Source organism: Kineosporia rhizophila (assembly GCF_021277265.1).
GTDB classification, from domain to species: Bacteria; Actinomycetota; Actinomycetes; order Actinomycetales; family Kineosporiaceae; genus Kineosporia; species Kineosporia rhizophila.
The window spans coordinates 224,759-339,597 of record NZ_JAJSOH010000002.1; the positions used below are offsets into that span (position 1 = coordinate 224,759).

Sequence of the window (114,839 nt, forward strand, 5' to 3'; positions counted from 1 at the left end):
GTTCACGGGTGGGACCGGAGCGCAGCCGGGGCACCAGGGCCAGGGCCGGCGGCACCGCCAGCGGAACCACCAGCAGGAACACCAGGCGCCAGCTCACCGCCTCGGCCAGCCAGCCGGCCAGCGCCGGGCCGGCCACCCCGGGCACCACCCAGGCGGCCGAGAACAGCGAGAAGACGCGGGGCTGCAGCTCGGACGGGAAGACGTCGGCGACCACCACGTACAGGGCCACCACCAGCAGCCCGGCGCCCGCCCCGGCCAGCGCACGGCCGGCCAGCAGCACCGGGTAGACCGGGGCCAGACCACAGATCACCTGACCGGCGCCGAACAGCACCAGCCCGGTGACCACCGGCCAGCGGGTGCCTGCGGTGTCGCACCAGCCGCCGGACAGCGTGACCCCGAGCAGCTGCGCGGCGATGAAGGCGGAGAACGCGAAGCCGTACTCGCGCACCGCGTCCAGGTCGCGGGCCAGCACCGGCATCGCCGTGGACACCGCGATCGCCTCGAAGGCGATCAGCGTGATCAGGGTGATGATGCCGGCCAGGCTCGCCCAGTAGGGGGCCAGCGAGGCGGGCGCCGGGTTCGGCGCCCCGGCCTCGGGGCCCTGCGAAGGAAGACGTTTCAGGGGTTACTTGCCGCCCTCGTCGTCGCCCCCGCCGTGCTGCAGACCTTCGTAGATCTCCTTGCACATGGGGCACACCGGGAACTTCTTCGGGTCGCGCCCGGGCACCCAGACCTTCCCGCACAGGGCCACCACCGGCTCACCGGAGAGCGCCGACTCCAGCACCTTCTCCTTGCGCACGTAGTGCGCGAACCGCTCGTGGTCGCCGGGCTCGACCTCCTGCTCGACGTGCTCGCGCTCGAGCAGGCCGGTGGTCGACCCCTCCGGGGAGGACATCGGGTCCAGCTGGGGTTCGGGGTACGGCGTGGTCATGGCGTGCGAGTCTACGCCCGATCCCGGCGTCTCAGTTCATCGTCGGATCGTCCGGATAGGTGGACACCAGGGCCAGTTCACCGCGCTGGCGGCGCAGCACCTCGCCCCACAACCGCTCGGGCCGGTCGGTGAACGCGTCCCGCGGCTCGGAGTCGACCACGAACCAGGCGCCGTCGGCGATCTCGCCCTCCAGCTGCCCGGCCGCCCACCCGGCGTAGCCGGCGAAGATCCGCAGGCCGGCCAGGCCGGGCACGATCACCTCGGGCGGGGCGTCCAGGTCGACCAGGCCGATCGACCCGATCAGCAGGCGCACCCCGACCGGCTCGGCGCCCTGGCCGGGCATCGCGACCAGCCCGAGCGCCGAGTCGAGCTGGACCGGGCCGCCCTGGAAGAGGCGACCCGGTGCGGTCGTGTAGGGCTGCCAGGCCGGCAGCACGGACGAGACGTCCACCTCCATGGGCCGGTTCACCACGAGCCCGAGGGCGCCGTCGTCGCCGTGGTCGAGCATCAGGATCACCGTCCGGCGGAAGTTCTCATCCTCGAGCGTCGGGCTGGCGACGAGGAGGCTGCCGCTCAGCCGACGCGTCTGGATGGGCATATGCACATCATCAGGGTCGGGGACGGGTGCACGCAGCCCAAGACGCAGACAGACTCACCCATGACACCGGGTGAACCCTGTGAGGATGCCCACAGCGACCTCACGCCCGGTGGGCCACCGCGGCGTCGTGCACGGCTCTGGCCACCACGGCGCTCACGTCCGGGTGGAACACACTGGGGACGATGTAGGCGGCGTTGCGCTCGGAGTCGGTCACCACCCCGGCGAGGGCCTCGGCGGCGGCCAGCAGCATCGGCGTGTTGATCGTCTTGGACTGGGCGTCGAGCAGACCGCGGAAGACCCCGGGGAACGCCAGGACGTTGTTGATCTGGTTGGCGAAGTCGCTGCGGCCGGTGGCAACCACGGTGGCGTGCTGCGACGCCTCGACCGGGTCGACCTCGGGCACCGGGTTGGCCATCGCGAAGACCACCGCGTCCTCGGCCATGGTGGCGATGTCGGCGCCGGTGAGGATGCCCGGGGCGGAGACCCCGACGAAGACGTCGGCCCCGGCCAGCGCGTCCTTCAGCGAGCCGGTGACGCCCCGCGGGTTGGTGTTCTTGGCGGTCCAGTGCAGGTTCTCCGGCAGGCCGGGACGGCCCGGGTGCACGACCCCGTCGATGTCGCAGACCACCACGTCGGACGCGCCGGCCGCGATCATCAGCTTCAGGATCGCGGTACCGGCCGCCCCGGCGCCGGACATCACGATCCTGACCTGGGAGATGTCCTTGCCCACCACCTTGAGGGCGTTGGTCAGGGCGGCCAGGGTGACGATCGCGGTGCCGTGCTGGTCGTCGTGGAAGACCGGGATGTCCAGGGCCTCCCGCAGCCGCTCCTCCACCTGGAAGCAGCGCGGGGCGCCGATGTCCTCCAGGTTGATCCCGGCGAACACCGGGGCGATCCGGATCACCGTCTCGACGATCTCGTCCACGTCCTGGGTGTCCAGGCAGATCGGGAAGGCGTCGATGTCGGCGAACCGCTTGAACAGCGCGGCCTTTCCCTCCATCACCGGCATCGCCGCGAGCGGCCCGAGGTTGCCCAGGCCGAGCACGGCCGAGCCGTCGGTGACCACCGCGACGGTGTTGCGCTTGATGGTCAGACGGCGTGCGTCCTCCGGGTTCTCGGCGATGGCCTGGCAGACCCGGGCCACGCCCGGGGTGTAGACCAGCGAGAGGTCGTCGCGGTTGCGGATCGGCACCTTGGACTCGATCCGCAGCTTGCCCCCCAGGTGCATGAGGAACGTGCGGTCGGAGACCTTGCCGATGGTGACCCCGGCCAGCCCGCGCAGCGAGGCGATCACCTCGGGCACGTGGTCGCCGCCGCGGGTGGCGCAGGTGACGTCGACCTGCAGACGGTCGACCCCGGAGGCGGTCACGTCGAGCGCCGTGACGATCGCCCCGGCGTGCTCGATGGCGTGCGTCAGCTCGCTGACCGCGGTGGAACGGGCCGGCAGTTCCAGCCGGACCGTGATGGAGGAGGAAACACTAGGAGCGCTCGGCATGCGCTCCATTGTGGCCTGTCCGGACAGTTCCGGTGACCATTGTTCGTTGAGTTATCAGGCCCGGATCAGGACACCGGTCGGGACGTTCACCGGGACATTCACCGGGACAGGATCTGCAGCAGCTCGCCGGGCTCGGCGTCGATGAAGCCCTGGTACTCGTCGCAGCCCATCTCCCGCAGGATGCCGAGGGTCTCGGCGTCCTCCACCCCCTCGGCCACCACCAGCAGACCCATCCCGTGGCCGAGCCCGAGCACCGAGGCGACGACCGCGCCGGCGGTGAGGTCACCGGGCAGGTCGGCGACGAACGAGCGGTCCACCTTGAGCACGTCGACCGGCAGCTCGCGCAGGTACTGCAGCGACGACCAGCCGGTGCCGAAGTCGTCCAGGGCGATCACCACGCCCAGCGCCTTGAGCTCGTGCAGCACCTGCCGGGCGCTCGCCGGGTCGTCGGAGAAGGCGTGCTCGGTGACCTCGAGCACCAGCCGGTGCGGGGCCACCCCGGACTCGGCCAGGGCCCGGGCGACGGTGCGCACCAGGCGCCCGCTGACCAGCTGCTTGGCCGAGACGTTGACCGCCAGGGTCAGCCCGGCCGCCGCGGGCCCCAGATCGGCCAGGTCGGCCAGCGACTGGCGCAGCACCCACTCGCCCAGCTCGACGATCCGCCCGGTGCGCTCGGCGATCGGCAGGAACACGTCCGGGGCCAGCACCCCCAGCTCCGGGTGCCGCCAGCGCAGCAGCGCCTCGACCCCGGTGACCCGGCGCGCCCCGCAGGTGCGCCGGCTCTGGTAGACCAGCTCCAGCTCGCCGTCGCCGACCGCCCGGCGCATCGCGGTGGCCAGCTCCAGCCGCTCCTCCACGTTGTCGCGCAGATCGGCGTCGAACAGCTCGTAGCGCCCTCGGCCGCGGCCCTTGGCGTGGTACATCGCGGTGTCGGCGTCGCGCAGCACGCTGCCCACCGGGTCGTCACCGGCCGGCGCCGAGTCCACCACGGTGATGCCGACGCTCACCCCCGGCGAGACCTCGGCGTCGCCGATCACGATCGGCGTGTCGAGCACCTCGATGATCCGGGTGGCCATCGCGACCGCGTCGGCGACCGCGTCCACCGCCATCACCACCACGAACTCGTCCCCGCCGAAGCGGGCCACCAGGTCGGCCGCCCGGCACCGCTGGCGCAGCCGCTGGGCCACGGCCAGCAGCACCTGGTCGCCGACGGCGTGCCCGAGCCCGTCGTTGATGTCCTTGAAACCGTCCAGGTCGCAGAACAGCACCGCGAGCCGGCCCTTGGGGCCCGGCGGACGCGAGGCCGGCCCGAGCCGGCCGATCGACTCGGCCAGCCCCTCCATCAGCACGGTGCGGTTGGGCAGGCCGGTCAGCGAGTCGTGGGTGGCGCGGTGGGTGAGCTCACCGGCGTCCGTCTGATCGGGCTCGAGCAGGCGGTTCACCGCGACCAGCCCGCGCGGGCCGCCGTTCTGGTCGTACAGCGCGGCGACGGTCGAGGAGATCTCGACCTCCCGGCCGGAACGCCGGCAGACCTGCCGGACCACCCCCTGCCATCGCCCCTGCACGTGCACCTGGCGCCGGGCGACGGCCTGGTCGCCTTCGGCGTAGACGGTCTCGACCAGCTCGCTCAGCCGGCAGCCGACCGCCTCGGCCGCGCTGATCGCGTACGTGCGCTCGGCCGCCGCGTTCCAGTGCGTGATCGTGTCGAACCGGTCGAGGCCGATCACCGCGTCGGGCAGGATCGGCAGCAGGGAACCCACCACGTTCAGCGGGTCGGGCTGAGGATGCGGGCCGGGGTGGAGCCCCGGTCGCACCTCGATCGCCCGCGTCGGCATCGGGGCCAGCGCGGGCACAGCGTGAACCGGGGGCGCCAGTCGCAGCCCTCGGTCCTGATTCAGCTCGGATCGCGTCACGATGCAGCACACAGTATCGTCCGTGTCGCATTCTGTAACGACGATTGATCCGGAATCGCCCGTTACCCGACCTGGGAACTTGCCGTGATCGCACCTGTGGGCAGCGCGCCGGCCGCGCCGGACTAGGAGCGAATCGTGGATTCCCGGACAATCAGCTCGGGCAGGTAGACCACCTGCCGGTGCCGGTGCACCCGGCCCGCCCCCTCGGCCGCCTCGGTCTCCTCGGCCAGCAGCTCGGCGGCGGTGCGACCGATCTGGTGGCGGGGCTGGCGCACCGAGGTGAGCGGCACGGCGGCCGCGGCGGCGAACTCGATGTCGTCGTAGCCCACGATCGCCAGGTCTTCCGGCACCCGGATCCGCAGCCTGGTCATCTCCTGCAGCAGCCCCAGGGCCAGCAGGTCGTTGGCGCAGAAGGCGGCGGTGGGGCGACGCGACGCGGGCATCCCGGCCAGCCGCTGGCCCGCGGCCCGGCCCTCGGCGACGGTGAGCGCGGCAGTGGGAAGGACCGACGGCTCGGCCCCCTGGACCGCCTCCTGGAACCCGGCGAGCCGGTCCTGCACCTGGCCGACCGACTCCGGGCCACCGACGAAAGCGATCCGCTCGTGGCCGCTCTCGCGCAGGTACTGCCCGGCCAGCCGGCCGCCGTACACGTCGTCCACCGACACCGAGCAGTACTTCTCCCCGCCGGTGCGGTCGACCAGCACCACCGGCACGCCCACCCCCGGCGGCAGCGACGCGTCGACGCCGGCCGGGTTGACCGGGGTGACCAGGACCCCCCGCACCCGCTGCTCGAAAAGCAGCTCCAGATACTCGTGCTCACGCTGGCGGCTGTTGTCGCTGTTGCACAGGAAGACCGCCAGCCCGGCGTCCCGGGCGGCCTCCTCGACGCCGCGGGCCACATCGGTGAAGAACGGGTTCGCCGCGTCCAGCACCAGGTAGCCGATCGTGCGGCTGGCCCCGGCCCGCAGGTGCCGCGCCGACTCGTTGCGCACGAAGCCGAGCCGCTCGATCGCGGACTCGACCCGTGAGCGGGTCGCCGCGCCCACCCGGTCGGGCCGGTTGAGCACGTTCGAGACGGTGCCCACCGAGACGCCGGCCGCCGCCGCCACGTCCTTCACACTGACCGAAGCGGCCACCGAACTCCCTTGTCCGCACGAATCGGCCCCGAATCCGGGCCGAGACCGAGATTGAAACGCCTCAGACCGATTTTGACCAGCACCACCGGCCACCCGCCCGAGCCGAACCGGCCCGCTCGGCCGACACCGGCGTCCACAAGCAGTAAACCTTGACGCACACCGCGGGCGGCCCATAACGTCACCGGACCTGAATCGTTTCAAGCCTACCCTGTCAGATCCCGCCGAACACGGAGTGGTGTTTCGCATGAACCGGTACTGCTTCCTGCTCCAGGTCCGCCCCGAGCGACTGGCCGAGTACAAGGAGCGCCACGCCGCGGTGTGGCCCGAGATGCTGCGGGCCCTGGCCGATTCCGGCTGGACCAACTACTCCCTCTTCGCCCGCCCGGACGGCCTGCTGGTCGGCTACGTGGAGGCGCAGGACCTGACCGCGGCCCAGGAGGCGATGGCCCGCACCGAGGTGAACACCCGCTGGCAGGCCGAGATGTCCGAGTTCTTCGTGGGCCTCGACGGCCGGGCCCCGGACGAGGGTTTCCTGCTGCTCGAAGAGGTCTTCAACCTCGAGGACCAGCTCGGCCGCGGATAGCGCAGCGGCGGGGCCACCGGGAGAACCGGTGACCCCGCCGCGAAGCGGTGGATCTGATCAGGCCCGGGCCTCTTCCCGGGCCTCGGTCGCCGCCGGGGTCATCGAGACCGTCTTGCGCAGGGCCACCTCTTCGATGAAGAACGTGGCGATCAGCCCGACCACCCCGACCAGGGCGGCCACCAGGAAGATCCGCGCGGTGCCGTCGCCGTAGGCGGCGCGCACCACCTCGGCCACCGGCGCGGGCAGGCTCTTCACGTCGAGCGTGCTGCCCCCGGAGGCGGCCGCCGAGGCGTCCACCCCGATGCCGGCCAGGCCACTGGCGATCAGCGAGCCGACGTGGCTGGCCAGGATCGCCCCCAGGACGGACACCCCGACCGCACCACCCAGCGAGCGGAAGAACGCGATCACCCCGCTGGCGGTGCCGATCTCGGTGGAGTCCACGGTGTTCTGCACGGCCAGGACCAGGTTCTGCATCGAGGCCCCGACGCCGGCCCCGACCAGGACCATGTAGAAGCCGATCAGCACCAGCGAGGTGGTGTGGTCGATGGTGGCCAGCAGGCCGAACCCGACCACCAGCAGGGCCACGCCGCCGACGATGTAGCGCTTGTAGGCGCCGGTGGAGACGATCAGCCGGCCGACGATCGTGGTGGAGACCATCAGCCCGAGCATCATCGGCATGGTCAGCAGGCCGGCCTCGGTGGGCGAGTAGGAGCGGGCCACCTGGAAGTACTGGCCCAGGAAGACCGAACCGCCGAACATCGCGATACCGACGGCCAGAGAGGCGATCACGGCCAGCAGGGTGGTGCGCTTGCTGATGATCGACGGGGGGACCACCGGCTCCTTGGCGCGGCGCTCGACCACCACGGCGGCGGCCAGGACGACCAGGGCGCCACCCAGGAAGGCGGCGGTCTGCCAGGAGAACCAGGCGAAGTCGTCACCGGCGAAGGAGACCCAGATCAGCACGGCGCTGACGGCCCCGGCGATCAGCGTGGCGCCGGCCCAGTCGATCGAGGCCTTGCGCGGGCGGTACTCCAGGTGCAGCGTCTTCTGGATCAGGCCGAGGGCGATCACGGCCAGCGGCACGCAGACGTAGAAGCACCAGCGCCAGCCCAGGCTGCTGTCGACGATGACGCCACCGATGAGCGGGCCGCTGATCGTGGCCAGGGCCATCACCGAGCCGAGGTAGCCGTTGTAGCGACCACGCTGACGCGGCGGGATCATCGCGCCGATCACGGTCTGGGCCAGGGCGGTGATGCCACCCATGCCGATGCCCTGGATCACCCGGAAGCCGATCATCTCGCCGACGTTCTGCGAGGCCCCGGCGGCCGAGGAACCGATCACGAAGATCACGATGGACAGCTGCAGCAGCAGCTTCTTGTTGAACTGGTCGGACAGCTTGCCCCAGATCGGGACGGTGGCGGTCATCGCCAGCAGGGTGGAGGTGACCACCCAGGTGTAGGCGCGCTGCGAACCGTCCAGATCGGCGATGATCGTGGGCAGGGCGTTGCTGACGATGGTCGAGCTGACCATGCCGACGAACAGGGCGGCGAGGATGCCGACCAGGGCCTCGACGATCTGCCGGTGCGACATCTCGGCGTGTTCGTGCTGAGCCGGCGGATTCACCGTGCTGGAACTCATGCGTGGACCTTTCCCGAAGTGCTGTGGGCCACCCCGCCGGTGGGATCGCTCTCGTTGGTGACGTGCTGGAAGGCTTCGTCCAGGCGGACGAGCTGCGCGCACAACTGCCGCACCTCGCCGTCGGACCAGTCGTGGAGGGCCCCGGTGACCAGGGCCACGCGCTGGGTGCGCAGCTGGGCCAGGCGCTCGGCGCCGGCCTCGGTGACGTGGGCCAGCCAGGCCCGGCCGTCCTGCGGGTCCTGCCGGCGGCCGGTCAGGCCGGCTGCCTCCAGGACCGCGAGCTGACGGCTGACCACCGAGGTGTCGACCCCCAGCAGCTCGGCCAGGCCGGACGAGCGCACCTCACCCAGGCTCTGCACCTGGCTCAGCATCATCAGGGAGCTGAGCGAGATGCGGTCGGCCTGGCGGCCGGTGAGCGCCTTCATCGAGCGGCCCAGCGACTGCAGCTGCTGGAAGAGGTCGGAGACGGCCTCGGCGGTGACGGGCACGGCAGCCCCTCTCGTTTATTTGCTTGCCTCACACAACTATAGGCGGAACGGTTGCGTGCGGCAACTAATTCCCCCGTCCGGAGGCCGGGCCGGGCCGACCACGAAGTGCGCTTATAAGCTGGCGGGGTGTCAGCAGCTGATCCCCAGCACCACCCGGCGGCCACCTCCGAACCCGACCCGGGCCCCAGCACGGATGCGACGGCCCGCGCCTACGTCACCATCGAGCAGGAACTCACCGTGCTCATCCGCCGGGCCCGCGGCTTCTCGGCGCAGATGTCCCGGGAGTTCCATCCCGACCTGGAGCCGGGCGCCTACGCGATGCTGCTCTGGCTGGACGACGTCGGCTCGGCCCGGATGACCGAGATGGCGGCCTACTTCGGGATCGGCAAGCCGACCGTCTCGCGGCAGCTGCAGCTGATGGAGAAGCTCGACCTGATCACCCGCGAGGTCGACGAGAACGACCGGCGGGCCCAGCGGCTCACCCTCACCGAGAACGGCGCCACGCTGGTGCACCAGGCCCGCGCGGCCCGGCGCAACAGTTTCAAGGTGAAGATGGCGCACTGGAGCCAGGACGACCTCGACCGCTTCGCCGGGCTGCTCACCCAGCTGAACGAGGACCTCAGCCGCCCGGCCGGGTGAGCAGGTCCAGGGCCTGTCCTGTGGATCAGCGCCGTAGCGAGGAGGTGCCCGGTGACGGCCTGGGCGTGCCCGGTGGGCGCCCTCGTAGTGGTTCTACGTGGGCGCCCGCCGGGCGCGTCCAGGCTGCCCACCGGGTGCCCCGCAGTAGGCGACTGATCCACGGGACAGGACCTAGGGTCGTTCCCGACCAGGAGACCGACGGATTTGGGGACGCACTGTGGCCGGGAACGACGAGTTCGACGTGATCGTGATCGGGGCCGGGCCCGCCGGTGAGAACGTGGCGGCCCGGACGGTGGCGGGAGGGCTCAGCACCGCCATCGTGGAACGGGAGCTGGTCGGTGGGGAGTGCTCCTACTGGGGCTGCATCCCGAGCAAGACGCTGATCCGTCCGGGTGACGTGATCGCCGCCGCCAAGCGGGTGCCCGGGGCCGACGCGGCCGTCACCGGCACCATCGACGTGCAGGCGGCCCTGGCCCGCCGCGACTACATGACCTCGAGCTGGGACGACTCCGGCCAGGTGCCGTGGCTGAACGACAGCGGCATCGCCCTGGTGCGCGGTCACGCCCGGCTCACCGGTCCGCGCACGCTCACCGTCACCGACTCCGAGGGCGGCACCCGCACCCTCACCGCGAACCGCGCGGTGGTGCTGGCCACCGGCACCAAGGCGGTCGTCCCGCCGATCCCCGGGCTGGCCGAGGCCGACCCGTGGACCAACCGCGGGGTCACCGAGATGAAGGAGATCCCCGACCGTCTCGTGGTGATCGGCGGCGGGTTCGTCGGGGCCGAGATGGCCCAGGCGGTGCGCCGGCTCGGCGCCTCCGAGGTGACGGTGCTGGAGGGCGGGCCGCACCTGCTCTCCCGCGAAGAGCCGTTCGCCGGTGAGGAGGTGGCCAAGGCCTTTGCCGCCGAAGGTATTTCGGTGCGCACCGGGGTCAAGGTGACCGCGGTCGCCCGGGCCGAGGACGGCACGGTCACGGTGACTCTGGACAACGGCGACGAGATCACGGCGGACGAACTGCTGGTCGCCACCGGGCGCAAGCCGTCCACCGACGACCTGGGTCTGGACGCGGTCGGCCTGGAGCCGGGCAAGCCGGTCGAGGTCGACGACCAGCTCGTCGCCACCGGCCTGGACCAGGGCGACGAGCCCTGGCTGTACGCGGTCGGCGACGTGAACGGCCTGGCGCTGCTCACCCACATGGGCAAGTACCAGGCCCGTCTGGTCGGCGACATCCTGCTGGGCAAGGAGGCCCGCGACCGTTCCAGCCGGGACGTGGTGCCCCGGGTGACCTTCACCGACCCGCAGGTCTGCGCGGTGGGCCTGACCGAGAAGCAGGCCCGCGAGCGCGGACTCGACATCCGGGTGATCAGCTACCCGACCGGCGGGGTGTCCGGCGCGACCACCTCGGGCGACGGCATCGAGGGCACCAGCCAGATCATCGTCGACACCGCCCGGGAGGTGATCGTCGGGGCCACCTTCACCGGGCCGGGAGTGTCGGAGCTGCTGCACTCGGCCACGATCGCGATCAGCGCCGAGGTGAAGATGCAGGACCTCTGGCACGCCGTGCCGAGCTTCCCGACGATCAGCGAGGTCTGGCTGCGGCTCATGGAGGCCTACGGGCTTTAGGTCGTGTCCTAGACCGAACCACAAACTAAGGACGCCCGACAGCACTAGGGCTGTCGGGCGTCCTCTAGTTGGTTGGATCAGTTGGAAGGGGCCTGCTGACGCGGAGCCCGCGCCGGACGGCTGCCCGCCGGGCGACCCCGGCCGGCACCGTTACCACGCGGGGCGCCACCCTCACGGTGACCACCGCCGCTGTAACCGGCTCCCCCACCGCCGGACCGGCGACGCTGACCGCCGCCGGCACCCCCGGTGCCCCGGCGCTCGGAGCTGCGCTGCGGCAGAGCCCGCACCACGACGGCCTCGCCGGACTCGGCCAGCTCGCGGACCACGGCGTGACCCGGGTGCACCGAGTCGGTGGTCGCGGTGACCGAGGCGTCCCGGTGCAGCCGGCTGATCTCGCGGGACTGGCCCGGCTCGGCGAACGCGACCACGGTGCCCCGGGCCCCGGCGCGCGCGGTGCGGCCGGACCGGTGCAGGTAGTCCTTGTGGTCGCCGGGCAGGTCGTAGTGCACGACCAGGTCCACGTCGTCGACGTGGATGCCCCGGGCGGCCACGTCGGTGGCGACCAGGACGCGCGGCGAGCCGGCGGCGAAGGCGTCAAGCGCCCGCTGCCGCTGGTTCTGGTTGAGGTTGCCGTGGATCGCGGTGGCCTCGGCCCCGGCCCGGGACAGCTGGCGGGCCAGCCGGTCGGCGCCGTGCTTGGTGCGCACGAAGAAGATGGTGCGCGCCGGGCGCACCGCGATCTCGCTGGCGACCAGGAGCTTCTCGGCCGGGCCGCTGAGCGCCAGGACCTTGTGGTCCATCGCCGTGGCGGCGTCGGTGGTCTGCTTGACCGCGTGGAACGCCGGGTCGGTCAGGTACTCGGTGACCAGCTTGTCCACGCCGCCGTCGAGCGTGGCCGACAGCAGCAGGCGCTGGGTGTCGGCCGGGGTGGCGTCGAGGATGCGCCGGACCGCGGGCAGGAAGCCCAGGTCGGCCATGTGGTCGGCCTCGTCGAGGACACTGATCTCGATCTGCGACAGGTCGGCCGCGCGGCGGTCCATCAGGTCGATCAGGCGGCCCGGGGTGGCGACCACGACGTCCACGCCCCGACGCAGGGCGTCCATCTGGCGGGAGATCGACAGGCCACCCACGACCGTGGTGACCCGCAGGCCGAGCGGGCGGGCCAGCGGGTTCAGCGCCTCGTTGACCTGACGGGCCAGCTCACGGGTGGGCACCAGGATGATGGCCCGCGGGGTGGCGGAGACGCGCTGCTTCGGCTCGGCGGCCAGGCGGGCCAGCACCGGGATGCCGAAGGCGAGGGTCTTGCCCGAGCCGGTCTGGGCCCGGCCGAGTACGTCACGCTTGGCCAGCGCGTCGGGCAGCACCCGGGTCTGGATCGCGAACGGCTTCTCCATGCCCTCCCCGGCCAGGGCCGAGACGAGCTGACGGGGCAGGCCGAGTTCGACGAACGACAGGTCTGCGGGGGCGGGGGCCTCGGCGGCGGCGATCAGGGCCTGCTCGAGCGGGCTGGGGCCGGCCTGCGGACGGGGACGCCCGGAGGAACGGCGGGGACCACCCGGACGACCACCCGAGGAACGACGGGAGTTCCCGCCGAAACGGGACGCGGACGTGCGGGGACGATCAGAGGTGTACGGCATGTAGTGCGACTACTCCATCGGTGTGCATGAGGCCACGCCGTTCGGAGACGCCGGGCCCCGTGTACGGGGCACGACCTGAGGCTCCGGCGGCCGGCTGCGGCCTTGAGACAGTGCCGCGGGAGCGGCCGTGTCTGTGATGGAGCGACTCTTTACGTGCGACCACGCGGGCGGCTCGCCCGCGAGAGCGGCGGCGCAGATCGCGACGCCAGGGTGGTTAGCGTAGCAGTGACTGGATTTCTTCCCGGCGCCGACGATCTTTCTGGGAGCTGTCCGGCTCGCGAACCGTGCGTGACCTGTGATCACCCGGTGCCGGTGGGCTCACTCCAACGGCCCACCGGGCCGGCCCAGCACCCGGTCGAGGTAGGCGTTGGAGAACAGCCCCTCGGGGTCGAGCCGGTCACGCAGCGCAGCGAACTCGTCGAGCAGGGGGTACACCCGGCGCAGGGCCTCGGCGTCCAGGCCGTGGATCTTCCCCCAGTGCGGCCGGCCGCCGTAGTCGGCCATGATGCGCTCGACCGCGCCGAAGTAGGCGGTGTGGTCCGAGCCGGCCGGAACGTGCACGGCGATGAAGGCGGTCTCCCGCCCGGAGGCCATCGACAACGGGATGTCGTCCGGTGCCAGCACGCGGATCTCGACCGGGAAGGGGATCCGCCAGCCGGAGCTCTCCACCGCGTCCCGCACCCGCCGCATCGCCTCCGGCAGGGCCGCCCGCGGGATCGCGTACTCCATCTCCTTGAACCGGACCCGGCGGTTGGTGGTGAAAACCCGCTCCGAGCGGTCGGTGTAGGTGCGCGAGCCCCAGAACCGCACGGCCACCCGGTTCAGCGGCACCACGGCGGCCGGGACCCGCCGGCCGGTGGCCACCATCACCCGGAACACGTCGTTGGCCATCAGTTCCTCGTCGAACCAGGTGCGCATCCGGCCCAGCGGCGCCAGCCCCTCCTCCAGTGGCCGCCGGGTCTTGTAGCGGGTCTGCACCCGGTCGGTGTGGGGGAACCAGTACAGCTCGAAATGGTCGATGCCGTCGGCCAGTTCGCCGAACTGGTCGAGCACCTCGAACAGCGGGCGGGAGACCTCCTCGACCTCCAGCGCGAAGGCCGGCACGGTCTGCAGGGTGACGTTCGCGACCACCCCGAGCGCCCCCAGGTTCACCCGCGCGAACTCGAACACGTAAGGGTTCTCGGCGGCCGAGCAGCGCAGCACCTCACCGTCGGCGGTGACCAGTTCGAGCGCGCGCAGCTGGGTGGAGAAGGCGCCGTGCCGGGCGCCGGTGCCGTGCGTGCCGGTGGCCAGCGCCCCGGCGACCGTCTGACGGTCGATGTCGCCGAGGTTGGTGATCGCCCGCCCGGCCGCGCTGAGCAGGTCGTTCAGCCGGTGCAGGGGCATTCCGGCCTCGACCGTGACCAGGCCGGTGGTGGTGTCGAGGCTGAGTACACCGGCGTGCCGGTCGAGGCGCACCTGCACGTCTTCCGGGCAGGCGATGCCGGAGAACGAGTGGCTGGAGCCGACCGGGCGCAGACGCCGGCCCTGGGCCGCGGCCTCCCGCACCGCATCGGCGATCTCGGCGGTGCCGCGCGGGCTCACCACCGTGCAGCCGGCTCGTTCGCATCCCGCCCAGTTGGACCACTCGGCCGCACCGTTCACCGCGACGCCCCCATCAGCCGATGCAACGAAATAGGACAAGCGTTCAGATCGCCATAGCTTGACCCTCCCGACCAGGCGAGTCAACGGTTTCCGGCAACCGCTTGACCGATTCGCGGCGATACGTCGACGCTTGCCCCATGACCGCGCCCCCCTCCCCCGAGGCGACCAAGGTCCGGCTGGACACCGCCACGGCCCACCTCGACCCACCGGTCGCGGTGGTCGACCTGCCCGCCCTGGACGCGAACGTGGCCGATCTGCGGCGCCGGGCCGCGGGTAAGCCGATCCGCCTGGCCAGCAAGTCGATCCGGTGCCGCGCCGTGCTCGAGCGGGTGCACGCCGAGCCGGGTTTCGCCGGCGTCCTGGGCTACACCCTGAGCGAGGCGATCTGGCTGGCCACCGATCCCACCCACCCGTTCGAGGACGTGGTGGTCGGCTACCCCACCGCCGAGCGGGAGGCCCTGCGGCGACTGGCGGCCGACGAGACCGCCCGGCAGCGGGTCACCCTGATGGTCGACTCGGCCGAGCAACTCGACTTCGTCGACGCGGTAGCGCCCGGCCATCCGGAGTTCCAGGTCTGCCTGGATCTGGACGCCTCCCTGCGGGTGGCCGGCGGGCGGGTGCACATCGGCACCCGTCGCTCCGGCGTCTTCACCGCGGAGGACGCGCGGGCGATGGCCCGTACGATCGGCGCCCGGGCGGGTTTCCGGCTGACCGGCCTGATGGCCTACGAGGGGCAGGTCGCCGGTCTGGGCAACCGCCCTCCGGGCAAACCTCTCTACGGCCTGGCCGTCACTGCGATGCAAGCGTTTTCGGTGCGCGAGCTGGCGCAGCGGCGCGGCGAGGTGGTTGCTGCGGTGAGCGCCGAGTATCCGCTGCGCTTTGTGAACGGCGGTGGCACGGGCAGTTTGGAGACGACGGCGGCCGAGGCGGCGGTGACCGAACTGACGGCCGGGTCGGGTCTGTACGGGCCGGGCCTCTTCGACGGCTACCGGCACTTCAGCCCGGCTCCGGCCGCCCTGTTCGGCACCGACGTGGTCCGCCGTCCCGGCCCGGGGTTCGTCACCGTCACCGGTGGCGGCTGGATCGCCTCCGGCCCGGTCGGCACCGACCGGGTGCCGATTCCCACCTATCCGCAGGCTCTTTCGCTGATCAAGACGGAAGGAGCCGGCGAGGTGCAGACGCCGCTGCACGGGGCCGGCGCCGACGCTCTGCAGATCGGCGACCGGGTCTGGTTCCGGCACGCCAAGGCCGGCGAGCTGGCCGAGCACGTGGCCGCCCTCCAGCTGGTGGCGGCCGACGGCAGCACCCAGGAGGTACCCACGTATCGTGGCGAGGACAAGCATTTCCTCTGAGTCCTGATCCGAGTCCTGAGGAGAACCGATGGCCGACGTGGTGGTGGCCGGTGGCGGGATCATCGGACTGACCTCGGCGGTGCGGCTGCTCGAGGCCGGCCACCGGGTCAAGGTCCTGAGCGCGCACCCACCGGAGCAGACCGTCTCCTCGATCGCGGCCGCGGTCTGGTACCCGACGCACTTCGACGCCGACGACCGGCTGCTGCGCTGGGGGCAGCAGGCCCTGACCGAACTGACCCGGCAGGCGGGCGAAGGGGTGCCCGGGGTGACCATGCGGGCCAGCCGGATGCTGCTGCGAGGCCTGACCGCCCGCCCGTGGTGGGCCATCGGCGTCCCTGAATTCCGCCTGGAACCGCCGCCCGAACGGCGATTCACCGGCGAGTGGCAGTTCACCGTGCCGGCCGTGCAGACCCGTTCCTACCTGTACTGGCTGATCGAGGTGGTGGAGGCGCTCGGCGGCACGATCGAGCGGCGGCAGCTGACTTCCCTGGCCGAGGCCGCCACTTCGGCCGACGTGGTGGTCAACGCGACCGGGCTGGCTGCCGGGGCGCTCGTGCCGGACGCGGCGGTGCATCCGATCCGGGGCCGCATCCTGGTGCTGAGCAATCCGGGCATCACGGTCTCGGTGCGCGACGAGGACGATCCGGAGGGCGGCGTCTACGTGCACCCGCGCAGCCGCGACGTGGTGGTGGGCGGCACTTTCGAACCAGGTCAGGACGACATCTCCCCCGACGCCTCGGTCACCGACTCGATCCTGCGGCGCTGTACCACGCTGGTGCCCGAACTGGCCCAGGCCCGCGTCCTGCGCGAGGTGGCCGGACTACGCCCGGGACGGCACGGCGGGCCGCGGCTGGAAGAAGACGCCCGTCCGCTGCCCGGCGGGGTACGGCTGATCCACTGCTACGGGCACGGCGGGGCAGGCATCACGCTGAGCTGGGGCTGCGCCGACGAGGTCACTGCCTTGGTGCAGAGCTGAAGCGGGCAGCGGTGCGGGTCCCACCCGCTGCCAGGGTGGGACCCGTACCGTGACTACACCTGCTGCTACAGCTGGGTATCGATCTCACTCCCTGACTGGGTAAGGGTCACCGTGACGCTGGAGACCTCCAGGCCGGTTACTTCTTCCATCTGCTGGAACTCCTGGAGTGCCTCCTGGACCGAGCTCACCGTGGTGTTCTCGTTCAGGAAGGCGTTCACGGCACTCTGGTCAAGTTGCCGATCGAGTGCCTGCTGCTGATCGACTCTGTTCTGATCGGCGGTCACCTCCTGGGACGCTTCCAGGGCCTGATCCGCGAGGATCACGTCCTGCAGCTGGGCCTGCTGGATCCCGAAGGCCTCCAGCGCGGCCTGGTTGGCATCGGCCCGTTGCTGTGCCTCCTGCTGGGCCACCAGCTGGGCCTCACGCTCGGCCTGACGGTCCAGGGTCGCCTGCTGCGCCTCTCCCCGGTCCGCGAGACGGGCCTGAAGGTCCGTCGCGGCCTGGGCCTCCTGAGTACGCAACTCGTTCTGCTGGGCGAGGAACTGGGCCTGCTGGCTGATCGCTGTGCTGGTTTCCCCGAGGTCACCGATGGGGCCGACAGTCATGTCTGTACCTCGATTCTCGCTCGTGGTGACGGACAACCCAAGCTTCGGCCAGAACCGCCGGATCGTTATCCCCCGGGTGCGCCGATCGGCGGAACCGGCGCGTCGATTCCCCCGGCCGGGCCAGTCTGCGATTGCGGTCCGGCCGGGCCCGCAGTCGAATCCACCGCCGCCTGGATCACCGGGGCCAGCAGGGCCACCATCTCCTCCCGAGGGGCCGAGGCCAGCGGCTCCACCCGGATCACGTAGCGGGACATCATGATCCCGACGATCTGGGCGAAGGCCCGGGCGGCCTGCGGCCGGGGAGTGCCGAAGGCCTGCTCCAGCCGGGGCATCAGGATCTGCTCCAGCACGCTGCGCAGGATGCCGGCCCCCAGCTCACCGGTCATCGCCCCGCGCAGCAGGGCCAGCAGCGGCGCCCGGCGTTCCTCGTCCTCCCAGACCCCGACGACGAGCCCGGCCAGCCGCTGCCCGAACTGTTCTCTCGGCCCGGCCGCGAGCAGTTCGGGCAGCACCTCGAACGGGTTCACCGGAAAGTCCACCGAGGCGATGAAGACCTGTTCCTTGGACTTGAAGAAATGGTGCACCAGAGCGGGATTCACCCCGGCGTCGGCCGCGATCGCGCGGATCGTGGTGCCCTCGTAGCCCCGGTCGGAGAAGAGTTTTCTTGCGGCGGCGAGGATCTCGTCGCGCGTGCCGGAGTTTCCCGGCCGCCGTCCGGCCACTTGCCATCACGTCCTTACGCCGTCCTGCGGCGCAGTGTCACCGCCCCCAGCCCGAGGGCGAGCACCACCGCCGTGGCCACGATACCCAGATCCCGCGCCAGGTCCTCGTTCGAGCCGGCTGCGATCAGCCCGACCGCCTCCACCGCGTACGAGAGCGGGAACACCGCCGAGACCGCCTCCAGCACCGGGTTCATCGCCTCCCGGGGCACGAAAAGGCCGCACAGCAGCACCTGCGGCATGACCACCAGAGGCATGAACTGCACGGCCTGGAACTCGCTGCTGGCGAAAGCGCTGGTGAACAGGCCCAGGGCGGTGCCGAGCAGGGCGTTCAGCGCGGCCACGAAGATCAGCAGGCCGGCCGAGGAGGCCACGTCCAGCCCCAGCCCGGCCACCGTGACCAGGACCAGGATCCCGACCTGGAGCAGGGCGGTCAGGCCGAAGGCGAGGGCGTAGCCGAGCAGCAGGTCGGCGCGGCCCAGCGGCATGGTCATCAGGCGTTCCAGCGTGCCGTCGCGCCGCTCGCGCAGGGTCACCACCGAGGACACCAGGAACATCACGGTGAACGGGAAGATGCCGATCAGCGCGGGCCCGGCCCGGTCGAAGCGCTCCGGCTCGTCCAGCACGTAGCGCAGCAGCACCATCAGGACCGAGGGGAAGAGCACGAGCAGGGCGACGGTGCGCCGGTCGTGCGCCAGCTGCTGCAGCACCCGGTGGGCGGTGGCCCAGATCCGCCGGGCGCTCACGCCGCCACCTCCGCACTGTGCACCAGGCTCACGAAACCTCGCTCGGCATCCGGTTCTCCGGTGCGTTCCAGCAGGCGGGCGGGGGTGTCGTGGAACAGCAGCCGGCCCTCGCGCAGCAGCATCAGCCGGTCGCACCGCTGTGCCTCGTCCATCGCGTGGCTGGAGATCAGCAGGGTCACGCCGTCTGCGGCCAGATCACCGAAGAGCTGCCACAGTTCGGCCCGCAGCACCGGGTCCAGCCCGACCGTGGGCTCGTCCAGCACGATCAGCCGGCTGCGGCCGAGCAGGGCCACGGCCAGGCTGACCCGCGAGCGCTGCCCCCCGGAGAGCGCCCCGGCCAGCTGGTTCTCCCGGCCGGTGAGCCCGACCAGATCGATCGCCCGGCGCACCTCGGCCGGGTCGTCGCGGCGGACCGCGGCGAAGTAGCGCAGGTTCTGGGCCACGGTGAGATCGGGATAGACGGCGGCGCTCTGCCCCGAGTACCCCACCTGCCGGCGCAGGGCCGGTGAACCGGCCGGATGTCCGAGCACGGTGATCGAGCCGCCGGAGATGCGCTGCACCCCGACCAGCGCCCGGATCAGCGTGCTCTTGCCCGACCCGCTGGGCCCGATCAGCCCGGTGACCTGCCCGGCGGGCAGGTCCGCATCGATGCCGTGCAGCACCTCACGGCCGCTCCGGGTCACCCGCAGGCCCCGGACCTGGATTGAATTAGTCATGTGTTTAATTTGCTCCTGGGCCGGATGCCTGTCAACGCCCCCGGGCAAAACGGCAGGGCCCGGGTCGGACGACCCGGGCCCTGCGGTGACGGAACTACTCAGGCGAAGAAGGTACGCAGCCAGTCGTACTGCTCCAGCTGCTGGTACGCCTGACCGCCCTCGTGCTGGTTGTAGGCGTACTCCCGGATGCTCTTCTCGCCCTCCCAGGCGTTGTAGGCGCCGTACACCGTGGAGGGCGGGCAGGTCGGGTCCATCAGGGCGACCGAGAACAAGGCCGGCACGCGACCGTCCCGGGCGAAGTTGACCGCGTCCAGGTACGACAGGGTCTCGAACAGGCGGTCGGTGCGTTCCCGGCGGCGGGCCAGGAACCGCACGAGCTCGTCGTAGGGCGAGGTCGCGCTGATCCAGGCCGCGCGGGGGAAGTCGCACAGGAACGGCACGTCCGAGAGCACCGCCTGAGCACCCCCGAGCACACCGCCGGAGATGGCCAGACCGCCTCCCTGGCTGACCCCGGTGACCACCACCTGCGAGGAGTCGACCGAGGCCAGACCCCGGGCGGCGTCGACCGCCAGGGCCGCGTCGGTGATCAGGCGGCGGTAGTAGTGGTTCTCGGGCGAGTCCCAGCCCTGGGTGAGGAAGCCGGGCACCGAGGGGCTGACCGAGCCGGCCACGTCGTCAGTGTCGCCGCCCTGGCCCCGGGTGTCCATCACGAAGTGTGCGTACCCGCCCTGCGCCCAGGTGGTCCGCTCGTGCGGCAGACCCCGGCCGCCGGTGTAGCCGATGTACTCGACGACTCCCGGCAGCGGCCCCTCCCCGCGGTTGGCCGGCAGGTGCAGCCAGCCCTTCACCGGCTGACCGCCGAACCCGGCGAACGTCACGTCCCAGGTGTCCACCGTGGTCAGGCGGTTGTCCACGGGCTCCAGCCGGGTCTCGAACCCGGCCGCCCGGGACTCCTTCAGGGTGCGCTGCCAGAACTCCTCGAAGTCGTCCGGCCGGGGCACCTCCGACCGGTACGTACGTAGCTCGGACAGCGGAAGATCGGCGTATCCCACGGTTTTCCCTCTCGTCTCAACTGCTCGTCGCGTGCACGGCGGCACCGATCAGCGGGGCGTTCTCCGGATCACCGGCCACCCGGATCACCACGTCCCGGGCCAGCCCCTTGCGCAGCGGCGGCTCGATCAGGTCGAACGAACCGGCGATCGACCCACCCAGCACCAGCACCTCGGCGCCGAAGTCACGCACGTAGCCGGACATCGCCTCGCCCAGCGCCTGGAAGGCGTGCTCCAGCACCGCACCGGCCACCTCGGAACCGGACCGGGCCAGTTCGGCGATCTCGTGCACGTCCAGGTCGGCGCCGGTCTGCTCGCGGTAGGCCCGGCGGATCGCCCGGCGGGAGACCGTCTCCTCCAGCTCCTGCCCGCCCCAGACGATGAAGTGCGCCTCGCCCTCGGGAGGCACTCCCGGACCGGACGAGAGCGGAACCCCGTCGGCCACGAAGGCCGATCCCACCCCGGTGCCCAGCGTGAGACAGATCGCGCGCCGAAAACCCTTCGCCGCACCGACCGTGTACTCCCCCAGGCCGAAACTGTCGGCGTCGTTGAGGAAGACGACCCGACCGGGGCGGGCCGGGGCCCGTTCGGTGAAGGCGGTGCCCACGTCGAACCCGTTGAGCGCCTCGAACTTGCCCACTCCCACGAAGCGCCCAACGCCCGAGCGGTAGTCGAAGGGCCCGGGCATGGCCACCCCCCAAGCCGCCCCGGGCTCGACCGCCAGCCAGTCGGCGCCTTCCAGCATCACCTTCATGAAATCCTCGGCCGATGCGTCGGGTTCGACGTGCCACCGGCGCAGCCGCAGCACCTCGGGACCCGTCGGTGAGACCAGGGCGGCGGTCAGGTGCGAACCGCCGATCTCCAGGACCGGGACGTTCACGGCTCGATCACGATGTTGCGCAGCGGCTTACCGTCCCGCAGAGCCTCGGCCTGGGCCCGCACCAAGGCCGTGACCCGGGGCGTCATCGCCGTGGTGTTGCCGCCGACGTGCGGGGTGATCAGGACGTTGTCGAGCTTCCAGAGCGGGTGCCCGGCCGGGAGCGGCTCGGGATCGGTGACGTCCAGCGCGGCCCGGATCCGTCCCTCGGACAGCGCCGCGCCCAGGGCGTCGGTGTTCACCACGGGCCCGCGGGCCACGTTCACCAGCAGCGCACCCGGTTTCAGGGCGGCCAGGAAGGCCTCGTCGACCAGGCCGGTCGTGCCGGGACCGAGCGGTACGGCCAGGACCACCACGTCGGCCTCGGGCAGCAACTGCGGCAGCTCGTCGACGCCGTGCACCACCTCGCCGTCGGCGTCGGTGCGCGACTTCGAGGCCACCCGCACCAGCGTGACCTCGAAGGGGGCCAGCCGGCTGGTCACCGCCCGGCCGACCCCGCCCTGGCCGATCACCAGCACCTGCGAGTCGGCCAGCGACCGGGTGGTGCCACCCCGCCACTCGCCCTGCTGGGCCGCCAGCACGAATCCGGGCAGCTCCCGCTGGGCGGCGATGATCAGGCCGACGGCCAGCTCGGCGGTCGAGGTCTCGTGCACGCTCGCGGCGTTGCAGAAGGTGAACCCTTCGGGCAGGGCCTGCGACACCCCGTCGTAGCCGATGCTCTGACTCTGCACCACGCACCGGCCCACCTGCTCGAGGGCCCGGAGCGCGGGTGGTTTGGACAGGTACGGCGGCACCACCAGGTCGAGGTCCTTCCGCGGGGGCGGCTCCTCCAGGTCCCACCTCACCGGCGTGATGCCGGGCAGGCCGGACAGGGCCTGGAACAGCTCGTCACTGGGCAGACTGACCACGATCGACATGCGCCGAAGCCTTACATCCCGGCGTAGCGCTCCGCCAGAGGTACCCGTGACGCGGCGGTCACTCTCCCGAGCGCGTTCTCGACCGTGTCCAGGCCGGCCTCGGCCTGGTCCACCGCCAGAGCAGGCGGTCGCAGTTCCTCGGGCGGGAGGCCGTCCAGGGCCGCCGCCGTGACCAGCCGCCGGGCCTCGTAGGTGGTGGGGCGGTCGAAGAGCGTGGAATAGGGGACGACACAGCCGGCCGCGACCCGCACGCCGTCCAGCCAGACCAGCCCGCCGTCGGCGCCCGGGCCGTCGTGCGTGACCCCGAGCTCGTCGTGCCGGATCACCGCGAAGACCTCGTCCGGCTCCGGAGTGGACTCGGCCAGCTCGTCCACCAGCACCGCGCGCACCACCAGCCAGCCGGCCCGCAGCACGCCGGGCCCGCAGAAGCTCTCACCGTCGAGCCGGTAGACCCCGTTGCGCCAGCGCGCCAGCGTGATCGCCGGCACCGTGGCACCGGAGGCCGGGGGCCCGAAGCCCGGACCGGTCCCGCCGAAGCAGGCACCGGCCCGGGCCTCGGCGAAGAAGTACTCCTGCTGGTCGCGCACCCCCTGCTCGGTCAGCGCCCGCAGGAACAGGTAGTGGCCGTGCAGCAGGGTGGCCAGGTCACGGTCGGCGGCCGCGAGACCGGCGAGCACCTCGGTCAGGGTCACCACCGAGCAGGCCGGGCCGCCGAACGCGGCGGGCACGGTGATGCCCAGCAGGCCGGAGGCGGCGAGCAGGTCCGGCCGCGACCCACCGGTGTCCCGGAGGCGTCCCCGCAGCCACTCGGTCGCAGCGAGCGGGTCTACCTCGGGCGTGTTCATGTCGTCAGCATGCTGGATGAGCAGCGCGGAGGGAACGCCCCCACGCCTACCTCACAGCGAAAGACCGCTCTTGTCACACCGGCCGGGCGTAAGTAAACGTGCAGTAAAGATCCCGGCCGTGAAAGTTGTTGTCGGACAGGCACACTGAGTTGCCGCCAAAGCAAATCTCAGCTTTGGGGCACCCCAAGCGCAGATCGGCCCAGCGCCAGCCCCTCCAGCCCGCTCAGGTCCGAGAGGGTCAGCAGATCGCCGACCCGGTGCAGACCGGGTTCCAGCGTCGGCGCCCGGCGGGTGGCGATCGTGAGAATGTGCGCGGCACAGGGCGTCTGATACCGGCCGGCGGCCCAGCTGCGCACCGCGCCGGGAGCCGGCCCGGCCTGGGCCACCACCTGCCAGCCGGGACGGCCGGGCAGATGCAGGGCCGAAGGCAGCCGGGCCGCCCCGGGCATCCGCTTCACGCCCCGCAACAGCGTGGTGCTGAACCGGTCACCGGTGGCCAGGTAGGTGCGTACCGGACGGCCCAGAGCAGCGGTGAGCACCTGCTGGTCGGGCCAGTCGACCTGAGCCAGGTGGCGGCGACGGCCGTCGGGCAGGGTGAACTCACGACGGCCGCTGAAGTTCAGCACCGCCTCCCCCGTGGCCGGATCGGTGAAGGAACGCCCGAACAACGCGTAGGTGGCCCCGAGGTCGGCGGCACTCTCCGGGTCACCGGCACCGAGCACGATCCCGATCTCCACGGGCTCGGCGGGATCAGCGGAGTCGTGCGCCGCCACGTCGCGGGCCAGCATCCCGGCCAGCACCGGCAGCAGCCGGCCCCCGATTAGCACCGGGGTGCGAGGGTGCAGGCCGGCCAGCTCGGACAGGTAGCCGGCGTCGGACCCGGTCTCGACGAAGGCCGCGTTCGCCGCCCCGGCCCGCTCGGCCAGGCGCACGTCCGGCACGCCGGAGAAGTTCACCACCACGGTCGCCTGAGCCGCCGCCCGGTAGAGGTCGCTCAGATCACCGCGCAGGTCGAGCATCTGCTCGTAGCGTCCGGGATCGCGCCCGGCGAGCACCGCCTCGACCCCCGCAGCACCCAGTTCGGCCGCCGTGGCCCGGCCCAGGCCTCCCGGGCCGTCGAGGATCAGTGCCCGCACGCTCGTCACTCCTTATGTCCGCAACCTTTTCCACTATGCGTGAGGTTGTCCGGGCCCGCGCGACGAGGACGAGCGCAGGGAACAGGGTCCCGTGCTGGATCGGCCACCGGGCCGGGGCCCTTTAACCAGCGGCACGACATGTGGCCGACCCGGCCCGGACAGGAGATGATCATCCGCATGACCGGTTCGCCCCTTCTCGTCGTGCTCGGCCCCTCCGGCAACGGCAAGTCCACCCTCGGCACCGCCCTGAGCGGCATGCTGCGTGTCGACTTCCAGGACGGGGACGACCTGCATCCCGAAGCGAACGTGGCCAAGATGGCCTCCGGGGTGCCGCTGACCGACGAGGACCGCGGGCCCTGGCTCGCCGCGGTGCACGACGAACTGGTCAAGCACGCCGAAGAGGGTCTGGTGGTGGCCTGTTCGGCCTTGAAGCGCAGCTACCGCGACCTGCTCGCCGAAGGTCTGCCCCAGCTCCGCTTCGTGCTGCCCGACGTGCCCCGGGAGGTGCTCGTCGAGCGGGTGGGCCACCGGCCCGGCCACTTCATGCCCGCCACCCTGGTCGACTCCCAGCTGGCGACCCTGGAGCCGCTGGGCGAGGACGAGAACGGCATCACCGTGGACGGCGTGCGGCCGGTCGGCGAACTGACCGAGACGGTGGCCGCCTGGATCCGCGACTCTCAGTAGTTCTTCAGTCACTCCGCTTCGCTCTGCAACGTTGCTGCAACGTTTCGCATGTAACCGTGACCTTCGTCGCCGGACGCAGCCGTCCGGCGCAGAGGGAGGTTGCGATGCCCGAAGCCGCTTTCGACCCGGCCCACGACTACCCGGTCAGTGTCAAGCGCCCCGACCTGCTGAAGACCCCCACCGGTAAACCCCTTTCCGAGCTCACCCTGCAGAACGTGGTGACCGGGCAGGTGCGCCCGGAAGACCTGCGGATCGCCCCGGACACCCTGCGGATCCAGGCCGAGGTGGCCGACGCCTCCGGCCGCCCGCAGCTCGGGCAGAACTTCCGCCGCGCCGCCGAGCTGATCGCCGTCTCCGACGCCCGGGTGCTCGAGATGTACAACGCGCTGCGCCCGCACACCTCCACCAAGGAGCAGTTGCTGGCGATCGCGCAGGAGCTCGAGACCTCCTACGGCGGTGAGGCCACCGCGGCGCTGGTCCGCGAGGCCGCCGAGGTCTACGAACGCCGCGGCCTGCTGGCCCCGGCCGAGGACTGAGGAGCCCCGGATGTCTTCCCTCCCCCACCCCGAGACCCCTGCTCCCCGGCACTCCCGGCGCACCGAGGTCCTCGAGAACCGGCCGGTCAACCTGGACGGCTTCGTGCAGGAGTGGCCCGAGGTCGGGATGGTCGCGATGGAGAGCGACTTCGACCCGCACCCGAGCATCCGGATCGAGAACGGCCGGGTTGCCGAGATGGACGGCCGCGAGCGCGCCGACTTCGACTTCCTCGACCAGTTCATCGCCGACCACGCGATCGACGTGAGCACGGCCGAGCAGGCCATGGCCCTCGGCCCGGACACCGTCGCCCGGATGCTGGTCGACCCCAACGTCTCGCGCACCGACGTCCTGCGGGTGGCCCGGGGGCTCACCCCGGCGGCCCTGCTGGAGACGGTGAAGCGGATGAACATCGTCGAGATCATGATGGGGATGCAGAAGATGCGGGCCCGTCGCACCCCGGCGAACCAGGCTCACTGCACCAGCGCCCGGGACAATCCGCTGCAGGTCGCGATGGAGGCCGCCGAGGCGTCGCTGAGGGGCTTCTCCGAGCTCGAGACCACGCTCGGGGTGGTGCGTTACGCCCCGCTGGTGGCGATCGCCCTGCAGGTCGGCGGGCAGGTCGGCAGGGGTGGCCGGCTCACCCAGTGCGCCCTGGAGGAGGCCACCGAACTCGACCTCGGCATGCGTGGGATCACCGCCTACGCCGAGACGATCTCGGTCTACGGCACCGAGTCGGTGTTCGTGGACGGCGACGACACCCCCTGGTCGAAGGCGTTCCTGGCGGCGGCCTACGCCAGCCGCGGGATCAAGATGCGCTTCACCTCGGGCACCGGTTCCGAGGTGCAGATGGGCAACGCCGAGGGCCGCTCGATGCTCTACCTGGAGATCCGCTGCATCCTGGTGACCAAGGGCGCCGGTGTGCAGGGGCTGCAGAACGGCTCGATCAGCTGCATCGGCGTGCCCGGGGCGGTGCCCGGCGGGATCCGGGCGGTGGCGGCCGAGAACATGATCGCCAGCATGCTCGACCTGGAGTGCGCCTCCGGGAACGACCAGTCCTTCAGCCATTCCGCGATGCGCCGCACCTCCCGGCTGATGCCGCAGATCATGGCGGGCACGGACTTCGTCTGCTCCGGCTACTCCAGCACCCCCAACTACGACAACATGTTCGCCGGCTCGAACGTCGACGCCGAGGACTACGACGACTGGAACGCGATCCAGCGCGACTACCAGATCGACGGCGGTCTGCAGCACGTCGGTGAGGCCGAGATCCTGGCTGCCCGCAGCCGGGCCGGGCACGCCCTGCAGGCCGTGTTCGCCCACCTCGGGCTGCCCGCGATCACCGACCGGGAGATCGAGACCGCCGTCTACGCCCACGGTTCCGACGATCTGGTGCCCCGCGACGTGATCGAGGACCTGAAGGGCGCGGCCGCGGTGATGGAACGCGGCGTCACCGGCCTCGACCTGGTGAAGGCGCTGCACGAGCGGGGTTTCGCCGACATCGCCGGCAACCTGCTCACGGTGCTGCGGCAGCGGGTCTCCGGAGATCTGCTGCAGACCAGCGCGATCCTGGACGCGAACCTGGAGCCGCTGTCGGCGGTGAACGACGCGAACGACTACGCCGGCCCCGGAACGGGTTACCGTCCCAGCGGCGAGCGGTGGGAACAGATGAAGAAGCTGCGCCACGTGACCAGTGCAGAGAACCCGGAACTGGAGGTCCAGTGAACACTCTCGAGCTCAGGGAGCGGGGCCGGGCCGAGAGGGGCACCCGGCCGGACGAGGTGGTCCTCGCCCTCTCCCCCGGATTCGCCACCTTCTTCACCAAGACCATCGTCGACGTGCCGCACACCGAGGTGGTGCGGCAGATCCTGGCCGGCATCGAGGAGCAGGGCGTGCACGCCCGGGTGATCCAGGTGCGGGCCCGGGCCGACCTGGCCGCGATGGCGCACCTCGCGGCCCGGCTGTCCGGCTCCGGCATCGGGATCGGGGTGCTGGCCCGGGGAACCAGCATGATCCACCAGAAGGACCTGCCCCGGCTCAGCTCGCTGGAACTGTTCCCGCAGTCTCCGCTGATGACCCCCGAGGTGTTCCGGGCGATCGGCCGCAACGCCGCCCAGTACGCCAAGGGCGAGTCACCGCAGCCGGTCCCGACGCTGAACGACCAGATGGCCCGGCCGCGCTGGCAGGCCAAGGCCGCACTGCTGCACCTGAAGGAGTGCGAACTGCTGGTGAAGGGCGCGCCCCCGGTCGAGGTCGAGCCCGTTCTCGAAGCATGAACCTGGTGGTCGGGGTCGACATCGGCAACTCCACCACCGAGGCCTGCGCCGCCCGGCTGGGCCCCGCGGGGGTCGAGTTCCTGGGCAGTGGGCTGGTCGCGACCACGGGCGTCAAGGGCACGTCGGCCAACGTGGACGGTGTGGAGGCGGCGGTCAGAGCCGCACTGAAGACGTCCGGGGCCTCGTTGGGTGCGCTCCGGCGGGTTTTCGTCAACGAGGCTACGCCGGTGATCAGCGGTCTGGCGATGGAGACGATCACCGAGACGCTGATCACCGAGTCGACGATGATCGGGCACGATCCGCGCACGCCCGGTGGCGCCGGCCTCGGGGTGGGCGACACCGTGGCGTTCGGCGAACTGGACGGATGTTCGCCCGGTGACGAGGTGATCGTGGTGGTCCCCGTCGGCGTCGACTTCGCCGTGGTCAGCAAGGGCCTGAACGCCGCCCTGGAGCGCGGGGTCGAACTGCGCGGTGCGGTGCTGGGCAACGACGACGCGGTGCTGGTGGCCAACCGCACCGACCGCCGGGTCCCGATCGTGGACGAGGTGCGACTGGTCGCCTCGGTACCCCTGGGCATGCGAGCGGCGGTGGAGGTGGCCGCGCCCGGGCGCACCATCCGCACCCTGTCCAACGCCTACGGTCTGGCCACGGTGTTCGGGCTGGACGCGGAACAGACCCGGGCGGTCTCACCGGTCGCCCGGGCCCTGACCGGCATCCGCTCGGCCGTGGTGGTGCGCACCCCGTCCGGCGAGATCAGCGACCGGCGGATCCCGGCCGGAAGCATCGAGCTGCGGGGTGAGACGGCAACCCTGCGGATCGACGTCGGCGAGGGTGCTGAGGCGATCATGAGCGCCCTCGAACGGATCACCCCGCTGCTCGACGCCTCGGGTGAGGCGGGCACGAACGTGGGTGGGATGACGGCCTCGGTCAAGGAGAACATGGCCGACGTCTCCGGGGTCGACCCGGCCGAGGTGCGCATCGGCGACCTGCTGGCGGTGGACACCTTCGTGCCCAGAGACGTGCGGGGCGGGCTGGCCGGTGAGGTCGCCCTGGAGAACGCGGTGGCGCTGGCCGCCATGGTGCGCACCAGCCACGGCCCGATGCGCCAGGTCGCCGAGGCCGTGGCGGAAAGGCTTCGGGCCGCGGGGGCGGAGCAGGTCGAGGTGGTGATCGGCGGGGTGGAGGCCGAGATGGCCACCCGTGGAGCGCTGACCACTCCTGGCACCGATCGTCCATTGGTCGTTCTCGATCTGGGTGGCGGTTCCACCGACGCGGCCCGGGCCGATCGGTCCGGCTCGACCGCCACCGTGCACGTGGCCGGCGCGGGCGACCTGGTCACCCGGCTGATCGCCGCCGAACTGGGGGTGCCGCGGGACCTGGCCGAGCAGATCAAGCAGGCCCCCCTGGCCAAGGCCGAGAGCTTCTTCCACCTCCGCCTGGAGGACGGCACCGTGCAGTTCTCCGAAGACCCGCTCCCGCCCGAGGTCTTCGCCCGGGTGGTGGTGCTGGGCACCGACGCCCTGGTGCCGATTCCCGGGCGTCAGGGACTCGAACGCATCCGCCAGGTCCGGCGTACCGCCAAGCACCGGGTCTTCGTGGTCAACGCGCTGCGCGCGCTGAAGCAGATCGCCCCCTACGGTGACCTGCGCCAGATCGGTTTCGTGGTGCTGCTGGGCGGTTCGGCCCTGGACTTCGAGATCCCCGAACTCGTCGCCGACGCGCTGGCCCCCTACGGAATCGTCTGCGGCACCGGCAATGTGCGCGGCACCGAAGGCCCCCGCAATGCCGTGGCCAGTGGCCTCGTGCTCGCCCAGGCGGCCGGATGAAACCCCGCGTGGTGGTGCTCACGAGCGGCCCGCTGGACCTGCTGCGCGAGATCTGCGCCGGCCTGGAAGAAGAAGGGGTGCCGTTCGAGGTCGTACCTCAGCGCACGGGGGCGGCCCGGGACCTGGCCCACCGGGCCGCGAACCGCTCCCCGCTGCAGGTCGGGGTCGGGCTCGACGCAACCGGGCTGACCATCGTCCATCATTCAAAACTACCCACCGGAAAACCGGTCTCGCGCGACGAGGCCGCCACCCCGCAAGCCGCGCGCCGGGCCGGCCGCAACGCCGCCCGCGTGGTCGTCTCCGCACCACTCAACCTCGAGGAGCCAGCATGAGCCGCCTGACCCTGACCGATGCCCAGAGGATGATCGACGCCGGGGTGAAGGAGGCGATCAGCATCGGCCAGCCGATGAACATCGCGGTGGTGGACGACGGTGGCCACCTGGTGGCGTTCGTGCGGATGGACGGCGCGATCAAGGCCAGCATCGACATCTCCACCCGCAAGGCGCGTACCTCGATCATGATGGAGATGCCCACCGCCGACCTGGCCCAAGCCACCCAGCCGGGCGCCGAACTGTACGGCCTGGAACATCTTTCCGGTGGGCTGGTGACTTTCGGCGGGGGCATCCCGGTACTGCGCGAGGGTCAGACGGTCGGCGCCGTCGGGGTGAGTGCGGGTTCGGTCGACCAGGACGTCACCGTGGCCCAGGCCGCGGTGGCCGCCTTTTAGCCGCTGCTCTCCCGCACCACCAGCTCGAACGGAACGTCGATCTCGCGGGGCTTGCCCTGGGGGTCGTCGAGCCGGTTCAGCAGCGCGTCCACCGCGGCCTTGGCGATCCCGGCCTTGTCGGGGCGCACCGAGGTGAGCGCGGGCACGCTGAAGCGGGAGGCCTCGATGTCGTCGAACCCCACCACGGCCATGTCCCGCGGCACTCGGACACCCTGGTCGTGCAGCTCCCGCAGGGCGCCGGCGGCCAGTTCGTCGCTGAAGCAGAACAGCGCGTCCGGGCGTTCGGGCCACTGCAACAGCTCACGCACCGCGGCCGCCGCACTGGTGCGGCGGTAGTCGGGGGTGCGCAGGTAGAGGCCGGCCGGGTCCAGACCGGCTGCTTGCATGGCCTTCTGGAAGCCCTTGAGCCGGTAGCGCGAGGTCGCGTCCCGCGCGCCACCGCTGCCGCCGAGGGCCGCGATCCGGGTGCGTCCCCGCTCGATCAGGTGGGCCACCGCCTGCCGGGCCGCCTCGACGTTGTCGATGCCGACGTGGTCGAGCGTGGTGCGGGCGGTGCGCTCCCCCAGCAGCACCAGCGGGCGGGTGCCGCTCAGGCCGGCCAGGTCGACCCCGCGCAGGCCCAGCGAGCTGAACAGCACCCCGTCCACCCAGCTGGCCTGGGCCAGCGAGGTGATCAGCTGTTTCTCCCGCTCCGGGTCGCCGCCGGACTCGTCGATCTGCACGGTGATCCCGGCCGAGGTGGCGTAGTCGACCACCTCGTGGGCCAGCTCACCGAAGTAGGAGACGTTGATCTCCGGCAGGACCAGCATGATGATGCCGGTGCGGCCCTGGCGCAGACTGCGGGCCACCAGGTTGGGCCGGTAGTCCAGTTCCTCCAGGGCCGCCTGCACCCGGGCCCGGGTGGCCGGGGCGATGTGCTGGAAGCCGTTGACCACGTTGGAGACCGTGCGCACGCTGACACCGGCCTTCTGGGCCACGTCGCGCAGGGTCACCGCCATCCGCGCACCTTCTCACATCCCCCGGTCCCGGAGCGTCCCCGGCCTAGTCCTGCCAGCCGTTGGTGGCGCCGGTCTCCAGCTTCACGTCGTCGGTGGTGCCGGTGACGATCGCCCGGATCGTCTCGACCGGGAGCTTGGGGGTGCCGTCGGAGTACAGCAGGCCGTTGGTCTCCTGCCCGGTGTCCATGAACTGGGTGTAGCAGAAGCCGACCACAGTGGGCGCGGCCCGCAGGGCGTCGAAGAGCTCCCCGACGATGGTCCGGTACTCCGCCGGCGAGGTCACGCTGGCGTAGCCCCAGTCGTCGGGGTTCGCCGACAGCGAGATGCCGCCGAACTCGGTCATCATCAGCGGGGCCACCCCGGCGTCCCACTTGACCAGGGCCAGCGGGTCGACCACCGGTTTGCGGCCCTGCACCCCCAGTTCCGAGCGCACCAGGGCGTCGGCGGCCTCGGCGGTACCCCAGTTGCGGGCCAGACCGGGACCGGTGGTGGTGTAGTCGTGGATGCCCATGATGTCGCTGTCCACGTGCTCCCACCCGTCGTTGGAGATCACCGGACGGGTCGGGTCGAGGGCGCGGGTGAGCGCGGTCACGCCCTTGGCGAAGTTCTGCTGGGCCGCGTCGGCGGCGATGTCCTGCACCCCCCAGCTCTCGTTGAAGGGCACCCAGACCACCACGCTCGGGTGGCTGCGGTCGCGCCGCACCAGATCGGTCCACTCACGGGTGAGCAGTTCCACCGCGGTGTTGGAGAACGAGTACGCCGCGGCGGTCTCGCCCCACACCATCAGGCCCAGCTTGTCGGCCCAAAACAGGAACCGCGGGTCCTCGGCCTTCTGGTGGTTGCGCACCGAGTTGAAGCCCATGGCCAGCAGCAGTTCCACCTCTCCGCGCAGCTGGGCGGTGCCGGTGCTGGCGTTGTGGGTCTGCGGCCGGTAGCCCTGGTTGAGCACCGAGCGGGTGTAGATCGGGGCGTCGTTGAGCTTGAACGCCCCGCCGCCCACCGAGACCGAGCGCAGGCCGGTGTAACTGGCCACCTCGTCGAGCACTGCGCCGGAGTCCCGGTCGCGCACCACCACACCGATGTCGACGAGGTTGGGGTGCTCCGGGCTCCACTGCAGCCGGGCCCGGTCCTGACCGTTGACCAGGGCCGGGATCTTCAGGTCGAAAGCCGTGGTGGTGAGCCGGGCCACGGTGCTCTGCTCGGCCAGCACCTCGCCGCCGAAGCTCACGGTCACGTCGATCCGGGCGTTCGCCGCAGGCAGCCGGTTCAGCGTGACCTCACCGTGCACCGCACAGCCGGCCACGTCGGGACGCCAGTAGACCTCGGTGACGTGCGTGGCCGGGACCGACTCGGCCCAGACCGTCTGCCAGATGCCGGTGGTGCGCTCGTACCAGATGCCGTGGGTCTTCTCCCGCCAGTCCTGCTTGCCGCGCGGGGCCTCCAGGCTGAACGGGTCGTCCTCGGCCCGCACCACCAGAACGTGCTCGTCGGTCCCGGCCTGCAGCACGTCGGTGACGTCGACAGTGAAGGGCGTCTGCCCCCCGACGTGGTGGGTCACGTGGTGGCCGTCGACCCAGACGTCGGCCACGAAGTCGACGGCGCCGAAGTGGATCAGCGCCCGGCGGCCGCCGTCCCGGGCCAGCACCTCGTCGGCGACCGTTCGGCGATACCAGACCACCGGGTGGAAGCCGGTGTCACCGATGCCGGAGGCGGGTGACTCCGGCGGGTAAGGCACCTCGATCTTCCGGTCGAAGGGACCGTCCTGGTACCAGTGCCCGGCCAGCCCGCGGGCGGCGTCGTCGTACGCGAAGTCCCAGCTGCCGTCGAGGTTCACCCAGTCCGGCCGCACCTGCAGGGGCCGGGGGTACGAACCGTCCTGTTCTGTCGCCTTCACGTCTGTGGACCCTCTTTCAAGCGGCGTCGTCGGCAGTTCGGTGACAGCATGGGGCAGATGTTTGCAACGATGCAACCCGCAGGTGGACCGCCCGTCGTCACATCCGCGGTCCCGTCCGGCCAGGGTCTTGCATCGATGCAAACGGGTGTGTCAACCTCCACCCAGCCAGGTCGTCGTCCAGGAGCCCCTTGCGACACGTCCGGCTTGAGCGGGCCGCACAATGAGGAGCGAATGCCGTATGCGTGGGAACTACACACGCCGCAACTTCCTGGCCATGGGAGGCGGCCTGTCGCTGGCGGGCCTGTTGTCCGCCTGTGGCTCGCCGGTCGTCACCAGCCTGACCGGAGGTCAGCCGGCCACCGCAGATGTGATCTTCTGGCATCTGTTCGGCGGCGGCGACGGCGAGAACATGACCAAGATGGTCGATCTGGTGCAGGGCACCACCGGTAACTCGGTCGAGTCCACCCTGCTCGCCTGGGGAAATCCTTACTACACCAAGCTCTCCCTGGCCGCCTCGAGCCAGCGGCCGCCGGACGTGGCGCTGACCCACCTGTCCCGGCTGCCCACGCTGGCCCAGGCCGGCCTGCTCACCCCCTACCGGGAGACCGGTCTGGCCGACCTGGGCGTCACCCAGGACAAGTTCACCCCGGCCGCCTGGGAGAAGGCGACGATCGACGGGGAGACCTGGGCGCTGCCCCTGGACACCCACCCGTTCGTCCTCTACTACAACGTGGCGGCGGCCGAGCAGGCCGGGCTGCTGAACCCGGCCGGCGACAACCTGACCGACATCTCCGGCGCGGACCGCTTCGTCGAGGCGCTGACCGAGATGAAGAAGGTCACCGGCGGTTACGGCGCGACGATGCCGACGATCACCGACCCGTCCACGGTCTGGCGCTGGTTCTACACCGTGTACAGCGGTCTGGCCGACCCGGTCGTGTCCGACTCGGGCACCCGGGTCACGGTCGACGACGCGGCCATGGACGAGGCCTTCGCCTTCCTCCAGAAGCTCACCACCGAGCTGGAACTGATGCCCGCCAGCGCCACCCCGGCCCTGGCCAACCAGCAGTTCAGCACCGGCGAGGCGGGTTTCCTGCTGGACGGGGTGTGGAACCTGCCTCTGTACGCCGGGGTGAAACTGCCCGACGGCAAGGACCTCGAGTTCAACATGGTGCCGATCCCGGCGCTGCTGGGCAGCGAACCGGTGGCCTACGCCGACTCGCACGCCCTGATCATCCCGGCCTCCGACGGCCGGTCCGCCGAACGCGCCGGGTACGCCGCGCAGTTCGTCCAGGGCCTGCTCGAGAACAGCACGATCTGGACCGGCGGCGGCCACGTACCGGCCTGGCTCCCGGTGCAGGAGAGCGCCGAGTTCCAGGAACTGAGCCCGCAGAAGAACTACGTGGACGCGGCTTTCAACGCGGTCTACGACCCGACCGGCTGGTACACCGGTGCCGGCTCGGACTTCCAGAACCAGATGGGCGGCGTGGTCTCCACCGTGCTCACCGGGGGCACCAGCCCGGCCGGCGGGACCAGCCAGATCAAGTCGGCGCTGCGCAAGCTCGCCGAGACCAACGCGCCGGTCAGCTGAGGAGCGAACAGGTGACAACGACGACTACTGCTCCCGCTCCCGGGATCGCGAAGGTGGAGACCTCCGCGGTCGAGACCTCGGGCCGCGACAACCGGGCCGGCTGGCTCTTCTCCGCCCCGTTCCTGATCCTCTACGGGCTGTTCCTCGTCGGGCCGGTCCTGGTCGGTCTGGTGATCAGCTTCTTCAACACCGCCACGGTGAAGAACGACCTCGGCGAGTTCGTGGCGTTCGAGAACTACACCGCCGTGCTGGGCAACGTCGACTTCTGGAAGTCGATGTGGCACAGCACCCTGTTCACCCTGCTCACGGTGCCCTTCCTGGTGGTCCTGCCGCTGGTCGCAGCCGTCCTGGCCAGCCGGATCAGCCGTAACCGCTGGTTCTTCCGGATCGCCTTCTTCGCCCCCTACGTGGTGCCCTCGGCCTCGGTGGCGCTGATCTTCGCCTTCCTCTACGCCCCCCAGATCGGCCTGTTCGCACAAGGTTTCGACGCGGTCGGGCTGACCGCCCCGGACTTCCTGGGCAGCACCAACGGCGCCTGGCTGGCGGTCACGATCCTGACCGTGTGGTGGACCTTCGGTTTCAACTTCGTGCTCTACACCGCTGCGCTGCAGGACATCCCGGAAGACACCTACGAGGCCGCCGCCATCGACGGCACCTCGGCCTGGCAGCAGATGCGCTCGATCACCGTGCCGCTGCTGCGCCCGACCATCGGCCTGGTGCTGCTGCTGCAGATCCTGGCCTCACTGAAGGTCTTCGACCAGATCTTCATCCTGCTGCAGGGCGGCCCGAACCTCACCACGCGCCCGGTGATCCAGTACATCTACGACACCGGTTTCACCACCTACCGGGGCGGTTACGCGGCCGCCGCGACCATGGTCTACTTCCTGATCCTGGTCGCGATCTCGGCAGTCTGGATGTTCGCCACCCGCCGTCGCGGCGCGGACGCGTGAGGAGAAAACCATGAGCACTGCAACCCTTTCGCGTCGCTCCCAGAACCGGGAGACCTCGCAGGCGGACAAACTCGGTTCCAAGACGTTCAACCGGCTGGCCGCCACCTGCCTGACCCTGTGGGCGCTGATCTGGCTGGTGCCGTTCGCGTTCACGGTGATCACCTCGTTCCGCCCGGCGGCCGAGATCACCGCCGACCCGATCAGCATCTGGTCGGACAACTGGACCCTGGACGCCTACACCGCCGCCTTCGAGCTGAACTCGATCGGCTGGTGGTACCTGAACAGCTTCCTGATCTCCACGCTCTCGGTGGTCTTCACCGTGATCGTCTGCTCGCTCATCGGTTTCGGGCTGGCGCACCTGCGCTTCCGGGCCAAGAGCGTGCTGGCCGTGGTGATCCTGGCCGGGCTGATGGTGCCGATGGAGGCGCTGGTCCTGCCCCAGTTCATCGAGTTCCGGGCGCTCGGGCTGCTCGGCACCTACTGGGCGCTGATCCTGCCGGCCACCGCCTCGCCGGTCGCGGTGTTCGTCTTCCGCTCGTTCTTCAAGGGCATCCCCGAGCAGCTGATCGAGGCCGCGCGGATCGACGGCGCCTCGTGGTGGCGGGTCTACTGGCAGATCTGCCTGCCGCTGACCCGGCCGGCCATCTCGGCGGTGGCCATCTTCACCTTCGTCACCACCTGGAACGCGTTCCTGTGGCCGCTGCTGGTGCTCACCCAGACCAAGTCGCAGACCATCCCGGTGGGTCTGAGCGGCCTGCTCGGGGCCACCGGCGTGAACCAGGCCGAGGTGCTGGCCTCGGCGGTACTCGGTCTGCTGCCGCTGCTGGCAGTGTTCCTGGTGGCCCAGCGCCAGATCACTCAGGGCATTGCGAGCACGGGCATCAAGTAAAAGGCAACCAACTGTGGACGTCCGTGGGCCCCTTTGGGTGCCCGCGGACGTCCTTAGTTTGTTGGGTTTGGTTAGCCTCGGGCCGTGCAGATCGTTGAACTCCTGGTCTCCCCCGTGCACCGGTTCGAGGGCCGGCCGTCGGACGGGGCCGGGCCGTTGCCGCCGGGTGAACTGGTGCCGGAGATCTCGGTGCGGGAGCGGCTGGGGGTGGTCGGCGACCGCTACTTCGGCAAGGCCGCCCACCGGGACGCGCTGGTCACGCTGATCGCGCAAGAGTCGATGGAAGGGCTGCCGCCGGGCACCGGCCTGCTGCAGACCCGGCGCACCATCATGGTGGCCGGGATCGAGGTGGACTCGCTGGTCGGGCAGGTGCTCACGCTCGACTCCGGGGACGGGCCGGTCTCGTTCGCGGTGAAGCGCCGGGCCAATCCCTGCGCGTGGATGGACGTGTCGATCGGGCCGGGGGCCTTCCGGGCGCTGCGCGGGAAGGGCGGCATCCGCTGTGTCCCGCTGAACGACGGAACGCTTCGGCTCGGCCCGGTGAAGGTCGAGATCAGTTCGCCCGGCTGAGTTCTGGGCAGGCCGGAACCCGCCGCGCGTGGCCCCGCGGCGGGTTCCGGGGTCTGAAGGGGGTGTCTCAGACCGTGCGGCGGTTGCCCAGGTTGATCCAGAGCAGCAGCACGATGATCGCCCCGATGATCGAGCCGATCAGGCCGGAGGGCTGGAAGAAGCCGTCGGTGGAGTCCTTGCCGAAGATCAGGTAGCCGAGGAAGCCCCCGACGAACGAACCGACCACGCCGATCGCGATGGTGGTCGGGATCGACATGTGCTGTCGGCCGGGCACCAGCAGCCGGGCGACCGCGCCGGCGATCAGGCCGACGATGAGCAGAGTGATGATCAGGCCAAGCATGGTCAGGATCCTTCCGAGAGGGGTTCCTTGCTGTCCTGACCTCTACGCAACCACCCCTAGGGCTGGTCCGGCACACCCCTAGGGAGGGTTATCGTCCTTTCGTGACGAAGCCACCGATCCTGCTCGCGCTCGTCAACGACTACGACGTGGTCGCCAACGGCCTGGCCACCATGCTCGACGACTACCGCGACCAGGTGCTGATCGCCGAGATCGACCTCAACCTCGGGGTGGACGACCACGTCGACATCGTTCTGTACGACACGTTCGCCCAGCCCGAGTCCGACGTGGACGAGCTGAGCACGCTGGTGGCCAACCCCCGGGCCCGGCGGGTGGTGGTCTACACCTGGAACTTCCATCCGATGCTGATCCAGCGGGCGCGGGAACAGGGCATGTCCGGCTACCTGTCCAAGACGATGTCCGCCCGCGACCTGGTGGCGGCCCTGCAGGCGGTGCACGCCGGCGAGATGGTGATCAGCGAGCAGTCATCCGGGGCCCGCACCGCGCCGGGGCTGAACTGGCCCGGCCGCGGCGAAGGGCTCACCGACCGCGAGGCCGAGGTGCTCGCCCTGATCACCCAGGGCATGAGCAACGCCCAGGTGGCCGAGCTGACCTACCTCAGCCCGAACACGATCAAGTCCTACATCCGCAGCATCTACCGCAAGATCGGGGTGGAGAGCCGTACCCAGGCCGTGCTCTGGGGCGTCGGGCACGGATTCACCCCCGATCACCACCGGATCGAGCACTGGAAGGGCGGGCCGTGAGCGGTGGCGGGCCGTAGGGTCTGGGCATGGCTCACATCCACAAGGCCACGCTGACGCCCTCGAAGCTCGAACTGCTCACGCCCTGGCTGCGCTCGCGGGCCTGGGCCGACGGCAGCGGTGGAGTGCAGACCATCGGCGCCTACCGTTTCGACGACCCGCAGGGCGAGGTCGGGATCGAGACGTTCCTGCTCCGGACCACCACCGGCGCCGTGCTGCACGTGCCCGCCACCTACCGCAGCGAGCCGTTGCGCGGGGCCGACGAGCACCTGATCGGCACCACCGAGCACTCGGCCCTGGGCACCCGCTGGGTCTACGACGGCTGCGGCGACCCGGTCTGGGCCGCCGTGCTCACCCAGGTCGTCCTCACCGGCGGGACGCAGGCCTCGGAGATGGTCGACGACGGCAACGGCGGCCTGATCGAGCGCCCACCCACGGCCACCGTGGTGGGCAGCGGAGAGGCCGGCGCCGAGGTTCCTCCGGTGGCCGGTGCGCAGCCGCACGACGAGGCGGGGTACACGGTGGTCACCACCGGTGGGCCGGTGCTGGTGGTGGCCCGTGAGGTGGGCAGGGAGCTCACCGGGGTCACGCACACCCTCACGGTGCGCTGGGCCGACGCCGAGCCGGTGATCGTGGCCGGCATCCGTCAGTAGGTCCGGGCGGTGAGCCGCTGACCGGCCCGGGAGGTCAGGCCCAGTCCCAGGTCGTCGAGGACTTCGCGGATGTCGTCGACGGCCAGCGACCCGTGGCGTTCCAGGGTCAGGACCTGCCGGCCGCTCGCGTCGGTAGGCAGGGCCCGGTGAAAACTGATCACCGACGTGGACATCGGGGCGAACCGCGGATAGGCCGCCCGGGCCGCGGCCTCGTCCTGGTGTTCCAGAACGGCGAAGTTGGGCACGTGCCCGAAGTCGGCCCGGAGCCCGGAAGCCTTCCAGTGGGCCGGGCTGTCCTCGGCGCCGGTCAGGTGGTGCGAACGATTCGCAGAGGTGACGTACAGCAGATCGGTGCCGGCCGCGTCCAGGCAGCGGGCCAGGAAAGCGTTGGACGGGCAGGCGTATCCCGGCGCGATCACCTGCACGGTGCGCACACCGTTCTCGGTGACGGTCAGATGGTCCGGGACGTGCGTCACGGCCGGGCCACGGAAGCCGAAAGGGCCCATCCCGTAGAGCACGTCGATGACAGTCAGGATGCGGCGCCGGTCGAGACCGCCCGGCAGTGCGGCCCAGTCGAACAGCCCGGCCACACCCGAGGGCGGCACGGTCACACTGCCGGGCTGGTCGGCAGGGCGGCCTTTCATCCGGTTCAGTCGCTGCACCGATTCGGCCTCGGGCCGGGCCGTGATCGCGTAGAAGTTGGCGAACCCGTGACCCACCACCGTCCCGGCCGCCAGCCAGTCGGCCAGCAGCGCCTGCGCGGCCCGGTCGCCCAGCACCGCCGATACCCGCTCTGCGGGCCTGGACTCGATCGTGGTCATGTCCTGCCTCCCTGCCGGAAACGAGCGCTGCCCGCGACCTGCTGATACCGGCCGGACGGGGGAAGTAGGTTGGGGGCACCGCGTCCGAAGGGGGAAAGATGTCCTATCCACCACCCACGTACCACGGTGAGTCCGGCGAGAAGACGGCCTGGATCCGGCCGGGCGATGCCGCACCGGAACTGCCGCTGGCCAAGACCGTCACCAGCTATCTGGCCACCGGTGAACAGACCAACGGCCGGTTCGGGCTCTACCGCTGGGACTTCCTGGGCCCACGGAGTGGCCCGGATCCGCACTTCCACCGAGGCATTTCCGAGTCGTTCTTCATTCTGTCCGGCACTGTGCGGCTGTACGAGGGCAACGAATGGGTGGACGCCCACGCCGGCGACTTCTTCTACGTCCCGGAAGGCGGGATCCACGGCTTTCGCAACGAATCCGGCGAACCCGCCTCCATGCTGCTGATGTTCGCCCCGGGAGCCCCGCGAGAGGCCTACTTCGAAGGGTTGCCGAAGCTCGCCGAACTGAGCGACGAGCAGCGGGCGGCGTTCATGATCGAACACGACACGTACTGGCTCGACTGACCTTTGAGCCGACAAAAGACGGGTGGCGCACCTCCCGGCTGGGAGGTGCGCCACCCGTCCTCAATTCGGTTCTCGATCAGGAAAGACCGCTCACCGAGAAGAAGCCGTCGAGACGGTCGGTGGTCGCGTTGGGCCGGATGTCCGGGCCGACATTGCCCTGGCCCCAGTAGTGGTCACCGAGGTTGGTCACCCAGCTGTTGCTGGCCGCCCGGTAGGTCGCCGGGCTGACCGAACGCCAGCGCACCCCGGCCGGTTCCAGGTCGTTCGCCATCGAGGCCCAGGCCTGCTGCACGGTCAGGGCGTCCCGGGTGGTCCACCACAGGAACGTCTCCGGGAACAGGTAGTTGGCGAAGCGCCGGCCGGTCCCGCCGTCGATGCAGTAGGCGTTGGTGTCGAAACCGTTCAGCAGGTGCAGACCCTGGAACGCCTGGCTCCAGCGGCCGAAGTAGTCGTTCTTGCCGTTGGTGTCCTTCAGCACCTGGCAGCTCTCCAGCTGCAGCCACTCCAGGTTCCGGTCGCCCCAGCGGGCATCGGCCGGGGTGATGTTGCCGTCGTCGTGGTTGCCCTTGAAGGTGAAGCCACCGGACCAGCCGTGGCCGGTGTACCACTGGGCGTCCACGTCGTCGACGTAGCGGTCGTCCCAGCCGTTCTGCTTGTGGTCCTTGAAGTCCTTCTCGAAGGCGCTGTTACCGCGCCAGTCGAAGGCCACACTGTGCCCCTTCGACTGCATCACCGACTTGAACCCGTTGGCGCTGTCCTGGGCGCATTGCCACTCGTCCACCGTCTGCTCGATGCCGTTGCTGGCGAACGAGCCACCGGCACCGCCCTGCACACCGCTGGCCGAGCCCTCGCCCTTCTGGTTCACCAGGTCGACGTGCGCGGTGCTGACCAGGCCGTTGGCGTCGGTCACGGTGACCGTCACCGTCTCGGTGAAGTCACCCTTCTCGGGCCGCTGGGCACCGGCGTAGCGGACCTGCTCGCCGCCCTGCTTCTCGATCGCGACGGACGAGGAGGACCAGTTGTACGAGAACGGCGCCGTGCCACCGGTCACGCCCGCCGCGGCCGAGACCGTACGCCCGTCGCCCGAGGCCTTGAGCTCGACCGTGGGCGCCAGCTGGGGAGCGGCGGCGACCAGCTTGCCCTGTACCTTGTCATCGGTGCCGAGCCGGGTCTGCGGCTGGCAGACGTAGTGCGGCAACAGGGAATTGACGCTGCCCTTGCCGGTCGCCCGGACCGCGCTGAGGGCCGGGGCGTAGTAGCCGAGCGTGGGCAGAGACTGCTTGACCCCGTCGCCGTAGAGCTGGGTGCAGGTCTTCAGGGCGCTCTGCGGAGTGATGATGTCGACCTTGCGGTCGGCCTTCACCTCGCGCACCGACTGGCCGAGCTGCACCACCGAGCCGTCACCGGCGAACGAGGCCCGGGCCTTGGCCCCCGGCCCGATCACCGGAACCCCGGCCAGAGTGAGCTGGTACGAGACGGTGGTGTCGAGATTACGGCTGCTGAGCAGCTTTCCGTCGCCGTTGCTGTGATCCAGCGTGGTGTGACCCACCGAGGCCAAGATCCCGTACCCCTGGGGCACGGCCAGCAGCTGACGGGCCTTGCGCAGCGCCTCGTCCTGCGGAATGGTCCTGATCGCGTCGAGCTTGGAGAGGTCGAGCTCCTCGGCCACGGTCGCGCCGCGCCGCTCGTCCACCCCCTTGCCGATCTCCCGGGTGGGCACCCGGGCGAAGCGGGCCTTGTCGACGAAGGCGAACGAGCCGTCCGGGCGAAGAGCGTTACCGACTCCGGCCTTACGGGCGAGCTTCTCGGCCTGCTTCTCGGTCAGTCCTTCCTGCACCACCTGGTACACGGTGGCGGTGAGCGCCTCAGTGGGGGCGGCCTGGGCGGAGAGCGGGGCGAGTACGGCACCGGTGGTCGCCGCGGCCATCGAGAACACGAGGGCGGCACGCTTCCGGGTGGTCCTGGGCATCTGTAACTCCTGGTTCGGGAAGGCCGGGCGGGCAGGCCCGGAACTCCTGGTTCGCAAGGCCGGACGGGCAGGCCCGGCACCCGGAAGAGAGATGGGCACCCCCTCAGCAGATACACAGCCCGCAACCAGAAATTAACTTTGCGTTACGCTTGAGTAGTCAGGACGGCAGCCCGCCGGGTCGACCAGTGTTCGGATCCAGCTCAAGGCGATCCCTGGGGCCGTGCCTGCGGGTTATGACTTTCCGCAGAACTGGACGATCCGTAAGGACCAGATCAGTTCACATTACGGATCGTGCAACCGTGCCAAACCTCATCCATTGACTCCGCAGGCCCGGTGGATCGCTGGAGGATGTCGTTCAGGACGTCGAGGTCACAGGCGCTCGGCCCGAGTGCATTAGTGCTGGCCGCCAGGCCCAGACCGGCATGTCACTGAACGTCAGCCTCGGCGGGGCGGGCCTCGGCGGATCGTGTCGGTCAACGCCTTCCAGGCGGTCCCACCGGGCCGGAGTACTCTCCGTTGGCGTGAAGCTTCGTGAGGAACGCGTGTCGATCCCAGGTGCCGGCCACGAGATCAAGTCGGTCGTCATATCCCCCGCCGACGACACCCCCCGCCCCGGCGTCCTGCTCTACACCGACATCTTCCAACTGACCGAGTCCACCCTGCGCACCGCCCGCCGCCTGGCCGCCTCCGGCTTCCTGGTCTGCGTGCCCGAGATCTACCCCCGCGGGGACCTGGCCGGCGTGGCCCTGGAGTTCGACGACGAGGGCAAGGCCCGCGGCCTGGCCGGCGCCGCCTCGATGCCCACCGCCCAGTTCGACGAGGACCGCACCAGCGCCCTGGACTACCTGACCACCCGCCCCGACGTCACCGACCTCCTGGTCACCGGCTTCTGCATCGGCGGCCACCTGGCCTTCCGCGCGGCCTTCGACGAGCGGGTGGCGGCCACGGTGTGCTTCTACCCGACCGGGCTGCAGGACGGGAAACTCGGCGCCGACGTTGCCGATTCACTCTCCCGCGCTTCGGACATCAAGGGCCGGCTGCTCGTGGTCTTCGGCTCCTCCGACCCGCACGTGCCTGCTGATGCGCGGCTGCAGGTGATCTCAGCGCTGTACGCGGCTGGACTCCCGGACACGGAGCTTCATGTGTATGCGGGTGGGGAGCATGCGTTCATGCGGGACATTGGGGTGCGGCATGATCCTGAGTTGACGGATCTTGCCCTGCGCGAGGCGGTTTCGTTCTTCAGCGGGCGCTCGTAACTGAGGTTGGCGGGGACCGCGACGACGGCCCCCGCCAACCCTAAGCATCGAACTCTCCCGCACGCACACCCCGGAGGAATACCTCCCACTCACTGCGGGCAAAGATCAGTGACTTGACCTCCGCACTTTCGAACAGCCGCACCCGGTCCTCATACTCGACGACCAAGCCTGCTTCACCAGGGACACCCTGAGAGCCCCGAACCCACTCCACGAACCGCCCCCAGCGGTCAGACGGATACACGAGCACCGCACTGGCGTCCCGGGAGTCTCTCACCAACACTTTGCCAGGTAACACAGCAACCTCGACACAGCTACTTACTGCGCACCAACTTGACCGCCTCCAGGAGGCTGCCTGCAACAGCTGATCGTCTTCCAGCATCAGCGAGCTCCATTCCCCGTCCCTGGAACGCTATCCAGGGTCATCCGTCGTTCCCACGGTAGGTAGACGGCCTCGCATAAACAAGGCAAGAGGATCGCCGAATGGCGCCGCCCATGGTGACACCGTCAACTGTCAAATATTCCCGACTCCCAAAGAAGCTGCCCAGACAGTCGGTTGGGCATGCGACACGTGTCGGTCACTTCGCGCAGATGCAGGTGCCGCGTCAATGGCTTGTCATAGGTGAGGCAAGAGTCGACTAATCGGCTTCTGGCTCGGATGCAACTCGCCCCTAAGCGACGGGAGCGTCACTCAAACCGCCGCCGCAGGTCGGTGCTGCAGGTATTCTGACGGCCTGCTCGTACTTCTCGGGCACTGCAAAGAATTCGATCACTTCGAAGAGACCCATCATCATGGCCGAGAATATCTCTCTGGTCCCTGAATCAGAACCGAAGGATTCGTGGCGGGCCTCCAGCGCTTGTTCCACGCTTACCTGCGTCCAAGTACTCATCCTGCCAGACAAGAGCGAAGTGCGTCTTCGCGCCTCTCACGACGTGTCGGGAGCAGTCCTGACTTTCACTGCTAGTGAATGGCGAGCGTTCACGACCGGGGTCCGGAACTCCGAGTTCGACGTCTGACAACTCCTGACGATGAGACGGCACACACAACCGCTCATCGCCACTCTCCCGGCCACTGTTCCTGTCGCATACCGAAACAGCTAAGACAACGGTTCCTGGGCAGGCGGACCATTTGGCACCAGCCTCTACTCGGCAACCTCCAGCGCTACCTGGCCAAGAGCTTACGACCCACTTATGACGATCAGCTGTACCATCGCCCGGCGCCGAGGATAGAAACCAATTGGATGTCAAGGGCCTGATGCAGACAGCCCAACAATGAGCTAACGCAAGGCCCCAAACCCAGCATATGCGAGACGTTGCCCCTGTACACATAACGGACGACCCTCCCCGCATCGACGCACGTCGAGGGGCTGACAGAATCAATTCGACGACAGTCTGGATGACGAGCCTGGACTACGCCGGAGTAGCGAGTATCCTCCATCGGGTTTGGACGCACTGGCTTTTGTACCACCATCAGCGTGCGCCCCTTCCACGAATACACCCGGAGTTCAATCTCATCACAACTGGAGCCCTCATGCTCGATGCCACCGACGCCACCAACGGGAAGCCGACCCCCTCCCCCTGGCGTCGCGCCATGGCCTGCACCTCAGCGAGTTGCGTCGAAGTAAAATTCGTCGGCGAGGGCGTGCAAGTACGTGATTCCAAGGATATCCCTGGCCCCATCCTCTCCTTCACCAAAGACGAATGGAATACATTCGTGGCCGGAGTGAAGAATTCTGAGTTCGAGGCCTGAAGTTGATTGAGCCGTTGCCCCTGAATCAAAGGAAGCGATCGCGGGGCAACGGCTTCAATCCTTCCGCTGGCGAGCACATCTTTCTATCCAGGCCAGGCTCTCATTCTCCCCAAGAGCCTGACTTCGAGAAATGGATGTAAACAAATCTCGGTATATTCGTACCTGCGCAGAGCGGTATATGAAACTGGAGTCGGAGACACCTTCGACGACAACTAGATCCTCAGAATCTACTACCTCCGAGTCACGTAGGATCCAGAAGGCCCCATCCATACCTAGATAGGGCCCCACGGAGAAGGGCACAACCTGTACGGTGAGATTGTCGAGAGCCCGGCACAGATCCGTCAGGTGCCGCATTTGCCGCTCTGCAACGCCCGGCGGGAAGTGCCTACGAAAGACGCTCTCATCCATGATCGCGTGGAGTGCCAGGCGTCCGTCGAGCAGACGCTGCTGGCGCTCACCTCTGAGTTTCACCTGGTCTTCAATGAAGTCCGTCGACAAGTTCTCTGAGTGCTTCAGCGGGTCGAGGACCGCCCGAGTAACGTCCGGAATCTGCAGCAGGCCGGGCCACCGCAAATTTTCGTAGGCGTCGATGCGAGTGGCCACCGATTCCAGGCCTATGAAAACCTCGACCTGTTCGTCCCGAGTGCCGTAGTGCGACCACCAGCCCTTGCGCCGCGACTCCAACACCAATTCCTGCAACTGCTGCACATCCTCAGGTGAAGCTCCATAGAACCGGGCAAGATCTCGCACGTCCCGTGGCTGGGGCGCCCGGTCCCCGCTCTCCAACCTGCTGATCTTCGATGCACTGACCATCAACTCACGTGCTGCATCTTCGGCGCTCTTGCCTGCAGCTATGCGCAGGCGGCGAAGCCGGGCGGCGAGGGCGCGGCGGCTGGCGGTGGGGTTCGGGCGTGTACCGGGCATGGCACCCCGCTAGATCAGATGCTTGTCAATTGCCAGGGGCGATTGCATGCTGGACCTACACAAAGTGGTACGAAGCCAAACGTAGCAGTGCCAGAAGCATTTGCCGAGGTTTGTCACCCCGGCCGGCGCCCTACCGACCAGCACCTCGCAGGCCTTGTGCCGATCTTCAGACAGCCAGGTCATGGCAGCTTTCGGCGGAAGCTCAGGTGGTTGAGCCGCAGCCGCTCTCACATCGGAGGGGCTTGGTCATGTCACATCGGAAGGCGGCGCGGGGTGACCCGCGGGGGCCGGGCGGGCCCGTCAGTTCCTCTCCCACAGCGAGTCTCATCGGCTTGCGGCCCGGCGGCGACCCGGGCTGCGACAACGAACGACAAGGGGGTGGCCTGCGATGGTGACGCCGCCGATTCCACCACGGCCACGTGAGGAGATTCCTTCGCCGTACGGGCCGGACGGGCCGTTCAAGAACCTGCATCGCTGCGCCCAGCGGCTGGAGTGCGGGGACTGGCGGGAGGTGCTGGTCCTGCTCGGAGGGGACGGGACCAGCACCCACCGGCTGGCGGCGGTGACCCATCAGCTGGCGCTGAGCATGTTCCAGCAGACGGTGGGGGATGTGGAGCAGGCCTGGACGGCCCTCACCGATGCCGCCAAAGGGCTGCCGCCGGCGCTGACCAAGGTCGACCCGGACACCGGGCACGTGGCGGCCGTGCTGCACACCGCCACCATGATCCTGGGGCCGGACCAGGGTCCGGAACGGCATCTGACGCTGGCGCTGGCCCGGATCACCTGGCGGGAGCAGACCGAGCTGGGGCAGCTGCGCAACCCGCATCTCTACGCCGGGGCCCGGGATGCCCTGATCCGGGCCTGCCAGGAGTTCCTGGCCTGGGTGGAGTTCGCGCCCGAGACCTGGCGCCGGCAGATCCCGCCGGGGCAGCTGCAGGGCTTCGGGCTCACCGTGCCCCGGAGCCTGCACCAGCCCACCCGCAAGAACCTGTGCGACCGGGCGAGCAAGCTGCGCAAGTTCGCCGACCCGGCCCAGGGCGACGTGAGCGACTCGGTCTGGGCCGACATCGGCGGGTATCCCGGACTCAAGGCGCTGGCGCTGGAAGGGCTCAGCACCCAGCACATCGTCTCCTGGCGGCTGGGCCCGAGATCGCACTCGTCCCAGCAGATTCCGCTGCGCACCGGCTGCGTCACCGCCTGGCGCTTCGCCCGGGACTGCTACCTGCAACCGTCCCCGGGCTGATCAGGACAGTGCACTTGTACCCTCCGCACGACAGATTTGCGGGCGGGAGACCTGGATACTGACGTGAACTGGTGAGACGATCGAACTTGTCTCTCGCCACTGAAGTTCAGTCGCGTTCAGCGATTCCTCCGCCCACTCGCTGAAGAATCACTTTCCGGCCAGCGTTTCCGTGATCCGAAGGTGAGGCAGCTGATGATGGTGTCCGTGACGCTCTCCCCCGGAGATCGTCACGATGTCGAGCCTGAGGTCATGTTCTCCGCCGGACACCAGACCCCGGCGAGCGAGCTGCGGCACGAGACGCTGCTCACGGCCGGGGTCCGGATCAGCGTGGACCTCACCACCCCGCACCGTTGGCGATCGATCACCGTCACTTCCTGGAACTCCGCCTCCGAGAACATCATCCGGGCCCTCGTCGGAGACACTGCGGTGGCCGGCATCAACGATCACCTGGATCGGGGGAGCTCGCGCATCGAGGTCTCCCGCCTGGAAGCAGACCTCTCCGCCGCCGGCCCGTGGCTGCGTATCGCAGTCACCGACGCCCTGGACCGCTGGCTCCACCTGCCGCTCGACCAGTCCCTGGTCGATGCCGAGCGTGGGGTGGCGCGGGCCTGGGCCGCACTCACCCTGCCCGAAGGGGCCGCGCGTACCGAGCTTCTCAAGCAGTCGCTGGTGCTGACCCGGCGCGCCGCGGGCGGCCTCCGAGGTCTCCTGGCCCAGCTCTGCCTGCGCCCGCGCCCGCTGCCCGGTGATCTGCTCGATGGTCTGGGCGAGGTGGTGGCCGGCTACGACCGCCTGCGCGCTCAGCTGAAGAGCGACGACGAGGCGCTGCGCGCGGTGGTCGAGATGTGGCGTGACCTGCACAAGACGTTCCGCACCGGCCCGTTCCGCGACTACCGGCCCCGGATCCGGTCCCGGCCGGATCCGGCCCGGGAAGGCCTGGCCACCAGCCGGCCGACGGGCCTGATCGACCCCCGGCAGGTCCCGGCCCGCACCCTTCAGATCCATCCTGATCCCGACCGCCCGGAAATCACTGTCCGGGCGGCAGTCCCGGGCCGCGAACGCAATGTGCGCACGGTGGTGGTCGATGTCCCGCTCTTCGGTGATCCGGTCACCGACCACGGGGCGGGCGGACGGATGCTGGCCCGGCTGCTCGACCGCGACACCGGCCGCGCCCGCGGCGAGACGTTGCTGACCCTGCACCGCGTGGGCGAGGGGGAACGGCTGCGTTCGTCGCTGCGCGGGGTGCTCCGGGTGCCGCCGGATCAGGAGGCCCTCGACCTGGAGCGGATTCGGGTCGACGTGTTCGATGCGCTGATCGAGCGCCAGCCGGCCCGTTCCGACCAGGACCCGGCTCTGTACAACGTCCGCCGGGCGATCCTGGCGCTGCGCGAGTGGCGGCAGCTGGTGGCCGAGGCCCGGCTCCGGATGGTCGCGGTCCAGCCCAACCGGCGGGTCCGGGCGATCGGCCGGCTGCTGCTGCCGGGCGGTGAGTCCGGCGCCCGGGTCTACACCACGGCCGCCACGGGTCTGGGCCGGGGCCAGTGCGACCAGTTGCTCGACCTCAGTGAGCGCGAACTGCTCGAACTTCTGCTGCGTCCCGGGGCGTCCGGCGACGAGTCGTCAGGGCCTGGCAACGTTCTCACCCCGCCGCACGGCTCCAGCGATCTCATGGTGGCCGAGCTGGCCGCGGCCTACGAGCTGCTGGGAAGCTGAACCTCGGGAAGCGGTGGAACCGTAGCGGGGCCAGGTGGAACCGTTGCGGTTCCATCCGGTTTCGGCGCAAGGCCGTTGCCTGACAGCGGTTCCCGCAACCGGGAGTATCGGTCGCAGCAGCCGCGGCGCGTCCCCCGTTCGCGCCGGGCTCGTGATCAAGGAGCCCACCCATGTCCAGCGCCCGCAGCGTGCTCGACCGAGCCCCAGTCGAAACCGCCGTCCAACCACCCCAACTACTTGAGGACGTTTGTGCTCTCGGTCTCGAGGAGAGCCGGACCGATGCTCTGGGAGACTTTCTCAACTCCACCCGCACCTGGGAATCGTGCCCGATCCCCCTGCCCCGCCGCGTCCGTCGGTTCTTGCTCCTCCTGGCCCCGCTCAGCGCGGGGGCTGCGGCAGTGTCGCTGGGCGCACACGGCGGCCGGTTCCCCTGCCAGAGTCTGCTGTGCACGACCACAACCCTGGGGCACAACGAGTTCTTCGTGCTGGTCCTCAGCCTGCTCTACCTGGCCGGCCTGGCCGTGCTGGCCGGCACCAGCCGAGGGCTGACCGAGGTCAACACTCCCCAGCTCGCCGCGATCGGTGTGCTGGCGGTGACGGGTACGGTGGCGACCTCCGGCGTGCTCGCGGCCATGCTCACAGCGAGCGCACTTCTGCTGTCGCTGGCCTGCCTGTTCGCCCTGTTCCTGGTGGCCATCGCGTCTTTCCGGCCGACCACCCCGAACCGGTGAACCGATGAACGCGACCGTACGGCCGAGAACACCGGGCCTGCCCGAGCCGCAGGTGCAGACCTTCCACGCCGAGCCCACCGTCCTGCTCGACCGCCGGAGCCGGCCCTGGCTGGTGCTCGCGGCCGAGCAGGATCCACTGCGAACCCGCAACGGCCGGCTGCCGATCCCCCGGCACTGCCGCGAAAGGCTCAAGGAGATCGCCGAGTCCGGCGTGCTGTTCGATGCCGTCGTGCTGGCCCACGAACTGGACCCGGAGCAGGTGGACATCACCGCGATCCCCCCGTCCGGCCGCAGATGCAGCCCGGAACTGGCTCGCGAGGTGCTCGGGAGCGTCCCCGCCCATCCCGACCTGGCCCGGGTGGCCGGGGTCTTCGAGCGGATCACCGGTGCCGCGCCGATCCTGGCCGCTTCCCTCGAACGCCTCGACCCGGTGGTGTTCGGCGTGATCGGCCCGGGCCGGCCGCCTCGGGACGGAGAGCCGGCCCTGTTCTTCCCATTGGTCGCCTGGAGGTGGTGAACGTGTGGCAGACGAACCTGGTTGCCGACCGGACGGAGCTCTCCACCCGCACGGTTCGCTGGATCTGGGCGACGGCGACGGCCGACGTGATGGCCGCGGTGTGGATGTACACCGCCGGTGAGTGGTTCGACGCCCACCGGCTCACCTCGGTCTTCACCCTGGGCGGCCACCACCTCGCCGTGCTCTGGCTGGCAGCGGGTGCTTTTGCCGGGATCCTCGTCGCGGCCGTGCTGACCGAAGGCTTCACCAGTACGAGCCGCCCGGCCTCGATCACGCTCTCTCTGGCCTGCCTGGTCTCGGTCGTCGCCCTGGCCGGCTTCCTCTCGGTGGTGCTCCTGGTGGTCGGCGCCGGGCTGCTCATCGGTCTCGTGGGAAGGCTGCGGGGCTGAAAGCGGCCCGGTCTACAGCTCTTCCAGGCCGACCCCGATCGACTCACCGCTGGTCTTCACGGTGATCTCGGTCGGGGCCTGGCCGTCGGTGAAGCCGATCGGCAGCCCCAGGCGATACTTCATCCCTGACCACCCGGGCACGGCGAGCGTCTGCGCAACACCGTACTGCCGTACCACCCCGTCGTCTCCGGCGACCGACAGAACCGGGGTGCCGCGCTGCAACAGAGTCACGCGCCGCAACGCCTTTCGCGACGAGACAACCATCTTCTCACTGGCCTTGAGCGCGTTCGTGAGAATCAGCGGGCCGGGCGCCCCGAGCATCACCCCGTAGATCGTGCGGGTTTCGCCGTTCACCTGGTCGGTCGCGGCCCAGAGCAGGCATCCTCCGGCGGCATTCGTCGATCCGGTCTTGATCCCGATCACGCCGTTGCGGCCCAGCAGCTTGTTGGTCGTGGTCAGGGTGTTCATCGGGATCTGGGCCTTGGGCGTGGCGACGATCTCGGCGAAGGTCGGATCCTTCATCGCCGCTACAGCCAGGTCGAGCAGGTCGATGGTGCTGCTGCGGGACTTTTGGCTCAGCCCCGAGGTATCGGCGAAAGAGGTCGACGTCAGACCCAGTTCGGCCGCCTTGGAGTTCATCCGGGCGACGAAGCGCTTGGGTGAGCCGGCGCTCCAGCGGCCGAGGATGTCGGCCATGTTGTTGCCTGAGCGGATCAGCACAGCCTCGAGCGCCTGCCGTTGGGTGATCCGCATCCCCGCCTTCACCTTGACCACGGACTCCCCCTCGGCCTTGCGCTTGGGGTAGGTAGCGGCCTCGGCCTTCGTCACCGTGATGACCGGGCCCTCCTGTCCGGCCCGCAGCGGATGGTCCGTCAGAATCGTGTACGCAGTCATCACCTTCGTAACGCTGGCGATCGGCACCGACTTCACACCGCTGTCCTTATTGCCCATCGTTCCTACCCCGGGCACCGCGATGCGCGCGCGGCCCTTGGCCGGCCACGTCACCTTGGGCTCTCCCCCGGGAACCGCAGCCTGCCGAGGTACGAGCCAACTCACGTCCCCACCAACGGACGTTTCCGCTCGAGTCCTCGAGGACGTCCCCAATTGGTTCTGGGCGAGACCCGGCTGGGACGGAACCACCGTGGCGGCCAGGGCCAGGGCAAGGACGAGCGTGGCTCGGCGAGGCGCAGACTGCACACGACCGAGGCTACCGAGACGTTGTGCGATCAGACGGCAGCAGAGAGTCGCGTGTTACTCGCCGACCAGCCCGTCGATCGACTCCCTGATCAGATCGGCGTGCCCGTTGTGCCGGGCGTACTCCTCGATCATGTGGGTGAGAATCCAGCGCAGGCTGGGGGTCTGGCCGGTGTCGCGGAACTGGTAGCGGGACAGGCGCCCCATGCCTGCGTCGGCCAGGGCAGTGGCCGTGGCCTCCCGGGAACGAGCGAGCGCGGCCTGCCAGAGAGCATGCAACTGCTCGGGAGTGTCTTCCCCGGCGGTGTGCCACTCCCAGTCGGGGTCGCTCCCCCAGTCCACCTCGTCCCACGGGGCTGGGCGCTGCTTACCCAACAGCCGGACGTGGAACCACTCGTCCTCGACGTACGCGAGGTGCTTGATCATCCCCCCGAGCGTCATCGGGGACGGCGGCAGGGCTGTCGCCAGCCCTGCCGCATCCAGACCACTGATCTTCCAGGCGAAAGTGGCGCGTTGGTAGTCGAGGAAGCCGAGAAGGACCTCCGCCTCGGTGCCCGCAGCCGGCGGCTCAGGGCGACCGTACTCGTCTCTCATCGGCTCTTCCTGCTCCCCCGCGCCCTGACTCATCTGCCCAACGTCTCCCCGAGCTGAGTGGCCAGCAACTGCACGAACCGCGCCGGATCGTCCGGCTGCGTGCCCTCGGCCAGCAGGGCCATGCCGTGCACGAGCTCGACCGTCTCGGCCAGCTTCGGGTCTTCCGGGCGGGCCTCGTGCGCCGAGCGCAGCCCCTCGACCAGCGTGTGCGCGGGGTTCAGCTCGAGGATCCGGCGTTCCTGCGGGATCGGCTGGCCCATCGCCCGGTAGAGGTTGACCAGCGTGGGGGTGGCGTCGTTCTGGTCACTGACCACGCAGGCCGGCGAGGTGGTCAGGCGGCTGGACAGCCGGACCTCCTTGACCTCCTTGGTCAGCACCTCGCCCATCCAGGTCAGCAGAGCGGAGTACTGCTCCTTCTGCTTCTCCTTCTCCTCGGCGGTGTCGTCCTCGTGCAGGTCGATGTCGCCCTTGGCCACGGACTGGAACTGCTTGCCGTCGAACTCCGGCATGCCGTCCACCCAGACCTCGTCGATCGGGTCGGTCAGCAGCAGCACCTCCAGCTCCTTGGCCCGGAACGCCTCCATGTAGGGGGAGTTCTCCAGGGCCTGCCGGGAGTCGCCGGTGAGGTAGTAGATCTTGTCCTGGTCCTCAGGCATGCGCTCGACGTAGTCGCGCAGGCTGGTGCGCTTCTCCGGGTCGTTCGTGGACTCGAAGGAGCAGATCTCGAGGATCGCGTCGCGGTTGGCGAAGTCCTGCAGCAGGCCCTCCTTCACCACCCGGCCGAACTCGCCCCAGAACTTCGTGTACTTCTCCGGCTCGTTCGCGGCCAGGCCCTTGACCGCCTGCAGCACCCGCTTGGTCAGCCGCTTGCGCATCGACTCGATCTGCCGGTCCTGCTGCAGGATCTCGCGGGAGACGTTGAGCGCGAGGTCCTGCGAGTCGACCACACCCTTGACGAAGCGCAGGTAGGCCGGCAGCAGCTCCTCCGCGTCGTCCATCACGAACACGCGGTTCACGTACAGCTGCACCCCGTGCTTGGCGTCCGGGCTGAACAGGTTGGCACCGGCCCGCTCGGGCAGGAACAGCAGGGCCTGGTACTGCAGCGTGCCCTCGATGTTGAGCCGGATCGTCTCCAGCGGGTCGTTCCAGTCGTGGCTGATCCGCTTGTAGAGCTCGGCGTACTCCTCGTCGGTGACCTCACCGGCCGGGCGGGTCCACAGCGCCTTGCGGGAGTTGACGGTCTCCTCGGCCGGTTCCGCCGCCTCGTCCGCCTCGTCGTCGTCCCCCGGCACCGGGATCGCGGCCATCCGGATCGGCCAGGTGATGAAGTCGGAGTACCGGGTGACGATCTCGCGCACCTTGCGCGGATCGGTGTAGTCGAAGAGCCGGTCCTCCGGGTCGGCCGGCTTCAGGTGCAGCGTGATGGTGGTGCCCTGGGGAGCGCTGTCGACCGGCTCGAGGGTGTAGGTGGCCTCACCGGCCGACTCCCACCGGGTCGCCTCCGCCTGACCGGCCCGCCGGGTGATCATGGTGACCCGCTCGGCGACCATGAAGCTGGAGTAGAAGCCGACGCCGAAGCGGCCGATCAGCTCCTCTGTGTCGGCCTCCTCACGCTGCGCCTCCTTCAGCTGGCGCATGAACTCGGCGGTGCCGGAGTTCGCGATCTTGCCGATCAGGTCGACCACCTCGGCCCGGGACATCCCGATGCCGTTGTCGCTGATCGTCAGCGTGCGGGCCGCCGCGTCCAGGTCGATCCGGATGTGCAGGTCGGAGGTGTCGACGTCGAGCGTGTCGTCGTTGAACCGTTCCAGCCGCAGCTTGTCCAGGGCGTCGGAGGCGTTGGAGATCAGCTCGCGCAGGAAGAGGTCCTTGTCCGAGTAGATCGAGTTGATCATCAGCTGGAGCAGCTGACGGGTCTCGACCTGGAACTCGTAACTCTCGGCCTGGGTCGTCATGGCACCTTTCCCGATGTTCTTCTTCGTTCGTGCACTGCGGTCCGGCGCACTGCGAGGCAAAGATTAGTCCGCCCGGGCCGCTGCGGGCCGCACCTTCTGACGTCTGAGGCGCCCGGGTGTGCTTGGGTTTGTCAACGGCGAACCCAAGCACCCCCGCCCTCGCGAAAGGATGGCCCAGTGGCCGCACCGGAGTCCCTGTCAGACCGTCCCGTGATCGTGCTCTCCCCCCACCTGGGCGACGCGGCGCTGTCCTGCGGCTATCTGCTGTCCCAGCTGGCGCTCACCACCCCGGTCACGGTGATGACCTTCTTCACCCACAGCCAGGGCGACAGCCCGACCAGGACGGCCCGTTCCTTCCTGGACAAGCGCAACGCGGTGCGGGCCCCTGCGCTCTACGCGCAGCGCCGTACCGAGGACACGCTGGCCCTGCGCTCGATCAACGTGACGGCCGTGCACTTCGGCCTGCACGACGCGCTGTTCCGCCGCCGCACCGACCGCAACGTGCCCAAGGTGGTGCGCAACCTGGTGCCCGAGCTCGGGGTGGTCTACCCGACCTACCGCTGGCACATCCGCAGCGGGGCGATCTCACCGCTCGACTTCCCGCTGGTCGACGAGCTGGTGCAGCGGGTCTCGCTGAGCACCAGCAAGGACGACATCATCCTGGCGCCGCTGGGGCTGAGCGGGAACGTCGACCGGGTGCTGACCAACCAGGTGGGCTGGGCGCTGTCGCGGGCGGGGCGTTCGGTGGGCTTCTACGCCGACCAGCCGGACGCGCAGACCTGGGAGGAGGAGATCGCGGCTCCCGAGGGCACCGAGCGGGTCAAGTTCGACGTCGACCACACCGTCAAGGCACAGTTCCTCGAGCGGTACACCACGCACTCGCGGTCCGAGCTGGGCAAGCGCATCCCGGCGCTCGACGAGACGATCTTCCTTCCGGTCTCCTGAAACTGAGGACGTTCGCGCGCACCGATCGCGCGCACGTCCGGTTCGGTGGGTGGCGGGCCGGGCGATCCGGAACATTCCGGTCCGCGCCCCACCGAGGGTCGTCCGTTTGGCTCCTGGCCCCCTCGGCCGCGTCAATAGCCTTGCCGCACACCCGGATACCTAAGCTGAGCAGCGTCGTTCATCGCGCTCGCAACTCCGCCGGACGTTGTCCTCGGAGGCGGGCAGCGCGTCACGCTCAGAGAGGAAGCCGTCGTGATCGGAGCGGATGCTTTACAGGACCACGCGAGCATCATCATCCTTTCCCCGCACTTGGACGATGCGGCGCTCTCCTGCGGCTCGCTGATCGCGCAGACCTCGCCCCTCACCCCGGTGACGGTGATGACGTTGTTCTCCTCCTGCAACGGCCAGCGGCCGGCCCATCCGGCCCGGGCCTTCCTACGGCAGAGCAACGCCCGTCGGGCCCAGCCCCTGTACAGCCGGCGCCGGGCCGAGGACAAGGTGGCACTGCGCTCGATCGGCGCGACCGGCGTCCACTTCGGCTTCCAGGACGCACTGTTCCGGCGCCGTAAGGATTCGCGCGTTCCCCGCCTGGCCGCACGCTGGCTGCCCGAACTGGACTGCGTGTACCCCACCCAGGCGCACATGTCGCGCGGCCGGATCGCCGAGCCCGACCAGCCGTTGCTGCCCGTACTGGAGCAGCGGGTGAGCCTGGCCACCACGCGGGAGGACCTGATCCTGGCCCCGCTGGGCCGGGCCGGGCACGTCGACCACGTGATCACTCACGAGCTCGGGAAGGCCCTGTCCGGTTCACGCACCGTGGGCTGGTACGCGGAGCAGCCCGGCGTTCTGCGCGAGGGCGGCAACGTGCTCGCCCCCGAAGGCACCGAGCGGGTCAAGTACGAGGTGGACCACGACGAGAAGGCCGGCTTCATCGGCTGGTACGGCAGTCAGCTGGGACTGTTGTTCGGCGGGAAGAGCATTCCCGACCTGGAGGAGTACGTCTTCCTACCGGTTCAGTGACAGGCGCCCGACCGGCGCTTCCGTCCTGCGCAGGTAGCTGCCGTAGGTAAGAGCGGCGGCGAGGACGAGCCCGAACCAGACGCCGTAGGTACGATCCAGCGCTCCGTCACCCACGAACACCTGCAGGATCACCAGTGCGGTGGCCAGGGCCGCGATTCCGAGCCGGAACCGCGCCCAGTCGCCAGGTAGGCGCAGCCCGGCCACCTGAGACACGAGCAGCTCGGCCAGCAGAACGGCCACCAGCAGCGCGGCGACGCTGGACCAGGTGGTGGCCCAGGCGTCGTGGGTGCGGCAGGCCTCGACGTCCAGCACTACGACGCACAGGCGGTGCCAGGGTGCGAACGTGTCGAGCAGAAAGAGCACGCCGGCGACGGCGACGATCCTTCCGCCCGTCGTGAGCGGGAGACTGCTGCTGGCCATGGCCGAGGAACTCCGATCCTGTCCGAGGGCCGAACCTGTCGGCCGCCTGTGAGCTCACTCTGCCAGGCACGGGCGGGCGACGCAGGCGGGTTTCGGTGGTGATGTCACGATTCGGCGGAAGCGGACGCCCACCGAACGGGTTTCGCCGATCCGTTCCGAACCTTGTTCTGCGGAAACGACGAAGGCCGGGCACCTGCTGATGCCCGGCCTTCGATCGAGCCGTCGGCTCAGTACTGCCCGTCCTGCTGCGGCGGGTACTGCTGGCCGCGCTCCGGCCGACGCGGCTGGCCGTAGCCGTCGGGGTTGAAACGGGTCTCGTCGTACTGGTTCTGGTTGTACGGCTGGCCGCCCTGGTTCTGCTGGTTGTACTGCTGCGGGTCGTTGCCGTACTGCTGCTGCGGGCTGCCGTACGGGGCCTGCTGCGGGTTGCCGTACTGCTGCTGCGGGTTGCTGTAGGGAGCCTGCTGCGGGTTGTGACCGAACTGCTGCTGACCCTGGCCCGGGTACTGACCCGGGCCGGTCAGGGCCGGAGTCTCACGCAGTCGCAGGACGTTGCCGGCCACCAGGAGCAGGGCGAACAGCACGGCGGCGAACATGCCGAAGCTACGCCCGAAGGAGTAGTCGATGCCCAGGTCGACCTCGGCCCCCAGGCCCGCGGAGAGGCTCTCCAGGCCCGAGGTGTCCGGCATGTCGAGGTCCTGCCCCTTGACCAGTTCGACCAGGACCAGCAGCGCGGCCAGGCCCGAGACGGCCAGGCGGCCCAGACCCAGCAGGGACGGGCTGACCGGCAGCCGAACCTTGGCCACCTGGGTGACGATCACCTCGGCCAGGGCCACGAAGACCAGCAGGGCGGCGACCTTGGCCAGGCCGACGTCCCAGCCGTTGGCACTGGAGGTGTTTGAGGTGCCGAAGGCCTTGACCGTGAAGCTGTACCACGGCAGGAAGGTGGCCACGAGGAACAGCAGACCGGCGGCGGCGACGATCTTGCCACCGAGGGTGAGGGATGGACTGGTGGTCGGCATGAACGCGAGCTCCTTCTCAAACAGGTGATGTCCAGCTGTCGGTAGACCGGGCGCAGGCATGCGTGTTCGACAACGGTGGATCACCTATTGCCCCCCAGAGCGCCTGCGAATCGTCATGGCCGTTCGCACGTGACATCTGGTCACCCTGAGCGAAGTTCATGCCGATTCGGTTCTTCCGCAGGCAGGACGCCTGGGGGCAGCGGGGCGTTGCACGACGGCACAGAGATTTCTCAGCCGGTTCGGAGGCAAACGAGAAGAGCCCCCGAACCTCGCGGTTCGGGGGCTCTTCGTTCTGTGGAGGTGGGGGGATTCGAACCCCCGTCCGTCAGCGCAGAACCAGGACTTCTCCGGGCGCAGCCTGCTGTGGCTTTTCTTAGCCCCGGCGATCCCACAGGCGGGTCACCGAGCCGGGCTCAGTCACGGTTAGTGTTCCCGCAGGCCCCGTGACCGGTCCTTTGGGCAGTGGCCTCCTAGTCGACGCCAGGACCCGGGCCGAAGGCGTTCCCGGACTGACGGACCTACAGGCCTCGCTTAGGCAGCGAGGGTGAGGTCGTTGCGCGATGTATTGGCAACTATTGGTTTGCGACGAGGATTAACGAGATCACATCGCGTACTCGGCCCGCTTCCCCTGGTAAGACGACCAACGTCGAAACCAGTCACCCCCGTGAGGGGAAGGACCTGGTTGCAGAAGATGGAGATCTTTCCCAGTCTTGCCTTGTTCAGTTGTCAATCAGGACCCGTGGCCGGGCCCTCACAGCTGTATAACTCTACAGCCTCCGGCCGTGTTCCCGCCTCCCGACAACGTCCGGATCAGCGGTTGACGCGCAGCGACATCGCCCGGGAGGCCTCGCGCTTGTCCTGCTGCTCACGCAGGGTCTGGCGCTTGTCCCAGTTCTTCTTACCGCGGGCCAGGGCGATCTCCACCTTGGCCTTGCCGTCCTTGAAGTACAGCTGCAACGGCACCAGTGTGTAGCCGCCCTCCCGGGTGCTGCCGGCCAGCTTGTCGATCTCGGCCCGGTGCAGCAGCAGCTTGCGGCGCCGACGCGGTGCGTGGTTGTTCCACGTGCCCTGGAAGTACTCGGGGATGTGCACGTGCTCGAGCCACGCCTCACCCCGGTCGATCTGGGCGAAGCCGTCGACCAGGGAGGCGCGGCCCTCCCGCAGGGCCTTCACCTCGGTCCCGGTCAGCACGATGCCCGCCTCGTAGGTGTCGTCGATGTGGTAGTCGTGCCGCGCCTTGCGATTGGTCGCGACCACCTTGCGACCGGTCTCCCTGGGCACGCCCACCTCACCTCTTCTTCTCCTCGCGGCTGTCTCCAGCCGGATTGCCGAAGGTCAAGTCTATGAGGGTGCAACGGGTGGTGCCCACCTGATTAGCCCCGTTACGCGGTGGGCGCAGCGGTCACAGCCAGCCCATCGGGTCGACGGTGGAGCCGTTCACATATACCTCGAAGTGGAGGTGGCAGCCGGTGGACAGCCCGGTGGTGCCGGTGTAGCCGATCACCTGGCCCCGGCCGACCGTCTGGCCGCTGCGCACCGAGATCCGGCTCAGATGGTTGGACGAGGTGGCGAGGCTGGAGCCCTTGATCCGGCCGTGGTCCACCACGATCTGGTTGCCGTAACCACCGGCCCAGCCCGCCCGCACCACCGTGCCGGAGGCCGCAGCCCGCAGCGGCGTCCCGCAGGAAGCTCCGAAGTCGGTGCCCGCGTGCAGCCTTCGGTAGTTCAGGATCGGGTGGTAGCGGTAGCCGTAGCTGGAGGTGATCGGTGCGCTGACCGGGTAGGACAGCCCGTTCCCACCGTCGGCCGGGGGGTTCGCGCCGCCGCCTCCCCCGGAGGAGGCGGACCGGGCCGCCCGCTCCCGCAGGATCTGGGCCAGCTCGTCCTGCTCGTCCTCGAGATCGTCGACCCGCTTCTGCTCCGCGGCCTTCCGGGCGGCGATCGCCGCGACCGCCTGCTCGCGCTCCTCGACCAGGTCACCGATCTCGTCGCTGGCCTGGCGGGCGGCCGTGGTGGCGGCCGCCCGCTGCTCGACGAGCTGCTCGGACTCCCTCTTCAGAGCGGCCACCTGACGCCGGCCGGCGTCGAGTTTGGCCTCCCGGGCGCGGGTCTCGGCCTGCTCGACGGCCAGCCGGTCGATGACGCCGCCCTGGGCCCGCAGCGCGGTCCCGGCCACGCTGACCCGGTCGGCGAACTGCTCGGGGCTCTGCGCGTCCAGCGCGATGGAGAGGCCGGCCAAGCCGGAACTCACGTAGGCCTCCCGGGCGATCCCGGCCAGCCGTTCCTTGGTGCGGCGCTGCTCCTCGGCCCCGGCTTCCAGGTCGCGCTGCGCCTTCTCGACCGCGGCCTCGGCCACCGCCAGCTCGCCGGCCAGCTGCTCGTCCCGGGCGTTGGCCTTGGCCAGCGCGGCCTCGGCGGCCTTGAGACGGGCGTTGGCCTCGTTCAGCCGGGACTCCGCGGTCCGGAGCCGGACCGCGGCATCGACCAGCTCCTCGGAGGTGCCCTCCAGGTCTTTCCGCAGTTCCCGGAGCTCCTCGGCGAGCTTGTCCCGCTTGTCCTCGACCTCGTCCGCAGCGGCCGGGGCAGCCGTCTGGGCCAGGTTCGTGACCCCGGCCGTCAGCGCGGCCCCCGCCACCATCACGGCGGCAAGGAACCGGGCCGGACGCGAGTTCCGTCGGGTGGTCAGCCGTTTCATCCGCATGCCTCCTGTCGCCGGACAACCCCGTATCGGGGTGGCAACATCGGTCACACACGGTACAGGAGTAACTACACCTTGAGGTATCTCTGCAGTGCGAGGAAGGCCGACACGCCAGCGATGCCCAATCCGATGACGAAGAGCCACGGAACGATCATCAGAGCGTCACCCACGCCGACGTAGTTCGTGAAGGTCAGCGACTGGGCCAGCCGGTCCTGGATCTGGAACTTGGTGACCCCGACCAGCGCCAGCGAGGCCAGGCCGGCCCCGACGGCCGCGGCGATCATGCTCTCCAGGATGAACGGCAGCTGGATGAAGAAGTTCGAGGCCCCGACCAGGCGCATGATGCCGGTCTCCCGGCGGCGGGTGAAGGCGGTCAGCCGGATCGTGGTGGCCACCAGCAGCACCGAGCAGACCAGGGTGACCGCGGCCAGCAGCCAGGCCCCGAACTTGAGCTGGTTCAGCAGGGCGAACAGCCGGTCCAGCACCTGGTTCTGGCTCTCCACCGACTCGACCCCGGGCTTGGCCGTGAACGACTCGGCCACCACCTGGTACTTCTCCGGGTCCTTGAGGTCGACGCGGTAGGACTCCGGCATCTGGTCGACCGTCACGTTCTCGGACAGCGCGCTGTCCTTGAACTGCTCCTTGAAGCGCTTGAAGGCCTCGTCCTGGGTCTCGAAGTAGACCTTCTCGACGTACTGCGCCAGCTGCGGCGCGTTCAGGTCGGCCTGGATCGACTCCTTCTGCGTCTCGGTGGCCTTGCCGTCGGCGCAGCTGGCCGCGGTCGAGACGTCACCGCACAGGAAGATCGAGACCTGGACCCGGTCGTACCAGTAGTCCTTCATGGTGTCGACCTGGCGCTGGGCCAGGAAGCCGAGACCGACGAGGAACAGCGACACGACGGTGACGAGCACGACAGAGATCGCCATCGCGATGTTGCGGCGCAGGCCGATCAGGATTTCGTCGAGGATGAACTGGAAACGCATGTCCTTCTCAGTTGCTCTGGAGGCCGGGCCGGGGACGTTCGGGCAGGACGGTCAGGCGCGACGGTCAGCGGGAGTAGCCGTACACACCGGTGGCCTCGTCGCGCAGCATGTTGCCGTGCTCGAGCTCGATCACGCGCTTGCGCATCTGGTTGACGATCTCGTGGTCGTGGGTCGCCATCACGATCGTGGTGCCGGTCTTGTTGATCCGGTCGAGCAGCCGCATGATGCCCACGCTGGTGTTCGGGTCGAGGTTTCCGGTCGGCTCGTCGGCCAGCAGGATGGCCGGGCGGTTCACGAAGGCCCGGGCGATCGCCACCCGCTGCTGTTCACCACCGGACAGCTCGTGCGGGAACCGCTGCTCCTTGCCCGCCAGGCCGACCAGTTCCAGCACTTCGGGGACGGTGTGCGCGATGGCGTGCCGCGGCTTGCCGATGACCTGCAGCGCAAACGCGACGTTCTCGAACACGGTCTTGTTCGGCAGCAGCCGGAAGTCCTGGAACACGGCGCCGATGGTGCGGCGCAGGTGCGGAACCTTCCAGGTGGACAGCTTGGCCACGTCCTTGCCGGAGACCCGGACCACGCCCTTGGTCGGCTTCTCCTCACGCAGGGCCAGGCGCAGGAAGGTGGACTTGCCCGACCCGGAAGCTCCCACGAGGAAGACGAACTCGCCCTTGCTCACCTCGAGGCTGATCGAGTTGAGCGCGGGGTGCTTGGTGCCCGGGTAGACCTTGGTGACGTCGTCGAATCGGATCACGGCTCAGACCTCGGCCGCTGTCGGGGACTAAGGGAGGGTGCACGCGGCCGATCGAAGTCTAGGGGTCCGCAGGAGTGCGGATGTGGACCTGAGAGGACCGAGTGCGGTGCGAATGTGAACCCGTGCGGTTTCTGTGCCTTGCGCGGCGCCGGACAGTGAAGGACGCCTCTACGCGCGGTAGCCGCGCGTACAGGCGTCCTCAAATTCTGGTGCCCGCAGGCCTAGGCGGACTGCTCCTGCGACTTCCGCCAGCGGATGCCGGTCTCCAGGAACTCATCGATCGCCCCGTCGAACACGGCGCCGGGGTTGCCCGACTCGTGCTCGGTGCGCAGGTCCTTCACCATCTGGTAGGGGTGCAGGACGTAGGAGCGCATCTGGTTGCCCCAGCTGGAGCCGCCGTCGTTCTTCAGCGCGTCGAGCTCGGCCTGGCGGTCCTGCCGGGCCTTCTCCAGCAGCTTGGCCTGCAGCACGCGCATCGCGGAGGCCTTGTTCTGCAGCTGCGACTTCTCGTTCTGGCAGGTCACGACGATGCCGGTGGGGATGTGGGTGAGCCGGACCGCGGAGTCGGTGGTGTTGACCGACTGACCACCCGGGCCGGAGGAGCGGTAGACGTCGACCCGGATGTCGTTCTCCGGGATCTCGATGTGGTCGGTCTCGGCCACCACGGGCAGGACCTCGACACCGGCGAACGACGTCTGCCGGCGGCCCTGGTTGTCGAACGGGCTGATCCGCACCAGGCGGTGGGTGCCCTGCTCGACCGAGAGCGTGCCGTAGGCGTAGGGCGCGTCCACCCGGAACGTGGCCGACTTGAGGCCGGCCTCCTCCGCGTAGGAGGTGTCGTAGACCTCGGTCTTGTACTGGTGCCGCTCGGCCCAGCGCAGGTACATGCGCAGCAGCATCTCGGCGAAGTCGGCCGCGTCCACCCCGCCGGCCTCGGAGCGGATGGTGATCAGGGCCTCACGGGCGTCGTACTCACCGGAGAGCAGGGTGCGGACCTCCAGCTCGCCGAGCGCCTTGCGGACGGCCTGCAGTTCGTTCTCGGCCTCGGCCAGGGTGTCCGCGTCGTCCTCGGCCTCGGCCAGCTCGACCAGGACCTCGAGGTCGTCGACGCGCGCGCTCATCTTCTCCAGCCGGTCCAGCTCGGCCTGCTGGTGGGAGAGCCGGGAGGTGACGACCTGCGCCTTGTCCGGGTCGTCCCACAGGTCGGGGGCCGCGGCCTGTTCGGAGAGCTCGGCGATCTGGGAACGCAGCTGGTCCAGGTCGCTCACCTTGAGAATGGTCTCCAGGGTGGTGCGCAGAGCGCGGATCTCGCTAGGGAAGTCGGTCGCCACGTTGATCGAGGTTACGCGCTTCGCGGCCGAAACACGGAGTCGGCATGGCTGGCGAGGTGCCCGGGGCGCCCAGAGGTACGGCCTTCTTCATGCAGCCGTGTTGCATGCGTCACATAATTGACCCTTTGCGGAGGGTATGCCCGTTTTACAGTGAATACCGGAGCCGACGAGATGCGGCCAGGCCGACCTGGGACTTCACCGCATTCCGGCTTCCGCGGGCTCCCGGCCGCGCGTCCTGACTCGACTCCGGACGCGCGGCTGGGCTCCAACTCCCACAGGGGCTCCCATTCCCCGATCCCCGGTTCGCTCTCACACTCACCAGGTCACAGGAAAAGGGTGCACCCGTGCGCAGGGGTGCGCATCTTTTGGCTGCGGGTGGATCCGGCGGCTGGAATCACGCGGATCCGACGGGGAGACTCAGAGGCCGAGGGCGTCGAGATCGTCCGGCTCGGCGCCTCGGCAGAGGTCGGCGAAAGTGACCTGGAGAGCGCGGCAGATCGCCGGGATCTCGAACACCTTGATCTGCCGATTGCCCTTCTCGGCGTCGTGCGCCTGACTGAGCGACCAGCCGACGAGCTTGCCGAACTCCTCCTGGGTGAGGCCCAGGCGCGAGCGCTCGCCGCGGATGTTCCGCGCCACGACTCGCCCCAAGTCGTCCATTTGCCAGACCGTAGGTGTCCCGGCCACGGAGGGAGTAGCAGAAAGCGGCTTGATTCGTGGTTTCCCGAAACGATATGGTGAATCACCGAAGCGGTCAGGATTATCCGCATCGCCTCAGGCCGCCCCGACCTGCCGGTCGACCTTTCCCTCCGTCCCGGTGGGTCGGGGCTTTGCGTTGGTGGTGGAGGAGGCTCGATGGACCCGGCCCGGCTCGCTCCGCGCGTGCGCGATCGTCTGCGGCGGTGCGGAGTGGTGGTTCATCTGGTCGCGCCCGGCCGGAGTGGCCTGGTGGTCTTTCTCGAGGGGGCGCTCGGGCAGAACGACAAAGCACGGACGCTCGTGCTGGCGTTCTGCGGGGTTGCGGAGGTTCGGTTCTCGAGGGCTTCGAAGGCGGTGATGTTCGTCGACCTGGCTCCCGTCGCACCGACCGCTACGGAATCTGTTCAGCGGTGGCCTGACTGGTCGCTCTCAACGGCACGCCGCCGGCCCAACGCCGCACGACGAGTCCGATCAGCGGGATCCGGGCCGTTCCGGTGAGCGTCACCTGGGCCGTTGCATCGTCCAGGGCGCCGGTGGGCCGCCCGATGCCCACGTCGACGTCCACGGCCCGCTGGGCCAGATAGCCGGTCACGCTCGAGCGCACCGAGGCATCGGACAACGGGACCGGGCGTTCCTGGGCGCCGTGGCGGTAGAAGGTCGCCTCGTCCAGGGCATCGGCGGCATCGCGAGCCGCTGCGTCGCTCAGGGCCTGCAACTCCTGGCGCTGCAGGTGCAGTGCCGTGACATCGACCGTGACCAGCACGAGAAGCAGTGCCAGGACTACGAATCCGGTGGTCAGCAACAGGATCTGACCGCGCTCGTCCCTCATCTACGGCCCGGTCTCCCTGAACTCGTCGACGGTCTCGATCTGCTGCGCGCTGACCACCACGCCGGCGTTCAGCGCGTCGGCGAAGCCTGCGGGAAGCCAGGGGAACCGCGCCGTGATCCGGACCTGCACCGTCACCCGCTCCCCCGGGGTCAGACAGGGCGAGGCCGCGCAGACGATGTCCAGGTCGCCCGCCCCCTGGTCGAACCCGTGGTCACGCAGGGCCAGCCCGGTCGAGACCGCCGCGTGCGAGGTTGCCTCGGCCTCGCTGGACGCCGCCACGAACGCACGGGCGCTTTCCCGGGCGGCTCCGTTCGCTGCGAAGGTGGCGGCCTGGATGCGGCCCAGGACGAGAACGAGGTAGGTCACGGGCAGCATGAGCAGCAGGCCCAGGGTGACGAATTCGATGACGGCTGAACCCGAATCGTCGATTGACCGTCGCACGATGTGAAGGCTCGCCGGGCGTCTCGGACTCACCGGGCCTGTTCCATTCGTTGGACCTGACTGACTCACCAAAACCGTCTCAATCACTCGGTCCCCTTACTTGCCCAGAGCGCCGAGCGCACCGGCCCTCCCTTTCATCAGGGTGCCCCCCGTCCTCATCAAGCTGTCCCCAGCCGCATCAGGCTGTCCCCAGCCGCATCAGGCTGTACCCGGCCGCATCGGCTGTACCCGGCCGCATCGGCTGTACCCGGCCGACCCGCGTATCAGGCCGGGCCCAACGACCTGCGCCAGACCGCTCTACGTATCCAGCCCTGCCTCCCTCCGCTCGTTTGAACCGCCTACGAGCCCTTCCTCATTCACCAGGCTCGGCCCCTCTGATCCTGGGACTCACGCCACCAGAAACCTCAAAGCCAACCCCTACTACGGGGCCTCAGCCACGGCGTGCCCGGTCACGGTGAGGCTGCGCCCCACCCCGATCAACCCGGCCACCGGCACTGGGGCCTGCACGCGAACCTCCACCGTGGTCAGTCCTTCCAGGTGGACGAGCCGGGCCGAGACCCGGCCTGCGTAGCCCGCCGAGAGGGCCTCGCCGATCAGGCCACGTGTTCTCTCGGCGCCCGCCTGGGGGTCCTGATCGGCCAAGGCACCGAATCGCGCGCCCTGGATCGCACAGTCGATGAGGACGTTGCGCACATGCAGGGTGATGGACAGCTGGATCAGGCCTAGGAAGAGGAAGAGCAGCAGACCGCTGACCAACACGAAGTCGACCACCGCCGATCCCTGGTCGGTCCGACTGCCTAATAGAGGCTGCCTGCCCGCGACCCCCTCCCCTCGGCCCGGCTCAGGGCCCGCCAACGACGCTGTCCACCGAGTCGTTGAAGATCTGCACGAGCCTTGGCCCGGCGGCGCCCCACAGCGCCACCACGAGGCCGGCGGTCATCAGGGTCACCAGCACCCAGCCCGGTACGTCGCCGCGATCGCTTCCTCGCCGGGTCTGCTCGTGAAGGGCATGCATGCGGGTCGTCAGCGAGGCTGCGAGAAAGTCTGCCGGACAGAGGCTTCCGAAGGTGGATCGGTGCCTCGGAGTACGCCGGGCTCGAACCGCGCCGGGCTCGGTGGTGCGGCCGGTGCGGGCGCGATCTCGGCTACGGATGAGGCGGGCTGTGGTGTACATGATTTCCCCGTTCTGGTGATGGTTCTGAGTGCCGGCTAGACCGTGAGCTCAAGTACGGCCAGGCCTGGGTAGAGCGCGAACAACACGGTCACCGGCAGGATCAGGAAGACGACCGGAACCATGGCTCCAATCTCCCGGCGCCCGCCGGACTCCATGAGTCTTCGTCGAGTGAGCTCACGGACGTCCTGGGCCTGTGCCCGCAGCACATCAGCCAGCGGCGTGCCGCGTTCGACGGCCACCACCATTCCGTCGACGAAGCGCGCCAGGCTGGGGACGGCCGTGCGGGAGGCGAGGTCGTTGAGCGCCTGGGTCAGCGACCGGCCGGTGCGGGCGTCGGCCAGGGTACGGGCGATCTCGTCGGCCAGGTCACCGGTGCAGGTGCGGGCCACCCGGTCGAGGGCCCCGAGCGGCCCTTCCCCAGCTCCCACGGCCAGCGCGAGGATCTCGGCCACAGAGGGGAACTCGGCCAGGATCCGTTGTTCCCGGCGCCGCACCTGCCAGTCCAGGACCTGGTCCCGGCCGAGTACACCGAGCAACGCACCGATCAGCACCAGACCGATCAGCGTGACCGCGCTCAGTCCGTTGCCGGTCGCGATCAGTGCAGCACCGCTCCCGCCGAGACCGGCGCCGGCCACCCCGGCCAGCACCTGCTGAGCCCGGAACTGCTCGATCGACAGCCCGGACCCCAGACGGTGCAGGCGTTTCTCGACGGAGGCGTTGCCGCCGCTGATTCGCGCCGCCCACGCTGAGGCGGAAATCAGCACGGGCCGGAGCCATTCGCGAAGCCCGGAACTGCCGACGACAACCTCTTCCCGTAGTCGGGCGCCACGTAGATAGGGCGCGAGACGCTGGTCGAGGGTGGGGTGCCTTCGCCAGGGCACTCCCAGCACGATCAGCCAGGCACCGATCCCGGCGACCGCGCCGACCAGCGCACCGGCGGCACTCATCGCAGCACCCGCCGCTCTTCCGGGAGCCGGCCGATCACCGTCATCAGACGGTAGGCGAGCACCGAGGCCCCGCCGCCGACGGCCAGGACCACAGTGCCGGTGGTGCTGCTGTACGCCTGCACCGACTCGGGTTTGGTGGCCAGGAGCGCCAGCACGAGCCACGGGGCAGAGACTGCCAGCCGGGCGGCCGAGACCGTCCAGCTCTGCCGGGCCTCGAGTTCGGAGCGGACCCGCGCATCGTCGCGCAGGAAGGTGGACAGGTTGCGCAGCAGTTTGCCCAGGTCGGAACCGCCCACCTCGCGAGTGATCCGTAGTGCCTCGCAGAGCCGGTCTCCGGTGGGGTCGGCCAGCCGGGCCTTCAGAGCGTCGAGCGAGCCGGCGAAGTTGCCGCTGAGCCGGTGGTCGCGGGCGAAGGCACGAAAGGGCGGACGCAGAGGTTCGGGACCACGATCCCCCAGGGCAGCCAGCGCATCGGGCAACGAAAGCCCGGCTCTTACACCGGAGGCCAGGTTGTCCACCACGTCGGGCCAGAGTTCGCGGAACCGCTGCCGTCGGCGCCGGGCGCGGCCCCGCACGACCAGGTACGGCGCCCAGCCCGCGATGCCGGCGAAACAGCCGGCGATCGAGGCGACCTGGGTGAAGACGAACAGTGCCAACCCGGTACCGGCCGCCGCCGCGGTGCACACGGCGAAGAAGGCCGGAGGCGAGACCGACGGTAGGTCGGCCTCCTGCAGCAGCGACCTGAGCCTCCCGATCAGGATCGATCGCGAGGTGAGCGGCCGGGACACCGGTTCCCAGCAGGACCACCAGATCAGGAAGGCCCCGACCCCGGCGATCAGTCCCACGAACGCCCCCACGCCGTCACCTCCAACCGCCTCGCAGCACCGCTGCGATGTCGATACCGGCGGCCTCGAAGCGCTCGGGATGGGGTGGAAAGCCGTCGGCCCTGACCAGCCGGTCACCCCGCCGGGCGAAGATCTCGGTGGTCTCCACCACGTCGCCCTCCACCCGCCCGGACACCCCGATGATCTCGGTGACCCGGCGGCGGCCGTCCGCATCGAGCCGCACCTGGACCACCAGGTCGACCGAACTGGCCACGGTGGGCACGATGAAGCGGGCGCTGACGTTCTCACCCGCCAGCAGCGGAAGGGTGCACATCTTCACCACCGCCTCCCGGGCCGAGTTGGCGTGCACCGTGGCCATTCCAGGCAGCCCGCTGTTCAGCGCCAGCAGCAGGTCGAGGCTCTCGGCCTGCCGGACCTCACCGACGATCAGCCGGTTGGGGCGCATCCGCAGGGCCTCTTTCACCAGCCGCCGCAGGGGCACCTCGCCGGTGCCCTCGAGACTGGCCTGGCGGCACTGCATGGCCACGCAGTCGCGCAGCGCCACCCGCAGCTCGAAGACCTCTTCACAGGTGATGATGCGCTCGCGGGGTGGGACTGCACCGAGGAGGCAGTTGAGCAGCGTCGTCTTCCCGGCCTGGGTACCGCCCGAGACCAGGATGTTGAGGCCGGCGACCACCGACGCCTTGAGGAACTCGGCGGCGTGCGGGGTGAGTGTGCCCAGGGTGACCAGATCGTCGATCCGGGTCGAGACGACGGTGAACTTACGGATGTTCACCGCGTAGGCGCTCCGGGTGATGTCCGGGATGACGACGTGCAGGCGCGAACCGTCGGGCAGCATCGCGTCCACGAAGGGGCTGGCCAGGTCGACCCGGCGACCGGAGTGCTTGAGCATCCGCTCGACCAGGTCACGCACCTCCTGAGCGGTGAGCACCGTGGTGGTCAGCTCGCTCAGGCCGGCACGACTCACGAAGATGCGGCCCGGGTCGTTGATCCAGATCTCCTCCACGGACGGATCGTCGAGATAGGGCTGCAGCGCACCGAATCCGGACACCTCGTCGAGCACCCGTTTGATCGCCTGCCCCGGGTCGGCGAGCGGAGGCAGGGCACGGGTGAGAGAACGCTCGTCGTACTCCGCGACCGCGAACTCGACCAGACGCCTCAGGCCCGTCGAATCCCGGCCCGGGTCAAGACCTTCCCGTCTGATCAGCTCGCGAACCTCGTCGGACACGATCGCGACAGCATCCACCGATTCCTCCCCCGTCGAACCAGCCCCCCTCGTCACGGAGGCGTCGGCTGCGCTCGTGGCCGAAGCATATGTAAATCCGGACAGACCCCGCGCCGGTTATCCACAGTCTTAACTGAAACGCGCCATTCGGGCAGTCTTGCCGAGGTTATCCACAGGGCTCCCCGAGAAGCCCTTCAGCAGGGGCACAATCGAGTCATGAGACTGCGAGTGACCGTTGTGGTCTACGAGATCGAAGTGCCAGCAGTGGATGTCGAGATCGAGGCGTCCACCGGCACGACGTTCGGGGCGGTCGCGAGTCAGCTGGCTCTCCTGGCGCCCGGCCGGGCCGATCGCCCGATCCGGTCCGACAGCCGGGAGTTTCACTGCCTCGGGCGCCCGTTACCGGCAACTCACCCGTTGGGCCTGCCCCCTCTCGTACAGGGGGCGATGCTGGTGCTGGGGGCCGTGGGCCGGTCGGTGCCACGGCCCGGCGGCGCACTCGAACTGCACGTGGTCTCGGGTCCCGACGCAGGGCTGACCCACCCGCTGCTCTCCGACCGGTCCTTGCTGGTCGGCCGGCACGGATCCTGCGACCTCCCGTTGGCCGACCCCGGGCTGTCCCGTCGTCATGCCGAGATCGGTATCTCGGGCGGGGTCACGACGGTCCGCGACCTACTGTCCGCCAACGGAACCTGGCTGCTCGACGAGAAGGTGGGTCCGGCCGGGCAGGCTCTGCCCACCGGAACCGCTCTCCGCCTCGGTGGCAGCACGCTGGTGGTGCGGGCCCCCGACCGCCCGGTCGCAGCGGTGCTGCCGGACGGGGCCGGGCATCTTCTGGTGAACCGAAGGCGCGCCCTGCACGGGCCCAGGCCCGGCTCGACGATCGAGATGCCGACTCCGGCAACCTCTCCAGCGCGTGCCCATCTCCCCTGGCTCATGGTTCTCGCCCCGTTGTTCCTGGCCGTACCGGCCGCGCTGATCTGGCGTCAGCCCGCCTATCTGCTCATCGCCGTGCTGAGCCCTCTGCTGATGCTGGCGCAGTACACGTCAGATCGCCGTCGGGGTCGCAAGGAGGGCAGACAACGGGCTGCCGACCACGAACTGGCCCAGCAGAAGGCGGAACGATCGCTGACCCAGGCACTGGTTGCCGACCTCGAGTATCTGGAGACGGCTCATCCCGACCTGGCTCGCCTGGCCACCACCGCGCGGGTTCCCACAGACGAACTGTGGCAGCGCACCCGGGAGCAACCGGCCGGGCTCACGGTCCGCCTGGGACGCGGTCCGGCTCCTTCGAACGTGACGGTCCGGGGGCCGCACACCGGCGGCCTGTCCGGCGCTGCCGAAGCCCGGCAACTGCACCCCGACGCGCCCGTCGTCCTCGACCTGGCCGAGTTCGCCGTGATCGGGATCAGCGGTCCTCGCGACCTGGTTCTGGGAACTGCCCGATCGATCGTCGGGCAGCTCGTCGTTCTTCACTCCCCCCTCGACCTGCTGGTGAGCCTGTGTCAGGCTCAGCCACTGAAAGTCCGGCACGGAGAGCCAGGAACCGTTGCCGGCGAATGGGACTGGCTCGCCTGGTTACCGCATCACACAGCTGCCTCAGCACTGGACAACCGGCCCGGCAGGTTGCAGGTAATGGTGCTGGACGGCGCCCAGCGTCAGCGCAGCCGTGCCGAGATCGCGCAGCTTCTGACCCGGGCCGACAGCCAGGCACACCGCCCCGGCAGTTCCGCGGCCGGCATCGTGGTGATCTGCCTGGAGCAGGACGAGCCGTCGCTCCCACTCGAATGCGCGGCCACCGTCGTCCATTCCGGGTCAGAGACCAAGGCAGTCCTGCGGCGTGTGGGACACGTTCCCTTGACCTTTCGGGCCGACCTGGCCGGCGCCGACTGGGCCGACCGTCTCGCCCGGGTCCTCGCGCCCCTGCGCGACGCCACGTCGGACGGGGCCGGCGCCCTCCCCAGCCAGGTGCGGTTGCTCGACCTCGGCCGATCGCGCGGCCGGCCAGAGTCGCTGAGCACTGCCGAACTCGCCGGGAGCTGGTCTGCGTCCGCCCAACGTCCGGCGGCCGGGCCTCAGGCCGTTCTAGGGATGTCGGCCGCAGGGCCGGTGCGCGTATCACTCGCGACCGACGGCCCGCACCTACTGATCGGCGGAACCACCGGCGCCGGCAAGTCCGAGCTCCTGCAGACCCTGATCGCCTCGCTGGCCATCGGCTCCGGGCCGGACCGGCTGACCTTCCTCCTGGTCGACTACAAAGGTGGTGCCGCCTTCCAGGCCTGCAGCGACCTGCCCCATGTAGGAGCCCTGCTCACCGATCTGGACAAGCAGTCCGCACGCCGCGCCCTCACCTCTTTCAACGCCGAACTGCGCCGACGCGAACGCCTGCTGCTGGAGGCCGGTTGCACCGACATCGCCGGCTACGACGAGGCCCGGCTCAGCGACGGCTCCCTGCCCCCCATGCCCCGGCTGGTGGTGGTCGTCGACGAGTTCCGGGTCCTCGTCGAGGAGCTCCCCGAGTTCGTCGCCGGTCTGGTCCGGATCGCCACGGTGGGCCGCTCCCTCGGGGTGCACCTGGTGCTGGCCACACAGCGTCCCGCAGGAGTCGTCTCGCCCGACATCGCCGCGAACATGAACCTGCGCATCGCCCTCCGGGTCCGGGACGCCGCCGATTCTCATGACCTGATCTCAGACCCCGCGGCGGCCGGACTTCCCCGCATTCCTGGTCGAGCGTTGCTCCGGATCGGCGGCGACGGGCTCATCGAGTTCCAGACCGCTCAGGTCAGTGGAAAAGTTCTGGAAGGGGCCGTCGAAACACCGCCGAGAGTCCGTCGTCTCGAACCGGGAAGCGATTCCGCCGCAGGGCCACCGGACGCCTATGCGCAACTGCCGGAACCCGGACATCAGAGCGACCTGGAACGCGTCGTGACGGCAACGAAGGCCGCGGCGGCCGCAACGGGGCAGGCCAGGGCCCGCGCGCCCTGGCTCCCGGAACTGCCCACCGACCTCGAACTGGGCCGGATGGCCTCCGCCGCGACCGGTCGGGGCCTGCCGTTCGGCCTTATCGACAGGCCGGAGCAGCAGCACCAGGAACCTGCGGTCTGGGACCTGACCGCCGGCCACCTGGCGGTAGTAGGCGCACCGCGTTCGGGACGTTCCACATTGCTGCGCTCCCTCGGGGCCGTCGCCTCCCAGGTCGCCACCGACCAGGGGGCCACCGCCGTCCACTGTTACGCGCTCGATCCGGCTGGCCGGCTCAGCGACCTGGAACAGATGGGCTGGGCCCACGCAGTGGTCCGACCGGACGATCACGAACGCTCGAGTCGTCTCCTGCGCAGGCTCCGTGGCGAACTTGTGCATCGGCAGGCCGAGCGCACCGCCGCCGCACCGATCGTGCTCCTGGTCGACGGCTGGGAGGCGGTGACCTCGGCATGGTCCGAACCCGGTCTGGTCGATCTGCACGACGACCTGGTCAGGCTGCTGCGCGACGGAGCCGGGTCAGGTATTTGCCTCGCCGTGGCCGGCGGTATCTCCCTGCTCACCGGGTCGTACTCCTCTTTGTTCGCGCACCGGCTGGTCCTGAGACTGCCGGACCCGACCGAGGCGGCGATGCTCGGGATCCCGGCTGGGCCGGCTCGGTCCACCGGCACCGGTCCACCCGGTCGCGGAGCATGGCTGGCTGCCGGAGAGGGAGAGTTCTGCCTTCTTCAGGTCGCCCGGGCGGCCGAGACACCCAGGCACCGGCCGGGCGCAGATCATCCCTGGCACATACCTGCGCTGCCGACCCGGCTCTCCCGCTCCGATCTGCCTCCGGTAGGTATCCATGAACGTTGCTCCCGCGGCTCAGTACCGATCGGCATCGGCGGCGACCGGGTCCATGCGGTGCGGGTGGATGTCCTGGCCGCGCCCGTGACAGTGATTCTCGGTTCCCGGGGCAGCGGGCGGAGCACAGCTCTGCGCAGCTTGTACGAGGGTCTGGTGGAGCAGGGAATCTCCTCCGTCCTACTGCCGGGGCATGAACTGCGTGGCCCGGGAGCTGCGGAGGCATTGGCCCGGCACCTGGCCGGGCCTGACAACCGGCCTGACAACCGGCCGGGCAAGCCGGTGCTCCTGCTGGACCTGCCGTGCGGGCCTGACCAGCCCGGGCCGGACACCGACCGGCTCACCGAGGTCCTCGCGCTGCACCTGGGCAGAGACGACCACGGTGCGGGCCACCTCGTGCTCACGGCTTCGGCCGCCGAGGTCCTCGGCGCCTACCGAGGTGTCCTCACGCTGGCCCGCGATGCACGTCAGGGCCTGGTCCTGGGCGGGACCGCCCCGGCCGACGGCGAGGTCCTCGGGGTCCGGCTCCCCCGCCGACCGGCCGGACCTCCCGGGCGGGGTGTGCTGATCGCCCGGGGAACGGTGACTGCCGTGCAGGTGGCCCGCCCGACGGATACGCCCCTCGACGACGGCGACGGTGAGATGGTGGATCCAGAAGACCAGAACCCGCCGAAGAGCGATCAGATCTTGGCCGAAAGCTCGATTTCGCTCAGCGACAGACCGCAGTCAGGGGTGATTCATCGATCACTCTTGGGCTCGACCTGAGACCAGTGTGACGATACGCAAGCACCGTCCAGCAGGTTGTCACGTTCAGCAACGAGCACGGAAAAGTGCGCCGACGAGTGCGTCGGTTACGTCGACATACACAACTCAGTGTGTTCTATCCTTGCCGCATGGTGACATTGGTCTCGTTCAGTAACGAACGAACCGCACACCGCTACAGCACGGCGCGTCCTGGGTGGTCAGGGAAGGGTGTGAGCACGATTTCGCTCGGCAGCCGCTCCGAGACCGTCCGGAGTACAGACACCGTCGACCTGCGCGTGCCCGCCGATCCGGCGTACCTGGCCATGATCAGAACCGCGACGGCCGGCCTGGCCACGCGACTCGATCTGACCCTGGACGAGATCGAGGATCTGCGGATCGCGGTCGACGAGGCCTGCTCGCTCCTGCTGCGGGGGCGCTCGCACCCCGGCCGGACGCTCGTGGCCGGCTTCGAGGTGGGCCCGCCCGGCAGCGGGAGGCTCTCCATCCTCATCACCGGCCCGCTCAGCCAGCTCCCCGAAGGGCAGGGCTACGCATGGTCCGTGCTCAAGGCGCTCGCCGGTGAGGTACTCACCGGCCTCGGTGAGAACGGCGCATGGATCAAGCTGACGTACGTCGGACGGGGAGACCAGTGATCCAGCAGCAGGAGACGACGCTGAGCGTGCTGCAACGCACCCCCCGCAGGGACGATGCCCCGGACAGCGACAACCCACGGGCCGCCGGGCCACAGGACGAGCCTGCACTCGCCGGGCAGCCCAGCCCCGGAACGGTCGCCGATCCGGTCGACGGTCCGGCCGCCGGGCCCGCACCCGTCCAGGTGCCCGAGCGCACGGTCCCGGCGCACGAGGTCGCGGCGCGACTGCGTGAGCAGGACAGCGATCTGGACGAGGCCGCAGAGGCAGCGACCGAGGTTCGGCGGCGTGGGCGTCACGTCCGGGAAGATGCCGTCGACGCGCCACCCCCGGCGGATCCGAATCTGCTCCGGCTGGCCGCACTGCCCAAGACCGATCCGCAGTACCAGCAGCTGCGCCGGACCGTGATCGAGGCCCACCTCCCCCTCGTGCACCACCTCGCCCAACGCTTCAAAGGCCGCGGCGAACCCTACGACGACCTCGTCCAGGTCGGAACCATCGGCCTCCTGCACGCCGTCGACCGCTTCGACCCCCAACGCGGAGCCTTCGCCGCCTTCGCCGTCCCCACCATCGTCGGAGAGATCCGCCGCCACTTCCGCGACCGCGGCTGGGCCATGCGCATCCCCCGCCGCATCCAGGACCTCGGCCGCCGCGTCTCCGAAGCCCGCGAAACCCTCACCCACACCCTCGACCGCTCCCCCACCGTGCAGGAGATCGCCCAGCACCTCGACGTCGACGCCGACATGGTGATCGAGGCGCTGGACACAGCCAGTGCCTACATCACCGTGCCGCTGCCCACCACGGCGGAGGAGTCGGACCGGATGGGCAAGTCGTTCGAGGACGCCGGGCTGGAACTGGTGGAACAACGCGAGACCCTGCGCCCCCTCCTGGCCCGGCTGCCCGAACGGGAGCAGCGGATCCTGGAGCTGCGGTTCGGCAAGGGCCTGTCGCAGGCTCAGATCGCCACCGAGGTGGGCGTGTCCCAGATGCACGTCTCCCGGCTGCTCACCAAGAGCCTGAACATCCTGCGCAGCGGACTCACCGAAGAACTCTGACCGACGACAGACCGGGCGTCACGGGTCTCCCGTGACGCCCGGTCCGCGTTTGGCGCCGTGGGGACCACGGACGTCCTTTAATGCCCCTCAGGTGAGCGCAGGGGCGCCGGGCCCCTGGCGGGCCCCACAAGCCCCCTCAGGCGGGCGCGTCCTCTTCACGTGCGATCACGTGACCGCCGGCGATCAGGAAGAAGACGACGACCGCGATGGCAAGGATGGGAATGCCGTAGTACCAATAGGCGCTTGCAGAAACCGGCATGCCTATCCCGGCCTGAAGCAGCTGCCACGTCAGAACCGGCCCTCTGGTCCAGCGGGCGCCCTGCCGTAGACCGCGCACACAGCCGGCCAGGGCCACTCCAATCAGACCGGCTATGACCGCCAGACCGAGGGCGTTGGCCGGCCGCTCCGCCCCTAGTCCCTCGATCACCAGCAGCACCGTCCCGGCCAGCAGCGCCAGCGCCTCGAGCCCCACCAGGACCGCGACCAGCAGGCGAAGGCCGTCGCGACCCTCCGGACCTTCCTGGTCCCGCCCGGCCGGGCTTTCCTGCCTCGGCATCGGATACATCCTCTCCCTCATCATCCATTCACCCGATAGCGATTAAACGCGCTACCGTAAAAACCGAGCGCGCCACGGTTCCCGGCCCGCGAGGACCGTTCCGCCGCAACGAATGTCACAACCGCATCAGCCCAGACTTAAGGGCTGCGAAAAGCATTCTTCCGGCGATGCACCCGGTCGGCCCTATTGGGGTCTTTTGGGCACTTCGGCCTGCGAACCCGTCGCGCGTGCGTCAATATAAGGGTCAGAGAAGGCACAGATCACTCTGCGTGGAACACCCAGAAGAATCCTGACACCACTCTTCTGGCCCTTTCACGGGGTGCACTCAGGAATGTACGCCCCGTGCGAACACGTTCACCTAATGCGTTCTTTGCCCCACACTCAGGGTCACAGAACGGATACGACAGATCCGAACCGACGTCCGACCAGGCAGATTCTGCCTAAGCAATGACCAGCTACGTATATACGCAGCGTGTTCTAACGACTACAGTCCTGCACCGTGACCGTGGGCAACGAAAGGTCGCTCAGATCACTCGGGGAAAACCCTTGTGAACGCGGGCACAAGCGTGTGAGGCTTGACGTTAGATCCGGTGGGAGCAAGCAAATCGCTACCACCGATGGCCGGGAACTCTCCGGCCACCTGGGCCACACCCCGTAAACCGGGGGCAGGCCACACACCCATGAGGCCAGGCGTCTGCCGCCGTGCCTCGTACCGTATACGACCGCCCACCCGGGCGTGAGGAGTGGACGATCCCATGGACTGGCGCCATGAGGCAGCTTGCCTCGAGGAGGACCCGGAGCTGTTCTTCCCGATCGGGAACACCGGCCCCGCGATTCTTCAGATCGAGGAAGCCAAGGCTGTTTGCCGTCGATGCGAGGTCGTCGAGACGTGCCTTCGCTGGGCCATCGACTCCGGCCAGGACGCCGGTGTCTGGGGTGGCCTTTCGGAGGACGAGCGTCGCGCGCTGAAGCGCCGTAACGCTCGGGCCCGTCGCGCCGGCTGACTTTCGTCAGCCACCGTGGACCAGGCCGGCGCGGGTACTGCGGTCACTCAAGCACGTTCGGCCGAATCGCCTGACACAATCGGCGATCGGCAGTTGCAACGTCAGCAGTCGAACGACCGCAGTACCTGCCGCCGCTTCTCGGCGACACAGAGAACAGATCAGCAGTACCCGCTGCCGGGGTTCAGTCAGACAGCCCGCGGCAGCAGCACTTAGGCAAGCCTTCGCAGGGCAACAAAGCCGCAACGCATCGATCACGATCCGAAAGCGCCTGCCGTAGCGGGCCAATCAGGAATCAGGTCGAGCACCGAGTACCGGCGCCGACAGCGCGACACCGAAGAGCACCGCACCCCCACAGGTTTCTGAACCTGATTCGGATGTTGCCCGTGTCACGCTCTCCGCCGGTCACTGCGTGTCCCGGAGCATCACCACGTGGATGCCCCGGGACATCGTATGTTTGGGGGAGATCAGCCCTCGGGCAGCTCTTCGCGGGAGACCGCTGCGGCCGCCTTGCGCAGGGTCACCTCGACGATGACATCGGTGCCCCCTTCGGGAGCCGGCGCCCAGGAGATACGGCCCCGCATCTCACCGCTCACGAGCGCCTGCACGATCTGTGTCCCCAGCCCGGACTGACCGGCGCGGAACTCCTCGGGCAGCCCCGTGCCGTCGTCGCGGATGGTCACCCGAAGGTCGGCGGCGTTGCGCTCGACGATCAGCGTGACCGTTCCGCCCCGCTCCCGGAAGCCGTGTTCGACTGCGTTCGTGACCAGTTCGGTGAGCACCAGGGCGAGAGGGGTGGCATTCTCGGCCCTTAATTCACCGAAACGGCCCTCTCTGCGGATCTTCACCGATGTCGACGGTGCGGCCAGCTCGACCGCCAAGGACAACGTGCGCCCCACCACGTCGTCGAAGTCGACCTTCTCGCCGAAGCCCTCGGAAAGGGTCTCGTGCACCAGCGCGATCGTGGAGACCCGCCGCATCGCCTCCTGCAGGGCGCCCCGGCCCTCCGGGGACTTGATCCGCCGCGCCTGAAGGCGCAGCAGGGCCGCGACGGTCTGAAGGTTGTTCTTGACCCGGTGGTGTACCTCCCGGATCGTCGCGTCCTTGGTCAGGAGTTCCTGCTCGCGCCTGCGCAGCTCGGAGATCTCGCGGACCAGCAGCAGTGCCCCGGTCCGTTCCCCGGCCGTCTTCAACGGCACCGCGCGCATCGACAACGTGGCCCCGTGGTTCTCGATGTGGCTGCGCCAGGGCGCCCGGCCCATCAGCACCAGCGGCAACGACTCGTCCACCAGGCCGGGCTGGTCGAGCAGCGAGGTGACGATCTCGGAGAGGCTGTGGTCGACCACCTCGCCGAAGTGCCCGAGCCGGTGCAGGGCGGACACCGCGTTCGGGCTGGCGTAGGTGACCTTGCCGTCCTTGTCCATCCGGATCAGGCCGTCCCCGACCCGGGGAGCGCCCCGGCGGGGGCCGCTCGGGGCGCCGGGGGCGGGGAACTCGCCCTCGCAAATCATCCGGGTGAGCTCGTCGGCGCACTGCAGATAGGTCAGTTCCAGGCGGCTGGGAGTCCGGGCCGCCGAGAGGTTGGTGTGCCGGGCCAGGACGGCGATCGCCCGGCCGGCCCGCAGCACGGGCACGGTCTCTTCCCGGACGGTCACGTCCTCCTGGTAGTCGGTGCCTCGCTCCCGGCAGATCCGCAGCTGCTCGTAGGCCCGGTCGAGCAGCGGACGCCGGCCCGCGTCGACCACGGTGCCCACGACGTCGTCGTAGTACACCGTCACGCCGGTGCTCGGCCGGCAGTGCGCCACGGCGACCCAGCCGCCGTCGTCCTTACGCGGGACCCAGAGCACGAGGTCGGCGAACGACAGGTCGGACAGCAGCTGCCAGTCGCCGGTGAGCAGTTGCAGCCACTCGAGGTCGGCCTGGCCGAGGTGGGTGTGCTTGGCGACCAGGTCTTTCATCGTGGGCATGCGATCACTCTAACTATGGGTCGTAGTAGACACCCGGTGGCGGTGGGCCGGCGGCGGTGAAGAAGTCCGCCGCCGACCTCACATCCGGGCCCTTCCGGAACGTCTACAGGGCATGAGGGTCGTCAGGCCGGGATCACACGATGCTCCGCAGCGAACGCAGCACCACCGAGAGCGGCGCCACGTCCGGCGTGGGCAGGCGCAGCACCTCCTCCAGCGTCGAGCGCACCCGCACCAGTCGGTCGCCGTTGGCCTGCTCGAACTCCTCGATCCGGCTCGCCGGCTCGCCGGGCCCCGTGCGGGTGAGCACGGCCACGGTGAGCGACTCGAGCGCGGCGTAGAGGTCTGCCCGGAGCGCGGCCCGGGCCTGCATCTGCCAGTGGTCGCTGCGCGGCAGGCTGGAGATGCGCCGCAGCAGGCCCTGGCCTCCGTAGCGCTCCGACAGGGTCAGGTAGACCCGGGCCACCTCGGCCGGGTCGGCCCCCACCTGGCCGGCGATCTGGGCGATGTCCAGCAGCATGTAGCGGGTCAGCAGACCGGCCGCCTGGCGGGCCAGGGGCTCGGGCACCCCGTGCCGCTTCCACTCCTCGATCTCGGCCACCAGCACGGTGCGCTGCTCGGGCCCGACCAGCTCGGGGATCTGCGGGGCCAGCTCGGCGACCACGGGCCCGAAGCGGGCCACCTGGGCGGCGATGTCGATGGTGCCCGGCACGGCCTGGATGAACCAGCGGGCGGCGCGGTCCAGCAGCCGGCGGAACCCCAGGTACAGCGACGACTGGTCGTGGGTGGAGAGCAGACCGTCCAAGGCCTCCACCGAGCGGGCGAAGTCCTCGAAGCCGAAGATCTCCCGGGCCACGATGTAGGCGCGGGCGATCTGCTCGGGCTCGGCCCCGGTCTCCTCCTGGCAGCGGAACGCGAAGGTGATGCCGCCTCGGTTGATCATGTCGTTGACCAGGCAGGTAGTCACGATCTGGCGGCGCAGCGGGTGTGCGGCCAGGGCGTCGGCGTAGGCCTCACCGATCTGCGGCGGGAAGTACCCGGTGAGCACCCGGTCCAGCCACGGGTCGTCGGGCAGCGCGGTGTCCACGATGTCCTCGGTCAGGGTGAGCTTGGCGTAGGCCACCAGCACCGAGAACTCCGGCGAGGTCAGGCCCAGCTCGGCGGCCTGCCGCTCGGCCAGGGTGGCGTCGTCCGGCAGGAACTCCAGCGCGCGGTCCAGCGCCCCCCGCGCCTCCAGGGCCTGGATGAAGCGCTGGTGCACCGGCAGCATCCCGCGCGACTGGCGGCGGGCGTTGCCCAGCAGCACGTTCTGCTCGTAGTTGTCGCGCAGCACCAGCCGGGCCACGTCGTCGGTCATCGAGGCCAGCAGCTGGGTGCGCTCGCCCACGTCCAGGCGCCCGGCGGTGACCAGGGCGTCCAGCAGGATCTTGATGTTGACCTCGTGGTCGGAGCAGTCCACCCCGGCGGAGTTGTCGATCGCGTCGGTGTTGACCCGCACTCCGCAGAGCGCGGCCTCCACCCGGCCGAGCTGGGTCAGGCCGAGGTTGCCGCCCTCCCCCACCACCCGGGCGCGCAGCTGCCGGCCGTCCACCCGGATCGCGTCGTTGGCCTTGTCACCCACGTCGGCGTGGCTCTCGTCCGAGGCCTTGACATAGGTGCCGATGCCGCCGTTCCAGAGCAGGTCCACGGGGGCGCCGAGAATGGCCTTCATCAGCTCGTTCGGGGTCATCGCACTCTGTCCGGCAGGGATGCCGAGACGCTGCGCGACCTGCGCGGAGACAGGTACCGACTTCGCCGTGCGGGGGAAGACGCCGCCCCCCTCGCTGATCAGGGCGGTGTCGTAGTCGGCCCAGCTCGAGCGCGGCAGCTGGAACAGCCGGGCCCGCTCGGCGTACGAGCTCTCGGGGTCGGGGTCCGGATCGAGAAAGATGTGCCGGTGATCGAACGCGGCCACCAACTGCAGGGCCTTGGACAGCAACATGCCGTTGCCGAACACGTCGCCGCTCATGTCGCCGACCCCGACCGCGGTGGTCCTCATCGTCGCCACGTCGTGGCCCAGTTCGCGGAAGTGGCGGTCGACGCTCTCCCAGGCGCCGCGAGCGGTGATGCCCATGACCTTGTGGTCGTAGCCGACCGAACCGCCGGAGGCGAACGCGTCGCCCAGCCAGAAGCCGTAACCGGCGGCCACCTCGTTGGCCAGGTCCGAGAACGCCGCTGTGCCCTTGTCCGCCGCGACCACCAGATAGCTGTCGTCGCCGTCGTGCCGGAACACCCGGGGCGGAGGCACGATCCGCTGGCTGCCGTCCTCCTGCGTGGCCCGGTTGTCGGTGACGTCGAGCAGCGAGCCGATGAAGCTGCGGTAGCAGGCGATGCCCTCGGCGAGCCAGGCGTCACGGTCGACCGCGGGATCCGGCAGCCGCTTGGCCACGAACCCGCCCTTGGCACCGGTCGGCACGATCACCGCGTTCTTCACCATCTGCGCCTTGACCAGGCCGAGGATCTCGGTGCGGAAGTCCTCGCGCCGGTCGCTCCAGCGCAGGCCGCCCCGGGCCACCGCCCCGAACCGCAGGTGCACCCCTTCCACCCAGGGCGAGTACACGAAGATCTCGTGTGCCGGGCGGGGGGCAGGAAGTTCCGGCACGGCTCGCGGGTCCAGCTTGAAAGCCAGCGCGCGGCGGATTCCGGTGGCCGGCTGGGCGTCGTCCTCGAAGAGGTAACGGTTCGTGCGGGTGGTGGCCTGGATCAGGGCCAGGAACGAGCGCAGGATGCGGTCCTGGTCGAGGCTCGAGACCTCGTCCAGCGCCGCCGAGATCTTCGCGACCAGGGCGAGGCTCTCCGCCTGCCGGCTCTCGGCGTCCGGCCCGGTGGCGTCCTGCCCACCGAACCGGTCCGGGTCGAAACGGGTTTCGAACAGGTCCACGAGCAGCACGGCGATCTGCGGGTTGGAGACCAGGCAGTCACCGATGTAGTCCTGACCGAACGTGGAGCCGGTCTGGCGCAGGTAGCGGGCGTAGCCGCGCAGCACCGAGACCTGACGCCAGTCCAGGCCGGCCACCAGCACCAGCCGTTCGAAGCCGTCGCTCTCGGCGTCGCCCCACCAGGCCGACTCGAACGCTTCGCAGAACAGCCGGTGCAGACGCTCGTAGGTGGTGAGGGCGCCGGTCACCACCGGCCGGGCACCGCGCAGGCCGAAGTCGTAGATGTAGCCCTTGCGCCCGGAGGCCGAGCTGAAGGCGTAGGGCCGTTCGTCGACCACCTCGACGCCCAGATTGGTCAGGTACGGCAGCACCGCCGACAGCGACAGCGGCTCGCGGCGGTACAGCACGAACCGGTGCTCCCCCGGGGCCGCGTCGCGCGGTTCGTAGAGCTTCACGCCGAGTACCGCGGCACGGCCCTCCGCCGCGTCCATCCCGTTCAGTCGGCACAGGTCCTCGACCGCGGTGCGGGGCTCCACGTCCACCCGGTAGGCCTGACCGATGCCAGAACCCCACTCGCGCACCAGCCGGGCCCCGTCCGCGTCGCCGACCTGCCTGGCCGCGGCCTCGGCGAAGTCGTCGTCCCAGCTCCGGGTCAGCTGCACCAGCTTTTCCTCGAGCGCCGGAAGGTCGAGGTCGGGCACCGCCGCCCCGGGCTGCACCCGCACCACGAAGTGCAGGCGGGCCAGGACGGATTCGGTGACCCGCGCGGTGTAGTCGGCGGTCTGGGCGCCGATCGCCTCACGCAGCACCCGCTCGATCGCCAGCCGTACCGAGGTGACGTACCTGTCCCGGGGCAGGAAGACCAGGCAGGAGACGTAGCGGCCGTAGTCCTCCACCCGCAGGAAGAGCCGGGTACGCCGGCGTTCCTGCAACTGCATCACGGTCATCGCGATCCAGGCGAGCATCTCGGAGTGGATCTCGAACAGCTCGTCGCGGGGGTAGGCCTGCAGGATCTCGAGCAGGTCCTTGCCCGAGTGGCTGTCCGGCGAGAACCCGCCCGCCGACAGCACCGCCTCGGCCTTGCGGCGGATCACCGGTACGTCGCGCACGTCGGCGGTGTAGGCCGACGACGCGTACAGGCCGAGGAAACGACGTTCCCCGGTCACCCGGCCGTTCTCGTCGAAGGTCTTCACCCCGATGTAGTCGAGGTAGCCGGGCCGGTGCACGGTGGAGCGCGAGTTCGCCTTGGTCAGCACCAGCAGCGTCTGCTGCCGGGCCTCGACCTGGGCCTGCGGGGTGAGGGTGCGCGCGGCGCGGGCGTTCTGGTCGTGCCGGAGCACGCCCAGGCCGGATCCGGTGCGGGCGATCAGCAGGTTCTCGCCGTCGCGCTCGATCAGGTCGTACTCGCGGTAGCCGATGAACGTGAAGTGCCCGGCGGCCAGCCAGCTCAGCAGCTCCGCGGCCTCGTCCACCTCGGCCCGGGCCGGGCCGGTGGGCGGCGTGCTCTGCAGGTCGTGGGCGATCCGGTCGGCGGTGGCGCGCATCTTCGGCCAGTCCTCGACCGCCACCCGCACGTCGTCCAGCACCCGACGCAGGCCCCGCTCCATCGCCGCGACGCGCTCCGGGTCGGTCTCCCGGCCCACCTCGACGTGGATCCACGACTCGGCCCGGGCGTCGCGCGGCAACGGCCGGCCACTCGCCCCGGCGGCCCGGGCGGCGGCCAGGTGGGGTTCCACCTGCAGAATCTCGAGGAGCGTGCCGGTGACGTCCCGGCGCACCACGAACTGCGGGTGGATCGTCATCTGGAGCTCACACCCCAGCCGGGCCAGCTCGGCGTTCACCGAGTCGACGAGGAACGGCATGTCCTCCACGACGATCTCGATGACGGTGTTGCCGCACGACCAGCCGTGGCTTTCCTCGGTGGGGGTGAACACCCGCACCAGGGCCGTGCCCTCCGGCCGGACCGCGGCCAGTTCACGGTGCGACAAGGCCAGTCCGGCCAGCTCGGCCGGACCGCGCTCACGCAGGTCGTCGAGGGCGACGTTGCGGTAGTAGCGCGACAGGAACTCCCCCGGGTCATCGGGCCGGCGGCCCGGTGGCTCCTGGGCGGACAGCTCCCGCCCCGCCTTCTGGGCGCCCGCAAGCAGCGCCTCCCTGTCCCCTTCCGTCGTCGGCAACGTCAAAGGAACACCCGGCATCACGCGGCACCCCAGAACATGTGAGAGAGAACCCAATGCGCGGTGGCCACGCCACCGGCGCGACCTCCGAAGCGTGACCCTACCCTTGCCTGCGACGGCGACCAGCCGACAACGCGGTCCGGTCGCCCGAACGGTCTCGCCGATTCGATCGGGCCGTCGTCCGTATGAGCCGAAAGGTTGTCACCCGTGCGCGTATCCGCTGACATGCACTACCGAGCCGATCCAGCCCGCGTTTTCGCGATGCTCACGAACCAGGAGTTCCAGGAGCGCAAGGTGGGACGGATCTCCAAAGGTGCCTGGGACGTGCGGGTGCAGCGGGAAGGCGACACGGCCGTGATCGTCAGCCACCGCACGCTGCCGCCGGAGGTCGTCCCGGACGCCTTCAGGGCGATGATCAGCACCACTATCACCATCACCCAGACCGAGAAGTGGGGTCCGGCGGCGCCGGACGGCAGCCGGTCCGGAAGCATCGACGTGGAGCTGAGCGGTGTTCCGGTACGCCTGACCGGTGCTCTGTCGCTGGCCCCGGCCCCCGACGGGGGCTGCCGCGAGCAGGTCACCGGCGAGCTGAAGGCGAAGATCCCGCTGTTCGGCGGCAAGGTCGAGAAGGCGGCCGAGCCCGCGGTGCGGGCGGCGATCGATGCCGAGGGGCGGATCGGCGAACAGTGGCTGGCCGAACACGCCTGAGCCGGCCCGATCCGCCTGAGCAGGTCAGAGCAGGTCTGAGCAGGCCTGGGCAGGTCTGAATCAGGTGAGCGGGCACTACCCGCCGGACGACGGCGGCTCGTGGCCACCGTCGTCCTCAATCAGGCTCTTGTGCGACGAACGGAACTCAGTCGGCGATCAGGTCGTCGATCTCGCTGATGTCGTACCAGAGCAGGTCGCAGGCCCCGGCCTCCTCGAGCAGGAACTGGGCGTCCTCGTCGCCGGCGTCGGCCGCGGTCAGGGCCCCGATCGCGGCGAGCATCGTGTCCTCGGACTCCAGCTCGTCGACGTGCAGGCTGACCACGTCGGTGAGCGGTACCTCGATCTCGAGGTTGACCGACGACCGGTAGGGGCCGCCCGGTCGTACCGCCTTGGCCGGCACGTCGAGGGCCATCACGATGCGGCGCGGCGAGCGCGGGTCCTGGGCGAGCATCCGCAGGGAGGCCTCGGCGGCCTCCGTCAGTGCGGCGAACTCCAGGCTCTCCACGTCGTCGTCGGTGTACCACTCCCGGATCGCCGACGTCACCGCGTGCGCCGGCAGCGGCGCGGAGTCGGCCGCGTCCGGGTTGAGCACTCCGCGTTTCGCCGTCTCCGCCAGTGCGGTCAGCGTGGTCGGGACGTACACCCTCGTCATTGGTCCACTTTCGTCTCACTCGTCCGGCGGGACCGCCGGGTCGTCGAGGGCCGTCCGGCCGGAGCGGACGGCACTGCGCAACACCAGCCGTCTCCGGGACGGAGCCATCAGGTTGTGCCCGATCAGCCGCAGGTCGTCGGGGCCCGGACCCAGAACCGTAACCGTCGAACCGGCGCGCTGCACACGCCGGGCCTCATTGATCACGCGTCGCGTGCTCGCGACCCTGACCCGGCGCTCGGTCCGGTCGCGCCAGTCGTCCGGTTCGTCGTAGGACGCGGAGAACATCGGGGCCAGCACGAAGACCTCGTCCAGCCCGGCGCCGGCGGCCAGATCCGCGTTGCTGTTGGACCACATGCCGCCGTCCACGTACCTCCGCCCGAGCAGATCCACCGGCTGGAACCATCCGGGGATGGCACACGATGCCAGCACTGCGTCCGACAAGCCCACCACCGGCGCGCCCGGGGCTCCGAACATCACCCGCCGCCCACTGCTGTAGTCCAGCGCGACCGCCCGATACCGGTCGTGCGGCAGCCACTGCCCGGCCGGGACCGCTGCCTCGATCAGCGCCCGCACCCCGTCCATGGGCTGACGGCCGATGGGGGCCAGCCCGGCCAGCACCGTGATGAACGGCAGTTCGTGCAGAGACCGGCGATTGTTGCGCAGCATCGAGGTGCCGCCCGGACGCAGTCTGGGTAAAGGCGGAGCGGATCCGCCCACCGGCCGGTCCGGGTCGAACGAGTCCCGGATCCGCAGGCCGAACGGGGTCTCGGCGCCCAGCTGCTGCTCGCGCTGCTCGGCGACCGAGACGCCGGCGGCCAGCAGAGCCCCGATGACCGACCCGGCCGACGTCGAGATGATCAGGTCGGCATCACGGGCGTCGATTCCGCGGGCCTCCTCGAGCGCGGTGAGGGCACCGATCAGCCAGGCCGCGCCGAGCACCCCACCACCGCCCAGGACCAGGCCCCAACGACCCCCTTCGGCGATCATCCGGGTACCAGGAGAAGGCAACTGCAGGGCCGGACGCCGGTGGGCGGGATCGATCCGGATGCCGGTGGCCCGCTCGGCCGCCCGCAGGGCGAAGGGCGTTCGGGCGCGCCGCGGTCGCGGCCTCATCAACACCTCCCGGACCGGTGGGGAGCCCCATTTTGGCGGCTGCCGGCCCTCAGCGCAGATCGAGGCCGAACAGGATCTCCAGTTCCTGCACCGTCTCCTGGTAGGAGGTGAAGTGGACCCCGACAAGTCCCAGTTGCGCGGCACCGAGCACGTTCACCCGCATGTCGTCGACGAAAACACACTGCTGCGGCGGTAGTTCGAGGAGCCGGCAGGTGTGCTCGAAAATCTCCGGCTCGGGCTTGCGCATACCCACCCGGCCGGAGATCACGACCTCGTCGAAGGCCCCGATCCAGAGGTGCTCGGGGTAGTGCTCGCCCCACGAGTTCGAGAGCAATGCGGTGCGCAGCCCTGCGGCCCGCGCCCGGCGCAGCAGCCCGACCATGTCCTCGGACAGGGCCTGCAGCCCTTCGAGCATCCGGGCCAGCAGGCCGTCCGCCTCGATCTGGAGCCCCTGCGCGCGCAAGCGGGCCGCCAGGACCTGCTCGAACTCGGCCGGGCTGAGCTTTCCCCGCTCCAGCTCGTGGATCGGGGACTCGGCCTCGTCGACCAGCCCTCGCATCACCTGGGCATAGGCCTCCAGCTCGATGCCTTCGGCCGCGACCCACCGGGTGATGGCCTCGTCCAAGGGAGCGGTCAGCACCCCACCCCAGTCGACGATCAGGCCGCGCAGTTCGCTCGTCTCCATCCGGGCATCGTAGAAGCCGCGAGACGGCGCCCTCACGCGCTGCGCCGGGACCATCGGCCCCGGCGACGGGGTCGGCCGGTCGACGGGGACGGGCCGAACTGACTGACCAGATCGGCCGCCAGGTTCGCGAACGGAAGGCAGGCCGGGGATCCGGGCGCGTGCTCGGTCAGTGACTTGCCGTGCAGCATCGCCGCGTCGAGGACCGGCCGGTCGTCCGGGACCAGGACCACGTCGCTGACACCTGCGTACCGCTGCAGTGCCTCGCTGATCAGGCGGCCGGCCCGGGGCCCGACCGCGGTGTCGCGAACCCGGGTGACCACCACCCGGACGGCGTCGGGGCCGGTCAGATCGGTCAGCTCGGGGAGCCCGGCGATAAGGCGCTGCAGGGCGATGGGTTCGGCCGAGCCGACGGCCAGCACCAGGTCGGCGGCGGAGATCGCGCTGAGGGTGGCGGCGTTGCGGCGTGGGGCGGCGGTGTCGAACATGAGTTCCTCGTCGGCCTCGAGCCCGAACCCCGCGTCGATCACCGTCCAGGCGGCCAGCTTGCGGGCCTGCTCCCAGACCACGTCCAGGGCCGAGGCCCGCAGCTCGGGCCAGCGCCGGGACTGCGGCAGGCCGGTCAGCACCCGAAGGTCGGCGCTCACCGGCGGCGCGAGATCGGCCAGCCTGCCCAGGTCGAGAGCGCCCTGGTTGGCCGCGCGGGCGGCTGCCGCAACACCGGCGGACTCGTCGAGCAGGCCGAGCGTCTGGGCGACGCTGGCACCGTGGGTGTCCGCGTCGATCAGCAGTGTCTCCTGTCCGGCGGCGGCCAGTTGGGACGCCAGGGTGACGGCGACCGTGGTGCGGCCGGGAGCCCCGGCCGGCCCCCAGACAGTGACGATCCGGCCCGGAGGGCGAGGACGCGCGTCGTCCGCCTGGGAATTGGCAGCCGGCGGCCCGGGCAGAGCCCCGGCCGGATCGCCCAGCCCGAGGTCCGCTGCCGAGGTCTGGCCGGACGGACGGCCCAGAAGCTTCTGCTGCCGGGCCAGTTCGGCTACTGCTGTCGTGACCGCTGCGACGATCTCCTCCACCGGAGCGTCGGCAGCCAGGACCGGGTCGACCCCGAGACGGGTCAGGCGCTCGGCCGCGCTTCGGTCGCCCGGAGCGGCAAGGCCGATCACGGCCAGGCCGGCCAGCTGCAGCCGGGTCACCGCATCCCGGTCCAGCCGGTGCAGATCGGCGGAGAGGACGACCGCGTGGGCGAGGCCGGCGGCCGCGGCCGAGAGCAGATCCAGGACGTCGACGCAGCGCCGGACCACGGTGACCCCGGCCGGTGACCTCTCCAGTCCGGAGACCAGGGGTGCCTCACGATCGCCGACCACCGCGGTGAGAACGGTGAGAGTCACGACGCAGTGGCCGGGCGAGGAGTACCGAGCACCGGCAGGACGCTGAGCTTGGCCTCGTTGGCCAGGGCCTCCAGCACCTCGGTGAGGGACTGCTCGGGCACCAGCACCTCCAGCGACCCGGAGCGCCCGGAACTCAGGCCGGTGCCCGGCCCCGAGACCGCGAACACCTCCACCTCGGAGGCGATCTGGCGCGGCGCCTGGTAGCCCTTGCGCGACTGTTCGCGATGCGGGACCGCGGCCCAGATGTCGGCCCGGCCACCGGCCACCAGACCGGCGGGAGGCGGACCGTCGAACGGGATGGCGACCGGACGGACCGCGAGGGTGGCGGCCGAGCCGATCGCCGCCATCGGGATCAGTTCGCCCTCGCCGACGGTGCGCGTGAGCACGGCCCCCACCGGCAGCTGACTGTCCGCGTCCAGGTAGCCCGCGCCCGAGCCCTCCACCCTGACCCGGACCACCTTGAGTACGTCAGCGGTGAGAGCGGTCCCGGGAGGAAGAGTGGTGCGGGCCGCGTAGACCGCCCGCAGCTGCCCGGCCTCGGCCATGAGCCGGGCGCCGGCGGCGACCGACCCGAAGAGCAGGACCAGACCGACGATCAACCGTGGGTCCCGCCAGCCCGGCCTCCGCAACCGTGGCGCCGTAGCCGTCACCGGCGCAAGTTCGGACACCGCCATGCCGCCCCCCTTGAGAAATGCCTACCGATCACGCGGCTCCCACCTGAAATGGGAGCAGAAAGCGACCAAGTGGTCACTGCGTGCGCATATCGTGACAGAAAAAGGACCAAACGGAAGCAGGTTTGGGCGCCCTGTGGACAAAGCGCGATTTGCGCCGGGCTGTGGACAACTCGCGAGCGTCGGCCCCCGGCATGACAGACTGGAGCCCAGATCTGGCCGGCCCGGAGGCCGGTCGCCACCGCCACAGGAGGGCTGCGTGTCTCCCCGCTTCCTCGAACTCGCCGACGTCGCGGAGGAGCTCAGCATCTCCGTGCGACAGGCCTACACACTGGTGCGCAGCGGTGAACTGCCCGCCATCCAGGTCGGCGGCCGGGGTCAGTGGCGCGTCGAGACGGCCGTTCTGGAGGAGTACATCCAGCGCAAGTACGCCGAGACGCGCGAGATGGTGCGCGGCCGCCCTTCCGGCGAGGCCGACTGAGCCGCTCCCCCACCTACCCGTTCAGCGCACCGCCACCACGGCAACCGCCTCGAACGGAACCGTACGCACCTGCCGCACCTCACGGGCCCGTCGCATCGCATCGGGCGGATGGATCGCCAGATCCAGATGGTCGGCACCGACCCGGTCGATCGTGCCGTCCAGATGGCCGGTGGGCCACAGGTCGACGGCCACACCAGCGCGGTCCCGGACGAGTCCTCGCAGCACCGAGTTGAGACGCAGTCGGCGGCCGATCGACTCCCCCGCGGCCAGCGACAGCTGAGACAGGCCGGCGGCCGAAGTCACCGCGTTCACCGGCACCAGCAGGTCACTTTCGCGCCCGGACGCCCGTAACAGGACCCAGTCCTTGCCGACGTCGAGAAGTGTTCCCCGCCGGCTGCTCCCGTCCCTGAGGTCCAGGGTGACGCAGGCGTTCCGATGCGCCCGCAGCCGATCCACGAAGCCGATCCGATCACGCTCACCCCGGACCAGGTCGACCAGATCGGATTCGGCCTCGGACCGTTCCTGTTCCTCGAACCGGCCCTCGAGGTCGTCGAAGAGTTCCTCCCAGCGCATCTGGCGAAGGTTACCTGCGGTAGTCGACAGGCTACGCAAGAACGGACTTATCCACAGGTTTGCCGAGCGGGTGGACGTTCGCTGCGATCTCCGGCGAGACTAACGGTCATCAAACGACATCAAATGTCATTCCAGGCATTGATTGGTGTCATGCGTAGACCACGGGGGTCTCAATGTCACAAGCGCATCGGATACACGGGAGCGCATCTCGCTCGAGAGGCGCCGCTCTCCTGCTTGCGGCCTTCACCTTGGTCGCGGGCCTGGCGCTGCAGCTGGGCCGTCTCACTCTCGACACCTGGGCTCAACTGCATGCTGCTGGTCCGGTCCTGCCCGACCAGGCGCTCGGGCTACTGGCCAGCGCAGCGGGCACCGGCGTGTCGCTCTGGCTGCTGACCGCCCTGACCGTCAGCACAGTTGCCGCACTGAGCAGCAGATCCCGCCTGGCTGCGCCGGCCGCGCGACACATCGCTCCTGCGGCCGTACGCAACGCGGTTGCCGCGCTGCTGGGCGTCGTCCTGATCGCGGCTCCCACGGTTGCGCATGCACAAGCCGTTCCTCAGACCGGTGTTTCGTCGACTGCGGCGGCAATGCCTCATGCCTGGGGTCACACGGAAGGCCTTGCGTCACCTTCGCTGTTCAAGGCCGAAAGGGCCGTCTCGGGGCCGGCGGCGGCAACCGCGCGCGCACGACCGTCGATCGCCGAACTGGTCTCGGTCTCTGTCCCGGGCGGCGCCTTCACCCATTCCGACACCCCGACTCCGGGCGGCCGACAGAAGTTGCTGCAGACTCTCTCGCCCGGGTGGACACCTGAACGTCCTCGGCCCACGGCCACTGCTTCGCCCACCGGCCAGAGCGACCTCGGGGTCGTGGCGCCCAGGCCACGCCGTTCGGCGACCTCGGACGGAACCCGGGACTACGTGGTCGTGCTCGTGGGCGACACCCTCTGGTCCATCGCCTCGCGGCATCTGGGCCCGACCGCCGGTGACGCCGAGATCGCCCGTGAGTGGCCGCGCTGGTACCGGGTCAACCGGCATCTGATCGGGGCCGACCCGCACCGCCTCCTACCTGGGGAACGACTCCGTTCCCCGCACGCCGCGGCGCTCCCCCGGCCCGGCGCCTCTCCGTCCGGCACGCCGCAGCCCGGCTCCCACGAGTCCGGCGCCCATGAGAACGGCGCCCGTGAGAACGGCGCCCGTGAGCCCGGCACACACCAGTCCAGCGCACGTGAAAACGGCACATCCGAGAACGGCACACGCGAGTCCGGCACCCTTCGGACCAACTTTGAGGAGACCGGCCGATGACGCCGCCGTCCGCACCTTCCAGCACCAAGTCCCGTCGCCGTCCGAAGGCCAGGGCACCTCAGGCTCCGCCGCCGCCGCTGCGGGCGCTGCCGGTCCCGCGGCATGCGCCGTGCGCTGCGGCACGCATCGATCCACACGACCCGCAGCCGACGGTTCACCCGGATCAGGAAGTGCTGGCCCTGGTGATTCCGGGGATGGATCCGTTCTCGGCTTTCCCCTACGACGTACAGCGCGAGTTCGGGGGTACCCAGACCGAATCAGAGACGAGGCTGCTGGCACCGAACGCAGCGGCCAGTTCCGAGGGCGTCGTCTCAAGGGCCGAGTCGGACCTTCCCGAGGACGAGCGCCAAGCCGCGGGGTTGGGAGACAGCCCGGCCTCGACTGTGCGGGCCGGAGTGACCTGGGGCGTCATCGACGAGCCCGCAGAATCTTCCCAGCGATCCAACGATATCTCTGGTGTGGCAGCCACAGTCACGACTGACATCCCTGGGGCACTTGCCCGTACCGATCCACCGGGTACGGCTCCCGCCACATCAGACAACCGCCTCCGTACCGCTTCCCCCTCCAACCGAGGTGGGTCCGACCTGACGCCCGCGGGCAAGCCCTCACCCTCCAGCCGAGGTGGGTCCGGCCTGGCGCCCGCCCGCAAGTCCTCCTCAGCCAGATCCCGGCGCGCTGCGAACGGTGCAGGCGCTGGTCGGGCACCAAGCGCCCTGGACACCGTGGACAGCAGCGGTCTCCTGCCCGAGCCTCGTCCCTGGGCAGCGGCTTTCATTCAGGCCGCGATGGAGGTGGCTTGTGGGCTGCGTCCGTCCACCCAGCTGGTCCGGTGGACCACGCCGGATGTGCACGGAGCCCTGGTCCGCCGGGGAGCTCTCACTGCGCGGGCCATGCGCAACAGCGCCGGGCTCAGCGTCAAGCCTCGCCTTCGGGCGCTCGTGCTCTGCAGTCCCCGGCCAGGCGTGTGCGAGGTCAGCGCGGTGATTGCCGAACCTCAGCGGGTTCGGGCGGTGGCCTTCCGGATGGAAGGGCTGCACGGTCGCTGGCGGGTCACCGAACTCCAGATGCAGGGAAGGCTGGAGAGCTAGCCAGACCAACAGGTTTCGCGAACGCGGGGTGCCGACTCGGCCCCCGGCCGGGTCGGCTCGGCACCGTCGGATCGCCAGATCTGATGGTCCGGCGGCTGCCGGTCTGGACGCTGACGGTTTCGGGAGCCGTCAGTTTCGGGCAGCAGACCGCGAGCCGGCGCCGGCCGGGTGAGCGGGATCTGGTGCCGGATCCCAGGGTGAGCTCCGGTCAGTCGGCCGTGCAGGTCGGCGACAACCGGACGACCGCCTGGCTCCGGGCACAGGCTCGTGCGGCGAGGAGGCTGTTCGCGAAAGGATGGCCGGCAGAACGGCCGCGGCCCGCCACCGAACTCCGGTGGCGGGCCGCACGCGTTGCCATGGGTCCGCGGTCAGAAGGCCGCACCGCACTGCCCCGGAGGCTCAGGCCCGGCGCCGCGACTCTTATGGAGGCTGAGGCCCGGAGCCGTGACTCTGCTGAAGGCTCAGGCCCAGCGCCACGACTCGTCCGAAGGCTCAAGCCCAACGCCACGACTCGTCCGAAGGCTCAGGCCCAGCGCCACGGCTCGTCTGAAGGCTCAGCCCCAGCACCGTGACTCTCCTGAGGGCTCAGGCCCGGCGCCGTGACGAGCGAGCACCTTGCCACCCCAACAGGAGTTCCGGCGGGATTGCCGAGTGTCCGACAACCCCGCCCGTCCCAGAACGGGTCAGCCCTTCATCTGCCGAGGCAGACTCAGCGGCGCCCCTTCTTCCGCGCGGCCCGACGGGAGGCCCGGTTGACCGGCGTGCCGTCCTCGTCGGCCGGGGTCACCGTGCCGTTGGCGTTCTCCTGGTGCACCTCGACGCCACCACCGACGTCCTCGCTGGGCGCGCTGTACTGCAGCTGCGCCGGGCGCGGCTGCCCGCCGACCAGGCCCTTCGCGACCAGCACCGGCGCGTCCTCGGCCAGGCCCGCCTCTTCTGCGGGCTGCTGGACCTCGACCTCGACGTGGAAGAGGTAGGCGATCGATTCCTCCTTGATGGCCTCGGTCATCGCCTGGAAGAGCGTGTAGCCCTCACGCTGGTACTCGACCAGCGGGTCGCGCTGGGCCATCGCCCGCAGGTGGATGCCCTCCTGCAGGTAGTCCATCTCGTACAGGTGCTCGCGCCACTTGCGGTCCAGCACCGACAGGACCACCCGGCGCTCGAGCTCACGCAGCGTCTTCTCGCCCAGCTCTTCCTCGCGCTTGTCGTACGCCAGCTGCGCGTCGGCGGTGAGCTCCTTGATCAGCATGTCCTGGGTGATCGAGCCGCGGTCGCCGGCCTCCTCGATCACGTCGCCCAGCGTGATCGTGGCCGGGTAGAGCCGGTTCATCTCCACCCAGAGCTGGTCCAGGTCCCAGTCGTCGGCGAAGCCCTCGGCGGTGGCCGCGGTGATGTAGCTCTTCAGCACGTCGTCGACGAAGTGACGGATCTGCTCCTTCAGGTCGGCGCCCTCCAGCACCCGGCGGCGCTCGGAGTAGATCACTTCACGCTGACGGTTCAGCACGTCGTCGTACTTCAGCACGTTCTTGCGGATCTCGAAGTTGCGCGCCTCGACCTGGCTCTGGGCGCTCTGGATGGCCCGGGTGACCATCCGCGACTCGATCGGGATCTCGTCCGGCACCTTGGCCGCGGTCAGGAACGACTCGACCATCGCCGAGTTGAACATCCGCATCAGGTCGTCCTGCAGCGACAGGTAGAACCGGCTCTCGCCCGGGTCGCCCTGACGGCCGGAACGACCGCGCAGCTGGTTGTCGATCCGCCGCGACTCGTGCCGCTCGGTGCCCAGGACGTAGAGCCCGCCGAGCTCGATGACCTCTTCGTGCTCGTCCTTGACCGACTGCTGGGCCGCCTTCAGGGCCTCCGGCCAGGCCTCCTCGTACGCCTCCGGCGTCTCCACCGGGTCCAGGCCGCGCTGCTTCAGCGTGGCCACCGCGGTGAACTCGGCGTTTCCGCCGAGCATGATGTCGGTGCCTCGGCCGGCCATGTTGGTGGCGACGGTGACCTGGTTCTTGCGTCCGGCCTGGGCGACGATCGCCGCCTCCCGCTCGTGCTGCTTGGCGTTCAGCACCTCGTGCTGGACCTCGGCCTTGCGCAGCAGCTCGGAGAGGTGCTCGCTCTTCTCCACGCTGGTGGTGCCGACCAGCACCGGCTGCCCGGTGGCGTGCTTCTCGGCGATGTCCTCGACCACGGCCTGGAACTTGGCCTCTTCGGTCTTGTAGATCAGGTCGGACTGGTCTTTCCGCTGCATCGGGCGGTTGGTCGGGATGCTGACCACGCCGAGCTTGTAGATCGACATCAGCTCGGCCGCCTCGGTCTGGGCGGTACCGGTCATCCCGGAGAGCTTGTCGTACATCCGGAAGTAGTTCTGCAGGGTGACCGTGGCGAGCGTCTGGTTCTCGCTCTTGATCTCCACGCCCTCCTTGGCCTCGATCGCCTGGTGCAGACCCTCGTTGTAGCGACGGCCGGCCAGGATGCGGCCGGTGTGCTCGTCGACGATCAGCACCTCGCCGTTCGCGACCACGTACTCCTTGTCGCGCTTGAACAGCTCCTTCACCTTGACGGCGTTGTTCAGGAAGCCGATCAGCGGGGTGTTGACGCTCTCGTACAGGTTGTCGATGCCGAGGTGGTCCTCGACCTTCTCGATCCCGCTCTCCAGGACGCCGACGGTGCGCTTCTTCTCGTCGACCTCGTAGTCCTCGTCGCGGCGCAGGATGCGGGCGATCTTGGCGAACTCCTGGTACCACTTCGTCGGCTGGTCCGACGGGCCGGAGATGATCAGCGGCGTCCGGGCCTCGTCGATCAGGATCGAGTCGACCTCGTCGACGATCGCGAAGGCGTGCCCGCGCTGCACCAGGTCGGCACCGTTCCACGCCATGTTGTCGCGCAGGAAGTCGAAGCCGAACTCGTTGTTGGTGCCGTAGGTGATGTCCGCCGCGTAGGACTCGCGGCGCTGCGCCGGGGTCATCTGCGACAGGATGTTGCCCACCGACAGACCCAGGAACCGGTAGACCCGGCCCATCAGGTCGGACTGGTACTCGGCCAGGTAGTCGTTCACCGTGACCACGTGCACACCCTTGCCGGCCAGCGCGTTCAGGTAGGCCGGGGCGGTGGCGACCAGGGTCTTGCCCTCACCGGTCTTCATCTCGGCCACGTTGCCCGAGTGCAGCGCGGCCCCACCCACGAGCTGCACGTCGAAGTGACGCTGGCCCAGGGTACGCTTCGCGGCCTCGCGCACGGTGGCGAAGGCCTCCGGCAGCAGCGCGTCCAGGCTCTCGCCGTCGGCGAAGCGCGCCTTGAACCGCTCGGTCTCCTCACGCAGCTCCGTGTCACTGAGCCTCACGAAGTCGTCCTCGAGCGCATTGACCTGCGCGGCCTGGTTCTGCAGCCGCTTCAAGGTGCGGCCTTCACCGGCTCGCAGCAGCTTCTCGACGATCTTCACCACGGGGCGCTCTCCCAAGTCCTTCAACCGTGCTTGTCCGGCAGCGCAACCAGGAGAAGTCACACTGCCGCTTCTAGGCATGACGAACGGCGGTCCGGCGCCGTGCCCTCCATCGTAGACAGGCTTGGCACCCAAACGTGTTTGCTCCACCCCCCAACATGGGTCAGGCTCGCGTTGTGTCCGGTCTGTCGTCCTCCTCCAGCGGCCTAGTCCCCCAGCTCACCGACGGTTTGGTGACCCTTCGCGAACTGCGTGAGGAGGATGCCGACACGATCGTCGCCTACTGCAACGACCCGGCCATGGAACGCTGGACCACGGTGCCGTGGCCGTATCGGCGCGAACACGCTCTGGAGTACGTGGCAGCTGGGCGCCGTTCCTGGGCCGAGGGGTCACGCTTCGACTTCGGTATCGAGCACGAGGGCGAACTGGTCGGGGCCATCGACCTACGCCGGCCGGTTCTGCCCGCCCTCGCGGAGGTCGGCTTCGCCCTGGCGCCGCAGGCCCGGGGTAAGGGCCTGATGTCGCGCGCACTGCGGCTGGCGCTCCCCTGGGGAGCCCGTCAGGGCATCCAGGTGGTGCAGTGGCGGGCCAACGTCGGCAACTGGGCCAGCCGGCGAGCGGCCTGGTCGGTCGGTTTCACCGTCGACGGGGTGCTGCCCGGTCTGCTGGAACACCGGGGCCGGATCACCGACGGCTGGCTCGCCTCGATGCGCCTGGACGAGAACACGACGCTGGTCCCGGCCCACCCCTGGTTCGAACCGGTCACCATCGACGGACCCAAGGTGAGACTGCGAGCCTCACGCGAGTCCGACGTCCCCCGTTTCGTCGAGGGCCACGCCGACCCGGCGAACAAGCGCTGGATCCCCGGGATCAAGGCCGAGTACACGGCGGCGGACGCGCTGGCGCACCTGAGCCGGGACGCCGAGGGGGCTGCGGCCGGCCGGATCCTGAGCTGGGCGATCGCGGATCCGCAGGAAGACGTGCTGCTCGGCGAGGTCGTCGTGTTCCTGCACAGCCTGCGTGACCGTCAGGGCGAGATCGGCTACTGGATGCACCCCGACGCCCGGGGACGCGGGCTCGCTTCCGAGGCGACTTTCCTGGCGGCGCGGCACGCTCTGCTTCCCGTCGAGGACGGCGGGCTGGGGTGGGCCAACATCGGGCTTCGGGCGAGCGTGGACAACGTTGCTTCGCAGCGGGTGGCTGAGAAGGCGGGTTTCCGGCGCCTGGGGCTGGAGCGAGGGCTGTACCAGCCGCCCGGCGGCGGCCCCCGGGGTGATCTGGCGAAGTACGACATGGTGCCCTCAGACCTGGCCACGCTGGACTACCCCCGTGGCTGACCAACGGCGTCAGCCCAAACTCGACCTCTCCGCGGGGCACCGGTTGCGCCCCTGGAGCACGGCCGACGCCCCCATGATCCCGCTCGCCATGACAGATCCGCTGATCCGGCAGTACGCCTCGCAGCTCCTGGACGACCGCGACGCGGCGCTCGCGGCCATCCACTCCTGGTCCGATGGCTGGGGGCAGGGCAACGGAGCCGCCTGGGCGATCACCGGCCCGGGCGAGCAACTGCTGGGCCAGATCCGGTTCGGCCTGTTCGACGAACACCTGGGCGCTGGTTCGGTGGGCTACTGGCTGCTCCCCGAGGCGCGGGGGCGGGGGTTGGCCGGGCAGGCGCTCACCCGGGCCAGCTCGGTGGTGTTCCGCCGGATGAGCTGGCACCGGATCGAGCTCTACCACGCGGTGGAGAACCGGCGGTCGTGCAATGTGGCCCGGCGGGCGGGTTACCCGCAGGAGGGCGTGATGCGGGGCGCCATGCTGTATCCGGTGGACGGCCGGCGGTCCGACGAGCACCTGCACGCCCGGCTCGCCTCTGATCCGGAACCGTAGATCAAGAGCCAGAACCAATGGACGTTTGCCAGCACGCGGGTGCGCAGCGCCGGCTTCAGGAGCGGAACAGTTTGGTCAACGCCGGGCCGAGATCGCCCTTCTTCTCGGCCTTGACGCCGTCCAACCCCAGCCACTGCGCCATCAGCCGCAGCTCCTCGGCGAGCTCGCCCACCACGGCCGCGGCGGGCACCCCCAGTTCCGAGTAGGCCGCCTTCACCAGCAACGTGCCACCCCCGCCCGGGGCCCGGTCGGCCTTCAGGTCGACCCGGCCGACCAGCTGGTCGCCCAGGAGGAACGGCAGGACGTAGTAGCCGAACTCGCGTTTCGCCGCCGGGGTGTAGATCTCCAGACGCAGCCGGAAGTCCCACAGCACCTCGGTGCGCGGTCGTTCCCAGACCAGCGAGTCGAACGGGCTGAGCAGGGCCCGGGCGGTGATCCGGCGGGGGATCCGGGCGCCGGGATGCAGGTAGGCGGGCCGACCCCAGCCGTCGACCGCGACCGGCAGCAGTTCGCCGGCCTCGACCAGATCCCGCACCGCGGACTGGGACTCGGCTGGTTTGAGCCGGAAGTAGTCGCGCAGGCATCGCTCGGTGGCCACCCCCGTCGCCCGGGCCGCGATCCGGACCAGCTCGCGCCGGGCCTCTTCCGGATCCGGGTCGGGAGCGGCCGTCACGGCCGGGGGAAGGACCCGGCCGGGAAGCGCGTAGCGACGCTCGAACTGCTGGGTGCGACCGGCCGAGGTGATCCTTCCGGCCCAGAACTGGAACTCGATGGCACGCTTGACGTCGCTCCAGTTCCAGCCCCACTCGCCGGTGCGTTCCCGGGGCATCCCGTCGTCGAGGATCTTCTCGGCGGCCGCTGCGGTCAGCGGGCCGTACCGGTCCACCACCTCCAGCACCTCGTCGAGCAGGTCGGCGCGGTCCCGGGCGATGCGCTGCATCCCGCCCCAGGCCTCGTGCGACGCCCGATCCATCCGCCAGCGCAGCAGCCGGTGGGTCTGCGGGGTGACGAACGAGGCCTCGTGGGCCCAGTACTCGACCATGCGCCGGGGAGCGCTGTTGGCCGCCTTGTCCAGCAGAGGACGGGGGTAGTCGCCGAGGCGGCTGAACACGGGGAGGTAGTGGCTGCGGGACAGGACGTTGACCGAGTCGATCTGCAGCACGCCCACGGTGTCGAGGACCCGTTGCAGGTGCCGGGCGGTGATCGGACCGGTGGGCCGCTCGACCCCGAACCCCTGGGCAGCCAGGGCAATTCGCCGGGCCTGAGCAAGCGAGAGACGCTCGGGCACACTGGCCCGCGACGGCTTACGCCGACCGACCGGGGACACCACTGCCGCGCTGCCGGGCACCGCACCGCTTCCCGCCGCCGCGCCGCCCTGCGGCGTAGGCAGTGCGCCGGGGTCGCCCGCCGGGCCTGTTCGAGCCAGGCCCGGCGGGCGTTCCTCCCCAGTGACTACCGGGCTGTTGTCAGGTTCTGCCGCAGGTTTCAGGCCTCCGCGCCGGCCTTGGCCTCCGCGTCGACTGCCAGTCGGATCACGCCGTAGCTCCACCCGCGCCGACGATAGACCACCGAGGGCTTGCCGCACGCGGCGTCGACGAAGAGGTAGAAGTCGTGGCCGACCAGTTCCATCTCGTAGAGCGCCTGGTCGATCGTCATCGGGGCGGCCGGGTGGTCCTTCGTGCGGATCACCACCGGGCTGTCGGCCAGGGCCTCGGCCCCTTCCGGCAGGTTGGCCCAGTCCATCGTGGCGGCGAAGCCGTCTTCTTCCTCGGCCGCGTCGTCGAGCGGGCTGCGGGGCTTGGTGGCCGTGCCGTTCAGCGCGCTCCCGCCGGTCGCGGCGCCCTCGATCGGCCGTTCGGCCAGCGCGATGCCGGCGTGGGCGATCGCTCCGGCCCGGCCGTTGGCCCCGGCCCCGCGCACCGTGGCGGGGGCGTGCCGGCCGTGGTGCACCTTCTTGCGGTCACTCATCCGGCGCAGGCGCTCGAGCAGCTTGCCGAAGGCGATGTCGAGGGCGGACAGCTCGTCCTGACCGCAGGCCTCGGCACGGATCACCGGGCCTCGGTCGCTCACGGTTATCTCGACCCGCTCGCACTGGCTGGACTGGCGAGGATTGCGCTCGTGGGACAGCTCGACGTCGATGCGGAAGGCCGAGGGGCTGAACTGGGAGACCTTCGCCAGCTTCTCCTCGGCGATCCGCCGGAAGCGGTCCGAAACCTCGACGTGCCGACCTGTGATCACGATGTCCACGAAGAATCCTCCTGTAGCCGTTGCTACGCCTCATGTGCCTCACCGAACGGAGCGCGTTCGCGAATGGTTCCGGTCGGCCGGGAATTGGCACCGGGCGCCTGAGCATCAATGGGGAATCACCGGCAGTGGGCCGGCTACTTCCTGACATCCTCCTTCCTGCAATCCGCGCGGAATTCGGCACGGAGGGCGGAAGTGGTGGCGCTGTGACCACCGTCTGACGAGGTTAGAGCAGGTATTCGGATGTGGATACCCCCTGCCGACGTAATGTCACCGAGAGGCCGCATACCCCGACCACGCGTGCACCCGCAGAGGTGAGCGCACGTGCGGCTTCGGCCACGGTCGCACCTGTCGTGACAACGTCATCGACGATGACGCAATCACGTTGCAGGAGAGCAAAGCGCAGCCCCGGGCGAACGGCAAGTGCACCGGCAAGGTTTTTTCGCCGAGCCCTGGACGACAGCTCTCCCTGATCCCGGACAACCCGCCGATGAGTGAGTATTTCGGCGACGCCGGGCGGCGGCCCGTAGCCACCCGCCAGCCAAGCGGGGCGGGCGCTGCGGACAGCGCGCCGGGCGAGGCCGGCCACCAGATCCCCGCCCCGTCGGCGCCGGGCCCCCGAGGTGGACGGGACGGGCACGAGCTGCCAGGACCCGGCCGAGGCCGAGTCGGCCTCCCGGCACGCGACCAGGGCGGAGGCCAGACCTGCGCCGAACGGTCCGGTCAGGTCGTGCCGACCTCGCTCTTTCCAGGAAAGGACCAGCTTGGCGGCAGTGCCCCCGTAGGCCGTGGCGCCCCAGACGCCCCAGCCCGGCGGCCAGCCGACCATCGGCTGGAAGAAGGCGGGACCGGCCACCACGCGGCGGCACAGGACGCACAGAGGCACGTCGGGAGCGCCGCACCCGGCGCAGACCACCGGCCAGATCAGCCCCAGACCGAGTCGCCGGCAGGCCTGCCGCCAGGCGGCCGGTCCCGACGCGAACGACTCGGCTTCCGCATCGAAAAGCATGCTTGCCACCCTGCCCGGCCACCGGTCGCAGCCGCGCCCGCGACGGCCGATCTGTGGATAACTACCGCTTCGTGCCTACCTGTGGAATGTAGAACGCGGGCCTGCGGCGCACCCGGGCCGAAGGTCCGGAAACATGACCGACATCCGACCCGGTAGCCGATTCCGGTTTCACCCGTACGGCCGAATTATGCGGAGCATCCTCCGAATGGGAACTGATCACCTCCGGGGGAATTGACCGAATAGGCGAAAGTCGATTTCACCGCTCCGACCACGCTTTTTCACAGGCGATCACGGTTGCATCACGAAGCGCATTGGCACTGAGGGCAGTCGCGTGATCACGAGGAGATCACGGCCGGGCCAGGAAACGGCTCCGCAGGATGGCACCGAGGGCAATCCGGAGCGCCCTCCGAAATTAACCTACGCGACCCGGGAGAGCTATCCCGGAAAAGCCGGCCACCGAGCACTGGAGAGCTCCGCCCAGGACGCCCCCGAGCGTCCTTGGGTGTCGTTCCCGGTGCCCACCAACAGGCTCGACTGCCCGTCCCCGACGGCGAGCGTCTCGGCCCCGGGCACTGCGGTGATCGGCTGGATCTGACCACCGATCTCGACGATCCAGGGCCGGTCCACGTTGCTCTGCACCTGCTCGTCGCCGGCGTTGGCGGCACCGGCCTGGCGCCGCCCGAGCACCGCGATGTGCTTCTCGTCCACCCAGGCCACGTCGGCCACGGTCACCAGGTCGGGCACCAGACCCTCGGGCTGGGTCAGCCGCGCGGGACGGCCCTTCTCGTCGCGGACGATGCCGGTGAGGAAGACGTGCGGGGTGCCCCCGTCGGTGATCGCCAGCACGGCCCGCGTACCGTCCCGGGAGATCCGCATGGCCTCGACCTCGAAGCCTTCCAGCCAGTCGGCACTCACCTTCACCCGCGCAGCCTTCGAGCGGGCGTCCGAGACGTCCACCGCCTCGACCCCGGCGCCTCCGGCGAACCAGACCCACCCCCGGGGGTCGAACGACGGCGCGGTGAGCCCGGTGCCCCGCAGCTGCGTGGTGCTGTCTGCCCCCGCCTCGGACAGGAACAGGTGCGACGCGTCGCTGGACAAGGCCGCGAACCAGCCCCCGTCGTAGGAGACGGCCGGGGAGGTGAGGCCGTAGAGCGCGTCGTACTGACCGAGCGCCTCCAGCCCCTTCACCACCTCGTTCCCGTCGGCACCGAGACGCACCACGCGTCCCTTGGTGTCGATGGCGACCGCGCTCCCGCCGACCGACGGGTCCACCACCGGCCGGGGGCCGGAGTTCTGCGGGATGTTGAAGCTGACCCGGTCGACGGTGATCCGGACCGAGGAGATCGAGCGCAACTGGCCGAGCGTGGTCTGCAACTGGGCCAGCATGAGCTGCCGCTGCCGGTCGTCGGCGAGCCGGGCCTGAGGCGTCAGATCGACCGTGGCGGTGCTGTTCTCCACCGTCACCGCACTCACCGACAGTTCCGTGCCCGGGGGAACGCTGGAGGCCACGGCATCGGCCAGCCAGTCCGGCGGGCCCTCGAGCAGGGCCCGGACCAGGGCGGTGGGCAGTTCCGGGGAGCCCGGTGCGCTGGGGAACCAGTGCGGGTCCGGGACCAGGTACTCGCCGTGCGACTCGGGGAAGTAGACCGAGTACGGCTTGAAGGTGACCTTGAAGTCGTTACGGGTGATCAGGATCCCGTCGTCCAGGGAATTGATCCGCCAGTGGCCGTCGGACAGCACCAGCCCGAAATAGCGGGGCTCGACCTTCGCCCCGGGCGACACCACGCTGTACCGGCCGGTGCCGTCGACCTGGGCGATGGCCGGGGCCTGCACCGCTACCTGAGCGACCTCGGGCCCACCGTCGGCAGCCCCTGATGCGGCGGGCGACGGATCGGTGGTGGCGGAGACCGCCTCGGCCGTCGCCGACGATCCGGCGGCCGCCCGGGCGCCCTGCGCAGGGGTGTCAGCGGTGGTGGCTTCGGCCTCGCCCTCGGGGATCTCCTCCCCCTCGGACAGCTGCCGGGTGGTCAGGGTGTCGAGCGAGCGGTACACCGTGACCGAGGCGTCGGGACGCCAGGCCAGCCGGCGTTCGGGGCTCAGGAAGCTGCGGGCGACCGCGTGGTCGTCGCTGTAACCGGCGCTGGCGGCCAGGAAGCCGCGCACCACCTCGACCGGGCTCTGGCCGGTCTTGGGCCCCTCCGGGGCCAGTTGGAAGACGCCCTCGAGCGGGTCGTCGTTGACCACGTCGCCGCTGATCACCGGGCCGTGGTCGGGAATCGTGGCACAGGCCGCCAGGCTCAGCACCGAGACCAGCGCCGAGACCAGCAACGCCCGTCCCCGCCACCTGACCGAGGCTGACGAACGTCCTTGATCGGAGACCCCACGACCCGTAAGCGTCACGACTGTCCTGACCCCACTCCGGGTTCCTCCAGCTGCCCCTCGATCTCGGGACCGGCGGTGAGCACCGGCAACGAGCCGGTGTCCTCGCCGAGGTGCGGCACCAGCGGCAGGGGCGAGCCGACCAGCAGCGCGCCCACCTTCTTGGGCAGCGTCAGCCGGAACACCGCCCCCACCCCGGGCTCGCCCCAGACCTGCAGCCAGCCGCCGTGCAGATGCGCGTCCTCCTGGGAGATCGACAGCCCGAGCCCGGTGCCGCCAATGGTTCGCGCCCGCGCCGGGTCGGCCCGCCAGAACCGGTTGAAGACCATGCTCAGCTCCTCGGAACTCAGCCCCACCCCGTGGTCGCGCACCGCGATCGCGACCGCGTCGGGCGACTCGGCCACCTGCACCTCGATCGGCCGGCTCTCACCGTGCTCGATCGCGTTGCCGACCAGATTGCGCACCACCCGCTCGACCCGTCGCGAGTCGATCTGGGCCACGCAGGGCTGCAGGGACAGCTGGAGGACGATCGTGCTGCCCTTACGTTCGGCGAGCGGCACGAGGTTGTCCACCACGCGCTCGACCACCTCCCGCACGTCGACCGAGTCCACGTCGAGCACCGCGGCGCCGGCGTCGAACCGGCTGATCTCCAGCAGGTCGCCCAGGAGCAGCTCGAACCGGTCGACCTGGGCCTGCAGCAGCTCGGCGCTGCGCCGCAGCACCGGGTCGCCGAGCTCGTCGCGGCTCTCGTGGATCACCTCGCTGGCCATCCGGATCGTGGTCAGCGGGGTGCGCAGCTCGTGGGAGACGTCGGAGACGAACCGGCGCTGGACCCGGGACAGCTCCTCCAGCTGGTGGATCTGCCGCTCCAGGCTGGCCGCCATGCCGTTGAAGGCCCGGCCGAGCCGGGCGATGTCGTCCTGCCCGCGCACCTTCATCCGCCGGTCCAGCCGTCCGGACGCCAGCTGCTCGGCGGTCTTGGCCGCCTGCCGGATCGGCGTGACCACCTGCCGGGTGATCACGTAGGCGACGCCTCCGACCAGCAGCACCAGCCCCAGCCCGGAGGGCAGCAGGGTGCGCCGGACCAGGTCGAGGATCTGCGTCTCGCGTTCCAGCGGGAAGACGAAGTAGAGCTCGTAGTCGCCGGACAGCGGCACGTTGATGATCGTGCCCACGGCCAGCGCCGGCTCCCGCTCACCACCGCTCACCGGAACCGTGGTGATCTGCGACTGCTGGCGCCCGCGGGCGTTCACGGCATCGCGCAGCGTCGCCGGGATCACGTCGAGCAGACCGCCCCGGGTGGCCCGGTCCTTCAGCTCGGTGGGCTGGGTGGAGCGCTGGGCGCGACGCAGGACGACCTCGCGGCTGTCCGGGCCGTCGGGGCCCTGGAGCTGGGCCAGGAGGTCGTTGATGTCGCTCTCCTGGCGGGCCGGGTCCTGGTAGTCGTTGACCGCCAGGGACTTGTTGGCCTCCCGGGTGAGCGCCGCCGCCTCGGCCATCGCGGTCTCGGTGCGCGAGTCGATCAGGCCGTCGCGGATGCGCATCAGCAGGAAGTTGCCGACCACCAGGACGACGCCCAGGCCGAGCAGCATGGTGGTGGCGACCACCCGCAGCCGCATCGACCGGCTCCAGCGCCGCCGGATCTTCTTGAGCAGCTTCTTGATGCGGGACAGGACGGCCCGGCGCACCCGCCCGACGAAGCGACGGACAGGCCCGTGGGGCCTGCGGGGTTTGCGCGGCTCGGGTGCCATCCGGGCGATGACGGAACCCCGGACGCCGTTCGGTTTCGCGCCGTTGGGCTTGGCAGCGTTCGGCTTGGCAGCGTTCGGTTTCGCGCCGTTCGCTTTCGTGCCGTTCGGCTTGGCCCCTGATGGCTTCGGGCCCGGCTTGGTCCCGTTCGGCTTCCCGGGACCGGGGGCGTCGGGCCGGGCACCACCCGCACCGGCCCTGCCCGCGGGCTGCGCCGCCTGGCCCTCGGCCACCGCTTAGGCCGGTCCGGCCTTGTATCCCACGCCGCGGACGGTGACGACGATCTCCGGACGCTCGGGGTCCTTCTCGATCTTCGACCGCAGCCGCTGCACGTGGACGTTCACCAGTCGGGTGTCGGCCGCGTGCCGGTACCCCCACACCTGCTCCAGCAGCACCTCGCGGGTGAACACCTGCCAGGGCTTACGGGCGAGCGCGACCAGCAGGTCGAACTCCAGCGGGGTGAGCGAGATGACCTCGCCCGCGCGCCGCACCACGTGGCCGGCCACGTCGATCGACACCTCGCCGATCTCCAGGGCCTCGGGCGCCGGCTCCTCGGTGCGCCGCAGCCGGGCCCGGACCCGGGCGACCAGCTCCTTCGGCTTGAACGGCTTGACCATGTAGTCGTCGGCGCCGGACTCCAGGCCGAGCACCACGTCGACCGTGTCGGTCTTGGCGGTGAGCATGACGATGGGGACGCCCGACTCGGCCCGGATCAGGCGGCAGACCTCGATGCCGTCCTTCCCCGGCAGCATCAGGTCGAGCAGCACCAGGTCGGGCCGGGTGGCCCGGAAGGCCTCCAGCGCACCCGCACCGTCGGCGCAGAAAACCGGCTCGAACCCCTCGCCCCGAAGGACGATCCCGAGCATCTCGGACAGCGCATTGTCGTCATCGACGACGAGAACCCGGCCTCTCATGGGGGACATGGTGTCAAACACCTGGGCCGAAACACGAAGCGGGTTCCTGGCGCAGCGGTCACCGGTGATCGCCGACCGGCCTGGTCTGCCCCGACATGCCAGGATGAACCCCGGCGCCGGGATCTTCGTTGTCCCGGACGACGAGGCCGGATCGGGCCAGGCCGGTGCGCAGCGACTGGGAGGGGTTGTCGGGTGTCCGAGCAACCAGGTGGGTGGACGGTCCCCGGCGGCGAACCGGAGAAAAGGCCGAGCCCGCCGCCGGTCGAGGAGACCTCCCAGAAGCAGGATTCCGCCCAGGGGCAGGAACCCTCCCAATTAACGGACGATGTTCCCGCCTCCCGGCCCGAGGTGGCCTCCCAGCCTGGTCGGCCGGGGTGGGGGCAGGCGCCCAACCCCCATGAGCAGCAGGCGCAGGCGGGCTGGGGAGCGCCACCGCCGGGGTGGGGGCAGGCGCCGGGGGCTGGTGGGCAGTCCGCTCCGGGGCAGCAGGCTCCTGGGCAGAACAGTGCTGGGCAGCAGGCTCCCGGTCAGCAAGCTTCCGGGCAGAACGGCCCCGATCAGAACGGCGTCGGGCAGGCATCCGGGCGGGACGGCGTCGGCCAGGCATCCGGGCAGGACGGCGTCGGCCAGGCTCCCGGGCAGAACAGCACCGGCCAGACTCCCGGGCAGAACAGCACCGGCCAGACTCCCGGGCAGCACGGCTCCGGGGAGCAAGCTTCTGGGCAGAACAGTGCCGGGCAGAACGAGCAACTACAGAACCCTTCCGGGGAGCAGCAGAACGCGGCCCCGCAGCCTTGGGGAGGCACCGCCCCCGGGCAGAGTGCCCCTGGGCAGAACCCGTCGGGGCAACCGGCGGGCGGTCCGCCGCCCGGCTGGGGCGGTCCGCAGGGTCCGCATGGTCAGCAGGGAAACAACTGGAGCGCGCCCCAGCAGCCGGGCGCCTGGAACTCCCCGCCCCCGGGCGGCAACGACTGGAACTCCCCGCCTCCCGGCGGCAACAGCTGGAACGCTCCGCCCCCCGGGGGCAACAGCTGGAATGCTCCGCCGCCGGGTAACGGTGGCTGGAACGTCCCCCCACCGGGCAGCAACAGCTGGAACGCGCCCCCGCCGGGCAGCAACGCGTGGAACGCTCCCCCACCGGGCAACGGCGGGTGGGGGGCTCCGCCGCAGCAGGGCGGCTGGGGCTCGCCGGCGCCGGGGCAGCCCGGCTGGCAGCGCGGCATGGGCCGGGGCGCGGGCATCATCCCGCTGCGTCCGCTGAGCATCGGCGAGATCTACGACGGCTCGATCCGCGCCATCCGCGCCAACCCGCGCACCATGGTCGGCTTCTCCGCCGTGGTCGGCGCCGTGATCGCCCTGCTCGGCACCCTGCCGCAGGCGTTCGCCTTCAACACGATCCTGAACAGCCCGCTGAGCACCGGCACCGCCGACCCCAACGACATCACCACCGGCGACGTGGCCGAACTGATCGGCGCCGGTGGCCTGTCGGTGCTGATCGGGCTGGTCCAGTCGGTGCTGTCCACCACCATCATCACCGGCCTCCTGATCGTCGCGGTCGGTGCGGCGGTCCGGGGTGAGGCCCTGGCGCCCGGGGCGCTCTGGCAGCGCGCCCGCCATCGGCTGTGGGCGGTGCTCGGGCTGGCCCTGCTGCTGCTCGTGCTGGCCCCGCTGATCATCGCGCTGAGCATGGCGCCGGGTGGGCTGCTGCTCTTCCTGCTGCCCGACGACATCTGGATCGGCGCGGTCGTGCTGGTCGTCGGAACCTTGCTCGGGGTGGTCGCCTACGCGGCCTTCTACCTGGGCTTCTGGTCGGTGGCGGCACCCTCGCTGCTGCTCGAGAACCTGGGCGTGGTGGCCGCTCTGCGCCGCTCGTTCCGGCTGGTGCGCGGCACGTTCTGGCGGGTCTTCGGGATCAGCCTGCTCACCGCCGTGATCGCCTACATCGTGCAGCAGATCTTCGCCGTCCCGTTCAGCCTGATCGGCACGATCCTGGCCGAGCTGGCCGACTTCACCGGCATGTCCGGCGCCGTCGTGCAGCTGCTGATCGCCGACATCGGCACGATCCTGGCCGGTGCGGTGGTCTATCCGTTCACCGCCGGGGCCGTCGCCCTGCTCTACCTCGACCTGCGGATGCGGCGGGAGGGCATGGACGTCGAGGTGCTCCGCTCGGAGCAGCTGCGGTGATCTTCTTCCCGGTAGCCCTGCCGGTGGTCCTGCCGGCCGAGGTCCCGGTCGACCCCGACCGGCAGCAGGCCCGGCAGTGGGTGCTCGAGGAGCTCTCGCGCAAGGAGTACCAGGACGCCCGGCCGAGTCTGATCGAGCGGGCCCTGGAGTGGATCCAGGAGCAGTTCGCCAATATCCAGCCCGGTTTCGGCTCCCCGGTCCAGATCACCGTCACGGTGCTGGCGATCCTGGCGGTGATGGCCGCGGCCTTCGCGATCTGGCGCTCCGGCGGGGTGGGCCGGCAGTTCCGGCGCAAGGCCCCGGCGGTGCTGCCCAACTACGTCACCAACGCGGCCGACCACCGCGCCGCGGCCGACAAGCACGCCGCGGCCGGTCAGTGGGGCGATGCCGTGCTGGAACGCTTCCGGGCGATCGCGCGCGAGCTGTCCGAGCGCACGCTGGTACCGGCCACTCCCGGCGCCACGGCGACCGAGGTGGCGCGGGACGGTGGGCGTGCCCTGCCTTCCCTGGCGGCCGATCTGCGCACGGCTGCGCGGCATTTCGACGACGTGTGTTACGGCCATCTGGAGCTGACGGAGTCGGCGGGGACGGAGGCCGACCAGTTCCTGCGGGGGCTGGACGAACGGGTGCGCACAGCCAAGGCCGAAACGGTGGCGCCGGTATGACGCAGCCCGCAACACAGACCCCGCCCCCCGCAGAGTCGGCATCGGAACCATCGGTGCCCACCCCGTCCTTAAAGCAGGATCTTCGTGGGCTGGCCGCCCGCTGGCGTTGGCCACTGACGGTCGCCGCGATCGTCGTGGCCGCCGTCGCCCTGGTCGCGCTGACCGTGCCCACGTCGGAGGACGGCCGTCGGCTGAGCCCGGAGAACCCTGCCCCCGACGGTGCTCGCGGGCTGGCCCAGGTGCTGCAGCGACAGGGCGTCGAGGTGGTCTCGGGCGACCGCTCGGACGAGGTCACCGAAGCCACCACGTCGGGCAGCACCCTGGTGGTCACCGACACCACGTTGCTGGCCCCCGAGCAGCTGAACCGGCTGGCCCAGGACGATGCTTCGCGGCTGATCCTGATCGAGCCGGACGAGATCGCGCTCAGTGTGCTCGCCCCGCAGGTCCGCGCAGCCGGCTACAGCAACCGCACCGACGAACGGGCCCCGGGCTGCTCGGTCTCCGCGGCGGTCACCGCCGGCGCGGTACGTGGGGGCGGGCAGCTGTACGCACGCTCCGGCGGATCCACGGCAGGGGGAGTCACCATTTGCTACCCCCAGTCGGACTCGGACGACACCTCCGACGTGGACAGCACCACAGAGCGAGGCTCGTACGTAGTCACCGCCGCCGGGGGTAAGCAGGTCGTCGTGGTGGGCCAGTCCGACCTGCTTACGAACGAATACCTGGCCGGGCAGGGCAATGCGGCGCTGGCTCTGCACACTTTCGGGGCCCAGCCGGACCTGGTCTGGTACATGCCCGATCCGCTGGAACAGGTGGGCGCCGGCCAACGGCAATCGCTCACCGAACTGCTGCCCGACTGGGTGCTGTGGGTGGGCATCCAGCTGGCGCTGGTGGCGTTGCTGGCCATGGTCTGGCGGGCTCGGCGGTTCGGCCGGCTGGTCGGCGAACCGCTGCCGGTAATCGTCCGGGCGGCCGAGACCCAGGAAGGCCGGGCGCGGCTCTACCGGCAGTTCCACGCCCGCGGGCGGGCCGCCTCCACCCTGCGCACCGCCAGCCTCCGGCGCCTGGCCACCCGGCTCGCGGCCCCCGCCGGGACCACCCCCGAGCAGCTGGTGGTCCTGGTCGCGGCCGCCACCGGCCGCAATCAGTACGAGGTCGGCCAGGTCCTGATCGGCCCCGCCCCGGACTCCGACGGCGCCCTGGTCGAGCTGGCCGACCGGCTGGACGAGATCGAACGGGTCGCCGGCGTCCCGCACGACCCCACCCGTAACCGTTGATCACCTCACGATCTGAGAGGCTCGCCTCGTGACCGACTTCCCGACCACCCACTCGGGGTCCCACCCGCAGGCACACGCCCAGGACCGGCCCGGTGAGGCCGAGGCCGCCCGGGAGGCCCTGAGCCGGGTCCGCCACGAGGTGGCCAAGGCCGTGGTGGGCCAGGACGAGGCGGTGACCGGGCTGGTCATCTCACTGCTGTGCCGCGGCCACGTGCTGCTGGAGGGGGTGCCCGGGGTGGCCAAGACGCTGCTGGTGCGCTCGCTCTCGGCGGCCCTGCAGCTCCAGACCAGCCGGGTGCAGTTCACCCCCGACCTGATGCCCGGTGACGTGACCGGCTCGCTGGTCTACGACAACCGCAGCGGCGAGTTCTCCTTCCGCGACGGCCCGGTGTTCACCAACCTGCTGCTGGCCGACGAGATCAACCGTACGCCGCCGAAGACCCAGGCCGCCCTGCTCGAGGCGATGGAGGAGCGGCAGGTCACCGTCGACGGCCGGCCCCGCCCGCTGCCCGACCCGTTCGTGGTGGCGGCCACCCAGAACCCGGTGGAGTACGAGGGCACCTACCCGCTGCCCGAGGCCCAGCTCGACCGTTTCCTGCTCAAGGTGCACATGCACCTGCCCCCGCGGGACGTCGAGCTCGAGGTGCTGGCCCGGCACGCCGCCGGTTTCGACCCTCGCGACCTGGCCGCCGCCGGTATCCGGGCGGTCGCCGGTCCCGCCGACCTGGCCGCCGCCACCCGGGCGGTCCGCACCGTCGAGATCAGCCGCGAGGTCATGGGTTACATCGTCGACGTGGTGCAGGCCACCCGCTCCTCCCCGTCGCTGGCGCTGGGCGTCTCTCCGCGTGGTGCCACCGGCCTGCTCAACACCTCCCGGGCCTGGGCCTGGCTGCAGGGGCGCACCTACGTCACCCCCGACGACGTGAAGGCGCTGGCCCCGGCCACGCTCCGGCACCGGATGCAGCTGCGCCCCGAGGCCGAACTGGAGGGCGTCACCACCGACGGCGTACTGGACAGCGTGCTCGCCAGCGTCCCCGTCCCCCGCTGACCGGCGTGACCATCAGCGGGCGCGCCGTACTCCTGGCCGCGATCGGTCTGCTCCCGGTCGGGTTCTGGCCGGGCTGGGGATCGCTGCTGGGCTGGGCCGGGCTGTTCGTCGTAGTGGTCGCGGCCGATCTCCTGCTGGCGGGCTCTCCCCGGGCTCTACGGGTGCGCCGTGAGCCGGTGGCCACCGTTCGGCTGGGTACCGCCACCACCGCGTCGTTCGTGCTCACCAACGCCGGGCGCCGCAAGGTACGGGGTTCCCTGCGCGACGCCTGGCAGCCCTCGGCCGGAGCTGAGGTCGACCGTCATCCGGTCGATCTTCCGGCCGGGCAGAGCCGCCGTCTGGCCACAACTCTCACCCCCACCCGCCGGGGCGACCGCCGGGCCGGTGAGGTGACCGTGCGCAGTTTCGGCCCCCTCGGCCTGGCCGCGCGTCAGTTCTCCCTTCCTGCCCCCGGAAGCGTGCGTGTGCTGCCGCCTTTCGGTTCGCGTAAACACCTGCCCAGCAAGCTGGCCCGCCTACGGGAACTCGATGGACGCACGTCGCTACGGGTTCGTGGTCAGGGCACCGAGTTCGACTCACTGCGCGACTACGTCGGCGGCGACGACGTGCGTTCGATCGATTGGCGGGCCACCGCGCGGCGGGGGCAGGTAGTTGTGCGTACCTGGCGCCCGGAGCGCGACCGCCGGGTGCTGCTCGTACTTGACACCTCGCGCACGTCGGCGGCCCGGGTCGGCGACGAACCCCGGCTGGACGCCGCGATGGATGCCGCCCTGCTCCTGGCGGCACTGGCTTCCCGCGCGGGTGACCGGGTGGACCTGCTGGCGATGGACCGCAGGGTGCGGGCCCGGGTGGAGGGCGCCGGTCGCAGCGATCTGCTGCCCCGCCTGGTCACCGCGATGGCCCCGGTGGAGGCCGACCTGGTCGAGGCGGACTGGGCGGCGATCGTCTCCAACGTTCTCTCCCGGATGTCCCAGCGAGCACTGGTCGTGCTGCTGACACCGCTGGAGGGGGCCGCGATCGAGGAAGGCCTGATGCCGGTGATCGGCCGCCTCTGCTCACGGCACCGGGTGGTGGTGGCGTCGGTCGCCGACCCCCGGATGACCGCGATGGCCGACGGCCGTGGCGATGCTTACGCGGTGTACGGAGCCGCCGCTGCGGGCCGGGCCGAACTCGACCGCACGGCGACCACGGCAGAACTGCGGCGGATGGGTGTGGACGTGGTCGACGCCTCGCCCGAGGAACTGCCGCCGCAGCTGGCCGATCGCTACCTGGCGCTGAAGGCCGCCGGTCTTCTCTAGACCTTGGCCAGGAAGGCCAGCACCCGCTCGGTGAGCAGGCCGGCGGCCGACTCGTCGTACTCCCCCAGGCTGCCGTCGGCGAACAGGTGCGCCGATCCGGGATAGACGAAAACCTCGGCCTGGTAGCCCGTCTGGATCGCGAACTCCCGGGCCGCGGCCAGATCGCCCGAATCGGCGAACTCCGGGTCCGCATCCATGCCGTGCACCTGCGCCGGGATGCCCGGCCAGGTGCCGAACTCGGACGGCGGCACGAAACCGCTCAGGAAGAGCGCCCCTTTCGCCCCGGGACGGCTGGTGGCCAGCTTGGCCACCGGCAGGACCCCCAGCGAGAACCCGGCATACACAAGATCTTCCGGAAGGTCCTGGGCGGCGGCGACTCCGCGCTCGGCGATCACGTCGAAGCCGGTCGAGCGGGCGTGCGCCACCCCCTCGTCCAGCGTGCCGAACGTCTTGCCCTGGTACAGGTCTGGCGTGTGCACCGTGTGCCCGGCCCCGCTCAGCGTGTCGGCGAACTCACGCACCCCGGAGGTCAGCCCCTGGGCGTGGTGGAACAACAGAACTTCGGCCATCACTGGCTCCCCTCGAACGTCTGTACGGTCCGCGCCTCACCCTCCCACAGCCCGTCCGTGCTTTACCACCACGACTCAGCCGGGGTGCCCGCCGACCGTCCGGCGCGCGGCGGACGTCCCCAGGAGGGCCTCGTAGTCGGCGCGGGTGAGCGGCCTGGTGATCAGCGACCCGCCCGGTTCGGGGGCCGGTACCGTCTCCCCGTCCTGGATCAGGCTCACCGCCCGGATACCCGTCACCGAGGTCAGGCTCAGCACCACCTGCCCGACGGCCAGGGGCACCTCCTCGGCCGCCAGCACCTGCACACTGGCCGGCCACTCGACCACGGCCACGTCCTCCTCCCCGTCGAGCGAGGTCAGCCGCAGATCGGTGCCCGCCGGCAGACTGGACCGGAGCCCGCGGTTGCGCTCGGCCGTGCTCGGGCCGACCGCCAGCTCCTGCAGGACTTCGGCGGCAACCGTCTCCGCAGCTCCGCCCGGCACCGTCCGGTCGACCAGAGTCAGCGCGTCGTCCGAGGCCACCCAGGCGATCGGCAGCGACAGCTCGCCCTGGACCGGTGACGGTGAAACCGCGCTGCTGGTGGTCGGTCCGGGTTCGAGAAGCCCGTACGGCACCCGGTCGGCGTCCAGCACCTGGGCCTGACCGTCCTGCGGCACACCGCACGACGCCAGAGCCAGCACCACGGCCAACCCGGACAGCGTTCTGCACCAAGGCTTCACG

At 70.0% G+C, this 114,839-nt stretch carries 108 protein-coding genes and 1 other RNA gene (2 of these 109 running past the window's edge); 44 read left to right on the plus strand and 65 right to left on the minus strand.

Annotated features, from left to right (window positions below):
* The 6 genes from LWF15_RS04485 to LWF15_RS04510 all read right to left on the minus strand — a co-directional run.
* Positions 1-622, minus strand: partial view of an MFS transporter gene (locus tag LWF15_RS04485; protein ID WP_332879881.1) — the 5' portion only. The gene continues 803 nt to the left of window position 1, outside the view; 622 of the gene's 1,425 nt are visible here — the first part of the coding sequence; the start codon lies at positions 620-622; its stop codon lies beyond the left edge, outside the window.
* 3 nt (positions 623-625) lie between these two features.
* Positions 626-931 carry a DUF3039 domain-containing protein gene (locus LWF15_RS04490; protein ID WP_232809069.1) on the minus strand — a complete coding sequence of 102 codons (306 nt, stop codon included), beginning with the start codon at positions 929-931 and terminating at the stop codon, positions 626-628.
* Positions 932-962: 31 nt separating this feature from the next.
* Entirely contained in the window at positions 963-1,529 is a 567-nt protein-coding gene (locus LWF15_RS04495) for a YqgE/AlgH family protein (RefSeq protein ID WP_232809070.1), read from the minus strand.
* A gap of 100 nt (positions 1,530-1,629) precedes the next feature.
* The gene (locus LWF15_RS04500; RefSeq protein ID WP_232809071.1) at positions 1,630-3,024 is read right to left on the minus strand and encodes an NAD-dependent malic enzyme; all 1,395 of its coding nucleotides are present in this window, start codon (positions 3,022-3,024) and stop codon (positions 1,630-1,632) included.
* A 98-nt stretch (positions 3,025-3,122) separates the two neighbouring features.
* Positions 3,123-4,937 carry a putative bifunctional diguanylate cyclase/phosphodiesterase gene (locus tag LWF15_RS04505; RefSeq protein WP_232809072.1) on the minus strand — a complete coding sequence of 605 codons (1,815 nt, stop codon included), beginning with the start codon at positions 4,935-4,937 and terminating at the stop codon, positions 3,123-3,125.
* A 122-nt stretch (positions 4,938-5,059) separates the two neighbouring features.
* Positions 5,060-6,073, minus strand: a complete 1,014-nt coding sequence (locus LWF15_RS04510; RefSeq protein WP_232809073.1) for a LacI family DNA-binding transcriptional regulator — start codon at positions 6,071-6,073, stop codon at positions 5,060-5,062.
* 244 nt (positions 6,074-6,317) lie between these two features.
* Here LWF15_RS04510 and LWF15_RS04515 point away from each other — a divergent pair, with 244 nt between their 5' ends.
* Entirely contained in the window at positions 6,318-6,656 is a 339-nt protein-coding gene (locus LWF15_RS04515) for an L-rhamnose mutarotase (RefSeq protein WP_232809074.1), read from the plus strand.
* A 57-nt stretch (positions 6,657-6,713) separates the two neighbouring features.
* Here LWF15_RS04515 and LWF15_RS04520 read toward each other — a convergent pair whose 3' ends face one another.
* Positions 6,714-8,294 (minus strand): MDR family MFS transporter, encoded by a 1,581-nt coding sequence (locus tag LWF15_RS04520; RefSeq protein ID WP_232809075.1) that lies wholly within the window; start codon positions 8,292-8,294, stop codon positions 6,714-6,716.
* Entirely contained in the window at positions 8,291-8,782 is a 492-nt protein-coding gene (locus tag LWF15_RS04525) for a MarR family winged helix-turn-helix transcriptional regulator (protein WP_232809076.1), read from the minus strand. Before LWF15_RS04525 ends, LWF15_RS04520 begins: the two co-directional genes overlap by 4 nt.
* A gap of 126 nt (positions 8,783-8,908) precedes the next feature.
* On the opposite strand from LWF15_RS04525, the gene LWF15_RS04530 reads away from it, so the two are divergent.
* Positions 8,909-9,421 carry a MarR family winged helix-turn-helix transcriptional regulator gene (locus LWF15_RS04530; protein WP_232809077.1) on the plus strand — a complete coding sequence of 171 codons (513 nt, stop codon included), beginning with the start codon at positions 8,909-8,911 and terminating at the stop codon, positions 9,419-9,421.
* Positions 9,422-9,638: 217 nt separating this feature from the next.
* On the plus strand, positions 9,639-11,045 hold the full coding sequence (locus LWF15_RS37285; RefSeq protein ID WP_232809078.1) for a dihydrolipoyl dehydrogenase family protein: 1,407 nt from the start codon (positions 9,639-9,641) through the stop codon (positions 11,043-11,045).
* Between the two features lie 77 nt (positions 11,046-11,122).
* Here LWF15_RS37285 and LWF15_RS04540 read toward each other — a convergent pair whose 3' ends face one another.
* Both LWF15_RS04540 and LWF15_RS04545 read right to left on the minus strand, forming a co-directional pair.
* The gene (locus tag LWF15_RS04540; RefSeq protein WP_232809079.1) at positions 11,123-12,682 is read right to left on the minus strand and encodes a DEAD/DEAH box helicase; all 1,560 of its coding nucleotides are present in this window, start codon (positions 12,680-12,682) and stop codon (positions 11,123-11,125) included.
* Positions 12,683-13,000: 318 nt separating this feature from the next.
* A complete protein-coding gene (locus LWF15_RS04545) occupies positions 13,001-14,326 on the minus strand; it encodes a D-arabinono-1,4-lactone oxidase (protein WP_408622558.1) in 1,326 nt (441 codons plus the stop codon).
* Positions 14,327-14,463: 137 nt separating this feature from the next.
* Here LWF15_RS04545 and LWF15_RS04550 point away from each other — a divergent pair, with 137 nt between their 5' ends.
* Together LWF15_RS04550 and LWF15_RS04555 are read left to right on the plus strand one after the other, a co-directional pair.
* The gene (locus tag LWF15_RS04550) at positions 14,464-15,678 is read left to right on the plus strand and encodes an amino acid deaminase/aldolase (protein WP_232809081.1); all 1,215 of its coding nucleotides are present in this window, start codon (positions 14,464-14,466) and stop codon (positions 15,676-15,678) included.
* A gap of 28 nt (positions 15,679-15,706) precedes the next feature.
* A complete protein-coding gene (locus LWF15_RS04555) occupies positions 15,707-16,654 on the plus strand; it encodes an FAD-dependent oxidoreductase (protein ID WP_232809082.1) in 948 nt (315 codons plus the stop codon).
* Positions 16,655-16,719: 65 nt separating this feature from the next.
* On the opposite strand, the gene LWF15_RS04560 is transcribed toward LWF15_RS04555, so the two are convergent.
* The 9 genes from LWF15_RS04560 to LWF15_RS04600 all read right to left on the minus strand — a co-directional run bounded on the left by LWF15_RS04560 (position 16,720) and on the right by LWF15_RS04600 (position 24,264).
* On the minus strand, positions 16,720-17,259 hold the full coding sequence (locus tag LWF15_RS04560; protein WP_232809083.1) for a hypothetical protein: 540 nt from the start codon (positions 17,257-17,259) through the stop codon (positions 16,720-16,722).
* 65 nt (positions 17,260-17,324) lie between these two features.
* The gene (locus tag LWF15_RS04565; protein ID WP_232809084.1) at positions 17,325-17,981 is read right to left on the minus strand and encodes a TetR/AcrR family transcriptional regulator; all 657 of its coding nucleotides are present in this window, start codon (positions 17,979-17,981) and stop codon (positions 17,325-17,327) included.
* Between the two features lie 14 nt (positions 17,982-17,995).
* Positions 17,996-18,724: an ABC transporter permease gene (locus LWF15_RS04570; protein WP_232809085.1), complete on the minus strand. Its 729-nt coding sequence runs from the start codon at positions 18,722-18,724 to the stop codon at positions 17,996-17,998.
* Complete coding sequence (locus tag LWF15_RS04575; RefSeq protein WP_232809086.1) at positions 18,721-19,440, minus strand: ABC transporter ATP-binding protein; 720 nt, start codon at positions 19,438-19,440, stop codon at positions 18,721-18,723. The genes LWF15_RS04570 and LWF15_RS04575 overlap by 4 nt, the downstream gene beginning before the upstream one ends.
* Before the next feature lie 98 nt (positions 19,441-19,538).
* Complete coding sequence (locus LWF15_RS04580; protein ID WP_232809087.1) at positions 19,539-20,492, minus strand: acetylxylan esterase; 954 nt, start codon at positions 20,490-20,492, stop codon at positions 19,539-19,541.
* 16 nt (positions 20,493-20,508) lie between these two features.
* Positions 20,509-21,369, minus strand: a complete 861-nt coding sequence (locus LWF15_RS04585) for an ROK family protein (RefSeq protein WP_232809088.1) — start codon at positions 21,367-21,369, stop codon at positions 20,509-20,511.
* Complete coding sequence (locus LWF15_RS04590) at positions 21,366-22,283, minus strand: 2-hydroxyacid dehydrogenase (RefSeq protein WP_232809089.1); 918 nt, start codon at positions 22,281-22,283, stop codon at positions 21,366-21,368. Before LWF15_RS04590 ends, LWF15_RS04585 begins: the two co-directional genes overlap by 4 nt.
* Positions 22,284-22,294: 11 nt before the next feature.
* Complete coding sequence (locus tag LWF15_RS04595; protein WP_232809090.1) at positions 22,295-23,128, minus strand: acyl-CoA dehydrogenase family protein; 834 nt, start codon at positions 23,126-23,128, stop codon at positions 22,295-22,297.
* Between the two features lie 167 nt (positions 23,129-23,295).
* A complete protein-coding gene (locus LWF15_RS04600; protein WP_232809091.1) occupies positions 23,296-24,264 on the minus strand; it encodes a hypothetical protein in 969 nt (322 codons plus the stop codon).
* A 177-nt stretch (positions 24,265-24,441) separates the two neighbouring features.
* On the opposite strand from LWF15_RS04600, the gene LWF15_RS04605 reads away from it, so the two are divergent.
* From LWF15_RS04605 to LWF15_RS04635, 7 genes are all read left to right on the plus strand, one after another.
* The gene (locus LWF15_RS04605; protein WP_232809092.1) at positions 24,442-24,948 is read left to right on the plus strand and encodes a gluconokinase; all 507 of its coding nucleotides are present in this window, start codon (positions 24,442-24,444) and stop codon (positions 24,946-24,948) included.
* 104 nt (positions 24,949-25,052) lie between these two features.
* Positions 25,053-25,484 carry a diol dehydratase small subunit gene (locus LWF15_RS04610; protein ID WP_232809093.1) on the plus strand — a complete coding sequence of 144 codons (432 nt, stop codon included), beginning with the start codon at positions 25,053-25,055 and terminating at the stop codon, positions 25,482-25,484.
* A 10-nt stretch (positions 25,485-25,494) separates the two neighbouring features.
* The gene (locus LWF15_RS04615) at positions 25,495-27,207 is read left to right on the plus strand and encodes a propanediol/glycerol family dehydratase large subunit (protein ID WP_232809094.1); all 1,713 of its coding nucleotides are present in this window, start codon (positions 25,495-25,497) and stop codon (positions 27,205-27,207) included.
* On the plus strand, positions 27,204-27,758 hold the full coding sequence (locus tag LWF15_RS04620; protein WP_232809095.1) for a propanediol/glycerol family dehydratase medium subunit: 555 nt from the start codon (positions 27,204-27,206) through the stop codon (positions 27,756-27,758). The genes LWF15_RS04615 and LWF15_RS04620 overlap by 4 nt, the downstream gene beginning before the upstream one ends.
* Positions 27,755-29,584 carry a diol dehydratase reactivase subunit alpha gene (locus LWF15_RS04625; protein ID WP_232809096.1) on the plus strand — a complete coding sequence of 610 codons (1,830 nt, stop codon included), beginning with the start codon at positions 27,755-27,757 and terminating at the stop codon, positions 29,582-29,584. Before LWF15_RS04620 ends, LWF15_RS04625 begins: the two co-directional genes overlap by 4 nt.
* Positions 29,581-29,916: a glycerol dehydratase reactivase beta/small subunit family protein gene (locus LWF15_RS04630; protein ID WP_232809097.1), complete on the plus strand. Its 336-nt coding sequence runs from the start codon at positions 29,581-29,583 to the stop codon at positions 29,914-29,916. Before LWF15_RS04625 ends, LWF15_RS04630 begins: the two co-directional genes overlap by 4 nt.
* Positions 29,913-30,311 carry a GlcG/HbpS family heme-binding protein gene (locus LWF15_RS04635; protein WP_232809098.1) on the plus strand — a complete coding sequence of 133 codons (399 nt, stop codon included), beginning with the start codon at positions 29,913-29,915 and terminating at the stop codon, positions 30,309-30,311. Before LWF15_RS04630 ends, LWF15_RS04635 begins: the two co-directional genes overlap by 4 nt.
* Here the strand turns inward: LWF15_RS04635 and LWF15_RS04640 are convergent.
* Positions 30,308-31,309, minus strand: coding sequence for a LacI family DNA-binding transcriptional regulator (locus LWF15_RS04640; protein WP_232809099.1), 1,002 nt, complete (start codon positions 31,307-31,309; stop codon positions 30,308-30,310). The genes LWF15_RS04635 and LWF15_RS04640 overlap by 4 nt on opposite strands.
* 43 nt (positions 31,310-31,352) lie before the next feature.
* Positions 31,353-33,203, minus strand: a complete 1,851-nt coding sequence (locus LWF15_RS04645) for a glycoside hydrolase family 2 protein (RefSeq protein WP_232809100.1) — start codon at positions 33,201-33,203, stop codon at positions 31,353-31,355.
* A gap of 238 nt (positions 33,204-33,441) precedes the next feature.
* Between LWF15_RS04645 and LWF15_RS04650 the strand changes: the two genes are divergently transcribed.
* The 4 genes from LWF15_RS04650 (at position 33,442) to LWF15_RS04665 (ending at position 37,200) form a co-directional block, all read left to right on the plus strand.
* The gene (locus LWF15_RS04650; protein WP_232809101.1) at positions 33,442-34,791 is read left to right on the plus strand and encodes an extracellular solute-binding protein; all 1,350 of its coding nucleotides are present in this window, start codon (positions 33,442-33,444) and stop codon (positions 34,789-34,791) included.
* An 11-nt stretch (positions 34,792-34,802) separates the two neighbouring features.
* Positions 34,803-35,741 (plus strand): carbohydrate ABC transporter permease, encoded by a 939-nt coding sequence (locus LWF15_RS04655; protein ID WP_232809102.1) that lies wholly within the window; start codon positions 34,803-34,805, stop codon positions 35,739-35,741.
* A gap of 10 nt (positions 35,742-35,751) precedes the next feature.
* Positions 35,752-36,630: a carbohydrate ABC transporter permease gene (locus LWF15_RS04660; RefSeq protein WP_232809103.1), complete on the plus strand. Its 879-nt coding sequence runs from the start codon at positions 35,752-35,754 to the stop codon at positions 36,628-36,630.
* A gap of 84 nt (positions 36,631-36,714) precedes the next feature.
* The gene (locus LWF15_RS04665) at positions 36,715-37,200 is read left to right on the plus strand and encodes a molybdenum cofactor biosysynthesis protein (RefSeq protein ID WP_232809104.1); all 486 of its coding nucleotides are present in this window, start codon (positions 36,715-36,717) and stop codon (positions 37,198-37,200) included.
* Positions 37,201-37,267: 67 nt separating this feature from the next.
* On the opposite strand, the gene LWF15_RS04670 is transcribed toward LWF15_RS04665, so the two are convergent.
* Complete coding sequence (locus LWF15_RS04670) at positions 37,268-37,540, minus strand: GlsB/YeaQ/YmgE family stress response membrane protein (RefSeq protein WP_232809105.1); 273 nt, start codon at positions 37,538-37,540, stop codon at positions 37,268-37,270.
* Between the two features lie 170 nt (positions 37,541-37,710).
* Here LWF15_RS04670 and LWF15_RS37290 point away from each other — a divergent pair, with 170 nt between their 5' ends.
* Together LWF15_RS37290 and LWF15_RS04680 are read left to right on the plus strand one after the other, a co-directional pair.
* Positions 37,711-38,301 (plus strand): response regulator transcription factor, encoded by a 591-nt coding sequence (locus tag LWF15_RS37290; protein WP_408622703.1) that lies wholly within the window; start codon positions 37,711-37,713, stop codon positions 38,299-38,301.
* Between the two features lie 26 nt (positions 38,302-38,327).
* The gene (locus tag LWF15_RS04680) at positions 38,328-38,951 is read left to right on the plus strand and encodes a CG0192-related protein (protein WP_232809107.1); all 624 of its coding nucleotides are present in this window, start codon (positions 38,328-38,330) and stop codon (positions 38,949-38,951) included.
* Here the strand turns inward: LWF15_RS04680 and LWF15_RS04685 are convergent.
* The gene (locus LWF15_RS04685) at positions 38,945-39,772 is read right to left on the minus strand and encodes a hypothetical protein (protein ID WP_232809108.1); all 828 of its coding nucleotides are present in this window, start codon (positions 39,770-39,772) and stop codon (positions 38,945-38,947) included. The two genes, LWF15_RS04680 and LWF15_RS04685, sit on opposite strands and share 7 nt — an antisense overlap.
* Before the next feature lie 98 nt (positions 39,773-39,870).
* Between LWF15_RS04685 and LWF15_RS04690 the strand changes: the two genes are divergently transcribed.
* On the plus strand, positions 39,871-40,350 hold the full coding sequence (locus tag LWF15_RS04690) for a cupin domain-containing protein (protein ID WP_232809109.1): 480 nt from the start codon (positions 39,871-39,873) through the stop codon (positions 40,348-40,350).
* A gap of 76 nt (positions 40,351-40,426) precedes the next feature.
* Here the strand turns inward: LWF15_RS04690 and LWF15_RS04695 are convergent, their stop codons facing one another.
* Positions 40,427-42,319 carry a DUF6345 domain-containing protein gene (locus tag LWF15_RS04695; protein ID WP_232809110.1) on the minus strand — a complete coding sequence of 631 codons (1,893 nt, stop codon included), beginning with the start codon at positions 42,317-42,319 and terminating at the stop codon, positions 40,427-40,429.
* Positions 42,320-42,840: 521 nt separating this feature from the next.
* On the opposite strand from LWF15_RS04695, the gene LWF15_RS04700 reads away from it, so the two are divergent.
* Positions 42,841-43,575, plus strand: a complete 735-nt coding sequence (locus tag LWF15_RS04700; protein WP_232809111.1) for a dienelactone hydrolase family protein — start codon at positions 42,841-42,843, stop codon at positions 43,573-43,575.
* A 40-nt stretch (positions 43,576-43,615) separates the two neighbouring features.
* On the opposite strand, the gene LWF15_RS38055 is transcribed toward LWF15_RS04700, so the two are convergent.
* Together LWF15_RS38055 and LWF15_RS04705 are read right to left on the minus strand one after the other, a co-directional pair.
* Positions 43,616-43,954, minus strand: a complete 339-nt coding sequence (locus tag LWF15_RS38055) for a DUF397 domain-containing protein (protein ID WP_352396695.1) — start codon at positions 43,952-43,954, stop codon at positions 43,616-43,618.
* A gap of 289 nt (positions 43,955-44,243) precedes the next feature.
* On the minus strand, positions 44,244-44,438 hold the full coding sequence (locus LWF15_RS04705; protein ID WP_232809112.1) for a hypothetical protein: 195 nt from the start codon (positions 44,436-44,438) through the stop codon (positions 44,244-44,246).
* On the opposite strand from LWF15_RS04705, the gene LWF15_RS38060 reads away from it, so the two are divergent.
* A complete protein-coding gene (locus tag LWF15_RS38060; RefSeq protein WP_408622570.1) occupies positions 44,365-44,589 on the plus strand; it encodes a DUF397 domain-containing protein in 225 nt (74 codons plus the stop codon). The genes LWF15_RS04705 and LWF15_RS38060 overlap by 74 nt on opposite strands.
* 514 nt (positions 44,590-45,103) lie before the next feature.
* Positions 45,104-45,322 carry a DUF397 domain-containing protein gene (locus LWF15_RS04710; RefSeq protein ID WP_232809113.1) on the plus strand — a complete coding sequence of 73 codons (219 nt, stop codon included), beginning with the start codon at positions 45,104-45,106 and terminating at the stop codon, positions 45,320-45,322.
* Between the two features lie 54 nt (positions 45,323-45,376).
* On the opposite strand, the gene LWF15_RS04715 is transcribed toward LWF15_RS04710, so the two are convergent.
* Positions 45,377-46,246 (minus strand): helix-turn-helix domain-containing protein, encoded by an 870-nt coding sequence (locus tag LWF15_RS04715; RefSeq protein ID WP_232809114.1) that lies wholly within the window; start codon positions 46,244-46,246, stop codon positions 45,377-45,379.
* Between the two features lie 388 nt (positions 46,247-46,634).
* On the opposite strand from LWF15_RS04715, the gene LWF15_RS04720 reads away from it, so the two are divergent.
* The 5 genes from LWF15_RS04720 to LWF15_RS04740 all read left to right on the plus strand — a co-directional run bounded on the left by LWF15_RS04720 (position 46,635) and on the right by LWF15_RS04740 (position 50,839).
* Positions 46,635-47,489 carry a hypothetical protein gene (locus LWF15_RS04720; protein WP_232809115.1) on the plus strand — a complete coding sequence of 285 codons (855 nt, stop codon included), beginning with the start codon at positions 46,635-46,637 and terminating at the stop codon, positions 47,487-47,489.
* Between the two features lie 249 nt (positions 47,490-47,738).
* The gene (locus tag LWF15_RS04725; RefSeq protein ID WP_232809116.1) at positions 47,739-49,202 is read left to right on the plus strand and encodes a hypothetical protein; all 1,464 of its coding nucleotides are present in this window, start codon (positions 47,739-47,741) and stop codon (positions 49,200-49,202) included.
* A 170-nt stretch (positions 49,203-49,372) separates the two neighbouring features.
* Positions 49,373-49,933, plus strand: a complete 561-nt coding sequence (locus LWF15_RS04730) for a hypothetical protein (protein ID WP_232809117.1) — start codon at positions 49,373-49,375, stop codon at positions 49,931-49,933.
* 4 nt (positions 49,934-49,937) lie between these two features.
* Positions 49,938-50,450 carry a hypothetical protein gene (locus LWF15_RS04735; protein WP_232809118.1) on the plus strand — a complete coding sequence of 171 codons (513 nt, stop codon included), beginning with the start codon at positions 49,938-49,940 and terminating at the stop codon, positions 50,448-50,450.
* A gap of 2 nt (positions 50,451-50,452) precedes the next feature.
* On the plus strand, positions 50,453-50,839 hold the full coding sequence (locus LWF15_RS04740) for a hypothetical protein (protein ID WP_232809119.1): 387 nt from the start codon (positions 50,453-50,455) through the stop codon (positions 50,837-50,839).
* A 12-nt stretch (positions 50,840-50,851) separates the two neighbouring features.
* On the opposite strand, the gene LWF15_RS04745 is transcribed toward LWF15_RS04740, so the two are convergent.
* The 3 genes from LWF15_RS04745 to htpG form a co-directional block, all read right to left on the minus strand.
* Positions 50,852-51,844 (minus strand): D-alanyl-D-alanine carboxypeptidase family protein, encoded by a 993-nt coding sequence (locus tag LWF15_RS04745; protein WP_232809120.1) that lies wholly within the window; start codon positions 51,842-51,844, stop codon positions 50,852-50,854.
* Positions 51,845-52,090: 246 nt separating this feature from the next.
* Positions 52,091-52,627, minus strand: coding sequence for a DinB family protein (locus LWF15_RS04750; protein ID WP_232809121.1), 537 nt, complete (start codon positions 52,625-52,627; stop codon positions 52,091-52,093).
* Positions 52,628-52,656: 29 nt separating this feature from the next.
* On the minus strand, positions 52,657-54,582 hold the full coding sequence (htpG, locus tag LWF15_RS04755; RefSeq protein ID WP_232809122.1) for a molecular chaperone HtpG: 1,926 nt from the start codon (positions 54,580-54,582) through the stop codon (positions 52,657-52,659).
* Positions 54,583-54,759: 177 nt separating this feature from the next.
* Here htpG and LWF15_RS04760 point away from each other — a divergent pair, with 177 nt between their 5' ends.
* Together LWF15_RS04760 and LWF15_RS04765 are read left to right on the plus strand one after the other, a co-directional pair.
* Positions 54,760-55,527 (plus strand): hypothetical protein, encoded by a 768-nt coding sequence (locus LWF15_RS04760; protein ID WP_232809123.1) that lies wholly within the window; start codon positions 54,760-54,762, stop codon positions 55,525-55,527.
* A gap of 252 nt (positions 55,528-55,779) precedes the next feature.
* A complete protein-coding gene (locus tag LWF15_RS04765; protein ID WP_232809124.1) occupies positions 55,780-56,547 on the plus strand; it encodes a PIG-L deacetylase family protein in 768 nt (255 codons plus the stop codon).
* Here LWF15_RS04765 and LWF15_RS04770 read toward each other — a convergent pair.
* From LWF15_RS04770 to LWF15_RS04845, 16 genes are all read right to left on the minus strand, one after another.
* Positions 56,533-56,967, minus strand: a complete 435-nt coding sequence (locus LWF15_RS04770; RefSeq protein ID WP_232809125.1) for a hypothetical protein — start codon at positions 56,965-56,967, stop codon at positions 56,533-56,535. The two genes, LWF15_RS04765 and LWF15_RS04770, sit on opposite strands and share 15 nt — an antisense overlap.
* Before the next feature lie 227 nt (positions 56,968-57,194).
* Positions 57,195-57,989, minus strand: coding sequence for a hypothetical protein (locus LWF15_RS04775; protein WP_232809126.1), 795 nt, complete (start codon positions 57,987-57,989; stop codon positions 57,195-57,197).
* Positions 57,990-58,281: 292 nt separating this feature from the next.
* Positions 58,282-58,653: a transfer-messenger RNA gene (gene ssrA, locus LWF15_RS04780) on the minus strand.
* A gap of 146 nt (positions 58,654-58,799) precedes the next feature.
* Positions 58,800-59,270: an SsrA-binding protein SmpB gene (gene smpB / locus LWF15_RS04785; protein WP_232809127.1), complete on the minus strand. Its 471-nt coding sequence runs from the start codon at positions 59,268-59,270 to the stop codon at positions 58,800-58,802.
* 121 nt (positions 59,271-59,391) lie between these two features.
* A complete protein-coding gene (locus LWF15_RS04790) occupies positions 59,392-60,684 on the minus strand; it encodes a M23 family metallopeptidase (protein WP_232809128.1) in 1,293 nt (430 codons plus the stop codon).
* 71 nt (positions 60,685-60,755) lie between these two features.
* A complete protein-coding gene (gene ftsX / locus LWF15_RS04795; RefSeq protein ID WP_232809129.1) occupies positions 60,756-61,670 on the minus strand; it encodes a permease-like cell division protein FtsX in 915 nt (304 codons plus the stop codon).
* 64 nt (positions 61,671-61,734) lie between these two features.
* Positions 61,735-62,424, minus strand: a complete 690-nt coding sequence (gene ftsE, locus LWF15_RS04800; protein ID WP_232809130.1) for a cell division ATP-binding protein FtsE — start codon at positions 62,422-62,424, stop codon at positions 61,735-61,737.
* A gap of 221 nt (positions 62,425-62,645) precedes the next feature.
* Positions 62,646-63,755 carry a peptide chain release factor 2 gene (gene prfB, locus LWF15_RS04805; RefSeq protein ID WP_232809131.1) on the minus strand — a complete coding sequence of 370 codons (1,110 nt, stop codon included), beginning with the start codon at positions 63,753-63,755 and terminating at the stop codon, positions 62,646-62,648.
* A gap of 417 nt (positions 63,756-64,172) precedes the next feature.
* On the minus strand, positions 64,173-64,415 hold the full coding sequence (locus LWF15_RS04810) for a helix-turn-helix domain-containing protein (protein ID WP_232809132.1): 243 nt from the start codon (positions 64,413-64,415) through the stop codon (positions 64,173-64,175).
* Between the two features lie 430 nt (positions 64,416-64,845).
* Complete coding sequence (locus LWF15_RS04815) at positions 64,846-65,283, minus strand: pilus assembly protein TadG-related protein (protein ID WP_232809133.1); 438 nt, start codon at positions 65,281-65,283, stop codon at positions 64,846-64,848.
* On the minus strand, positions 65,284-65,724 hold the full coding sequence (locus tag LWF15_RS04820; protein WP_232809134.1) for a pilus assembly protein: 441 nt from the start codon (positions 65,722-65,724) through the stop codon (positions 65,284-65,286).
* Positions 65,725-66,144: 420 nt separating this feature from the next.
* Complete coding sequence (locus tag LWF15_RS04825; RefSeq protein ID WP_232809135.1) at positions 66,145-66,495, minus strand: TadE/TadG family type IV pilus assembly protein; 351 nt, start codon at positions 66,493-66,495, stop codon at positions 66,145-66,147.
* Between the two features lie 70 nt (positions 66,496-66,565).
* Positions 66,566-66,739, minus strand: a complete 174-nt coding sequence (locus LWF15_RS04830) for a hypothetical protein (RefSeq protein WP_232809136.1) — start codon at positions 66,737-66,739, stop codon at positions 66,566-66,568.
* A gap of 194 nt (positions 66,740-66,933) precedes the next feature.
* Positions 66,934-67,845 (minus strand): type II secretion system F family protein, encoded by a 912-nt coding sequence (locus LWF15_RS04835; protein WP_232809137.1) that lies wholly within the window; start codon positions 67,843-67,845, stop codon positions 66,934-66,936.
* The gene (locus LWF15_RS04840; RefSeq protein ID WP_232809138.1) at positions 67,842-68,702 is read right to left on the minus strand and encodes a type II secretion system F family protein; all 861 of its coding nucleotides are present in this window, start codon (positions 68,700-68,702) and stop codon (positions 67,842-67,844) included. Before LWF15_RS04840 ends, LWF15_RS04835 begins: the two co-directional genes overlap by 4 nt.
* 4 nt (positions 68,703-68,706) lie before the next feature.
* Positions 68,707-69,936 carry a CpaF family protein gene (locus tag LWF15_RS04845; protein WP_232809139.1) on the minus strand — a complete coding sequence of 410 codons (1,230 nt, stop codon included), beginning with the start codon at positions 69,934-69,936 and terminating at the stop codon, positions 68,707-68,709.
* A 195-nt stretch (positions 69,937-70,131) separates the two neighbouring features.
* On the opposite strand from LWF15_RS04845, the gene LWF15_RS04850 reads away from it, so the two are divergent.
* The 3 genes from LWF15_RS04850 to LWF15_RS04860 all read left to right on the plus strand — a co-directional run bounded on the left by LWF15_RS04850 (position 70,132) and on the right by LWF15_RS04860 (position 76,186).
* Positions 70,132-74,502, plus strand: a complete 4,371-nt coding sequence (locus tag LWF15_RS04850; protein WP_232809140.1) for an FtsK/SpoIIIE domain-containing protein — start codon at positions 70,132-70,134, stop codon at positions 74,500-74,502.
* A 209-nt stretch (positions 74,503-74,711) separates the two neighbouring features.
* Positions 74,712-75,134: an ATP-binding protein gene (locus LWF15_RS04855; protein WP_232809141.1), complete on the plus strand. Its 423-nt coding sequence runs from the start codon at positions 74,712-74,714 to the stop codon at positions 75,132-75,134.
* A complete protein-coding gene (locus LWF15_RS04860; RefSeq protein WP_232809142.1) occupies positions 75,131-76,186 on the plus strand; it encodes a SigB/SigF/SigG family RNA polymerase sigma factor in 1,056 nt (351 codons plus the stop codon). Before LWF15_RS04855 ends, LWF15_RS04860 begins: the two co-directional genes overlap by 4 nt.
* A 136-nt stretch (positions 76,187-76,322) precedes the next feature.
* On the opposite strand, the gene LWF15_RS04865 is transcribed toward LWF15_RS04860, so the two are convergent.
* Positions 76,323-76,742, minus strand: a complete 420-nt coding sequence (locus LWF15_RS04865) for a hypothetical protein (protein WP_232809143.1) — start codon at positions 76,740-76,742, stop codon at positions 76,323-76,325.
* Between the two features lie 755 nt (positions 76,743-77,497).
* Between LWF15_RS04865 and LWF15_RS04870 the strand changes: the two genes are divergently transcribed.
* The gene (locus tag LWF15_RS04870) at positions 77,498-77,746 is read left to right on the plus strand and encodes a WhiB family transcriptional regulator (protein ID WP_231448232.1); all 249 of its coding nucleotides are present in this window, start codon (positions 77,498-77,500) and stop codon (positions 77,744-77,746) included.
* 464 nt (positions 77,747-78,210) lie between these two features.
* Here LWF15_RS04870 and LWF15_RS04875 read toward each other — a convergent pair whose 3' ends face one another.
* Together LWF15_RS04875 and LWF15_RS04880 are read right to left on the minus strand one after the other, a co-directional pair.
* Positions 78,211-79,710, minus strand: a complete 1,500-nt coding sequence (locus tag LWF15_RS04875; protein WP_232809144.1) for a sensor histidine kinase — start codon at positions 79,708-79,710, stop codon at positions 78,211-78,213.
* 133 nt (positions 79,711-79,843) lie between these two features.
* A complete protein-coding gene (locus LWF15_RS04880) occupies positions 79,844-84,802 on the minus strand; it encodes an NAD-glutamate dehydrogenase (RefSeq protein ID WP_232809145.1) in 4,959 nt (1,652 codons plus the stop codon).
* 207 nt (positions 84,803-85,009) lie between these two features.
* Here LWF15_RS04880 and LWF15_RS04885 point away from each other — a divergent pair, with 207 nt between their 5' ends.
* Positions 85,010-85,510, plus strand: a complete 501-nt coding sequence (locus LWF15_RS04885) for a DUF2505 domain-containing protein (RefSeq protein ID WP_232809146.1) — start codon at positions 85,010-85,012, stop codon at positions 85,508-85,510.
* A gap of 145 nt (positions 85,511-85,655) precedes the next feature.
* Here the strand turns inward: LWF15_RS04885 and LWF15_RS04890 are convergent, their stop codons facing one another.
* The 5 genes from LWF15_RS04890 to LWF15_RS04910 are packed head-to-tail and all read right to left on the minus strand — an operon-like array spanning position 85,656 to position 89,944.
* Positions 85,656-86,162: a DUF6912 family protein gene (locus tag LWF15_RS04890; protein WP_232809147.1), complete on the minus strand. Its 507-nt coding sequence runs from the start codon at positions 86,160-86,162 to the stop codon at positions 85,656-85,658.
* A 15-nt stretch (positions 86,163-86,177) separates the two neighbouring features.
* On the minus strand, positions 86,178-87,275 hold the full coding sequence (locus tag LWF15_RS04895; protein ID WP_232809148.1) for a patatin-like phospholipase family protein: 1,098 nt from the start codon (positions 87,273-87,275) through the stop codon (positions 86,178-86,180).
* Positions 87,276-87,324: 49 nt separating this feature from the next.
* A complete protein-coding gene (locus tag LWF15_RS04900) occupies positions 87,325-87,960 on the minus strand; it encodes an HAD family hydrolase (protein WP_232809149.1) in 636 nt (211 codons plus the stop codon).
* 32 nt (positions 87,961-87,992) lie between these two features.
* Positions 87,993-89,345, minus strand: coding sequence for an AAA family ATPase (locus tag LWF15_RS04905; protein WP_232809150.1), 1,353 nt, complete (start codon positions 89,343-89,345; stop codon positions 87,993-87,995).
* Positions 89,342-89,944, minus strand: a complete 603-nt coding sequence (locus LWF15_RS04910; protein WP_232809151.1) for an SAF domain-containing protein — start codon at positions 89,942-89,944, stop codon at positions 89,342-89,344. The genes LWF15_RS04905 and LWF15_RS04910 overlap by 4 nt, the downstream gene beginning before the upstream one ends.
* Before the next feature lie 331 nt (positions 89,945-90,275).
* Here LWF15_RS04910 and LWF15_RS37295 point away from each other — a divergent pair, with 331 nt between their 5' ends.
* Positions 90,276-90,497 (plus strand): helix-turn-helix domain-containing protein, encoded by a 222-nt coding sequence (locus LWF15_RS37295; RefSeq protein ID WP_232809152.1) that lies wholly within the window; start codon positions 90,276-90,278, stop codon positions 90,495-90,497.
* Positions 90,498-90,518: 21 nt separating this feature from the next.
* Here LWF15_RS37295 and LWF15_RS04920 read toward each other — a convergent pair whose 3' ends face one another.
* Complete coding sequence (locus LWF15_RS04920) at positions 90,519-91,070, minus strand: hypothetical protein (protein ID WP_232809153.1); 552 nt, start codon at positions 91,068-91,070, stop codon at positions 90,519-90,521.
* A gap of 248 nt (positions 91,071-91,318) precedes the next feature.
* On the opposite strand from LWF15_RS04920, the gene LWF15_RS04925 reads away from it, so the two are divergent.
* Together LWF15_RS04925 and LWF15_RS04930 are read left to right on the plus strand one after the other, a co-directional pair.
* Entirely contained in the window at positions 91,319-92,371 is a 1,053-nt protein-coding gene (locus LWF15_RS04925; protein WP_232809154.1) for a LysM peptidoglycan-binding domain-containing protein, read from the plus strand.
* Between the two features lie 194 nt (positions 92,372-92,565).
* On the plus strand, positions 92,566-93,459 hold the full coding sequence (locus LWF15_RS04930; protein ID WP_232809488.1) for an Rv3235 family protein: 894 nt from the start codon (positions 92,566-92,568) through the stop codon (positions 93,457-93,459).
* Positions 93,460-94,168: 709 nt separating this feature from the next.
* On the opposite strand, the gene secA is transcribed toward LWF15_RS04930, so the two are convergent.
* Positions 94,169-96,901: a preprotein translocase subunit SecA gene (gene secA, locus LWF15_RS04935; RefSeq protein WP_352396507.1), complete on the minus strand. Its 2,733-nt coding sequence runs from the start codon at positions 96,899-96,901 to the stop codon at positions 94,169-94,171.
* A 230-nt stretch (positions 96,902-97,131) separates the two neighbouring features.
* Here secA and LWF15_RS04940 point away from each other — a divergent pair, with 230 nt between their 5' ends.
* Positions 97,132-98,235, plus strand: coding sequence for a GNAT family N-acetyltransferase (locus tag LWF15_RS04940; RefSeq protein ID WP_232809155.1), 1,104 nt, complete (start codon positions 97,132-97,134; stop codon positions 98,233-98,235).
* Positions 98,228-98,785: a GNAT family N-acetyltransferase gene (locus tag LWF15_RS04945; RefSeq protein ID WP_232809156.1), complete on the plus strand. Its 558-nt coding sequence runs from the start codon at positions 98,228-98,230 to the stop codon at positions 98,783-98,785. The genes LWF15_RS04940 and LWF15_RS04945 overlap by 8 nt, the downstream gene beginning before the upstream one ends.
* Before the next feature lie 55 nt (positions 98,786-98,840).
* On the opposite strand, the gene LWF15_RS04950 is transcribed toward LWF15_RS04945, so the two are convergent.
* The 6 genes from LWF15_RS04950 to mtrA form a co-directional block, all read right to left on the minus strand.
* Positions 98,841-100,112 (minus strand): winged helix-turn-helix domain-containing protein, encoded by a 1,272-nt coding sequence (locus LWF15_RS04950; protein WP_408622706.1) that lies wholly within the window; start codon positions 100,110-100,112, stop codon positions 98,841-98,843.
* Between the two features lie 158 nt (positions 100,113-100,270).
* Positions 100,271-101,032, minus strand: coding sequence for a ribosome hibernation-promoting factor, HPF/YfiA family (hpf, locus tag LWF15_RS37300; RefSeq protein WP_232809158.1), 762 nt, complete (start codon positions 101,030-101,032; stop codon positions 100,271-100,273).
* Positions 101,033-101,255: 223 nt separating this feature from the next.
* Entirely contained in the window at positions 101,256-102,038 is a 783-nt protein-coding gene (locus LWF15_RS04960; RefSeq protein WP_232809159.1) for a ComF family protein, read from the minus strand.
* A 435-nt stretch (positions 102,039-102,473) separates the two neighbouring features.
* Positions 102,474-104,366, minus strand: coding sequence for an LpqB family beta-propeller domain-containing protein (locus tag LWF15_RS04965; protein WP_232809160.1), 1,893 nt, complete (start codon positions 104,364-104,366; stop codon positions 102,474-102,476).
* 68 nt (positions 104,367-104,434) lie between these two features.
* Complete coding sequence (gene mtrB, locus LWF15_RS04970; RefSeq protein WP_232809161.1) at positions 104,435-106,168, minus strand: MtrAB system histidine kinase MtrB; 1,734 nt, start codon at positions 106,166-106,168, stop codon at positions 104,435-104,437.
* Positions 106,169-106,402: 234 nt separating this feature from the next.
* On the minus strand, positions 106,403-107,080 hold the full coding sequence (mtrA, locus tag LWF15_RS04975) for an MtrAB system response regulator MtrA (protein ID WP_052526680.1): 678 nt from the start codon (positions 107,078-107,080) through the stop codon (positions 106,403-106,405).
* 192 nt (positions 107,081-107,272) lie between these two features.
* On the opposite strand from mtrA, the gene LWF15_RS04980 reads away from it, so the two are divergent.
* The 5 genes from LWF15_RS04980 to LWF15_RS05000 all read left to right on the plus strand — a co-directional run bounded on the left by LWF15_RS04980 (position 107,273) and on the right by LWF15_RS05000 (position 113,552).
* Complete coding sequence (locus LWF15_RS04980; protein ID WP_232809162.1) at positions 107,273-109,264, plus strand: hypothetical protein; 1,992 nt, start codon at positions 107,273-107,275, stop codon at positions 109,262-109,264.
* Positions 109,261-109,929, plus strand: a complete 669-nt coding sequence (locus LWF15_RS37305) for a DUF4129 domain-containing protein (protein WP_232809163.1) — start codon at positions 109,261-109,263, stop codon at positions 109,927-109,929. Before LWF15_RS04980 ends, LWF15_RS37305 begins: the two co-directional genes overlap by 4 nt.
* Positions 109,930-109,982: 53 nt before the next feature.
* Entirely contained in the window at positions 109,983-111,206 is a 1,224-nt protein-coding gene (locus LWF15_RS04990; protein ID WP_232809164.1) for a DUF4350 domain-containing protein, read from the plus strand.
* 118 nt (positions 111,207-111,324) lie between these two features.
* Positions 111,325-112,254 (plus strand): AAA family ATPase, encoded by a 930-nt coding sequence (locus LWF15_RS04995; protein WP_269809665.1) that lies wholly within the window; start codon positions 111,325-111,327, stop codon positions 112,252-112,254.
* Between the two features lie 5 nt (positions 112,255-112,259).
* A complete protein-coding gene (locus LWF15_RS05000) occupies positions 112,260-113,552 on the plus strand; it encodes a DUF58 domain-containing protein (protein WP_232809166.1) in 1,293 nt (430 codons plus the stop codon).
* On the opposite strand, the gene LWF15_RS05005 is transcribed toward LWF15_RS05000, so the two are convergent.
* The 3 genes from LWF15_RS05005 to LWF15_RS05015 form a co-directional block, all read right to left on the minus strand.
* Positions 113,549-114,121, minus strand: coding sequence for a dienelactone hydrolase family protein (locus LWF15_RS05005; protein WP_232809167.1), 573 nt, complete (start codon positions 114,119-114,121; stop codon positions 113,549-113,551). The genes LWF15_RS05000 and LWF15_RS05005 overlap by 4 nt on opposite strands.
* Positions 114,122-114,196: 75 nt before the next feature.
* Positions 114,197-114,838 (minus strand): GerMN domain-containing protein, encoded by a 642-nt coding sequence (locus tag LWF15_RS05010; RefSeq protein ID WP_232809168.1) that lies wholly within the window; start codon positions 114,836-114,838, stop codon positions 114,197-114,199.
* Positions 114,835-114,839 carry the 3' portion of a HAMP domain-containing sensor histidine kinase gene (locus LWF15_RS05015; protein WP_232809169.1) on the minus strand. It continues 1,411 nt past the right edge of the window, so 5 of the gene's 1,416 nt are visible here — the last part of the coding sequence; the start codon falls outside the window, past its right edge; it ends in the stop codon at positions 114,835-114,837. Before LWF15_RS05015 ends, LWF15_RS05010 begins: the two co-directional genes overlap by 4 nt.

Bases quoted from the DNA above. Each gene is read 5' to 3' on its own strand.
- LWF15_RS04490 (WP_232809069.1), bottom strand. From the start codon at position 931: ATGACCACGCCGTACCCCGAACCCCAGCTGGACCCGATGTCCTCCCCG.
- LWF15_RS04495 (WP_232809070.1), bottom strand. From the start codon at position 1,529: ATGCCCATCCAGACGCGTCGGCTGAGCGGCAGCCTCCTCGTCGCCAGC.
- LWF15_RS04500 (WP_232809071.1), bottom strand. From the start codon at position 3,024: ATGCCGAGCGCTCCTAGTGTTTCCTCCTCCATCACGGTCCGGCTGGAA.
- LWF15_RS04515 (WP_232809074.1), top strand. From the start codon at position 6,318: ATGAACCGGTACTGCTTCCTGCTCCAGGTCCGCCCCGAGCGACTGGCC.
- LWF15_RS04520 (WP_232809075.1), bottom strand. From the start codon at position 8,294: ATGAGTTCCAGCACGGTGAATCCGCCGGCTCAGCACGAACACGCCGAG.
- LWF15_RS04540 (WP_232809079.1), bottom strand. From the start codon at position 12,682: ATGCCGTACACCTCTGATCGTCCCCGCACGTCCGCGTCCCGTTTCGGC.
- LWF15_RS04550 (WP_232809081.1), top strand. From the start codon at position 14,464: ATGACCGCGCCCCCCTCCCCCGAGGCGACCAAGGTCCGGCTGGACACC.
- LWF15_RS04555 (WP_232809082.1), top strand. From the start codon at position 15,707: ATGGCCGACGTGGTGGTGGCCGGTGGCGGGATCATCGGACTGACCTCG.
- LWF15_RS04560 (WP_232809083.1), bottom strand. From the start codon at position 17,259: ATGACTGTCGGCCCCATCGGTGACCTCGGGGAAACCAGCACAGCGATC.
- LWF15_RS04575 (WP_232809086.1), bottom strand. From the start codon at position 19,440: ATGACTAATTCAATCCAGGTCCGGGGCCTGCGGGTGACCCGGAGCGGC.
- LWF15_RS04590 (WP_232809089.1), bottom strand. From the start codon at position 22,283: ATGTCGATCGTGGTCAGTCTGCCCAGTGACGAGCTGTTCCAGGCCCTG.
- LWF15_RS04595 (WP_232809090.1), bottom strand. From the start codon at position 23,128: ATGAACACGCCCGAGGTAGACCCGCTCGCTGCGACCGAGTGGCTGCGG.
- LWF15_RS04605 (WP_232809092.1), top strand. From the start codon at position 24,442: ATGACCGGTTCGCCCCTTCTCGTCGTGCTCGGCCCCTCCGGCAACGGC.
- LWF15_RS04610 (WP_232809093.1), top strand. From the start codon at position 25,053: ATGCCCGAAGCCGCTTTCGACCCGGCCCACGACTACCCGGTCAGTGTC.
- LWF15_RS04615 (WP_232809094.1), top strand. From the start codon at position 25,495: ATGTCTTCCCTCCCCCACCCCGAGACCCCTGCTCCCCGGCACTCCCGG.
- LWF15_RS04625 (WP_232809096.1), top strand. From the start codon at position 27,755: ATGAACCTGGTGGTCGGGGTCGACATCGGCAACTCCACCACCGAGGCC.
- LWF15_RS04630 (WP_232809097.1), top strand. From the start codon at position 29,581: ATGAAACCCCGCGTGGTGGTGCTCACGAGCGGCCCGCTGGACCTGCTG.
- LWF15_RS04635 (WP_232809098.1), top strand. From the start codon at position 29,913: ATGAGCCGCCTGACCCTGACCGATGCCCAGAGGATGATCGACGCCGGG.
- LWF15_RS04640 (WP_232809099.1), bottom strand. From the start codon at position 31,309: ATGGCGGTGACCCTGCGCGACGTGGCCCAGAAGGCCGGTGTCAGCGTG.
- LWF15_RS04650 (WP_232809101.1), top strand. From the start codon at position 33,442: ATGCGTGGGAACTACACACGCCGCAACTTCCTGGCCATGGGAGGCGGC.
- LWF15_RS04660 (WP_232809103.1), top strand. From the start codon at position 35,752: ATGAGCACTGCAACCCTTTCGCGTCGCTCCCAGAACCGGGAGACCTCG.
- LWF15_RS04670 (WP_232809105.1), bottom strand. From the start codon at position 37,540: ATGCTTGGCCTGATCATCACTCTGCTCATCGTCGGCCTGATCGCCGGC.
- LWF15_RS37290 (WP_408622703.1), top strand. From the start codon at position 37,711: ATGCTCGACGACTACCGCGACCAGGTGCTGATCGCCGAGATCGACCTC.
- LWF15_RS04680 (WP_232809107.1), top strand. From the start codon at position 38,328: ATGGCTCACATCCACAAGGCCACGCTGACGCCCTCGAAGCTCGAACTG.
- LWF15_RS04685 (WP_232809108.1), bottom strand. From the start codon at position 39,772: ATGACCACGATCGAGTCCAGGCCCGCAGAGCGGGTATCGGCGGTGCTG.
- LWF15_RS04690 (WP_232809109.1), top strand. From the start codon at position 39,871: ATGTCCTATCCACCACCCACGTACCACGGTGAGTCCGGCGAGAAGACG.
- LWF15_RS04695 (WP_232809110.1), bottom strand. From the start codon at position 42,319: ATGCCCAGGACCACCCGGAAGCGTGCCGCCCTCGTGTTCTCGATGGCC.
- LWF15_RS38055 (WP_352396695.1), bottom strand. From the start codon at position 43,954: ATGCTGGAAGACGATCAGCTGTTGCAGGCAGCCTCCTGGAGGCGGTCA.
- LWF15_RS38060 (WP_408622570.1), top strand. From the start codon at position 44,365: ATGGCCGAGAATATCTCTCTGGTCCCTGAATCAGAACCGAAGGATTCG.
- LWF15_RS04710 (WP_232809113.1), top strand. From the start codon at position 45,104: ATGCTCGATGCCACCGACGCCACCAACGGGAAGCCGACCCCCTCCCCC.
- LWF15_RS04715 (WP_232809114.1), bottom strand. From the start codon at position 46,246: ATGCCCGGTACACGCCCGAACCCCACCGCCAGCCGCCGCGCCCTCGCC.
- LWF15_RS04720 (WP_232809115.1), top strand. From the start codon at position 46,635: ATGGTGACGCCGCCGATTCCACCACGGCCACGTGAGGAGATTCCTTCG.
- LWF15_RS04725 (WP_232809116.1), top strand. From the start codon at position 47,739: ATGTTCTCCGCCGGACACCAGACCCCGGCGAGCGAGCTGCGGCACGAG.
- LWF15_RS04730 (WP_232809117.1), top strand. From the start codon at position 49,373: ATGTCCAGCGCCCGCAGCGTGCTCGACCGAGCCCCAGTCGAAACCGCC.
- LWF15_RS04735 (WP_232809118.1), top strand. From the start codon at position 49,938: ATGAACGCGACCGTACGGCCGAGAACACCGGGCCTGCCCGAGCCGCAG.
- LWF15_RS04750 (WP_232809121.1), bottom strand. From the start codon at position 52,627: ATGAGAGACGAGTACGGTCGCCCTGAGCCGCCGGCTGCGGGCACCGAG.
- htpG (WP_232809122.1), bottom strand. From the start codon at position 54,582: ATGACGACCCAGGCCGAGAGTTACGAGTTCCAGGTCGAGACCCGTCAG.
- LWF15_RS04770 (WP_232809125.1), bottom strand. From the start codon at position 56,967: ATGGCCAGCAGCAGTCTCCCGCTCACGACGGGCGGAAGGATCGTCGCC.
- LWF15_RS04775 (WP_232809126.1), bottom strand. From the start codon at position 57,989: ATGCCGACCACCAGTCCATCCCTCACCCTCGGTGGCAAGATCGTCGCC.
- LWF15_RS04790 (WP_232809128.1), bottom strand. From the start codon at position 60,684: ATGAAACGGCTGACCACCCGACGGAACTCGCGTCCGGCCCGGTTCCTT.
- ftsX (WP_232809129.1), bottom strand. From the start codon at position 61,670: ATGCGTTTCCAGTTCATCCTCGACGAAATCCTGATCGGCCTGCGCCGC.
- LWF15_RS04810 (WP_232809132.1), bottom strand. From the start codon at position 64,415: ATGGACGACTTGGGGCGAGTCGTGGCGCGGAACATCCGCGGCGAGCGC.
- LWF15_RS04815 (WP_232809133.1), bottom strand. From the start codon at position 65,283: ATGAGGGACGAGCGCGGTCAGATCCTGTTGCTGACCACCGGATTCGTA.
- LWF15_RS04830 (WP_232809136.1), bottom strand. From the start codon at position 66,739: ATGCATGCCCTTCACGAGCAGACCCGGCGAGGAAGCGATCGCGGCGAC.
- LWF15_RS04835 (WP_232809137.1), bottom strand. From the start codon at position 67,845: ATGAGTGCCGCCGGTGCGCTGGTCGGCGCGGTCGCCGGGATCGGTGCC.
- LWF15_RS04850 (WP_232809140.1), top strand. From the start codon at position 70,132: ATGAGACTGCGAGTGACCGTTGTGGTCTACGAGATCGAAGTGCCAGCA.
- LWF15_RS04865 (WP_232809143.1), bottom strand. From the start codon at position 76,742: ATGCCGAGGCAGGAAAGCCCGGCCGGGCGGGACCAGGAAGGTCCGGAG.
- LWF15_RS04870 (WP_231448232.1), top strand. From the start codon at position 77,498: ATGGACTGGCGCCATGAGGCAGCTTGCCTCGAGGAGGACCCGGAGCTG.
- LWF15_RS04875 (WP_232809144.1), bottom strand. From the start codon at position 79,710: ATGCCCACGATGAAAGACCTGGTCGCCAAGCACACCCACCTCGGCCAG.
- LWF15_RS04890 (WP_232809147.1), bottom strand. From the start codon at position 86,162: ATGACGAGGGTGTACGTCCCGACCACGCTGACCGCACTGGCGGAGACG.
- LWF15_RS04895 (WP_232809148.1), bottom strand. From the start codon at position 87,275: ATGAGGCCGCGACCGCGGCGCGCCCGAACGCCCTTCGCCCTGCGGGCG.
- LWF15_RS04900 (WP_232809149.1), bottom strand. From the start codon at position 87,960: ATGGAGACGAGCGAACTGCGCGGCCTGATCGTCGACTGGGGTGGGGTG.
- LWF15_RS04920 (WP_232809153.1), bottom strand. From the start codon at position 91,070: ATGCGCTGGGAGGAACTCTTCGACGACCTCGAGGGCCGGTTCGAGGAA.
- LWF15_RS04930 (WP_232809488.1), top strand. From the start codon at position 92,566: ATGGATCCGTTCTCGGCTTTCCCCTACGACGTACAGCGCGAGTTCGGG.
- LWF15_RS04960 (WP_232809159.1), bottom strand. From the start codon at position 102,038: ATGCTTTTCGATGCGGAAGCCGAGTCGTTCGCGTCGGGACCGGCCGCC.
- mtrB (WP_232809161.1), bottom strand. From the start codon at position 106,168: ATGGCACCCGAGCCGCGCAAACCCCGCAGGCCCCACGGGCCTGTCCGT.
- mtrA (WP_052526680.1), bottom strand. From the start codon at position 107,080: ATGAGAGGCCGGGTTCTCGTCGTCGATGACGACAATGCGCTGTCCGAG.
- LWF15_RS05005 (WP_232809167.1), bottom strand. From the start codon at position 114,121: ATGGCCGAAGTTCTGTTGTTCCACCACGCCCAGGGGCTGACCTCCGGG.